The sequence below is a fragment of the Candidimonas sp. SYP-B2681 genome (assembly GCF_003971065.1).
Taxonomy (GTDB): Bacteria; Pseudomonadota; Gammaproteobacteria; order Burkholderiales; family Burkholderiaceae_B; genus Pollutimonas.
Genome location: NZ_RYDV01000006.1, coordinates 1 through 113,506, shown reverse-complemented (window position 1 = coordinate 113,506; position 113,506 = coordinate 1). Strand labels below are relative to the sequence as shown.

Here is a 113,506-nt window from a genome sequence, read left to right as displayed (position 1 = left end):
CTTTGCGGGCAACTAGCACGCTGGGCACTTCGGCCAGCATGCTGATAGGGGTGAAGTCTTTTTCCGGGTCGAATGGCAGCTTCTTGTAAAGACTAGCGTTCACGGTGAAACTGGTGAAACTGACCAGCAGCGTGTTGCCGTCCTTCGGCGCGCGGGCCACCTGGTCGGCGGCGATATTTCCGCCGGCCCCCGGACGATTCTCTACGATGACAGTCTGGCCCAGTATTTCAGTCATTTCTTTGGCGATGCCGCGCGCAACGCGGTCTGTTGTGCCGCCGGGCGATGCGCCCACCACGAGTTTCAGCGGTGGCTCTTCCGCGAAAACGGCCGATGGAACCGACATTGAAAAGCTCAGGATGGTGCTGAATAAACCAGCGCGTAAGAATTGTTTATGCATGTCTCAGTCTCCTCTGGATTTTTACTTCGAATGCCCGGCATAATGATATACATGTATTGATAACAATACAACTATGCGCGATGCTCTACGCACACTGCCACTAGTGTGGGCGATAAGCTTGCGTTATGGTGGATGGCACCGCCGTATTCCTTCATGCAGGGGGATTGGCTACGCCGTTTGGCTATCGATCCGTGCTTGAAGTAACGATTAATGCAGAGGCTTTCTTGTCGACAAGCAAGCGCCTGAACGTAGCGACGCGCATCAGGTCAATGCGCGCTTGATAAGAGGCCATAGGAATATGGCTGCCAAACCCACTATGGGCAGCCACCAAGCGGGGCGCTTTGCCCTGTAAAGGGATACCGTGCCGACCGCGGTGACCCCGACGAGCAGCACGACCATTATTACCATTTGTGCAATCTGAGCAGTTGTCACGAATTTAGAGCCTTGGAATTCTGGGCATTCGATTTTACCTTGCTGCGCAAGCTTGGGCCGGCTTGCGTCGGGGCGGACGCCCGAGCCTGTATTACCAAACGCCCTTGCCGTCGTTAAGGCAAAGAAAGCCACGCACGATACGGTAGATGTACCAGATGCCGACCGCGAACATCACGATGAAACCGACATACAGCAAAGACAGAATCAGGCCCACGATAGTCCACAACACACCGTACCAGAAGGTGCGTATCAAAAAGCGCAAATGCTCGCCGTAAATCGTGCTCTTGTACTCGCCTCGCTTGATGTAGGCCACGATCAGACCGATGACCGTCGGCACGCCGCCCAGAAAAAGACCTAAAGCGTACAAACCATACACGATCATCGTGAGGTTTTTGTACGACTTAAGCGTTTCGGCGTTTGCCTTGGCAGTGTCGGCCGCCGTATGGTCCGGAATGATTGAAATGGGAAGCTGATTGTCTGGTTGCATGTGCGTCAATTGAAAGAGTTGAAAGATCGATACGGCCAATGAATTATATGCAGGGCGAACAGGGCCGGCTTCACATGCTGGTACGATTGACGGCCGTTTAAGCCGAACTACCTAATGAAGAATACTCGCACACTGACCCTGGTGCTCGCTGCTTTAGCGATGCTGGGGCCATTCGCTACCGACGCCTATCTGCCTTCGTTCCATAGCATTGGCGCTGAATTTCAGGTTGGTCAGCCTTTGGTGCAGCAGACGCTCAGTGTGTATCTGTTCGCCTTCGCGTTCATGAGCTTATTCTGGGGCACCTTGTCCGACAGTTTTGGTCGGCGTCCAATCATCATTATTTCGCTGGTGCTGTTCGGTATCGGTTCGGTTGGCTCTGCGTTGGCGCCATCGTTCGGCTGGCTGCTGTTTTTTCGCGGCTTGCAAGGCTGTTCTGCGGGTGCTGGGCGGGTGGTAGGGCAGGCGTTGGCGCGTGATCTCTTCCATGGCGCTGAGGCGCAGCGCCTCTTTGCCAATATTGCTATGGTCTTTAGCTTGGCGCCGGCTATCGCGCCGGTGGTGGGCGGGTATTTGAACAACCATATGGGTTGGCGTTCTACCTTTGTCTTACTAAGCTTGTTCAGTGTCGTCTTGCTGGTTTTCAGTTTGCGTAAACTGCCTGAAACGCTCGTTGTCAGCAAGCGCCAGCCTTTGAACCTAGGCGTGATTGCCCGCAATTACTTCAAGGCTTTGTCCAATATCCAGTTTGTGATGTCCGTCATCGCCGTCGGTTTCGCCTTCGCAGGCTTCGCACTCTATATCTCATCGGCAGCCAATTTCATCATGGGAATACTGAAGTTGCCCGAAACGGCGTTCGCGTGGCTGTTCTTGCCCTTCATTAGCGGCATGGTGTGCGGATCGATGATCAATTCGCGGTTTGCCGGACGTATTCATCCCACCATCATGATACGTGCCGGTTTGAGTATCCTCGCGCTAGGGGCCTTGCTGAACGTGCTGTACAACAGTCTCTTTATTGCTACGGTGCCGTGGGCGGTACTACCTATTTTCGTTTATGCGTTCGGGATGTCGATGGCTCTGCCCGGCATGACGGTCATCACCCTGAATACCTTCCCCAAAATGCTGGGCCTGGCGTCGTCGCTGCAAAGCGCGGTACAGATGCTGATTTTTGCGGTCGTGTCCGGCTTTGTGGCGCCGCTGCTGTTCGAAAGTGCATTGCTGCTTGCACTGGGTATGGGTGCGAGCGCCGTCCTGTGCATAGGGCTATGGTCGACGGCCAGAAGCGTGACGCTGACGAAAATTTCGAGCCGTTAATGAAATGGTCAAACGTTTACGTTAGGATCGTCGGCCAGGCTTTCTGAGGCAAGCGCCAGTATTCATGAGCAGCATATCTTCCCTTCACGTCCTACCTTTCAAGTCTCTGCTCGCAGCCGCTTCATTGGTGTTTGCACTGCTATTGTCACCGTTTTCCTATGCAAACACAGGGCCGTCCGTGCAGGCGTTGCGCTTTATTGGCGAGCAACAGATCTCGACCAGAGAGCAATTCCTACAGACGACGGTGGGCGGCCTGTCGGGCATCGATTACGATGCCAGTAAAGATAGATGGATACTTGCCAGCGACGACCGGTCAGACTTTGATCAGACTCGCTTTTACACGGCTGCGCTGGCGTACAACGAGCAGTCGTTTGACTCAGTGACGCTGACGGCCGTGACGCGGCTCAAACAAGAAAACGGCCATACCTATCCGAGGCGGTGGTTTGGGGGCGAGAGCGCCGACGTAGAAGCGATCCGCTTTGACCCCGTCGATGGTAGCGTTTGGTACACGAGCGAGGGCGATCGTGGCCGGGGCCTCGATCCCTTCATTCGGCGAGCGTCGAATGCCGGCTTATTCATTGAAGAGCTACCAACTCACACGCTGTTCACTATGCGGCAACATTCCCAGACAGGACCGCGCAATAACCTGGCATTCGAGGGCTTAACATTCACACCCGATGGACAATCGCTGTGGACGGCGATGGAGGCGCCACTCTGGCAGGATGGGCCTTTACCGTCGACCTCCGTGGGCGCCATGGTAAGAATGACGCAATACAGTCGTAGCGGTCAGGTGCTTAAGCAAGTGGCGTATCCCGTCGATGCAATTCCAGCGACACCCGGCAGGGGAAAATTCGCCGACAATGGCGTCACTGAGATACTGGCCATCGATGACGAGCGTTTTCTGGTCGCAGAGCGCTCGGCAGTGCAAAACGCAGCAGGCAAGTACAGCAACTTTATCCGTATCTATGAGATGGATATATCAGGCGCCACCGATATAAGCGGCTTCACGTCGCTGGCTGCGATCGATTTTCAGCCGGTCGTGAAGCGACTGGTGCTAGACCTTAATACGCTCGCCTTGCCGAAGCTGGATAATATCGAGGGAATGGCGTGGGGCCCTAGGCTTGCCAATGGCAACGCCAGTCTGGTGCTGGTATCGGATGATAACTTCAACGCCAGTCAAGTGACCCAGTTTCTGGCGTTCGAGGTGCTCATGCACCCCAAGCGATGAGGTAAATGGCTGCTGCCGTTTAGTTACCTATAGTCCCAGATATGCCTTGCGTATCAAAGGGTGCCCTTGCAGTTCGGACGACGCGCCTTCTAGAACGAGCTTGCCGTTTTCCAGCACATAGGCGCGATGGCTGAACTGCAAGACTTGCTTGATATTTTGCTCGACCAGTAGCACGGGCAAGCCGGTTTCAGCCACGCGTCGAATTCCTTTCATGACCTCTTTTACATAGAGCGGCGACAGGCCTAAGCTGGGTTCATCCATGATCATCATTTTCGGATCCAGCATGATCGCTCGCCCTATGGCCACCATTTGCTGCTGTCCGCCAGATAAGGCGCCTGCAGCGGAGCCCGAATACTTTTGCAGATCTGGAAAGAGCGTATAGACATGCTCGAGCCGCGCTTTACGCCCCGCGCGCAGCCGGGGCAGGTAAGAACCCACGATCAGATTTTCTTCCACCGTCATGTTGGGGAAAAGCTGCCGGCCCATCGGGACGTGGGCAAGCCCTTTTTCGGCCATCTGGTAAGGTGCGAGCCCGCCGATCAGTTCGCCGTTGAAGGTGATTGATCCCGACCAAGGCTGGATCATGCCCGACACGGCGCGCAAAATAGTTGATTTTCCGCTGCCATTGCCACCGACCAGGCCGACCAGTTCGCCTTTGGCCACTTGCAAGCTGACGCCGTGCACAACTTTCAGCTTGCCGTACCCAAGGTCGACGCCGTTCACGTCAAGCATGATGTGATCATTTCCGTGCGACATCAGTCTGTTCCTAAATACGCTTCAATGACACGTTCATCGTTGATCACGTCGCGTGCTGTACCGGCGGCGATCTGGCTGCCGCTGGCCAGAACGACCACATGATCGGCCAGTTCGATGATCGCTTCCATAATATGCTCAACCATAATGATGGAAACGCCGTCGGCGACCAGGCCGCGAACCAGAATGATCATTTCTTTGAGGGCAGGAGGGTTCAGCCCCGCCATGATTTCATCGAGAAAAATAACCTTTGGTTGAAGCGCGAGCGCCCTGGCCAGTTCGAGTCGCCGAAGGCGGGCAAGATTCAGGTCGCTTGCCGGCTGCTCGGCACGGTCCAGCAACGCCACTTTTTCCAGCGCTTTAAGGGCTATCGCTTGCGCGGCGTCTCGCTTTGGTGCGTGCAGGAACGCCGAGACAAGCACATTTTCGAGTACCGTCAATTCGCCATAAGGCCTTTCGGTCTGGAAAGTTCGGCCCATGCCTAGCCTTGTTCGCTCGTAGGCTGGCGTGTGCGTAATGTCCTTATCCAGGTAGCGCACCGAACCGTCGGAGACCGGCGCGAAACCGGTGATGGCATTGAAGAGCGTGGTCTTGCCCGCGCCATTGGGCCCGATAAGTCCCAAGATCTGGCCAGTATGTAAAGCCAGCGACACCTTGTCGACCGCCACAACCCCGCCAAATTGCACGGTCACGTTTTCAGCGTTGAGCACGGCTTGCATAGCGTCTCCGGACAAGGTTACGAACCATTTCGCCCATGATGCCGCGCGGGAAAAACAGCACGACCATTAGTATCAGCAGACCGTAGATGAGCATATTGGCCTGCGCAAAGGTGGTCCGAAAAAGCTCACCGAACAGTACGAGAACCAATGCTCCGATGGCTGGCCCCCACAGGGTTCCCCGGCCGCCAATAATGGCCGTCAGGGCAATCTGTATGGACAGCAGCAGGTTGAAGATGACGTGGGGTTCGATAAAGGACAGGAAAATGGCATAGATGCCACCTCCAATCGAGGTGAGCGCTCCGGAGATTGCGAACGCCTTAAGCTTTACATTGGCGGGATTGATACCGGCTGCCATGGCGGCATCTTCGTCCTCGCGTACGGCGCGCAATTGATAGCCCAGTCGGCGTCCCGAGATCAGAAAAACAATTACCAGCGTAATCAGCGCGAAGCCTAAGGCCATGTAGTACTGCGCCGTCTTTTCAAACAGGTCGATGCCGAAGGGATGGGGCAGGTCAGAGATGAATACACCCGTGGCGCCGCCGGTAAGCCAGCGCTCGTTGATTGCGACCAGCCGGAAAATTTCCGCAATCGCGATGGTTGACAGAGCGAAGTAGGGCCCGCGCAGCCCGAAGGTAAGCCGGCCCCACAAATAGGCAACGATTGTTGCGCAAGCCATGGCAGCCAGTATGCTCCACCAGGGGGCGATGCCAAAGCTCGCAGAGCCGATGGACACGAAATAGGCGCCTAGACCGACGAAGCTGGCATGCCCCAGGCTTACTTGCCCCGACCACCCGCCTAACAGGTCCCAGGAAGTTGCCCAGCCGACAAACAGCAGCACGGAAATCGCTACGGTCATGTAAGCGGGAAAAATCATGGGATAGACAGCCGCGAGGCAAGCGAGTAGTGCCAACAGGAGGTAATGCTTTTTCATACGCGCTTCACCGTTTTGCCGAACAATCCTTCCGGTTTCATCAGCAAGATTATGAGGAAGGCAACAAGGCCATAGGCGTCGCGGTATTCCGAGGCGAGATACGATGCGCCGAATATTTCCACCAGACCCAATACGATGCCTCCGGCGATTGCGGCGCCGATATTGCCCAGCCCGCCGAGCACCGTCACGACGAACGCTTTAAGGGTAAATAGTCCGCCGGTCGTGACCGGACTGGCGAATAACAGCGGGATTAGTGTTACCCCGGCCGTGACGGCAAGCATCATCCCGATGCCGAAGACGATGGCCTGAATTCTGCGTGAATTGATGCCGGACAGTTCGGCCCCCAGGCGGTTTTCGGACGTCGCCCTGATCGCTCGACCGATTTCGGTTCGGTTCAGAATCAAATACAGCAGGCCGGTCACGATCGTGGTCGCGAGGCCCGCGAACAGCAAAATGACCGAGATATTGACCTGGCCCAGCGGGATCACATCGGATGCATAGGAAACCCGAACAGATTTGGGCTCGCCGCCAAAAATCAGCAGCAGCACATTGGCTATGATCAGTGATAGCCCCAGCGTGGCGAGCATGGTGGTTTCTGGCGGCGCGTCGACGATACGGTTAAGGATGACGCGCTGAATAAGGTAGCCCAGCACGTAACCGGCCGGCATAGCGATCACCAACGATAAATACGGATCCCAGCCTAGCAAGCCGTTCAGCACAACCGCCAGATACATGCCAATGACCACGAAGTCGCCGTGTGCGAAGTTAATGATGCGCATCACGCCGAACACCAGGCTCAGGCCAATACCTATCAGCGCGTAGACCGTACCGATAAGAATCCCATTGGAGAGATTCTGGAAGAAAGATACAAGGTCGCCCATAACGCATCCTTTAACGACTGCCAAGCCGGCAGTGCGACCGCCGGTTTTGTTCTACAGAAAAAAAGGCCCGAGCACGTCGGGCCGTAATGCATTGCGCGCCGCGGTTTAGCGCTCGTTCCAGGGAGGGGTGGGGAACTGGATTTTCTTCGCCGCGAGGTCTGTCGGGAACACCGTTACGTGCTCGCCATTCTGTATCTGCACAACCAGGCTTTTAATGGGATTTTGGCCCTTGAAGCCATTGTCGTTTTTGAAGACCACGTGTGTTACCGGCGTGTCGAGATTCGTTTCAGCTAAAGCCTTGCGAACGCTTTCGCGGTCTTTCGGGTCGGCGCGCTTCAGCGCGTCAGCAGCAACCATGAGCGCCAAATAGCCCTCGGCTTCGTAGAAGGACGGCTCGCCTTTTGCCTTGTCTTTGAGTCGCTTGTAAAGATTTTGTACGCCCTCGAGCTTGACGTCTTTGCTCCAGCTGACAACAGACACGATTTGCTCGGCCAAGGGACCAACCTGTTCGATAAAGCTAGGCAAGGAGGACGAGGTGTCGATCGCGATGGCCTTCGCATTCAATCCGACTTCCTTAAGCTGGCGAGTTATTGCTACGCCGTCGTCGGCGTACGAACCAATAAATAGAATATCGGGTCGCGCATTGCGGAAGCGATTCAGGATAGGCCGGAAGTCGGTCGTGCCCTGGTCATAAGATTGACGCTCCACGACCTCGTAGCCGCGGGCTTTTGCTTGGCGGACGCCCTCGTCGGCCAGCGAGGTGGGCCACGCGCCGTTTCCGTGTAAGACGGCAATCTTCTTCAGACTGCTATCCAGCGAACGTAGATGTTCGAAGTAACTGAAATAAGTCGTCGCGACGATGGTGGAATTATGTTTAGCCCGAAACACCCAGTCGGATCCGGGCCGGGTAATGCTGTCATCGGCGCTGCCCAGCACGATAAGCGGGATTTTTTCGCGTGCCATCAGCCGCGCCATCGGGCCGGTGATGGACGACGCGTACGAGCCGAGCACCAGGGGAACGCCTTTGTTCTTCATGGATTCGACCGCGGCCAGTGCGCTTTGCGCTTCGGAGCGGTCGTCCTGGATGACCAGTTCGACGGGCTGGCCTTTAATGCCGCCGCCCTTGTTGATCTCTTCGAGCGCAACCTGCATACCGGTGTCATACCGTTTGCCAAAGGCAGAGAAAACCCCCGATAGACTATTAATAACGCCGACCTGAACCTGAGCCGCTGCCTGGAAACAAACCAGGGAAAGAGAGGTGCTGAGCGCGAGTAAAGCGCCCCGGGCGAGCTTATTTCTTTTCATGATTGTCTCCTGTATGCTGGCATCGAACGAGGCCAGAGTCTTCTAATAGTTAGGGTTTATAAATTACAAGTTAGAAGCAAGGGCGTCAACAGCTGGGCTTAGGGGAAAACGCGGTCTAAGCGTTCCCGGTAACAAAAGAGGCGAGACAAGACATGGCACAGGTTAAAACGGCTGATCATCTGGCTGACCCATTGGCTTACCGGGGTTTGGCTGGCTTTGCAGAAGACTTCAGGGCAGGCAGGGTAACGTCCTTGGCGGTAACCCAGGCTTACCTCGCGCGTATCGACGCATGGGACGGGAAGCTGGGCGCTTTCCAGCACGTGGCGCACGCGTCGGCTCTGGCCACGGCGAAGGCGATCGATGCCCTGTACGCGGCTGGAACCTATCTCGGTCCTCTCATGGGGGTTCCGGTCGCCATCAAGGATGTTTTCACCATTCATGGCATGCCGGCGCCCAAAGTCGGATCGCGTATGCAGCTGCCTCAGGTGACCGGCGAAGAGGAAGGCCCATTCATCCAGGCTTTGCGCCGCGCGGGATGTGTCTTTCTTGGTCAAACCAAAGCGGTCGAGCTTTGCCTTGGGATAACCGGCGTTTCGGCTCCGCTCGGCACTCCCTGGAATCCTTACGACCTGGACCATCATCGCGTGCCGGGGGGCTCCAGCGCCGGCTCGGGCGTTGCCGCGGGTGCTGGGCTCTGCGCGTTCGCGATCGGCACCGACTCGGGCGGGTCGGTGCGCGTGCCGGCAGCTTATAACGGCGTAGTGGGTCTAAAGACTACCGCTGGCCTTTGGCCTACCCAAGGCGGCTTTCCACTCGACCCGAGGGTGGATTCCATTGGTCTACTGACAAAGTCCGCCGTGGATGCGGCCATTGCGTTTCACGCGATCTCCAGCTGCCTGAACGGGCCAGCCCAAGCTCAGCGCGTACCGCTCATCGAGTTAGATGGCCTTAGGTTAGGCGTTCCGGAAAATTACTTCTTTGATGGTTTAAGCGATCAAGTCGCCCAGTCGATTGTGTTGACGCAACGTCTGCTCCAGGAATCCGGAGCACGCCTCAAGAAAGTGAACGTACCTGAAGCGGGTGAACGAGAGGCCTATTTTCCTGTCGCCATGCCGGCTTCTATTCTCGCCACACTCGGTGCCGATGCCTTCAATCAGCAGAAAGCCCTCATGGATCCGGTCGTTGGCACACGCGTTGCAACCGGCCTGCAGACCAAAGCTTACGAATATCTAGCGCTCGAAGAAAAGCGCCAACACAGCATTGCTGTCGTCGATCAGCGCTTTAACGCCTTCGATGCCTGGGTAAGTCCGACTACGGTTGGCCCCGCGCCATTGCTCTCTGATTTCGATGACCCGGCCATTGCGTTATCGCATGCGCTCGGCATGACGCGCAATACCCAGCCGGCAAATTACCTTGCGCTTTGCGCCATATCCTTGCCTATGCCGCAGCACGAGGCAGAGCTTCCTATTGGAATTCAACTGATGGGTCGCGGCAAATCCGACGCGACACTGTTGGCGATAGCCGTCGCGGTGGAAAACGCGATAGGCCGGCAAGCGCCGCCAAGCCTTCCGGCATGCGGCATAGCAGTTGCACGAGACATGTAAATTTTCTGTTTACTACTCATTAAAACTTGCAGGGAGCAGCCCAATGGCAAAATAAGAGACGCTCGGCATCAGACGCCGGGTTAGGTCCCAGAGAAATTCAGCAACATCACGTAGGCCTACTCCGGAGATGTCCATGAAGAATTCTGCACCCTTTCTCGTCTCGCTTGTCATTTCAACGGCTTCATGGGGTGGAGAGCCCTGCACACCGAACGATATGCAGATCGACGTATGTCGCGCGGCGACCAACATTTCTGAAACCATTGAAGAAGGTCTCCCGCTTCGTCTGAATCAAGGCTTGGTGCTTCAGCAAATTGACGCCACACAAAACATAATCAGTATGACAGCCGTCTTCGACTATACGGAAGGCCATCTCGTCGCTGAGGCCAGGAGAAAAGGCACGACGCTGGATGCCTTCAGGACGTCGGTGCGAAGAGCCGCGATATTGATTGCTTGTCGCCCGCGCACCGAGCTGCAAGCGTTTATTGAGCTGGGTGGAGAACTGCGCATGGTGTATCAGTTCTCGGACAGAGCACATTTTTTGACCGTCAATGTGGACCAGTGCGCTGCGGGGTAGGGCGAAAAACCTATATGGCTCAGGCAATTTAATGCTGGATTACATCTCTGGACACACGGCATAATCGGCGTTCGTTCGCCAACGATAGCCAGAGGAAAGGAGATGTCATGACAAGACTGACAGCCAAGGATTTCGCACCTGAATTGCTCGAGCTTTACGATTTCTATGCACACGGAAAAATTACCAAGCGCCAGTTTTTAAGCCAGTCTGCCAAGTTTGCGGTGGGCGGGCTAACGGCTTCTGCCATCTTCACTTCGATGCGACCGAACTATGCCTTAGCTCAGCAAGTTCCTTCTACCGATCCAGGGATTGTTGCCGAATACATCTCCTATTCATCGCCGCAGGGCCATGGTCAGGTACGCGGCTACCTCGTTAAACCGGCCAAGGTGCAGGGCAAGCTAGCGGCCGTTGTGGTGGTTCACGAGAACCGAGGCCTCAATCCCTATATTGAAGATGTCGCGCGCCGACTGGCAAAAGAAGGATACATCGCGCTGGCGCCCGATGGACTCAGCTCCAAGGGCGGCTATCCCGGAAATGACGATAAAGGTCGCGAACTTCAACAACAGGTTGATCCCCAGAAGCTGATGAACGATTTTTTTGCTGCCATCGAGTACTTGATGGCGTATGACGAAGCCAGCGGGAAAGTGGGAATCACTGGCTTTTGCTACGGCGGGGGCGTTGCAAATGCCGCGGCGGTGGCGTACCCCGAGCTAGCCGCTGCCGTCCCGTTTTATGGTCGCCAGGCCCGCGCGGAAGATGTGCCAAAAATCAAGGCGCCGCTGCTAATCCACTACGCCGAGCACGACGCTCGAGTCAACGAGGGCTGGCCCGAGTATGAAGCGGCGTTGAAAGCGCACGGTAAGACCTATGAGGCTTACTTCTATCCCGGCGCGAATCATGGCTTTCACAACGACTCGACGCCGCGCTACGACAAAGAGGCCGCTGAGCTTGCCTGGCGGCGCACAGTGGACTGGTTCAAGCAATATTTGGCGTAGGGCGACTAGATCCTCTGAATCGGGCCGGGGTACTGAGCAACCCAATCATCCGCCGTCAACAGGGTGATTCCCTCGGTGGTCGCTTGCGCAATAAGCATGCGGTCAAACGGATCTTTATGAATGGTAGGCAAACTATCGATCGAGACTGCATGCGCGCTGCTAATAGCCAGTTCCTGGTAACCGTTGTCCAGCAGCCCGCGGCGAAGCAGCCTCGCATCCACCTGAAAATCGGAGCGCCCAAGGCTGCGTTTAATGGTTATTTCCCACAAGCTGGCGACGCTGAAAAGCAATTCGTTTTGAGGATCTTCCAGTAAAGTGCGTGCCGCCTTCGATAATCGGGCAGGATTCCCCGCCGCCCATAGCAGCACATGAGTGTCCAGTAGCAGCTTCATTCGTGACCACCGAAAAGTGATTCGATGTCCTGTTCACCCATGCGATCAAAATCATCAGGTACGACAATTTTCCCCGCGAGAAAGCCTAGACGGCGGGTCTCTTCGCCCAATGGGGCATCCAGTCTGGTCACCTTGACCAATGGTTTTCCTGCCTTGGCGATGACGAAAGATTCTCCCTTTACTGCCTGTTCTATTAGTCGCGATAGCTGAGTTTTAGCTTCGTGGATATTGACGGTTCGCATAAGCCCTCTATTGAACTAAGTTTCATGGACTAAATCTACCATACGTATGCTAGGAAAACTAGTGGGGCTGTGACCGGGTCGCGTTTAAGTAATAACCCCTACACTCGCGAACCCACAGAAGCTTTTATAATATAGAACATCTGTTCTCTCAAGCAGAACATCATGATGTAAAACGCCCGCCGATACCGCGGCTCGAGCGCTCAGTTGAAACGGCATACAAGGTAACAAACAAGGGATATACATGAGCACCATCGTCGAAAGAGTAAAGAAGGGAATGGTGGCGAGCGCGCTCTCGCTGGTTTCGGGTTTGGTTGGCGCGCAGGCGTATCCCACTCAGCCGATTCGTTTTATTGTTCCCTACGTGCCGGGCGGCGCGTCCGATGTGGCCGCACGTCTGGTCACTAAAGACATAAAAGCCACAACGTCGCTGACCGCTGTGATCGACAACAAACCAGGAGCGGGCGCGCAGATCGGGACGCGGTTCGTTGCGGAAGCGGCGCCAGACGGCTACACGCTGGGGTTCTTCGATAACTCATTCGTTATCAATCCGGCTCTTGTGGGTGACAAGCTTCCGTATGATTCGACTCACGGTTTCAAGCCGGTCGTTGAGCTCGTCAAGATGCCCTTCATTCTGGAAGTCAACAAAGACGTTAAAGCCAATACTCTTGAAGAATTCGTCAAGCTCCTGAAAGACAACCCTGGTCAATTCAATTACGGTTCGGCGGGGAATGGCAGTCCGGTTCACTTTGCCATGGAGCAGTTCAAACACGCGACAAAGGTGGATATTACGCATATTGCCTACAAGGGCGGTGGTCCATCGCTGGTCGGCTTGGTCGGCGGGGAAACTCAAGCCACCATGGCAACTGTCGCCTCCAGCCTTCAATATATGAAGAATGGTCGTCTTAAGCCCCTTGCGGTCACAGGATCGAAGCGCTTGCCCGAGCTTCCGGAGGTGCCCACTTTTGCGGAACTTGGTTATCCCGAAGTGGATTTCTCGTATTCCATGGGTCTGTTTGCGCCAAAGGATACGCCTGATTCGGTAATAGAGTGGCTTTCTGCCGCATTCAATAAAGAACTGAACCGCGAGCAAACTAAAGCCCAGCTTGCTACAGCGGGCTTCCAGGTAGTAGGGGGATTGCCACAAGACTACCAAGCGTTCATTGCCGCAGAAATTCCCCGGTGGAAGCGATTCGTGAATGAAGTTGGCGTGAAAATTGAGTAGGACGAATACAAGCGAAACTTATGACTAATTCTGCGATAACTCCGTATCAAGAGCGATCCCGTTTTTTCAATGTCGACGACGCCTTCAATGTGAAGGTGTCAGAGATTCCGCCGCATATTTTTGAGGATGAGCGCGACGCTGCCATGCAGTGTGCTACGGATTCGCAAGAGATTCTTTGCGATCTACGCGGCTTTATTGGCAGCAAGGGCCCGGCCACGGCTCCGCTCATGCTCGCCTCCTACTTGCGGCTTGCTGCGTCCAAACCGCTAGTCGTGCGACATCGGGCCAGCACGGAAATCTACTACGTCATAAAAGGCGCGGGAACTACGCGAGTTCACGGCGAATGCATTGCGTGGTCGCAAGGCGATGTCTTTTTATTGCCAGGCGGCGCCGAAGAGGTTCACGAGGCCATCTCCGAAGAAGGGGCGGTCTTATGGCTGTGTACCAACGAGCCGTTGCTAGAGTTTGAGAATCTACAACCCTTGCCTTTCGATGAGTCCCCCCTGCGTCCAACCCATTACACCAGCAAGGCCATGAGAGAAGCGCTGAATGAGGCAATGACTCACACGCGCCGCAATGGCAAGCAGGCCCGTTCGGTAATGCTGGGAACCGACGTTACGGATCGGGGAACGATATCGCCAGCATTCACTCTGGCGTTCAACTCCATACCCCCGAACGATTTCCAGATTCCCCATCGCCATAATTCCGCAGCAATCTCATTGGTATTGGAGTGTTCGGAAAGCTATTCGATGGTCGACGGCTGCAAGGTTGAGTGGTCGCAATACGCAACCTTCCTGACGCCAGCCGCTGCCATGCATTCCCATCACAACCCGACGGATAATGAGGCCTTATTGCTGATTGTTCAGGATGGTGGGCTTTATTATCATTGCCGCAGCATGGGCTTTTCCTTGACATAGCCCTTGGAAAAAAAGCCGGGCATCGTCGATTGACAATGCCCGGCTTTTTTTTACTGCTGGCCTATTGGGCCGTATTAATTCCGGCGTCCTTTACGATTTTGCCCCATTTCTCGTATTCTGCGTTGATGAACTGACCGAATTCCTTGGGCGCTTTGTTCGTCGCGACTTCTACGGCGGCAGAGGCAAGCGTTGCCTTAACCTTAGGGTCTTGAACGGCCTCAAGCACCGCTTCATGAAGTTTTTGGGTCGTGCTGGCTGGCATGCCCTTGGGGCCAATAAGACCAATCCAGTTCACTCCTACAAACGATGGCATGCCTTGTTCGCCGCTCGTTGGCAGGTCTGGCAGGAATTCCGATCGTTTATCGTTCGCCATGGCAATACCTTTGAGGCTGCCAGCCTGTATTTGTTTATAGACAGCGGGCAGATCGACGACGATGGCGTCGACGTGTCCGGCAAGGGTGTCCGCCACGGCCGGGCTCGCTCCTTTATAGGGAACATGAATCACCTGGCCGCCCGCAGCACTGCGGAATAGCTCGATAGTAAGGTGGGGTAGCCCGCCCGTGCCAGACGATGCAATACTGATTTGCCCCTTGCGGGCTGCGTCGACGAGTTCTTTCAAATTGGTGGCGGCAACGCGTGGGTTGATCGCCATGGTTTCAGGTGTGATCCCGATCAGACTGACCGGTTGGAAGTCTTTCAGGGAGTCGTAGGGCGTTTTGCCCTGGGTATGCGGCGTGATGACCAGAGGACTCGCGCTGGTGACCATGAGGGTGTGCCCATCCGCCTTCGAACGGGCTACGTCGTTGGTCGCAATCATTCCGGAAGCACCGACCTTGTTTTCTACAACGACCGGGACACCCAGCTTTTTGGACAGAGGCTCTGCAATGGCTCTGGCGGTGATATCGTTTGACCCGCCCGGCGAAAATCCTACGATCAGTGTGATTGGCTGGCTTGGAAATTCGGCCGCTTGCACAAGCGTTGGCGCCAGGTACAGCGCCGGCCCTAAAGATAAATAGGCCAGCGCTTTGACGGCATGCCGGCGCGCGGTTTGGCGCTTGCTACGTTTCATTTGATGCTCCTGTCTTTGTTATGGATTCTGGTAGTCGTGTTTGATCGTTTACGGTTTGCTATCTTTATGCGAGCGCTGTGCTAGTCAGAAGATTTGCGGCATCGCTTGCTTGCGGCAAGTCCGTCCAAAGGCGCAACGTTTCGTGCTGTCGCGCCGTGCCAAGCACAGGATCGGCGAGCGTACGGAATTTTTCGATCAGTTGGTCGGTGGTCATGGGGTTGCTAATGCTGCCCGTGGCGTTCTCGACCTCGGTGCTGAAGCGGCGCCCGTCTTTCATGATCATGCTTACACGGGCCTGATTATCGCCAAGCGTGAGATCGATATTCACGTCGATTCGGTTCTGCAGATCTCGCACCCGCGTGTCCTCGATGGCTCGAAGGCTGCCCTCGGGGATACCTGCTGCGCGGAAGACCGTGACTGCTGCTATCCAATGAAACAGGCTCACCTGGGCGTCGAGTTCCGTTTCGGGTAGCCGCCGCCAGGTAAGGGTCATGGCGTCAGGGTGCACATCGACCGCAATGCGGTCAATCTCTTCAGGAACGATCGGGTGTTCATTGACGATCTGGAGGCAACCGTCGATCGATGGATGAATCACAATTCCGCATGGGTAGGGCTTATAGGCATTGTTCAACAACTCAAAGCGCGAACCGAGCCCCTCCGTAATCATGGTCGAGTCTGCCCCGCTGGACAAAACTTGCAGAAGTCCGTTGCGACCGTCAATGGCAATGGGCGAGCATGTCAAGCCAGCCTCCGCCAGGAAGGCCGCATCCACGCCGTTGCGTGAGGCAACCGCCGGTACAAAAGCGATGGCCATACTGCCGTGTGTGGCGCGCAGCCCGCAAGCCTGGGTTGCGGCCAAGCCAACCGCTGACACCATAGACTCGTGATCGAGCCCGAGCAAATGCCCGACGGCGATCGCCGTTCCAATGCCGCCCGACAGGCCGGTGATGTACCACCCCATGTCGGCGGTCCCGTCTGAACGGATGGCGTTGCTGATGCGGCATTGCAATTCTATGCCCGCTGCGATCGCCGCCAGAAGCCGAGTTCCCGTTACGGGGCGTTTCGTGCGTGAAAGCCGATGAGCTGTCGCCAGGCACGCAGAAGCGACGGGGGCGGTCGGGTGGGTAATGGTTGCCAGATGAGTGTCATCAAAAGTATGCGCGGAAGCGTTTAATGCTCCCAACAAGGCGGCATTGGATAAGCCGCAGTGTTCTGTGCGACCGGCGATCGGCGTGTCTGCCGCTGTGTCGAGCGATTTAATGCCCCGAACGGCAGCGTCCGCGGATGGGGTAATGGCGCCTCTGATCGTGCAGGCCAGATAGTTGAGCAGCGCGCGTTGTGATTCATCTTGAATCCGCGTCGGAAGTGCCTCCCATGAATATGTCTCCATGAAATCCGCGATGCGAATCGATGCCGTTATGGTTGGTGTAATGGGCATGGTGTGAAAATCCTGAAACAAGTGTTATGGTGCGCTGGAAGTTTGCAGCGCCAATATAGTTGTTCTGTTTGAAAGAATGTCTATTCTGTTTTAGACGAGCATTCTAGGGACCGCCATTCTTGATGTCAATTATTTGGTCCTCTGCTACAGTGAGTGTCTTCGCGTGCACACTATCGGGCTCGTCCAATGAAAACTCTAGTCGTGGCCATCCTGCTTGCGCTGCTCGCTGCGCTTTTGATCACTGGTCTGTACAAACCGAAGCCTTTAGAAGCGCAATTGCTGAATCTGCAAGTGGCACAGACGATGCCGGAAATGGCGGACGAACTGACCGGCGAGACGGCAGAAATCCAGGCCCTTTTCCTTTCGTATACCGACGATCCCGTGTTGCTGGCGAAGGCGCGGCTCGCACTTCTACGTTATCCCGATCTAGCAAGACCTATTTTTCTGACGTATGGCGAGCATCAAAATTTTCGCGAAGTGCTGCGCACGTACGGGGAGGACATCACCCTACCCATCCATTACTTCACGACGCACGAGGTTTTGACCCTGGAAGTGATGCGCGGCGTAAGCGAGACATCCCAATCGGCGCTGAATGCGATCCGCGGGTTGTGGAACGATAAGGAGCCCGGCCAAGCCGTTGCGAACGGGGCGCTGTCGAGCGAAGAACGCGGCAACTATGCAATTCAGTTCATTAAGGCAGACGGCTATGATTTCCTTGGCCAGTTCGTGATAAGCCCTAAAGGCGAAGTCGGCTGGGTTCAGACAGAACGGGTTCTCGAAGGAATCAATAGCTTCTTTGCGGGCGGAGTCAGAGGGCTGGAAAGCAAGTTTCGCCGCGACGAGACCATCGCCGTTAGCGACGTAGGCTGGGCAGCGCTCGATGTGGCAATCGGTGTCAGCGCGCTCAAGGTGCTTCGAATGGGCAAAGGTGCTGCCGCGGGTGGCCGGTCGCTTAGCTTTTCCGAGCGTTCGGCAGCGCTTGGGGCAGGTCTGTGGCGCGGCAGTGCGATCGGCGCAAGAGTGGTGAAGTATGGTGCACCCGCTGTGCTGGCCTATATCGCAATCCGCCACCCCAGCGTTATTAATTCCTTTTTCGGATACACGGCCGAAAAGCTCGGCCTGCCGGTGGGTTTGGTGCAAGTCGTGGGCTGGACCCTGGTACTGACGCCCATCATGTTGTTGCTGCGATTTATTCTAGGCCCGCTTGGGTGGACCTTGGCGGCCATGGGGCGCATGTTCCGCTGGAGCGACAGGATGCTGCGGCGCCGATCCGCGGCCAGGATGTCCGCATACTGAGCGCTCCGCAATACGCATGTAGGAGAACCGCGGTTGTGCTTTCGGCGCTCTGCATATCGAATTTCGCACTGTCTAACGTTTACGTACGGTCCATCGAGAAGGCTTTATAAAGGGGTCATGTGCCGTGGTGGGATGTGGCTGCCGCTGTGCGGGTTCGGCCTTATTGAGCGCAATAATTCTTATGTCGGTTATTTCCCGGCGTCAACCTTCGCCTGTTGGAAGACGGGTCCCCACATCGGGTGCTGGCGCTCGGCGGCTGCAAGATCAAAAGTTGGATAGCGATTCAATAGGCGGTTGAAGCTTTGTTTACAGCGCCCAGTATCATTCAGCAGACAATAGCTGAACGCTTGCAGCTTAAGGGCTTCGAGGTGAAGCGCGGGAGGAGCTGTTTGCAGATCTACTGATAGCCCTACACGTTGCGCCACCTCGGCGTAACGTCCTGCCTCATAGGCTAGCCGAACCTCCTCAATGGCCTGGCTTTGCGCTCGCGTTACGGCAGGACCGTCAATAGGGCGCTGAGCACAGCTCACAAGGTTCAGGCAGGTTGCAATGCCAACAAGCGCCACGTAAAGCTTCATATGGAGATTCCGGTCTTAGTGGTTGGTGTAACAAGAAAAGGGGCCTGATCCTACTGTCCGCGTATGTCGCGAATTCAAGCGTCGACAAGGCATATCCCAACGGGTGTCTAAGTTGTTGGAATGTTACTTCAGGAATCGCGCGTGCCAGCCGTTGATTTGACTTCTATATTGTGTTTAATTTAGTCGGGCAAAATGCCTTTTGTTCTAATGAATGGGAAGTCGTGGCGAGGCTAATATGGAAACTTTCCGCAAGCGGCGACTTTTTTTATCGTGACACGAGCCGCGCCCCGCTCGGGCCCCTGATTTCCCTCGATGCTGGTGTGCCGCGAAGGTTTCGATAAGCTACATTTACAGATGCGGGGATATTAGTGACGATGCAAAACGAGTTTGCAGATGGGCGGACTTTATTAGAGACCGACGCTTGGCGCAAGCGGGGCTCGATCGACGAAATCCGCGTGAAGGCCATTTTGCTATCACTATGCGAAGCCTTGCGACCCCTGCATAGTGAAGGAAAGGTTTTCGGACATATGTCGCCCCAGCATATCGTCGTGGACCACAAGGGTAGGCTGTCGCTGGATCCCAGCGTGCCTGGGCCGCTTGGCAGCGACGACCGACTGTTCGGCGTGCTGCCCGGCGGCTATGTGGCGTTCGAACAGTATAAGGGCGAGGCCAATTGGCCGGTGGGGCCATGGACAGATGTCTATGGCTTAAGCGCCCTGGCATACGCGCTTGCCGTCGGCGAGGCTCCACCCAACGCCGTGTCACGCATGGTGGAAGGCTCAGAGATCACCTTTGACGAAGATGTCGACCGCCGGTTCGCGACGTCGTTCCAGGCCGCCATCGCGCGCGGCCTCTCGCTCGACGTGCGAGCCCGGCAACAGAGTCTTGATGAATTCGCCCTGGGAATACGCGCGGCCGACGTCTCCGGCATACCGGTTATCGATGCCGGCGCGACGACGACGGGGGCTCCTGCGGCGAGCGACGAAAATCCTGCGGTATTGCCAATGGCTTGCAGCAACGAGCACAACACGCTCACGCACCGGCCAGACAACACCCGTTCGTTTCGGTGGCGAGTACCCGTGGCGCTGGCGATCGTTGCGGTGTTTTGCATTGTGGCGTGGCAGACCGTTGGCGGGCACGACGCTGACTCCGTAAGCTCCCCGAAGAGTGCGCAGGTTGCCGCGTCGACGGCGTCCAACCGCGCAAGCGATTCCCGCTCTGAATCCAAGCTCGCGACTATCGCAGGCGCCACCAACGGCCCGCGTACCGGAGCCAAGGAGAGTCCTCCAGTGAGTTCGACGGCCAACAAAACGTCTGACCCGCTGGTCAACTCCAAGCCAGATCTGACGTTCGACGCGCTCGGCGATATCGTTTCCGATTCCGTGGATGGCGCGGTTTCCTATTCCGCGCAAAGCGGTCCGGTTGCGGTCGCTACTACGCCACCCGCGCAGGCGTCGGCCGCGAACGCCTCCGCTAAGCTGACCGAACCAAGACTTTCAGTAAATGGCGGGATGCAAGCGGGAACGCGTACCGACGCCACGGCGACGGACCGAACGAAAGCAGTTCCACGATCCGAGAAATCCACAAAACGCCAAGCGGAACCAAAGCCCAACGCCGTTAAGGTAGGGGTCAATGTGCGTCCTTGGGGCGAAGTGTTCGTCAATGGTGCTACACGGGGCGTATCGCCGCCGCTCAGATCATTGACGTTAATGCCGGGCACATACGAGATACGCATCGTCAATGGCGATTTGCCTGCCAAACGACTGCAACTAACGGTGAAGGAAGGGGAGCCGGCAATGATCGCGCATAGGTTTTCAGCGGATGGTCAGTAGGAAAGGGCGGGCCGGCATCGTCCGCGCCGCGCTGTAAATATTTGTGCGCATGTGAAGCTGCGATTTAGTAAGCCTTATAGCGGGTCTATAGTCATATAACCGCAATCCGTAAATGGGGCGAAAGAGGGTTTGACGTGTACCTTAGCGTAGAGGCACTATCGGGTAAATTTTAGTTACCTTTTAGGTGGATTCCATGCATAAAACCGTACTTGCCGCCGCGCTCGCCACTGCTCTTGCCGTGCCCGTGATGGGCCAAGCTAAAACCCTGCGCTGGGCGAGTCAGGGCGATATCCTCACGCTGGATCCGCACGCGCAGAACGAGGGCCTGACCATCGCGGCGTCAAGCTATGTATACGATACGCTGGTTGCCTACGACAAAGACTTCAAGCTAAGCCCGGGCCTTGCCCTTTCCTGGGAACAGTCCGCGCCCACCACGTGGCGCTTCACGCTACGGGAAGGCGTCAAGTTTCATGACGGCACCCCGTTTACAGCAGACGACGTGGTGTTTTCAATCAAGCGCGCCCTGTCGCCAACGTCCAATTTCAAGGCGTACGTCAATGGCATTACCGACGTTAGGCAAGTGGACGACAGCACCGTCGAAGTGATTACAGGCGGGCCTAACCCGGTCTTGTTGCGCCAGCTAACAAATGTATTCATCATGAGCCGCGCCTGGGCCGATAAAAACAACGCCACAGCGCCGCAGGACTTTTCCAAGAAGCAAGAAACGTTTTCGGCACGTAATGCCAATGGCACCGGGGCATACACGCTTAAGTCTCGCGAAGTCGACGTACGCACGGTATTCGCCGAGAACGTCGACTGGTGGGGCAAGGCCAATAAGGTCGGCAATGTGACCGAAGTCGTCTATACGCCGATCAAGCAAAACGCAACGCGCACGGCGGCCTTGTTGTCCGGCGAGATCGATTTCATCCTCGACCCTCCAGCACAAGACCTGGCCCGCATCAAGCAGCAGGCGAAAGTGGTCGAAGGAAATGAATACCGCACCATTTACCTTGGTCTGGACCAAAAAAGCCAGGAATTGAAGTATTCCAGCGTCAAGGGCAAAAACCCCTTTGCCGATGTACGCGTGCGTGAAGCGCTTTACCGGGCCATTGACGTCGAGGCCATCAAGAAGGCTGTGATGCGCAACTCATCGTCGCCCACCGGCACCATGATCGCCCCACAAGTGCATGGTTGGTCGAAAGACCTTGCCGAGCGCGTTTCCTACGATGTCGAAAAGGCCCGCAAGCTGCTTAAAGAAGCCGGCTACGAGAACAGTATCGACTTCACCCTGGATTGCCCGAACAACCGCTACATCAACGATGAGGCCATTTGCCAAGCCGTCGTGGGCATGTGGGCCAAGGTTGGCGTCAAGGCTGCGCTTAACGCCATGCCGCGCGCCACCTACTTCCCCAAAGTGCAATCGTTCGACACCAGCGCCTACCTGTTTGGCTGGGGCGTGCCCACCTTCGACGCCTTATATACCTTGCAAAGCCTGATCCACAGCAAAGGTGAAGGGGCCGACGGCTCGTTTAACTTCGGCGGCTACGCCAACCCCGAAGCCGACAACTTGATCAAGCAGATCAAAATCGAGACCGACCCAGCCAAGCGTGATGCGGCCATACAGAAAGTGCTGCAAGTTCACGCCAGCGAATTCGGTCATATTCCACTCCATGACCAGGTCATCCCTTGGGCCATGGCAAAGAATGTCAATGTCGTGCACCGCGCCGATAACCGCTTGACTGCCGATTGGGTGACGATAGATTAATCCATCGTGCTGCCCTTTATTTTGCGTCGCATGATCCAGGCGGTGGCTGTCATGCTGACAGTCGCCTTGCTGGCCTTCGTTCTGTTCCGTTATATCGGGGACCCAGTCACCATCATGCTTGGGCAGGACGCTACCGATCAGGACCGGATCGAGCTGCGCCAGGGCCTTGGGCTGGATCGTTCCGCGCCCGTTCAATTTGCTTACTTTATCGCCAACGCGGCGCGGGGCGATTTTGGGCTGTCGCTGCGCCAGAGCCAGAAGGTGTCTGAACTGCTAAGTGACCGCTTACCCGCAACCGTGGAGCTTTCGGTGGCGGCCGCCGTGCTGGCGCTCGTTATCGGGCTGCCTCTGGGGGTGTATACCGCGCTGCGGCGTAAAGGCAAAGGGTCGCAGATCATACTTTCGATCTCGCTGCTGGGTGTATCGTTGCCTACCTTCCTGATAGGCATACTGCTGATCCTCGTGTTTTCCGTGATGCTAGGCTGGCTGCCGAGCTACGGACGTGGCGAGGTGGTAAAGCTGGGGTGGTGGAGCACGGGCCTGCTTACTGTCGATGGCTGGAAGCACCTTGTCTTACCCGCCATTACGCTGTCGCTGTTTCAACTTACGCTGATATTGCGGCTGGTACGGTCTGAAATGCTCGAGGTCCTGCGCACCGACTACATCAAGTTCGCGCATGCCCGGGGCTTGCGCAAACGTGCCATCCATTTCGGCCATGCGCTCAAGAACACGCTCGTTCCTGTCATTACGATTACCGGCTTGCAGTTGGGTGGCATTATCGCGTTTGCGATCGTCACCGAAACTGTCTTTCAGTGGCCCGGCATGGGCTTGCTTTTCATCCAGGCCGTGCAGTTTGCTGATGTGCCCGTCATGGCGGCCTATCTTTGCCTGATCGCGCTGGTATTTGTGTGCATCAACCTCGTCGTCGACCTGCTTTACTTCGTGGTCGATCCCCGACTGCGTATCAGTCTGGGACGCCCTGGAGGCCATTGATGATAGCGATATTGAAACGCTGGTCTGACAGCGATTTGGCATGGTCGTGGCGTCATACGCCTGTTGCCTGGCTGTCTACTGTGCTTTTCGTCCTGCTTTTGGTCGGAGCGTTCGGTGCGCAGTGGGTGGCACCGCACAACCCGTTCGATCTGACCACGGTCGAGCTGCTCAATGCCTTGTTGCCACCTGTATGGATGGAAAGTGGGCAATGGACGTTCCGCCTGGGGACCGACAGCCAGGGCCGCGACCTCTATTCCGCGTTGCTCTACGGCACCCGGGTTTCCCTGCTTATCGGCCTGGCGTCTGTCGCATTGGCGCTGATCGCTGGCATATGCCTGGGCTTGTTGGCTGGCTATGCGGGCGGCCGTATCGATGCGTTCATCATGCGAGTGGCCGACGTGCAGTTGTCTTTCCCGGCGATCCTCATTGCCCTGCTGATCGATGGCGTCGCCCGCGCCGCCATGCCGCGCGAACTGCATGACGTATTGGCCTTCCCAGTGTTGGTGGGGGCCATCGCACTGGCTGGTTGGCCGCAGTATGCGCGCACCGTTCGCGGCCTGGCCATGGTCGAAAAAGGCCGCGAATACGTACAGGCGGCGCGCGTGATCGGCGTCGCGCCGCTGGTTATCATCTTCCGCCATGTGCTGCCCAACGTCGTGGGGCCAGTGCTAGTGCTGGCTACCGTGCATCTGGCAACGGCTATCATTACCGAAGCCACGCTCTCCTTCCTTGGGGTAGGGGTGCCGCCGACCTCGCCATCCTTAGGCACACTCATACGTATTGGCAACGACTTCCTCTTTTCCGGCGAGTGGTGGATCACGATCTTCCCCGGCATGATGCTGGTGTTGCTGGTGCTGTCGGTCAACCTGCTGGGCGATTGGCTGCGCGATGCACTCAACCCCAAGCTGAATTGAACGGGCAGGGGCATGACCGAACTTCTTGAAGTAAGAAATCTGAACGTCGAGTTTCCCAGTCGACGGGGCACGCTCAAGGCCTTGCAAGACGTTAGCTTTTCCATTGCGCAAGGCGAAATCCTGGGCGTGGTGGGCGAGTCGGGCGCAGGAAAGTCGCTTACCGGCGCGTCTATCATCGGGTTGCTTGATCCTCCAGGACGGATCTCGGGCGGCGAAATCCGGTTGAATGGCAAGCGCATCGACAACCTGCCTGACGACCAGATGCGCCGTTTACGCGGGCGCGAAATCGGGGCCATTTTCCAGGACCCGCTGACTTCGCTCAATCCTTTGTACTCCATAGGTCAGCAGCTTACCGAGACAATAGTCACGCACCTGCCGCTATCGCAAAAGCAGGCGCGCGGGCGCGCCATTGAATTGCTGGAATCCACGGGCATCCCTGCGGCGCGCGAACGCATCGACCATTACCCGCATCAGTTCTCGGGCGGCATGCGCCAGCGGGTTGTGATTGCGCTGGCCCTTGCCGCCGAGCCCAAGCTTATCGTGGCAGACGAGCCCACCACGGCGCTGGACGTATCCATACAAGCACAGATCATCGACTTGCTTAAGGCGCTGTGTAAGTCGCAGGGCGCTTCGGTCATGCTCATCACGCACGACATGGGCGTCATTGCCGAGACAGCCGACCGTGTGGCCGTCATGTATGCAGGGCGTATCGTCGAGATTGGGCCCGTGGCCAGCGTTATCCGCCACCCGCAACACCCATACACTGCGGGTCTGATGGGGTCTATCCCCGTGCTGGATAAGAATATAGAACGACTCGTTCAGATCGACGGCAGCATGCCGCGACTTAACGCCATCCCCTCGGGCTGCGCCTTCCATCCGCGGTGCACGTTCACCACGCCGCGCTGCACCTTGGAGCGACCCGAGCTTTTTCCCGCGAACGCCAGCCGCGCCGCCTGTTGGCTACATGCGCAGGAGCGTCCATGAGGCTGGCCGAACAACCACTGATACAGGTCAACGATGCCGCGCGCTGGTTCGACGTGTCCATTCCATGGCTGGACCGCGTCATTCACCGCCGACCGCGCGTCACGCTGCGTGCGGTTGACGGCGTGTCGTTTCACATCAATAGAGGCGAGACACTGGCGCTGGTGGGCGAATCGGGATGCGGCAAGTCGACGATTGCCAGGCTGCTGGCGGGCTTGTATCAGCCTACCCGCGGCAGCATCGAGTTCGACGGCCAGGCGGTCGAGACGATGAGCCGTAAAGCCCGCCATGCGATGCGTAAACGGCTGCAAATGATCTTCCAGGACCCATATGCCAGTCTGAACCCGCGGTGGCGCGTCGGGCGTATCATCGCCGAGCCCCTGGCCACGCACACCCGCATGACGGCCGCCCAGCAACGCAGCAAGGTAGACGAGCTCCTAAACCAGGTAGGCCTGGACCCCAACGACCAAAACCGCTATCCCCACCAGTTTTCGGGCGGGCAGCGGCAGCGTATTTCGATTGCGCGGGCGCTTGCGTTGGGGCCCGAATTCCTGGTTTGCGACGAGCCCACATCCGCCCTTGACGTGTCCGTACAGGCGCAGGTACTAAATTTGATGAAGGACTTGCAACGCGACCTGGGGCTGACTTATCTATTCATTTCGCATAACCTGGCAGTCGTTCATCACGTGGCCGATCGAATCGGAGTGATGTACTTGGGCCGGCTGGTGGAAGTCGCCACGCGAGACGAATTGTTTGCGAACCCACGCCATCCTTATACGCGCATGCTGTTGGGGGCCATTCCCGACCTGACCGGCGCAGGTCGCGCCCGCGTCCCGGTCGGGGGGGAGGTACCCAACCCACTAAACCCTCCTTCAGGTTGCACTTTCCACCCGCGCTGCCTTCAAGCCAATGACCGTTGCCGCATCGAAGCGCCGGCCACGCGTTCGTATGGCAATGGCGTAGCGGCTTGTCATGGGCTGGAAGAGGGGCGCATTTGACCTTGCAAGATATCGCTTGCCGGATTGGTGGGGAATCGTGCAGCAGAGTGAATTTGTTTGCGTATGGTCAACCGCAGTATTTCTTCCACGTCATCAACACCTAGTGCCCTCCGGATTCTGCCTCGGCATCACTACATGGCGAACCGTGGCTACAATCCGGTCCATGATTACGTCCTTAAACTCTCGTTGAGCGCCTGCCGACATGGAACTTCGTCAGTTGCGTTACTTTGTGCGGGTTGTCGAACTGGGCAGCATGGGCCGCGCCGCACGGGACCTGGGCGTCGTTACGTCCGCCCTCAGCCAACAAATCAGCCGGCTGGAAAGCGAGCTCAGTACCCGTCTATTGCAACGTACCTCAACCGGCGTGGTGCCCACTGCCGCAGGCATGGCGCTTTGCCAGGAGGCGGAGCTGGTGCTGCGACATGCCGCCAATGCCGTGCAGGCCGCCCAGGCGGCGAGGCTTGCAGGGCATGTGTCGATAGGTATGGCGCCAACCACCGCGTCTGTGCTGGGGGTGCCATTGTTGCGGGCCATGCAATCCCGTTACCCAGACGTACGCCTGCACTTGGTTGAAAGCCTATCGGGAAATTTGTCGCAGATGTTGGGCCGGCGCCAACTGGACCTTGCCGTGCTGTTTCATGCCGGAAGCCATCAGGGCTGGACCTTGTTGCCCATGCTCACCGAACAATTATTTGTCGTGGCACACCCTGCGCGGTACCCTCTGCCCGACACCGGCGATCTATCGTTGAATGACATCGTAGACCTGCCATTGGTCCTGCCCACAGGGTCGCATGGCCTGAGGGTCATTGTGAATGCGGCCTTTTTCCATCATGGCCACGAACCCAATGTCGTCGCCGAGGTCGACGGCCTGTCCATGCTGATGGACATTGTGCATGCAGGCCTGGCCGCCACCATACAGCCTGGGGCGGCGGTGGTGCGGGCCAGCGACAAACAGTTGCTGCGTATCCCCTTGCTGCACGACAGGATGGTGCGCCGCAATCTCGTGGCAAGCCTGTCCGATGACCAGCTTTCTCCAGCCGGTCTGGCGGCGCGCGTCGTACTTATTGATGTCATGCGCTCCCTGGTTGCCGAAGGCCTCTGGCCGGGCGCAACGCTGATGCGTTAGTCGGCGATCCAGGTGTTCACTAATTGTGAAGGGCTATGGCTTAATGTCCCGTAGCGGGAGAATGGAAAGGCGATTACATTACGGCCAACAAATAGATAACCCGGCTCAGTACAGCCCGGCGCTGACTGACGGTACCTTTAACGCGAGGAGACCTTCCATGAAATTTAATAAGCTGATGAGCGGCCTGATGCTATCTGCAGGCGCATTATTGGTAACGGTGGCTCACGCAGCCCAGGAATTGCCTAACAGACCGATTTCTTTGGTTGTGGGCTTTGTGGCAGGCGGGGCGGCCGACACGTCTGCCCGTCTGATTGCGGAGAGGCTGGCGCACAATACTGGCCGCTCGGTGGCCGTTATCAACAAACCCGGCGCTGGGGGCAATATTGCCCATCAATTCGTCGCCAACGGGCCCAACGACGGCAGCATGCTGCTGCTGGGCTCGGTCGGACCGCTGACCATTTCTCCGCACCTGATGGAAGTGACTTATGACCCCTTCAAGGATCTGGTACCTATTTCTGGCGGCGTAAACTTTCCCAACGTTTTGGTGGTCCACAAAGCGGCTGGCGTCAAGACGCTGAAGGAATTTCTGGATCTGGCTAAGACGGCACCCGAAAAAGTCGACTTTGCTTCGTCCGGTTTCGGAGCCGCGTCGCATATGGCGGGCGAACTACTGAACATGGAAGCTGACGTCAACATGGTGCACGTACCCTACAAGGGCGGTGCGCAAGCGATGCAAGATCTGTTGGGCGAACGGGTAATGTCTTACTTCTCCGCACCGCCCACCGCCATGCCATACGTGGAAACTGACAGGCTCATTCCCCTGGCCACCACTGGCGTGAAACGGCCTGCCTACCTGCCGAATATACCCACGGTCGCAGAATCAGGCTACCCCGGATTCGAGGCCTTGAACTGGTATGCGTTCGTTGCTCCCGGCAAAACGCCGGAAGCCATTCTTGACCGCTGGAACGAGGAAATCGTTAAGGTCTTGAAGGACCCCGAAGTGGAGAAGAAATTGACCGAATTCGGCATGACGCCACAACCTACCACGCGCCAGGAATTTGCCGCTTTCATTAAGAAAGAGTTCGACAAGTGGGGCAGGATCATCAAAGAACGCAACATCCAGAAGTAAGTCGTTTTGGCGGCGGGCGTGCAATGCGCCCGCTGTATTGCATTGGCCGCCGAAAGGCAAGCCGTGGTATTAAGAGTGGATCTCCCTCTGCCGGTCCGCAAGTTGCTGCATAACGAGTTCCCCAAACTATTTCGGAGGGACTTTATGTCTGCAAAGCAAATATCAGCATCTATACAGAACTGGCCGGAAGATGCCAGGGAAGCCGCACAGTTGGTGGTTGACCAATACGGGGAGCCTGATGAAGTTACGGATTCGGTGGTGATCTGGCATAAGCCCGGACCGTGGAAACGTATCGTCGCGTATAAACGAGTACACGAGCATAACTTTCCCACCACGCATCTGGATTCCGTCGAGTCAGTCATTGATTACCGTTTTCCCGTCGACAAAATCAATGATGTCGCCGCATTTGACGGCAGTGTGGTGGTTAACCGCACTACGGGTGAAGTGTCAGCGCGCTGCCATGATGAGCAGGCTAACTGTCTTGCACTGAACCTCATGCATGACATCGCCACGGGCGCGAAAAGCGTCACGGAAGCTCGAAACTATTATGCGAAAGAGTTCATAGACTATCGTAGGAAAAAACCAACGCCCTACATGGAGAAGTTGCACTTCACCCCTGCGCAAGGAGGCACCGCAGATCCCGACGTGCGACTTTTATCCGATGAGGACTTGAAAAAGGCAGTCGAGGAAGGTAAAGCCGCAGGGTCTTAGAACCCGCACAGCGACATGAAATTGGCCCACTGCACTTGCATCTGCGGTGTAAGGTATCCCACGAAAGACAAGGCCAACACCGCCGCGAGCGCCAGCCAGCCGGCGATGCGCCCCAGCCGCAAGCGGCGGATGGGTTTCACCGTAGTCTCGGTACTGCTGCTGTAATGGCTCGTGGGCATATGCGTTACCGTCTGATTAGGTGGCGTCAGGCCGCTGCCGGACTAGTAAGCGTGTGTTCCTTGATGGGCAGGCATAGCAGCGCCGCAACGACGGCCAGCACAATACCGGTCCACCAAACCATTGTATAACCGCCTGTGGCTTGGTAGACATAGCCACCCATCCAAACGCCGATAAAGCTGCCGACTTGATGCCCCAGAAAGGCAATCCCCGAAAGGGTGGCGGCGTACCGGAAGCCATAGATCTGGCCGATCAGGCCCTGGGTTAGCGGTACTGTACCCAGCCAGAACAAGCCCATCCACGCGGCGAACACATAAGCGACCATGGGCGTCAGCGGAACGGCGAGCAGAAAAATGATGCCGAATGCCCGCAAAAAGTACACGGCCGCCAGCAGGGTCTTCTTGCTGTAGCGCCCGCCCAGCTTGCCCGCATAAATGCACCCCGCAACGTTGAAGAGGCCAATCAGGGCGATAGCGGTGGCGCCATGCGCAGCGGTCAGGCCGCCATCGGCGAGGTAGGCGGGCAGGTGCAGCGTAATGAAAGCGGTATGGAAACCGCAAACAGCATAGCTCCAGAACAGGAAATGAAAGGAGGGATGGGCAAGTGCTTGCCGTATCGCGCCGCCCAGGCTATGTGTGACAACGCCGGCGTCGGGCCGGCCCTTCAGGAACGCCGCCAAAGGCAAACCGGCTGCAACGAATATTGAAAGTACCCATAAGGCACCAGTCCAATCCATGGTGGAGATCAGCAGTTGACCGGTTGGCACGACGGCGAACTGGCCCAAAGAGCCGCCCGCGCTGGCGATACCCATGGCCGTGCTGCGATAGGCCGGTGGGACCGCGCGCGCCACTACGGGCAGGATCACTGGGAATGTCGTGCCAGCTTGGCCTAGCCCTACGATGACGCCCGCCGTCAGGTATAAGGACATTTCATCGGTAGATAAACGCATCCCGACCATGCCCAGCACATACAACACTGCGCCCAGCGCAATGGTGCGACCAGCCCCGTAGCGGTCCGCCAGCATACCCATAAAAATAGCGCCTACGCCCCAAACGATATTCTGAATGGCAAAGGCCAACGAAAAGACGTCGCGTCCCCAGCCATGCTCCAGCCCCATTGGTTGCATGAATAAACCGAACGTGGCGCGTACCCCCAGAGATAGCAGCACGATAAAGGCGCCGATATACAGCGTACGCAAATAGGGTGGTTGTGCTTGGATTGACATGAGATCAGGCGTTGCGTGGCGTTGGCAGGATGGCGTCTTGCGGGCATCGGGAATATTAGCACCGGCGTGCAGCCTGGGTATGGTAATTTCCTGCTATCGGCACCGCCGAATTCTCCATAATTTAACAAAAAGACTGCTACACGGCGTTATAACCTGTTGTCGACATAATAGTTGTAGGTTATAAGCTCATAGCGAGAAGCCATAAAAACAAGCGCTTATCTTTCCGCCAAAATCAGGAGACCATCATGAAAAAAACGACGGACGTCACGCGTCGGCGCCTGCTTATCACTGCAAGTGGTGCAGTGGCCTGGGCCGGCTTGGGCAGTGGGCTGGCATTGGCCGACTCGACCGAGCCGGCAAGCAAATCGTCGCCGGGCCCGGTATCTAACGCCAAGCCCTTGCCTGCGTACGCTAAATGGAAAGATGCGGACAGCATGATCGTCCACAGCGCCAACACCATCGAGACGCGCCGCAATGCCTTCGGGTCAAGCGGCATCACCCCGCTGGACAGGCTTTATATACGGAACAATATTTCGCCGCCATCCGAAGACATCATGAAGGATCCAGATGCCTGGAAGGTCGAGGTCAGTGGTGTGAAATCTCCGCGCACCTTTACCGTGGCCGAACTGAAGTCGCTCGGCCTGGTTTCGATCGCGACGGTGTTGCAGTGTTCCGGCAATGGCCGAGGTTTTTTCAAGCATAAGCCCAGCGGCACGCAATGGACGGTAGGCGCCGCCGGCTGCGTCATTTTTACTGGCGTTCCCCTCAAGGCGGTGCTTGAGGCCACAGGCGGCATGGCCGACGGCATGGTCTATATGACTAGCACCGGCGGCGAGGAAATTCCCCCCGGACTGGATCCCAAGACCATCATGGTAGAGCGCTCGGTGCCGGTGGCCGGCATTGAAGACGCCATTCTTGCGTGGGAAATTAACGGCGAACCGCTGCCACTGGCCCATGGCGGCCCGTTGCGAGTTATTGTGCCTGGATATGCTGGGGTCAATAACGTCAAGTACGTCAAACACGTCGCCTTCACCAATGAACAGTCCACCGCCAAGATTCAGCAAAGCAGCTACCGAAACTCGCCCATTGGGATTAAGGCCACGCCCGAATTCGATTCGATTTGGGAAATGGACCCAAAATCCTGGATCACCTTGCCTTCGGATCCTGGCAAGCCGGTGAAGGCAGGTCGTGTCCAGATCAGCGGCGTTGCAATGGGCGGCATGAGTGAAGCCAAGGTGGTCGAGGTTTCCCTTAATGGCGGCAGAGACTGGCAACAGGCCCAGCTTACTGGGCCGGACTTGGGCAAGTATGCATGGCGTGGCTTCGTGCTGGCCGTCGACCTGAAACCAGGCAACTATGCGCTGGCAAGCCGAGTCACCAATGCGGCCGGCACGTCCCAGCCGGAAGCGCGCAAGGAAAACGAACGCGGCTACATGAACAACAGCTGGCGTGACCACATGGTTACGATCGATGTCGTATAACCCTTTTGTAGAAGGATAGTAATGAGATTCGCGGTAAGTATTGCAGCGTTGGTGGTAGCGGGCGTCGCAGGCCCATGTATGGCCGGTGGTCCCGATACCGCCATGCTGGCGCGTGGCAAGGCCTTGTTCCAATCGCAGGCAACGCCTGCATGTGCGATATGCCATACCTTGGCGGATGCCGGCGCAGCCGCCGCTGTAGGCCCAAATCTAGACGAACTCAAGCCGGACCTCGAACAAGTGCGTCGCGCGCTACGAGACGGAGTGGGCGTCATGCCATCGTTCACGGACACCTTAAGCGACGAGGAAATTAACGCGGTGGCAGAATACGTGGTCAACGCAAGCAAAGGCTGACTAGACCCGGTCCTTTTCCTACATGACAATAAAATAAATCGCATTGACAGTCCATAGGCCGCGGCTTAATCTGCCGACAGTCAATATAGATTGATGATAATCAGAAAGAATCCGAGGAGACGTCAATGAAAGTTAGTCAGTTACTGAAATCGCTGGCCGTTGTAACGGCGCTATGCGCGGGCGCGGCGCATGCGCAGGTCAGCGTCATGCTGCCGGCCAATCCGGGTGGCGGATGGGATTCCACCGGACGGCAAGCGTTCCAGGCCATGAACAAGGCGGGTATCTACACGGGTACTGTGAACTTCACCAATAAGGGGGGCGCTGGCGGTACGATCGGTTTGGCCGATTTTCAGCGTTCGCAAAAAGGCAAGCCAGACGCCCTGGCGGTATTCGGTGCAATTACCGTGGGCGCCATCACGCTGAACCGTTCTCCGGTCGACCTCAGCAAATTCAAGCCTGTCTCACGGCTGACCGCTGAGTATCTGGTCCTTGCAGTCAAAGCAGACTCGCCCTACAAGAATCTCGGTGATTTCGTCGCTGCACTGAAAAGCAATCCTGGTGCGTCAGCCGTCGGCGGTGGTTCGGCCGGTGGTGTCGACCACATCGCTTTGGCCTTGCTGGCGCAAAGCGCAGGTGTGCCCGCGGCATCGTTGAACTATATTCCCCAAGCTGGCGGCGCAGATACGGTCATCGGCATCATCAACGGCACACTGAAAGCGGGCATTTCGGGTATTTCTGAATTCCAGCAGTTTGCCCAGGAAGGCCGTATACGCATATTGGGCGTCACCACTGCCGAGCGCTTAAAAGGGCTGAAAGATGTACCTACGTTCAAAGAGGCCGGGTACGATGTTGAGATCGCCAACTGGCGCGGTATATTGGGTTCAGTCGACATGCCTGAAGCCAATCACAAGGAATGGGTCGAGCGCTTCACCAAACTGAACGCAACCCAGGAGTGGCAGGCCGTACTGGAAAAGCAGGGTTGGGATGCCTACTTCCTACCGGGCGATGCTTTCGGTCAATTCATCCAGAGTGAAAGCAGCCGCATCAATAAGGTGCTCAAAGACGCCGGCCTAGTCAAATAATCACGTAGCACCCGTGAAGGAGTGTCGATGACGTTGTTGCGCAAGGGTCCCTGGTGGTTGGGGTTGGCCGTAATCCTTATGGGAGCGGTCTGCTTTTATGCCTCAACCGAGCTGGCTGCAACCGCTCAGTATGCAGCCGTGGGGCCCGGCATGTTCGTCGCCGTGGTTGGCCTGGCGCTGATAGGCTTGGGCGTATTGCTGCTGGTCCAGATCGCGCGTGGCGAGGTCTTCGAACCCGAAGAGGCCGAGAACGCGGTGCCGGGCCAGTCCATGGACAAGCGTGCTTTTTTCACTGCATTGCTGGCCGCCATCGTGCCCGCGCTCACCATTGAAACCCTCGGTTTACCCGTAACCGCGATGCTTTCCTTCATGCTGGTCGCGCGGGCGTTTGGTTCCAAGCGCCTTGTCTTTGATCTTGTCGTGGGCTTTGTGCTGGCCAGCATTTGCTGGTTTATTTTCGGCTGGCTGGGGCTGCAATTGGGTGGCTTCTTTCCCTTGGCGGGTTTCTAATGGATACACTGCTGCTGTTGCTTCACGGCTTCGAAGTCGCTCTCACACCGACCAACCTGATGTGGGCATTGGTAGGGTCGGTGTTGGGAACGGCCATTGGCATTCTGCCGGGTATAGGGCCTGCGCTGACCATCGCCCTGTTATTGCCAGTCACGGTATCGGTGGGGCCGGTGTCCGCCTTCATCATGTTTGCCGGTGTGCTGTACGGCGCCATGTATGGCGGGTCGACAACCTCCATCCTGATCAACACGCCGGGCGAGGCGGGGTCGATGATGACCGCGCTCGAAGGCAACAAAATGGCAAGGTCGGGCCGGGGCGCAGCGGCATTGGCCACCGCGGCCATCGGTTCCTTTGTGGCTGGAACCATTGCGACCCTATTGTTAACGTTTGCGGCGCCGGTGGTGGCAGAGCTCGCCTTTTTGCTCAAGCCTGCCGACTATTTTGCACTGACTGTTCTGGCGTTCACGTCGGTGGCGGTTGTCATGGGCGCGTCGCGGCTGCGTGGGTTTGTATCGCTGTTCATCGGTCTGGCGCTGGGCGTGATTGGCATTGACGCCATGACCGGGCAGCCGCGCATGACGTTCGGTCTTGCGCCGCTGCTCGAGGGCGTGGAATTGACGGTTGTGCTGGTTTCTCTTTTTGCAGTGGGGGAAATCCTGTACGTGGCGAGCCGCTACTCAAACGCGCAAGAGGATATTGTTTCCATCAAGGGCCGAGCCTTTATGACGCGCGAGGATTGGCGCCGCTCCTGGAAGCCCTGGCTACGAGGCACGGCCATTGGTTTTCCAATCGGCACAATTCCTGGTGGCGGTTCTGAAATTCCAACCATGCTGTCCTACACGCTCGAGAAAAAGCTGTCGCGACACAAGGACGAGTTCGGTAAAGGGGCGATCGAGGGCGTCGCAGGCCCGGAAGCGGCCAACAACGCATCCGCCGCCGGCATTTTGGTGCCGCTGCTCACGCTGGGTTTGCCGACGTCCGCCACGGCAGCTATCCTGCTGGCGGCCTTCCAGAACTATGGTCTGCAGCCCGGTCCTTTTCTGTTCACCAGCAATCCGGAACTGGTCTGGGGCTTGATCGCATCGCTGTACATCGGCAATGTCATGCTGTTGGTGCTGAATCTGCCTTTGGTCGGCATATGGGTCAAGCTGTTGCAAATCCCTCGGCCACAGTTGTATGCTGGCATTCTAGTTTTCGCAATGATGGGAATCTGGGGCGTATCGGGGTCGGTTTTCGATCTGGGCTTGATGGCTGGACTGGGTGTGGTTGGCTACGCGATGCGGGTTTACGGGTTTCCCATTCCACCGCTACTGATAGGCATGATCCTCGTACCGTTGACTGAAAATCAGCTCAGGACAGCACTGGCGGCGGGGCAAGGTAAAGTTTCCGTTCTGTTCGAGACGCCCATTTCCATAACCTTCCTGTTACTGGCCTTCGCGTTCCTGTTCGTGCCCGTATTGCTGAAACGCTTGAAGTCAGCGGCGTAAGGCGCTTGACCTTGCTTGCATTGTGCATCAGTTGACTGCGGTCAGATTTCAGCTTAAACCTTCGGGGTATCTCCCCATAGAGCTACAAGTACAGCTGCTTTAGTATTGCGGTTCTGCTTAACCGAGCTTTTGTTCCAAAGTTTTGCTGCGCTAGATAAGGACAACTTCACCAGAGGACTACCTTGGACTCGAATCGTCTGCCTCTACAGCCTAGCGGCACCGTTCCCACGGTGAGCCGGCGCACATCAATTCGATGGGGAAGATGGACGCACCGAATTTTCGTCGTGCTGATGTATCTCTTCATGCTTAGCCCACTTTTTTTTGTGATGTGGCTAAGTTTTTTCCAGGACGCCATTCTTTATTTTCCTCCGTCTGGTTACACCTTGGGTTGGTATCAGAAGGCGGTCACGCATCCGGCATTCGTCAACGGATTTCTGACGAGCTTGCAGGTTGCTACCCTAGCTGCTGTGGTGGGTGTCGGGCTGGGCGTTATGGCGGCCTTAGGCATTATCAGGTTTCGCTTCCGGGGCAATAAGCCCGTTAACACCCTGCTGCTTTCTCCCTTGCTTATTCCTGGCATCGTTGCTGGCGTCGCCATCTATTTGGCGTATTTGCGACTGGAGAACTTTCTTGATATGGACATCGTGGGTACGTATGGCGGTCTTGTAATCGCCCACGTTTGCCTGACGATTCCGTGGACAGTGCGGCTGGTGTCGGCGAGCATGGAAGGGCTGGATCCTTCCATCGAGGAAGCAGCACGTAATCTTGGTGCGAGCTCTGTCGTAGCCTTTGTCCGCATTACCCTGCCTATGCTGCGCCCAGCTATTGTTGCGGCGTGCTTGTTCAGTTTCATTGTGTCGTTCGAGAACCTCGAACTGTCGCTTTCCCTGGTGGGTCCGGGTCGCACGACTTTGCCCATCGCCATCATGCAGTACCTTGAATTTAACCTGGACCCGACTATTGCGGCGGTCTCTGCAATTCAGATTGTCTTGTTGGGCATCATCATGCTGGTGACCGACCGTTACGTAAAACTCAGTCAGGTGGTTTAACGATGGCAAAAGTTTCGATTGACAGGCTAAAAAAACAATTTGGTCCGTCGGTGGCCGTCTCGGATTTTTCGCTGGATATCGCCGATGGAGAATTGGTAGCGTTTCTGGGGCCTAGCGGCTGTGGCAAAACCACCACCTTACGAATGATTGCCGGGTTCATAGAGCCCACCGAAGGTTCTATATATATCGGCGGCGACGACGTTACCCACGTTCCCGTGCATAAGCGCAATACAGGCATGGTGTTTCAGCGTTACGCGTTGTTCCCTCATATGACCGTAGCGGAGAACGTGGCGTTCGGCTTGCAAATGCGCAAGATTCCCGCGGCGGAGCGCGACAAGCGTATCGGCGTCGCACTCGATATGGTACGCATGACGCAATTTCGTGATCGCTATCCCCGTCAGCTATCGGGTGGCCAGCAACAGCGGGTTGCCATTGCGCGCGCTTTGGCCATTCAACCGAAAGTGTTCCTCCTTGATGAGCCGCTATCCAACCTGGACGCCAAGCTCAGGCTCGATGTCCGTGAAGAAATTCGCAGTCTTCAGCGGGACCTTGGGCTGACTACTATTTTCGTTACGCATGATCAAGAAGAGGCGCTGGCCATATCGGATCGTATGGCCATTATGTACGACGGCAAGGTGCAGCAAGTAGGGCCGCCTAATTTCCTGTACGAGAAACCTGCCAATTTGTTCGTGGCTGATTTCCTGGGCAAAATGAATTTCTTCGATGGTCGCATGACTGAAGCATCGCGCTTCAACACGGATAATGGCATCGCGCTGACAGTAGACGGCGCCATCTCATCCACCAACAAGGTTGGCGTGCGTCCCGAACGAGTCTCCTTGTCAACCGAGGCCGTGGGACACAACGCTCTGCCGGGCATTGTGGAATCGGCCGTCTATTTAGGCCCCGTCATTAATGTGCGTGTTCGCCTGGATGGCGGTGATGTTATCGGATGCCAGCTACCCAATACCGCGGAGTCGGCAAGTAGGCCAGTTATGGCCGGTGCCCGCATCCACGCATGTTTCAGTCCCGAGGACTGCGTCGTTTTCTCTGAATAAGGCGGGTATTTTGCATGTCTGAACCCGATAAAAACGTACGCGACGGCACGCGGCTGGGCCGCAGCCTTGCTTTCCCGGCGTCCATCATGGTTCTGCTGGTCATGCTTGTACCTATTTTGATGCTCTTCCGGTACAGCTTCAACTATTTTGATTCGTCCATTATGGTGGAAGGTTTTACCGTTCAAAACTACATCAAGTTTTTTCAGGACCCCTACTATCGCGATGTATTTCTGGACACCTTATACGTAGCGTTGGTATGTACCGTCCTGGCTTTGGTTCTTGGCTTTCCAGTGGCTTATTTCCTGGCTAGGACACAAAGTCGATACAAGAGTCTGTTCATTATTCTTCTTGTGTTCCCACTTATGGTTGGGAACGTGGTTCGTGCCGCGGGCTGGATGATTATTCTAGGTAATGCTGGTTTTGTGAATTTTGTCTTGCAGTGGATGGGACTAATCAATAACCCCATACAGATCATGTACACGCCACTTGCTGTAATTATAGGAACGACGGGCGTGGTACTGCCCTACCTAATTCTTACTTTGCAAAGCGTTCTGGAAGGCATCGATTTTTCGGTCGAAGAGGCTGCACAGAACCTGGGCGCAGGCTTTTTCACCACCTTCCGTCGCGTCGTGCTGCCCATTGCAGCGCCAGGCGTGGCGGCCGGGACAATGTTGGTGTTCATCTTGTGCATGAATGCTTATGCGACCCCCGTATTATTGGGCGGAACTGGCATCACCATGATGGCCCCAGCCTTGTACGACCAAATCACCAAGGCGTCGAACTGGCCGTTTGGATCAACGCTTGCATTGGTCCTGGTAACAGCCACGCTGGTCATGGCCTTGCTGTCCAGTTGGCTAATTCATCGTCGCTACGTCAAGACGATGGTGACCTAAAAACCTGACTCTGCTGGAGAATACGATGAGTGTTGTGCTGTTTAAAAATGGGGCACTGCTGGATCCGACTCAATCCGAGCTGCTGCAGGGCTACCATGTACTGGTGGAAGACGGTAAAGTCAAAGAGGTATCCGACAAGCCGATTTCCGTTGCAAATGCGCGTGTTATAGACGTTGGCGGCAAGACCATCATGCCTGGTTTGATCGACCTGCACGGACACGTGATGGCTACGCAACTGAACCTCAGCACGCAAGGCGTATTGCCTGACGCGCTTGTCATGATGCGGTCAGTCCCAATCATGAGCGGGATGCTGCGCCGTGGCTTTACCACTCTTCGTGACGCAGGTGGCGCAGGATGGGGCCTGAAATGTGCTGTCGAAGAGAAAGCGATTGTCGGGCCGCGCCTGTTCATATCGGGTCGCGCGCTAAGCCAGACAGGCGGCCACGGCGACCCTCGTCCGCGCTCCGATCAGTTGCGCCCAATGAGCTTTTGCGGATGTTGTTTCAGGGCCGGCGATATTGGTCGTGTGGTCGATGGTGTGGACAACCTGCGGCGCGCTGTCCGGGAAGAATTCCAGATGGGGGCGGATCAAATCAAGATCATGGCCTCCGGCGGGGTCGCTTCTCCCACCGATCCAATTGCTGCATTCGGGTACTCGGAGGACGAGATACGCGCGATCGTGGACGAAGCTCGCGGACGTCAAACTTACGTCATGGCACACTCGTACACCCCAGAAGCCATTGAACGGGCCATTCGCATGGGCGTACGAACTATCGAGCACGGCAACCTGATCGACGAGCGCGTGGCGAAGCTTATGGCAGAAAAGGGCGCCTATGTTGTGCCCACGCTGGTGACTTACGAAGCCCTGGCAACCGAAGGCGCCTTGTACGGCCTGCCCGCAGACAGCGTTGAAAAGGTCGCCACCGTACGCACTGCTGGGCTACAGTCGCTGGAGATCTTTAAACGTGCCGGCGTAAAAATGGGTTTCGGATCTGACCTTCTTGGGCCATCACATCGTTTGCAAAGCGACGAATTCCGTATACGGGCCGAAGTGTTGTCGCCATTCGAAATCATACAAAGCGCAACGCTTATAGGTGCGGAAGTGCTCAATATGCAAGGCAAGCTTGGCCGGTTAACTGTCGGGTCCATCGCTGATGTGCTTATCGTCGATGGCGACCCGTACAAAGACATTAATTGCCTACTCGGTCAAGGCGACCACATTCCGCTCGTGATGAAAGCTGGCGAAATTTATTTCGATGAGCTCGCAGGTTAGGGCTCCATGGCCACGTATTCTTTGGGCACCTGTCGCTCGATCGTTCATTAAGCGCAAACACGGCAGCGGCAATCGATAACGCCAGCCTGATGTCCATAGGTTAACTTGTACCGAGGTTTAAATGACCGTATCTGACAACCCCTATAAAGACTCACTCCCCGGCGAAGAACTTGGCGATTTGAACGCAGCAAAGGGCTGGAGCCCGCCGGTGGCGGCAAGCGGGCGTGACCGCGGCACGGGCCCCTTCAAGCGTCTTATTCTGCGTGGCGCCACCATAATCGATGGCACCGGCGCGCCACCATGGGGTCCGGTGGATATCGTTGTCGAAAACGAACGGATCGTCGCCATAGTGGGCGTGGGAGCGTCGCTGAACACCATCAATCCTGATCGGCGTCCCGCTGCGGGCGATCACGAAATCGACTGCCATGGCAAATTCGTAACGCCTGGGTTTGTTGACTCCCATGCGCATATTGGTACACCCTACCATTCCATGTCGGGCATCGTGCCGCCGGCGGATTACATATACAAGCTATGGCTGGCTCATGGCGTCACTACAGTGCGGGAAATGGGCGCGATCAACGGCCTGAGCTACACCCTGCAGCAAAGGGAAGCGTCGGCCAAAAACGAGATTGCCGCACCTCGCATTGTGTCGCACGCCTATTTTCCTGCGGTAAACGACAGGGTGAAAACCATTTTCACGACTGACCAGGCACGAGAGTGGGTACGCAAACTTAAAGAGCGTGGCGCCGACGGCATCAAGTTCTTCGGAGCGCCTCCGACCATTATGCAGGCCGCCCTGGACGAGGCCGCAAAAGTGGGTTTGAAATCCGGGTGCCATCATGCACAAATGGCGGTAACCCGTGTTAATGCGTTGAAGTCGGCGACATGGGGGTTGACCAGTTCAGAACATTACTATGGTTTGCCGGAAGCACTCTTCGAAAATAAGGTAGTGCAGGACTTTCCTACAGACTACAACTACAGCGACGAGTATTTCCGTTTCGCGCTGGCGGGTCAGACCTTTATGCAGGCGGCCCAGCCAGGTAGTGCAAAGTGGAAAGAGGTCATGGAAAAATTCCTTGAAGTCGGACACACTTTCGTTCCTACCTTCAATATTTATGATGCGAATCGCGACCTGATGCGCGCCCGTCGCGCCGACTGGCATGACGAGTACACCTGGAGCGCCGTATGGAAGTACTTCCAGCCGCAGCGTGGCGGCCATGGCGCCTACTGGTATCGCTGGAGCACCACTAACGAAATCGAGTGGAAACAAAACTATCGTTTGTGGATGCAATTTATTAACGAATACAAGAACTTAGGCGGCCGCGTGTGCGCGGGCAGCGACTCCGGCTTCATTTTCCAGATTTACGGTTTCGGTTTTATACGCGAGCTGGAATTGCTTCAGGAATCTGGCTTCCACCCACTGGAGGTGCTGCGCGCGGCAACGTCGTTGGGTGCTGAGCTGCTTGGCATCGACGAGGACACCGGATCTGTCGACATGGGCAAGCGCGCCGATCTTTTGGTGCTCGATCAAAACCCTCTGGATGACTTCAAGCTGCTGTACGGAACGGGTGCTATGCGTTTGAATGACAACAATGGCAAGGTGGAATGGAACAGGGCGCTGCGCTATACGATCAAATCCGGCGTTGTATACGATGTAGACGAACTACTGGCGGACGTACGCAACATGGTTGACGGCAGCTGGGAGGGTGATCCGGAGCGTCCACCGCATGTCCGTTGACTTAATCATACTTTCGGGCTTTCTTGGCAGCGGAAAAACCACGCTGCTGGTCGATTTCCTGAAGCAAGAGGGCGGTTCTGACACAGGCGTCATCGTCAACGAGGTCGGCGAGATCGGTATCGACGGTGCAATTATCGCCGATGGCAGCGACGGCATTCCCATGCTGACGCTGGCGAACGGATGCGTCTGCTGCTCATTGCGCAGCAGCCTGGTGCATACAGTGGGTGTTTTGCTCGATTCGCCGCGTCCTGCGGGCGCACCGCCTTTTCGCCGCATTATCCTTGAAACCAGTGGGCTATCTAAACCGGGGCCCATTATCGCTTCATTGGCGGACCCCGAGATCAGTGCTCGCAAGCTGCGCGTCAGTGTCGTGAGCACCTACGACTGCGTAACGGGATCATTGAATGCGGAAACGTTCGAAGAAGCCGCAGCACAGCTGGCAGCGGCTCAGCGCATCGTCTTCACAAAAGTAGACAAAGTCGATAGTCGGAGCTTAGAGCAGCACCTGCGTCGCGCCGCAGGCGTCAACCCGCTTGGGCAAATCGTGGCCGAGACTGATCGCAGCAAGGCTGTCGCCAAGGCATTCAGCTCGATGCCAGAGTCCGATCCGGTTGATCGTGCGCTGCAGGCTTTGCGTAATACGGCCCGACAAGGGCTAGCGCATCCGCGCGTGCATGTGTTGGCGGGAACGGTGCAGCACGAAGCATCGTGGTCGGATGTGGCTCAGTGGCTTGATGACCTTGCAGGACTTTGTGGGGAGCGCCTGCTACGCGTTAAGGCGCTTGTGCCGGTTACCGATTGCCCCGAGCCCATTCTTATTCAAAGTGTCGGAACAACCTTCAGCGCACCGCGCCGTATGGCGGGCAAAGGCAAGGATTATTCCGCCGCTTGCATGGTTATTGTTCGCGATTTGGATGCAGAATATATCAATAGCGTCTTGCAGGGCGCACCGATTACTTTGGCACAGGCCACCACGCAGTCTATTTTATAAACCCGCTGTACTTCTGTGTTTTCTGCTGAAGGGCAGTGTTTACGTTCGCAGTACATACATCTTCACGGAGCATCACATGAATGCACACAATGCAAATCGACGTGGTTTTCTTAAAAGAGCTTCTAGCCTAGCCTTGGTTCCCGCACTGCCGATGATTCCCGGCATGGCGCAGGCTGCTGGTTCGGAGGTGATCGTAGGTACATGGGGGGGCGACTATCAGAACCTGTTGCAGCAACACATTGAGCCTATCGTGGCTAAAGACGGCATCAAGGTCGTTTACGATACGGGCAACGCCACGGCACGCAATACAAAATTGAAGGCAGAACGTAATTCCCGTCGGGGTTCCATGGATGTTCCTATTCTCGGCGACCTCGACATGTACGACGCCAGCGCGGCCGACGTATTCATTCCCGTATCTGAAAAACTGGTTCCTAATCTTGCTAACGTCATTGACACCTTCAAGACGGCGTACTCAATTCCCCACATTTTCAGTGCTATGGTGCTGGTGTACAACAAAGAAAAAGTGCCTGGAGGACTGATATCGTTCAAAGACACACTCGACCCCAAATACAAGGGGCGCGTGGCGTTTTCCGACATTCTGTTCAACTTCAATACGTTGTTCGTCGGCCTGTCTGAAGGCGGCAAGGGTGATAGCTTCGAGCCTGGCTATAAGTTTTTGCGCCAACTTAAAGGCAACCAGCCTAAGGTGTTCCCATCGAATGAGGCTGTCGCAGCCGCGTTTAAATCCGGTGAAATCTGGATCGCGTGCATGTGGAAGGCGCGCGCCTTGCAATGGCGCGATGCCGGTCTTCCCTTGGAATTCGTCATACCCGAGGAAGGTGCAATCCCCGTTACATTCGAAGCTGCGGTGCCGAAAAATAGCCGCAACCAAGAGAACGCATGGAAATACATGAATGCGCTGCTCGACCCTGAAGGGCAGGTACATTTCGCGCGTAGCATGGGCTACGCGCCTACGGTCAAGAACGCAACGTTACCAGCAGACCTTCAAGGACGTGTAGGCTTTTCGGAAACAGAGCTTGCCCGTATTCATCCCTATGACCTGGAAAAGCTTGCTTCGCAACGGGCCGCGAGCCTCGATTTCTGGAACAAGGAATTTAAAGCCGGCCTGTAGTGGGGCGCAGATAGACATACGAAGCTGGGCACGTCTTAAAGCCCGGCTTTTTTTGAGGCTTAAAGGTCTGTAGATATATCAGACGCGAAGGGTTTAGCAAAATGTCAGACGAATAAAGGCAAGTTTTCGTTGGTATGCCTGGAACGTTGGTCTGCCAACGCAGCTGTTTTCTTCTTTAATTCGTGACTGTTTTAGGATATGAGCATGGGACGTATGCCACAGTACCAACTACCTGAGTCCCGCGCCATGATAGTCGCCCCGCAGCCGGAGGCAGTCTTCGCCGGTGCGGACATATTGCGGGCTGGCGGCAACGCTTTAGACGCGGCAATAGCGTGCGCCATGACGCAAGGGGTAGTCGACCCGTTAATGTGCGGCGTAGGTGGTTTTGGCTTGCTCCACATATACGATCCCTCCACAGGGATTAACACGGTTTATGAAGGATTCGGCGGTTGCCCGGCTGAAAGCCGTGCCGATATGTGGAAGGACATTGCGCTGGGCGATACAGTAGATGGGTTCGGATTCATCGTTAAAGACTTCATAAACGAAGCCGGTGCCATGTCGGTCACGGCGCCCGGCTTGCTTAAACTACTGGCCGCCGCACATCATGACATGGGTTCAGTACCATGGGCGGCGCTGTTTGATTCAGCAATTGCGTATGCGCGCGAAGGTTGGATAGTTCGGCCTCACGTCTATACGGTGTTCACGCAGGACGAAAGCAAGTATGGGCGCATGAATTACGGCGACAAATTGGGATTAACGGAAGATGGTCGGCGCATATACCTGGAGCCCGATGGCGGTTACAAGAGGCCTGGCGCTTTCATACGCAATCCGGATTTAGCCGGCACGCTGGAAACGTTAGCGAAAGAGGGCGCCGACAGTTTCTACACCGGTTCCCTTGCGAAGCGCATAATCGAAGATGTACGTCGCAACGGTGGAATTCTGTCGCACCAAGACCTAGCTGAATTTCAAATATACAAGTCGGTGCCATTGAATGTGGATTATCGCGGTTGGCGTGTTGCGATGCCGGGGCCTCCAGGTGGTGGTACGCTGGTGGCTCAGATACTCAAGATTTTTGAGCGTTTCGACCCAATCGCGATAGGCTTTAACTCTGTCGAATATATTCGGATTCTGACCGAAGCGATGAAAATCGCGCTGCGTGACAAAGAGCAATTTATCGGAGACCCACGATTCTCGGAAAATCCCATAGATTGGTTGCTCTCAGACGCTTACATCGACGAGTGCGCCCAGCGAATCCGTCGGGGCGACAAAACCGATGTACCGCGCAGGCGTGCCGCCGAATCGCAACACACCACGCACGTTTCCGCAGTGGACGCCAATGGCATGGTAGTGTCATTAACGCATACGTTAGGCAACCCATCGGGCTTCATTGTGAAAGACACCGGGCTGATGCTTAATGGCGCAATGAGCACGTTCGACCCTATACCCGGCAGGCCTAATTCAATCGAACCGGGCAAGCGCCGCTATTCGTCAATGGTGCCCACCATTGTGTTCGACGGCAATACGCCGATTTGTTCAGTGGGTGCGCCCGGGGCCTCCTGGATAGGTCCGGCGGTTGCGCAGGTTCTTCTCAATATGCTTGATTGGGGCATGGACATGCAAGAGGCCGTGAGCGCGCCGCGCGTCGTGTCCACTAGCAATGCCATTGACATCTCAAACCGTATTCCTTTACGTATTCAGCGTTCGCTGGAAAAACAAGGCTATATCGTGCGCCGCTCGCATCTGTCGTATGCCTTCGCAGGCGTACATGGCATTACGATGTTCGACGGTGTCCTTCGGGGTGGTGCAGACCCGCAGCGCGATGGTTATGCCGAGGGCGTGAAGCCTTAGAAGTAGGCGGTGGGACTCAGGTGTCGGCACGTTTCGAGAGAAATCCCACCATGGATGGGGGAAAGCAGAATGAGGTTGTTGTCCTTTGCATTGCGCGCAAAGGTCATGTTCACCCGGTCCCATTGCACATGGTCGTGGGCGCGCATACAGTCATTGTTCATGGTGCTGCAGGTATGGTCTCGCAGCTAAATTCAATACGATGATGACGAAAACGGGAGACAAAGAGCATGAACCTGATTGATGCCAATACGCCGGAGAAAATACGCCTGACGGTAGACGATGCGGTACAGCTTGGAGAATCCGCGCTTAAAGGAATCGGCTATACCGAGGACGAGGCTCGCGTCATTACCCACCATCTCCTGGACAATTCGCTATGTGGCTACGAGTTCGCGGGCTTGCCCCGGATTCTTGCCATCGCGAATAGCCCGGAATTGCAAAAGCCGCGTTACCCGGTGAAGGTGATTCACGAGACGCCGGTTTCAGCGCTTCTCGATGGCGGCAACCACGTCGGCTACATTTCCGTGAACGCCGCTGCAGAGCTGGCCATCCAGAAAGTAGCCACGTCGGGCATCGCCGTGGTGGGCGTGGCCAATAGCTGGTTCAGCGGTCGTAACGCCTACTACCTCGAGAAAATCGCGCGGGCCGGCTATGTGGGTATTCACACCGTTAGCGGTAGCCCAATGGTGGTGCCCATAGGCGCGAAGCGTCCCGCGTTGGGTACCAATCCTATCGCCTTTGCTTTCCCCGGTCAGGTTGACCCTTTCATTTTCGACATGGGCACGGGTGCGACCATGTGGGGTGAAGTCTTACTTCATGCCTTCCTTGAAAAAGACTTCCCGGAAGTCGTGGGCGTTGACGCTAATGGCGCCCCGACGAAGAATGCAAAGGAGATCGTAAACGGCGGTGTTATCCCGTTCGCCGGCCACAAGGGCTACGGATTGTCGCTGGCCGTTCAAGCGCTGGGATTATTGGCAGGGGCGAAGATGCGCGCGGGCAATGTGTCGGACTTCGGATTTCTATTCATTGCGTTCGATCCGGAAATCATGATGCCGGCGGCGGAATTCAAGGCACAGCTGGCCGAGCTTCTGCAAAACATCAAGAATCTGCCGCGACAAGATGGCGTGGACGAAATTCGCATTCCGTCCGAGCGGTCGTGCCGCGAGCGGGAATTGCGCCGCGAACAGGGCATTTTGCTGCAGCGCCGTGTCTACGATCAACTGATGGAGATGCAGGCCGTGCATGGATGAACTCACCGCAATTCGTGTATTTGTAAAGGTAGCCGAGGCCGGAAGTTTTTCCGAGGCCGGCCGCCGCCTGGATATGGCCACCAGTTCTGTGTCCCGACAGATCAACGCGCTGGAAGAGTCGTTGGGTGTGCGCCTCTTTAAACGTTCTACGCGCAACCTGGTGCTGACCGAGGCAGGGCAGACCTATCTGGTTTCCGTTGACCCGGCGCTGCGTCAATTAGAGCTGGCCAGGCGTAGCGCTCATTCCTATCAGCGCACGATCAGCGGTTCCATACGCGTGCACGCTCGCACGTCAGCCGGTACCGAAGTGATTGTGCCGGCATTGTCGTCGTTCCTGGAGCGTTACCCCGACATCGAAATCGACATCACGCTGACCGATGAACGCGTAGACCTTCTTGCCAACGGCGTCGACGTTGCGGTGTGGTTAGGCAAGCTGGAAGATTCCAGCATGGTGGCCAGAAGCCTTAGCGGCAGCAGGCGCGTAGTATGCGGAAGCCCTGATTATTTAAGGCGATATGGCGTTCCAACCAAACCGGAAGACCTCCTTAATCACAGTTGCCTGATTTATCAGCAGCATAACTACTCGAAGGAGTGGCGCTTCCGTAAGGACGATGAGTCGGTCACCGTTCCGGTCACTGGAAGGCTGCGTACCCCTAATAGCGTGGTGCTGATGGCCGGAGCGAAACAGGGCTTGGGGCTTGTCATGCTGCAGGACTGGATGGTGCGCCAATCCGAGGAGGAGGGCATACTGCAAACGGTATTGCGGGACTATGAAGCCTTTCCTACCGAGTCCGATACCTCGCTGTATGTTGTGTACCCGCAGCGTCAGGGTTTGCCGCTAAAAGTGCGTGTCTTCATCGATTTCCTGGTGCAATTGTTTGATCCTGAATGGAAGGCATCTCATGAAACCGACGTGCCAACGGCTGCATGTCTTATACAGATGGCCCACAGCGCCGGACGCAAACCGAAACGGTAATTGACGGGCTCCCCGCCGCTATCGCCGCACGTGGTCTTGCTCTTCCATTTGCTGTTCTACGTAGACCTCTGGCAGGCGATAAAATTGGGCCGCTGATCGCCAGAACAGGGCGTCTTTCTCGTCTTGCGTCGCCTGGCTAGCAACACGCTTCATTGCGTTCCAGCCGACCGCGTAATCGTAAGCCTCTCTATCCGCGGGAAAGTTGCTCTCGAACATGCAGCGCGAGGCGCCGAAAGCCGCTATGCACGGTTCGAACCACGGTGTCCAGGCGTCCGCCAGCGCCTGCGAAGTGGGCGTTCGTTCGCTTCGTTCCCAGCCGAAACCCGACAAGGGCATGCCAAGACCGCCCAGCTTCACCATCACATTGTCGCAGCGCGCCAGTTCGCGCAGGTTTTTTAGCCATTCCCGGTGCACTTGCTCGCGCTTATTCCTGTAGCCGCCGATGCCCAGTACGCCGCCGCAGTGGTTCAGCACAATGCGCGTTTCGGGAAAAGCACGCGCCAAGGTAGTAAGCTGCGGAATCTGATGGAAGAATAGCCAGGCATCAAAGGTGAGGCCCAGAGGAGCGAGGTGAGCGAATCCGCGTCGAAACGCCGCATCTTCCATTAGTTCCCGGTGGCTGGGGTAGGCAGGATTGGACAGTGTTGGATCGGGATCCCAGGCCAAGGGTTGGCGTATGCCTTTGAAATGATCGCCGCCCGCTTCGATATGGGCTTCCAGCACCGGGCGCACGCCATCGCCGAGCGTCAGGTCGGCGTGGCCGACAATGCCGGCACAGATACGTGGCACTTCCGGGGGCGCTTCCTTACACGCCACGGCAATGCCATGCGCAAATTCTGTTTCACCGATGGCTTTGAGCTCTTCGGGCCCGAAATCGCGAAGCATCGATTGGGCCTGTACGAAGACCGTCGCGCGCACGTCATGACCGCTACAGATATCGGTCAACATCTCGTCAAGCAGATAACGGATCTTGGGTCGGTGGTAAAGGTGGTGATGCGCATCAATGATCACCTGCCCCGGATCCATAACGGCCTCTCGATGAATCGGCAATGGCAATGTTTGGGGATCCGCGCTAACGCCGCGCATGGTTGGAGTGCTCGCTGTCGTGTACCGGTCCGGCATAGTGTGGCTCCTTCGGTTCAGGCGACCTGTTCGATGGTTATGGCGTTTTGAAGCGCAGCAACATTTTGTGGAGCGCTATACCGTTGGGCGCGCCGCAGTCATTCCCCCATCCACCACAAGCTGGGTGGCGGTGATGTAACGGGCTTCGTCGCTGGCCAGGAATACCACTGCGTTGGCGACGTCCCACGCGTCGCCCATGCGTCCAATCGGGACGCTGGCATGGCGCTTGGCCAGGAATGCCTCGGTATCTGTCACGCCTAGCTGACTCACGAGTCGGGTCTCGACAAGAGGGGTGTGCATGACGCCCGGCACGACGGTGTTCACGCGTATTCCCTTCTTACAGTAGGCGATGGCCACCGAGCGGCTGAACGACAGCACGCCGGCCTTCGACGCGGCATAGGCCACGCTGACGCGCCCTTCGGGCTGGAAGCTCATGCAGCCGATGCTGGAAAGATTCACGATGGCGCCGCCGTAACCGTCTTCAGAAAACTGGCGCTCCATGATGGGAAGCACGTGTTTGCATCCCAGGAACGCCGTCTTCAAATTAAGGTTCATTTGCGCATCCCAGGCTTCCTCCGACATGGAGACCGGATCGCCAGGCGCGCTGCCTCCGACGTTATTCACCAAGACATCGATGCGGCCGTATCGTGCCAGACAGTCATTGACGGCCGACTCGACGTCGCCGCTGACCGTCATGTCGCAAGCGCGCGGAACCCAGTCGCGGTGACCTTCTTCCGCCATGGCAGCGCTGGTGCTCGTCAGTGCGTTGTTGTCGCGATCGACGCCGAACACCTTAGCGCCTTGGCGCGCCATCAAGACCGCCGTCGCCTTACCGTTTCCCCAGCCGTTGCCGACCGACCCTGCGCCGGCGATGAATACCACCTTCCCCGTCATATCAAGCATGTGCGTGCGCCCGTTCAAGAAATCAATCCCGCTTCGCGGGCCTTTATCTGCAGAGCCACATAGTGGGAATAGATTCGTGCATGGGCGAAGCCTCCTCCAACGAACCACAAGCCCGGTTGTGGCGTGGGCCGGAACATGTTGGAAAGTTCGCCGTCTTTGGCCAGCCCCCATATCGGCCCAACTTTACCGGCTATCGTCTCGCCCAACAGTTCGCGCAAGACTTCGTGCTGATTCTGATAACCCGTGGCGGTGACCAGAAGATCCGCTTTCTCGATGCGGCCGTCTTTCATCAGAGCCCCGTCTTCCACGAAGCGTTCGATATCGTCGTACTGAATCAGGCCGATTTCGCCGTTAATGATGAGCTCTGAACACCCACAGTTCAGGTAATACCCTCCGAAACGCCGGCGCAGTTTCATCTGGTGTCCGGTGTTGTCCTCTCCCATGTCGAGCTTCATGCCCCGCGCCTTAAGCCCTTCGATAAGATCCTGGTCGATCTGCAGCATGCGTTTCACGGCAAGCTGGTAGCCGCGCACAAGCAAAGGGTAGGTGCTGGATGCGGCGATCAGATCACAGTCTTCCAGGGGCAGCCCTTCGTTGTAATAGAGCGAGTGATTGATGCTTGCGGCGTCGACGCTGACGACAGTAATGGACCCGCGCTGAATAAGTTTTACGTTCGCGCCATGGGCGTGCAGGTCTTGCGCAATGTCGTGACCGCTGGTACCTGCACCCAGGACGAGCACCGATTTCCCTTTCCACGCTGACCCCTCCCGGTAATCATGGGTATGCAGAATTTCACCCTTATAGTCTTCCAGGCCAGGTGCGCGGGCAGGTTTCGGTGCCCCCACGATACCGTTGGCAAACACCAGATGACGTGGCCGTAGGGTGCGTTCGCTTCCATCCTCGCGGCGCACCCGGGCGGTCCAGTGCTCGGCGTCTTCATCGTAAGACGCTCCCTCGAACTGGGTGCCGGTCCAGACGTTGCACTCCATGGCCCAGGCATAGGTTTCGAGCCAGTTCCCGAGCATATCTTTGGGAAGATAACTCGGCCAGCTCGGCGGGAAAGGCATGTAGGGAAGATGGTTGAGCGGAACACGGTTGTGAAGTGCCAGTGAATGATAACGAGTGCGCCACACATCGCCCACGCGTGGCAGCTTTTCCACCACCAGCGTATCGACACCTTGCAGCCGCAGTCGGGCGGCCAGACTTAAACCGGCTTGCCCCGCGCCTATGATAAGCACTGCCGGCTCGCGGTCCTCGAACGCCTCTTCGCGTGCGCGCCTATCCGCCCAATTCATGCCGCCGAAGGCTCTGGAGTACGCTTCCCCACTTGGCCGTCTTTCGTTGATCGGCTCTTCATATCCTTTCAGCTCGTCCAGCGACGTCATCAGCACCCAGGCACGATCCGGCTTATCGACCGGTAGACGCAGCACGCCGTGCCCGCGTCCCAAAAGGGTTTCAAACTTGAAGATCGCCTCGATGCTCTGGACCCCCGCGCGCTTCACACGACGCGGCGGCGTGCGCGTGCTGTCAAACACGAACGCATGGGCCCGTATGTTGGGTTGCGCCTTTGACAGTCCGCTGACAATGGCTGCGACGTCGACATGGGGCGTGATATTCCACGTGAAGGCGAGCAAGTCCCGCCAGTGGCTATCGTCGGTGAATAAATCGCTTAAATCATCGCTGTCGCCCGTATGCAAACGCGACTCAAGGCGTGACAGCCAGTTGTTGACCAGACCGACATCATCCGTAATAAGATCCCGACTAAGGGTCATGACATCTTGCATAGTTGCTCCTGTGTACGCACGGCGCGCGATGGTGCGAGAATTTGCGCGTAACGGTTGCGCGAACCCGTAGCGGGCGCCTCTACCGTCTCACTCCATGATCAACATTCTAGATATCGCGACTCGCCTGGCATAGCCATCCAGCCGGCAAACAATATTGCTTGATGTGCAAAGGTCAGTCGGCTCGCAAACTGATTCGCCTTTCCGGATCTTGCAAAGCACCTTCTCGTAGGCGCACTATGTTTCCAACGACCCGAGCCATAGAATTAGCTCTTCATCCGCCCGCGCGTTCGCGGCTTTGATGACAAAGCCAGGAAAAGGAGACACTACAATGACAATCACTAGAAGATCACTCTTGAAGGCGGCCAGCGCTCTTCCGCTTATCGGGTTGGGCAGGCCCTCGTTTGCGGCACAGTACCCGTCCCGGCCAATTCGCATCGTGGTGCCGGCGTCAGCGGCGACGTCCATCGATGTCACCGCCCGGTTTTTTACCGAGCCGCTATCAAAGCGTCTTAATACGCCGGTCGTCGTCGAAAATAAACCGGGTACCGGCGGTTTGATCGCCTACACGAGCACAGCCAAGACAGAGCCCGACGGCTATACCCTGATGCTTGCCGGCATCCCGATGTACCTGCTGCCTTTGCTGTCGAAGGGAACGGCGACGTTCGACGCCCAAGCTGACTTTACGCCGGTGACACGTGTTGCGCGGGTGTCGCTTGGTGTGGTGGTGAGCCCGGAATCTCCGTATCAGACTTTGGATGATTTGATACAGGCCATGAAAAAGAACCCGAATCAGCTGACGTACTCATCTCAAGGCGTGGGCAGCACCGCGCATCTGTGTTGTGTGCTTTTCACCCACATGAGCGACACCAAGGCGCAGCACATCCCATACAAGTCGACCACCACCGCGACGACCGATGTCGCGGCGGGCCGCATTACCTTCACCACCCAGACCGCCCCGGCCGTGCTGGGCCTGATTGAAAGCAACAAACTGCGCCTTCTTGCCGTCACCGGTGACAAACGTTGGGAGCGGTTTCCCGACGTACCCACGGTGGCCGAAGCCGGCGTCCCTGGATTCGAGCTGTCGTCCTGGCTGGACTTCGTCGCACCCAAGGGAACGCCCGAGCCGATTCTGCAAGTATTGACGCGGGAATTCAGCGCGATCGCCATGACGCCAGAATACAAAGAATTCTGCAGCAAGCAGATCATTTTCCCTGACGTCGTGGGGTATCAGGAGCTTGCAGGACAGATGCCGGCCGAAGCGGATAAGTGGAAGAAGATCGTTGAGTTGGCTCAGGCGGCGTAGGCGAGGGCGGCCCGCCTAGGGCCTCAGCACCGGCTGGGCATAGCCCGACGTGAAGGGTTTGGCGTCTCCGGTTTCGGGATTAAACACGTGTCTTTTGACCGCGCCAATATCTGCGCCATACAGATGGATGCTAATGGAGACCCGATCATCGTACCGGTTAGCCACCCGGTGTATATCGCCAATCGTGGGCGACACGCAATCGATCATGCCGGTGCGTAGCTCAGTGCGGCCGCTAAGGCGGATGCCGCCATCGGCCAGCCGTTCGTAGCTTTCGGCGATCTCGGCGCCTCGCAGCATACCAATTACCCCCCATACGGTGTGGTCGTGCACTGGCGTGCTTTGTCCAGGGCCCCATACAAAGCTGACCAGGGAAAACCGGCCCTGCGGGCAAACATAGAGGGGGTATTGCTGGTAGTGCACAGGGTGGGGCTGCGCGTAAGCATCGTCGAGCCAATCATCCTGACGGATCAAATCCTGCATCAACGACTTGGCCTGGTCCAGAATCTGTGCTTCCGACAGGCCTTCGTGGGCCAGTGTCGTATTCATTTTTGCCACTAAGTCCCCGATTTTCGGGTTGTCCATGGGGGCTCCACAATGTTCTACGCAGTTTGGTTAAGCGAGTGGACGAGGGCTTTACGGTCGATCTTGCCAACGGAGTTCTCAGGTAGCGTATCAACGAAAATTACATCATCCAAGTGATAGATTCTAGATAGCTGTTCGCTGACGACCGCCTGGATGATGGCCTTGTCCTGGCGAGTGGGGTCGGTAGGCACCACGAACGCAACGGGTACTTCACCCAAATCATGATCGGGCCGACCGACAACGCAACAGCTATGTACCTCAGCACTCGTACTGATCACTTGCTCGATCAGAGCAGGTGAAATGTTCTCGCCACCGCGGATGATGACGTCTTTCAGACGCCCCGTGATGTAGAAGTAGCCGTCTTCGTCTTGCCGGCCAAGATCCCCGCTGTTCAGGACCGGCGAGAGAGGTTCGAGTTGGCCGTCCTCCAGCGTGCCAAGGTAACCCAGCATCAGGCTGTCGCCTTCGATGCAAATCTCACCATCTATTCCCGGTTGCGTAATGGTGCTGCCATCGCTGCTGCGTAGATACACCTTTTGAAAGGGAAGCGCCTTGCCAATTGAGCCCACCTTGCGCGCGTCGGGCGGATTGAGGGTGGATGTGCAGGTGGCTTCGGACAAGCCATACGAGACGATTAATGGCCGACCCAGTACGGCCTCGATTTTGGCATGCAATTCGCGAGTAATGGGCGCCGATCCGCAGCGCGCAAAACGCAGCGCAGCCAGACTGGCAGGAGTAAAGTCCAGGTTGAGCATCCGCGAGAACATCGTGGGCACGCCTGTAATGATGCTGGGGCGGTGGCGCTCCAACAGCGCGGGCATGTCTTCAGCCTTGAATCGGTCGCCCAGCACTACCTGTGCGCCTGCCAACAAGGGGCTGAAGATCTGGTTGTTCAGGCCGTTGGTGTGATACATCGGCATCACATGCAGCAGCTTGTCGTGTGGGGTCAGGTCAGTGGTGGAGACGACACCACGGGCGTTGTTCAGCAAGCCCTTGTGGCTGAGCAATACGCCTTTTGGGCGTCCAGTGCTGCCAGAGGTGAATAGCAGCAGCCCGGGGTCCTCGGGCTGGATTTCGTCATACCACCACGCTGGCGCGTCGGCCAGCGTGTTCATCGTCAGCAGCTGTATGCCTGCTTGATTCTGCTCGAAATGCGCAGCATTAACAGCATCCGCCACCACCGTGGTTATGCCAACGGACTGCAACCTATCAAAGATTTCTTGCTTGGTCAGCCGAGGTTCAAGTGGGCACGGGCAAGCGCCCACTGCCATGATCCCCAACAGGGCGACCACGCTATCAAGCGACCGTTCCATTGACAGGGCCACCAGCTGCCTTTGCCTAATCCCCGCTTGTTGCAGATGTCCGGCCATACGGCTGACGCGTTCGTACAGTGCGCCATAGGACACGACCTCTTGACCGGATGCATCATGCAGCGCGGGCCGCGTGATCCAGTCTGGCGAGCGCCATAGCAGTGGGTAGGCGGCGAACAAGTTGGAGGGGTGTGGCATGACTCTATTTCCTATCGCAGGGTGACAGCGGCGTCGTGTTCGAAGGCTCGCTCGGGGTCAAGCGCTGCAAGCGCGGCAATTTCGCGTTCCGTTGGCAGCTCGGTCGGTTTGGCATCGGCGTGCTCAAACGCAAAACCCGTACGTGCCTTCACTTCTTCAAGGCTGGATTCGGGATGCCATGATTGCAGGGCAAGGCGGTTATCCTTCTTGATAAACACCGCGATGGGCGTAACAACGCCATGAAAGCCGCCCCATGATGTACGGAAATGCAATTGTTCGACAAAGGTTCGGGGGGAATGCTCGGTGCGCCAGGTACAAGAGCGCCGCGCTGTGGGTAACATTACCGCGCCGCCTCCACCACCGGGTAGCCGCACCTTAGGCTGATGCCAGTTGCCAATGACGGAGTTATTGGCGTTGCCCTCGCCGTCGATTTGTGCGGCACCAAGGAAGGTGAGATCCATGCGGCCTCGGCAACACAAGTCGTAGAAGTCTTCGTTGTCGAAAATCGATGCCGTATGTTCCGCTAGCGCCGGGTCGGAACTGGAGATCGGTATCGTTGAGGGGCGCGGGTCGACGCCGCCCGCCACGTTGATATAGACGAAGTCCCAATCGTAGGCATTCTTGGCCATCAGGCAGGCTAGCATCGGCATCGTTGAGTTGACGCCGCTGAATGTAATTTCGTTTGGCCGGATGAAGCGGGCCAAGTTCGTGACAATATAGGAAAACGGACTCCAGTTCGGGCTCATTCGACATGCTCCTGCAAGGCTTCGGGGGCGGCGTTCAGATGCGCCTGCAGCGCTTCCGGGCCGGATTCAAGGTATCTTTCCACGGCGGGATAATCGATCTGATATTCTGGTGAGCACGAACCCGGCCATGCCCCATTCGGCACCACGGCGTAGGCCTGCACCATGAAGTATGGAATCAGCGTGACTTCGGGCTGTTTCTCGAATACGTCGGTGTCGACGATACGTTCGGCCACTATCATCACGCTCTTGGCGGCGCGGCTCATAATACGATCCCAATGCGACGTGCCCAGCACGCGTACATTGCCCTGCCTGTCGACTTCGTTGGCATGGATGACGGCAAAATCCGGCTGAATTGCTGGAATCACCCAGACCGGGTCACCCTTTTCGTAGGGGTCGTCGAGCTGCTTCCATCCGTTCAGTTCACTGAGATGGCTGCCGTGAATACCAGCGCAAGGCTGGAATGGAATGCCAAATGCCGCGGCACGAAGCCCCGCCGTCAGCGTGGCGCAAGCATGCTCCTCGAGCTTCAGGGCGCCGGTCTCGACAGCCTTGCGGTAGTGGGGGGCTAGGCCGAAGTTCCCTTCCATGGCAACGATGCCGGTTCGGGCCCGGCTTGCCACCCCTGCCCGGCAGAGGAGGTCAATGTCATAGCCAGGTGATTGTTTGATGATCTCTAAATCGGACTTCTGCTGGCGCACGAGTTCTCGCACAAGGGCGAAGGGGCCGCGATGCAGGAAGCTGCCACCTAAGGCCACCGAGGCGCCGTTCGGGATAAGTGCTGCCAGCTCCTGTATCGATATCTGCTTGTCTTTCTGGTTGAATCCGGACGACATGGTTTTCTCCTAGTGTGGGGGTTAGTCCCCCAGATATTCCTTGATGCGTACTTTGAACTGCGGCCTGGATGCAGAGCGCACGAGCGCGGCCATGTCGGCGTCGGCGTCGCCCATATCAAGCGCTTGATAGAGGCTGGCGCGTGTCTCGCGATCAAGCGCGACTGCCATTTGCCGGGCCTGGGCCAGCGGGTCTTGCCAATCGGCATCAACCGCGATTTGGTGCACAAAACCAATGCGCAACGCCTCTTGGGCCTCGAAGCTGCGCGCCGTCCCGAGGATGGACAGCGCATTGTCGGCGCCCACAATAGTACGAAAGCGCCTGGTGCCCAATATCAGGCCGAACTTCAGTCCTGGCATCCGGAAACTGGTGTCCGGCGTGCAGTGGCGCTGTTTGCACGCGGCGAACAGATCCACACCCGCACCGAAATTGCGCCCATGAGCCAAGGCTACCGTGAGCGCTGGTGAGCCCGCAACGAGTTGCAAAAGGTGTTCGATGCGAACCATTCGTAGGACGAGATCGCCCTCGCTCTGGTCTTCGTAGCCAGTAAAGTCGAAGCCGGCGCTCAGGTTTTTACCTTCTCCGCGAAAGACGAGTAATGGCACATTTTCGGCGTGTGCACTGTCGACGCCTTCGATCAATGCCTCGACCAGATCAGCAGACAGGGCATTGCGTTTTTCGGGACGGTTCAGAATGAATGACCAGCAGTTTGGCTCGCGTTCTATCTTCAGTTGCTCACTCATTGTCCACTCGCTCCGTCGTGCGCGCTTTCTGTAATTCGCTCAGCACTTCCTGATTGTGTTCGCCAAGCTCCGGTGGGCGGCGCAGTATGCCTGCGGTCCGCGAATCGAAGCGTACCGGCGACAAAAAGGTGCGCGTGACTGCGCCATTGGGGAGCTCAAGCGGTTGCACCCACTCCATGTGATCGACCTGGGGGTCGGCCAGAACGTCAGAATAATTGTTGATGGGTGCGCAAGGGACCCCCGCTGCTCGGAAGCGAGCCAGCCAAGTTTCCGCATCGTGCGAAATGAAGATGTCCTCGAGAATATCGCGCAGGGCATCTTGGTTAGCGGCGCGGTCTGTGGTGTTGACGAAGGATTCGTTCTGAAAGAGATCTTCGCGGCCGACCACGGCGCACACGGCTTTCCAAAGGGAATTGTTGCCCGCTGCCATGCCAAAATAGCCATCCTTGCAGCGAAAGACTTGGTAGGGAGCGTTGCGGGGATGGGCAGAGCCAAGCTTGACCGGATCTTCACCGGTGCCAAAAAACTGAGAGGTTTGGAGTGCGGCAATCCCCAGCGTAGCGCCCAGCATCGAGACGTCGATATGCGTACCCTCGCCGTCTGCTTCCGCCTTGCGTAGCGCCGTTGACACCGAAAACGCGGCATATAGACCCGCCGTAAAATCGCATACCGGCACACCGCATTTGACGGGTGCTCCACCAGGTTCGCCTGTGACGCTCATCAGGCCGCTCATGGCTTGCAAGGTAAGATCGAAGCCGCCTTCCTGACTACGCGGGCCGCTTTGGCCATACGCAGAGATCGAGCAGTAAACCAAGCGCGGATTGAGCGCTCGCATGGCGCTATAGCCCAGCCCGAGGCGGTTCATCACACCGGGCCGGTTATTTTCGATCAATACGTCGGCTTGGGATATTAATTCCACGGCGAGCTGGCGATCGTTTTCATCCTTCAGGTTGAGCGTCACGGACCGCTTATTGCGATTCAGTGACGCAAAGTTTTCACTATAACCATCCGTAATGGGCGACCAGCTGCGCAACGTGTCGCCTGTATCGGGTGACTCGATCTTGACCACATCTGCGCCCATGTCGGCCAATAGCATCCCGCAGAACGGACCCGCTGCTACGTTGCAGATTTCGATAACCCGTACGCCCTTGAGTGTTGATTCTTGATTCATTTGTTCTCCTGCTGGATTCAGACAGTGATGCCGAAGTAGCCGCCGCGGTAGCCCATATGGGCCGAAAGCTGCCTGGCGGTGTTTTGTACGAGGGGGGCGTATTCCGCCATTTTTTGCGTGGTGAGCCGCTCGAGCGGGCCCGAGATTCCAAGGGCGGCGACGACTTTGTCCAGACCGTTGAACACCGGCGCTGCAATGCCGCCAATACCCAGGCGCCACTCGCCCCGATTTATGGCATAGCCGATGCGGGCAACGTCAGCTAATTCTTGCTTGAGCGCCGCCAATGACACGTGAGTGTCTTCGGTGTGTTTGCGAATGGCTTCGGCGTAATGCTCGATGTAGTCCGGGGTTTGGAAGGCAAGCAGGGCCTTGCCGGTAGCCACCGCATAGGCGGGAGCCCGACCCCCCACCGTTGAATACGCTAATAACGGCTGCGGACTGTCAATTTTGTCGATGTAGACGACGTCCAAACCGTCGAGGACGGATAGGTGAACGGTTTCGCCCGTCTTGGGCGCGAGCTCGCGCATGAAGGGCGGCGCCATGCGCCGGACGTCCATATTTGCCAATTGCCGGGCGCCAAGCTCGAACATTTTAAGCGTGCACACATAGGCCCCTGTGCTGGCGTCGCGGCGCACATAACCGGCGTGCGCCAGTGACTGCAAGGTGCGATGCGTATTGCTGCGTGTCAACCCAACCTCGACTGCGATTTGCTCAAGGGTATGAGCTTCGCCATCGAGACGGCTGATGGTTTCGAGAACCATAAGGCCTTTGAGTAAGGTTTTGTCCACGTGTTTCCTATATGTTGGTATTTCAATCGTTTAATTTTACATGTTTTTCGCTTGCCGCTGAATCAAGTTTTGTCCGAGATGGTGTGGCGTGGGGTAAAGCCCCTCATGATTCATTCGAATATTCCCTTCAGCGTGCATAGAGAAATGGACCGGGCTTTGCATGATGAAAAGCGACTGCCCGAAAAAATTCCTGTCTCTGCCGTGTTCAAAACCATGGTATATATGTCTCCATGATAAATCAAATAATAGAAACAACGTCCTATATATTAGGAAATACTAAGGAGATAGTTATGAAAAAAGGTATCCAACGCTTTTTTGCCGGCGTTGCGCTGGCCGCGACGACGTCTATCGCAGCAGCCAGTTCCTGGCCCGTATCGCCAGTTCGAATGATTGTTCCGTATCCTCCAGGTGGTGCAACCGATTTTTCTGCGCGGGTATACGGGGCGGAACTCAGCAAAATCTTGGGCCAGCCTGTCGTTGTCGAGAACAAGGCGGGCGCTGCAGGCGAAATCGGCGCGCAGTTTGTCGCCACTGCGCAGCCAGACGGCTACACCCTGTTGCTTGGGGCATTGGGTAGCTTGGCCATTAACTCGCTTCTCCCATCAAAGAAGCAGCAGTACGCGTTCCCTACCGCTTTTGAAGGCATCTCGTTGGCCACGTCCACCCCGTTGGCTATCGCTGTCAGGACCGGCCTTCCTGTCAACAACGTCCAAGAACTCATCGCTCTCGCGAAAAAGAATAAAGGCCAGCTCACGTACGCATCTGCAGGATACGGCTCGTCACAGCACATGGTGGGCGAGAAATTTCAGTTGGCGACAGGCATTACATTGCTGCACGTGCCCTACAAGGGCAGCGGACCTGCACTCCAGGATTTGATGGGCGGACAGGTGGATATGGTGTTCGAGACCATGCCGACGCTGATGGGCAACGTAAAGAGCGAAAAGCTTCGCTTTATCGGCGTCACCACCAAGGAGCGGGCCAAATCCTTACCCGATGTCGCCACGCTGCACGAACAGGGCGTGACGGACTTCGACATCAATACGCGTTACGTATTGCTTGCGCCTAAGGGCACACCCAAAGAGATTCTCGTGAAGTTGTCGGACGCAATGAAGCAGGCCGCGCAGGTGCCGGCTGTCCAGGAGGCCATGGCAGGGCAGGGGGCGATTGCCGTACCTTCTTCGCCTGACGGCACCAACGCTGCGCTTTCTGCTGAAGTCACCATCTGGGCCGACGTCGTCCGCAACGCCGACCTCAAGTAAGCGCGCGCGCTGCGAGATGATCCGCGATCGTGCGCCGCAGTGCGGCGCACACCCTCTGGAGCTCTAATGAAAATAGTCTCAGACTTGGCCATCGTAGGGGGCGGGTCTACTGCCACGTCATTTATTGCACAGCTTATCGCGCTGCTTGAGCAGGCGGGGATCAACTCGCCTTTACACGTGCGGGTCTTCGAGCCTCTCTCGCGAGTCGGCCCGGGAGAGCCGTATGCAGAAGATCTTCCTACGAACCTGCTCAATGTTCCAGCAGGCAAGATGTCAGCCTACGCTGAGGACCGTGAACATTTCTTCAAATGGCTCAAAGTAAAGGGGCCGAGCACTTGGCAGCGGTATGGCATCACCGAAATTGACCCCACTGCCTTTTTACCCCGGCCCCTGTTTGGCGAGTATCTGGGTGATGTGTGGGCCGACCTTAACGCACGGGCTGCGCAGATTGGTATCGGAATTCATCAGGTTCGCACACGCGTCAACAGTGTCGACCTTGATACGGAAGAAGGTACAGTTCTGTTGGGCACGGACGTGGGTGTCTATGTTGCACACCGTGTCGTACTGTGCAATGGCAATCTCCCGTCGACGGCTTTTGCTGGGTTAAGCGGTCGCCCTGGCTACTTTCACAACCCCTATCCAGTCACTACGCTTGCCAGCCAAATCGGGCGAAATGCAAGTGTTGCCGTGATAGGCACAAGTCTTAGCGCTGTAGACGTCATCGTGGCATTGAAGGAATCGGGCCACACCGGCTTCATGCTGGCTGCGTCTCGGAATGGGCGGCTGCCTTCTGTGCGAAGTGCCGTGTCGCCGCCCACGCCGATTTCACCACCTTGCGTCGAAGACATCATTCCTTTGGTAAAGGCGGGCAAGGATGGGCTGACGCTAGAGGACGTATTTGGCTTTCTTAAGGGGCGATTGGCGCAAGCGGGGTCCACCGTGGATCTCGACGATATCGTCGGCTATGCTCGGCCTGGCGAAGAACCTGTCGACGTGCTCATTCGCGAGATCTCGGCTTCTGCGAGCCGGCCGCGTGTCTGGCAATCGGTCGCCATTTCGCTCAATAACACCATCGAGCATGTCTGGCGTCTGTTGTCCGAAAAAGAGCGCCAGCGGTTTTATGCAGAATGGCGATCACTTTGGATGGCTCGTCGCTCCACGTTCCCCATGAGTAATGCGCTCAAAATCAAGCGCTATGCAGAGACTGGCCTACTGCACATTTCGGCCGGGTTTCAGCAATGTGTTGCTCGCCAAGGGGCGGCCGATGGATTTGAGGTACGGATTTGCGACGCAAGTGGTCAAGCGCACAGTTCTTATCTTATCGATTACGTGGTGAATGCTACGGGCTTGTCTACCAATGTCGTCACGTCAGATGATCCGATTGTGCAATCCTTGCTGACAAAGGGATTGGCAGTGTCCAACCCCTACGGAGGCTTCCAGCTCGACTTCGATTCTGGTTGCCTGATCGACGCCAAGGGTGCGATTGTCGAAAATATCAGTCTGATCGGCAGCCTCGCAGGGGGGACTTATTTTTGGACGACATCTCTGGATGTGAATGCCCGCTTGGCCTTGGATCAGGCAAGGCGAATTGTCGGCAAGCTAACTGCAGCATGCGGAGGCTAGTTGATAACCCGATTGTTGCTCGACGCTGCGGAACACGCTCATACACGTCGGTGCCTATTTGCCGCAAGCGTCGAGCAGGAACAATTAGAAATTACTCAATCTTGATCCCCGCACGATCGATGACTCCCGTCCATTTCTTCACTTCGGTATTGACCAAGGTCTTGAACTCCCCAGGCGTGCTCGCCACAACCTCTACTCCCTGCTTGTTGAACTTCTCGATCACATCTTTTTCGTTCAGCATTTTTACCATGCCTGCATTCACCTTTTTGATGATATCGGCGGGGGTGCCAGCTGGCGCTTGCATGCCGAACCAAACGGATACCTCATAGCCTGGCACGCCGGCCTCGGCTACCGTCGGGATCTTGGGCAGCAGGAGTGCCCGCTTATTGCCGGTTGATGCCAGGGCGTTTAATTTGCCGGCAGTGATATTGGGATAGACGTTAGGAAGGTTGTCGAACAAGACGTCGATATCTCCTGCCAGAAGTGCAGTGACCGCAGGTGCACTACCTTTGTAGGGAATGTGTGTCATCTTGGTGCCTGTCAGCTCCAAAAAGAGCTCCATGGACAAGTGATTCGAAGAACCCGAGCCAGTTGATCCGTAGTTCACCTTTCCTGGATTCTCCTTGGCGTAGTCAATGAGATCCTTGACGCTTTTGAACCTGGAATCGGCTCGTACAGTGAGAATGTTCTGCGTGCTGCCTGCCCAGATTACCGGCTCAAAATCCTTGAGGGCGTCATAAGGCATTTTGTCCCGATAGAGCCCAGGTAGAGCGGAGAACGGCAGCGGCGTAATCAGCAAGGTATAGCCGTCTGGCTTGGACTGAGCGACCATCGTGTTGCCGATCAGGGTATTGCCCCCGGGTTTGTTCTCGACGACTACCGACTGTTTCCACTCTTTGGTCAGGTATTCACTCGCCGTGCGAGCCAGCGTGTCGTTGAAGCCGCCTGGTGTATAAGGTACGACGATCCGGACCGGTTTGTTGGGATACGATTCCGCTGTATTGGCCGAAACCATGCTTGTCGATGCCAAAGCCAGGGTGATGCCACCCAGCAGGACAGTCAGCTTTTTCATGTTCATCGTCGTCTCCTCGACCCTGAGGCCGTGTTGTTATGTGTTTAGAACTTCACAACGTATCCCGGTCCATCGATCACCGGAAAATCTTCGAATATGGATTCGTCGACTTCCACGCCCAGTCCAGGGCCGGACGGCGGCTCTACGCAGCCGTCGCTGCCAATGGTGAAGGTGGGGCCGAACATGTCTCGGAATGGATTGAAGTGCGAGACGCAGGCTTCGAAATATCCGGCGTTCTCTGTTGCCGCCAAAAAGTGCAGTGTCGCGGCATGGTTCAGGCCGGTCGCTGAACTGTGTGCATTGATCGGGATGCGAAAGGCCGATGCCATGGCGGCGATTCGTACGGCTTCGGTAATGCCTCCGGTCTTCGATAAATCCGGCTGCCAAACCTGTACGGCACCCGCCTCAAGCATTTGGGCGAACTCGAAGCGCATGAAGTGATTCTCGCCGGCGGCCAAAGGTACCAGTGGCGTAATCTTGGAAGCTTCGCGATACGAGGCGAAATCATTACATGCAAACGGTTCCTCTAGCCAACCAGCCTGGATGTCCGCCAGCACGGGCAGCACGCGACGCGCCTGTGCAATCGTATAAGCGGTGTTTGCATCGGTCAGAATGTCGATGTCGTCACCCACTGTTTTGCGAACGTGCAAGCAACGTGCAATATCATCCTTGACCGTATCACCGATACGCAGTTTGATGGCTCGATAGCCCCGTTCGATGTATGACTGCGCTTCTTCGGCCAGAGCCTGCGCAGGCTGGTAGCCAAGCGCGATGCCGCCCGCATATGCCGGTAGCCGTCTGCGGGACCCGCCAAGTAATTCATACAACGGCATGTTGGCGGCTTTGCCACGAATGTCCCATAAGGCCATGTCGATACCGGACAAGGCAAGCGCAGCGCCAGCCCCCAGGCCGTGGCTTGAGAATTGCATGCGGTGCACACGTTGCCAGGCACCGACGACGTCGGTGGCGGACATGCCGACCAGCAGGGGCGAGAGCGTATTGTGAATGTGACTGACAATGGCGCCAGGGCTGCGGCCTGGATGCGATTCGCCGTAACCGGTGATGCCTTCGGACGTCTCGACGCGAACGATGATGGCATCGCGCTTCAAGGTGCTGCCAACGCCCATGGTGACGGTCTTGCCTTCAGGCAATCGAAAGGAAAGGGGGATGGCGGTGATGCGCGTTATTTTCATTGAATATCCTTTACTGCGTAGCATTCACGGTTGACAACATTTTCGGGCCGTTCGCCTCGAAGCAGCGCCAGCTGGGTCTCTACGGCCATCAGGCCCATTGCTCGCTCCGCATCCTGAGTGGTTCCAGCAAGGTGAGGAGTGAGCAACACGCGTGGATGGTTGCGCAGCCTGCTGTCCATGGGTAGCGGCTGGGTGGCGAATACGTCTAGCGCGGCACCTGCAAGCTGGCCGGCTTCCAGCGCCTGGATAAGATCAGTTTCATTGATCACCGCGCCTCGGGCGACATTGATCAGCACCAGGCCCGGTTTTGCATGCGAGAGAACGCTACTATTGACCATGCCACGCGTTTGTTCAGTTAGCGGGCAAGCCAGTACGATGAAGTCACTTCGTGCAAATAGGTCGTCGAGCGTAAGTGCGGGAACCCCAGCAGGCAGACGGGAAGGGCTGCGTGTATGGGCCGCAACGCCCATGCCGAAACCGTTGGCGGCGATCTCGGCAATTCGCTTTCCGATAGCGCCAAAGCCTACGATGCCTATCGCCCTTCCCCTGAGTTCGAACGTTGTCGAGGCAGCGCTTTTTCTTTCATTCCAATTGCCCTGACGCACCTGATGGTCGAAGAACCTGAAACGGCGCGCACTTTCCAGCATGGCGGTGATGGCGTACTCAGCAACGGCGTTCGCATTGACTTCGGGAGTATTTGCGACGGGCAGGCCGTGTCGTGTCGCACTGTCGACCGGAATGAAGTCCAGGCCGACACCGTGGCGGACGATTCCGCGCAATGCGTTGGGACCGTCGAAGAGGTCGGCGGGCAACTGCCGGCGAACGATGAGGCCTTGTGCTTCCGTGATCTCATTGCGCAGTACTCGTGCGGCGGCAGTTGCATCCAGACTGGCGTCCAGGACCACCACTGTTGCGGCATCCGCCAGGATGGCATGCGCCTTGGGATGAATGGCGTCGGTAAGCACCACTTTGGGCCGAGTATCGATATTAATCATAGTTAGATCAGGCATCACACCGTTATTGTTTGTTGGTCGCGGTCTCAAGGGCCGGCGGAGTTGAAAGATGGTCAATCAGCGTGGGTACCGGGGAATGTTCAAGCCCAGCCTGTGCGGCCTCGGCGTATAGCGCCTTAATGGCAAGGGCGAGGGTGCCATGGGCGCCTTGTTCCTCGGCCATCGTGCAGTAGTAGCCCATATCCTTCAATGCGTTGGACACTGAAAAACGGAAACCCGAGGGGTCGTCGGATTCGATGTAGGGACGCAGCCGATTCAGCACAACGCCTCCGCCACCGCCGGCGGCCAAAATATCGCAGAATGTTTTCGGGTCGGTGCCGGTCAGGCGTGCGCATGCGGCTGCCTCGGCGAGTACCGCCGAAAATCCCAGCGACACATAGTTGTGCAGCAGTTTCATTTGGTGGCCCGAACCGACCCCGCCTGCGTAGGCAATATTCTCGGCGTAGCTCTGGAGAACGGGCAGGCAGTTTTCGTACACCTGGCGGTCGCCGCCTACTAGTAGGTTCAGCCGGCCCTCGGCGGCTTCCTTCGGCGTGCGGGTCATTGGCGCGTCCAGGAAGTACCCGCCTGCGTCCTGAATCGCTTTGGCGATCTTGAGCGTGGAGGAAGGTATGGCGGTAGAGCAGTCGATGACCGTGCTGCCTGGCCTTAGACCCTCGATTACGCCCCCTTTCTGGAATAGGACTGCCTCGACCTGGGGAGAACCTGTGACGCAGAGGATGAGTATGTCAACCTTGGCGGCCAGTTCCGCTGGCTGCGAACTGACCTTGACTCCAGCGGCGAGCAGCGCATCCAAAGGCTGATTGCCCGGATGATCGAGTACGGTCAGTGGAAAGCCGTTACGTAAAAGGCTGGCGGCAATACCGGAGCCCATCAAGCCTACGCCGATCAGGCCGATATTCGGTTTTTGTTCAGTCATGGAGATCTCCTCGTTTAGTTTCGATTTTCTTTTCTATGGCCTGCAGAGGCCGCCCATGTGCCGCCTATGAACCACTGTTGACGGAATAATGAAGATGGTTTCGGGTTCAGCAGCTGGCCTCGAGTGACGATGAAGTTTTAGCGCGGGATGAGCACGTTGCTTGGTGTGCGGCCTTGATAGAGAGCGTCCAGGCCGTCCACCAGCAGCATGCCCATGGCGTCGCGGGTTTCTTGGGTAGCGCTGCCAAGGTGCGGCGAAAGAAATACATTGTCGAGCTCGCGGTAGCGTGGGTCGACATTCGGTTCGTTGGCGAAGACATCAAGGCCCGCGGCAAACACGCGACCACCTGTCAGCGCGTGTATCAGTGCATCGTCGTCCACCAATTCGCCGCGCGATATATTTACGATCACGGCGCGCGCCGGTAGACGCGCTATGCGTTCTGCGTTGATGATTCCCTTCAATTGGGCGGAACCAGGTGCCGCGATCACGAAGATATCTGCGACTTGCATCGCTTCGTCCAGATCCGCATGGTAGCTGGCACCCGCTTCCTGCTCTGGCGGAAGCCGACGCCGATTGTGATAGTGGATTTCCATGCCAAAGGCACGTGCCCGCGTAGCGATCTCTTGCCCGATGCGTCCCATGCCAAACACTACAACGCGTTTTCCTTTCAACCCTATGCCCAACAGCTGCGTGGGGCTCCAGCCTGTCCAGCTGCCGCTGCGCACCATGCGATCCGCTTCGTACCCGCGACGACATGCGTTGAGCATCAACATCATTGCGATCTCCGAGCAGGCATCGCTTAACACATCGGGGGTATGCAGCACACCGATACCCAGCTCTTGAGCTACCGCCGTATTGATGTGGTCGTAGCCCACCGAGAGCGTCGCCACATAGCGCAAGCGGGGGGATAATTGACGCAGGACGCTCTCGTTGATTTGCTCAGTGGCGCTGGCAAATAACACCTGAGAACCCTGTGCAGATTTCACGATGTCGTCTGGCGACAGAATGCTATCGTTTTCATTGATGCGTAAATCGTAGCGTTTACGTAATGCTGCTTCCACACTTTCGGTGAATCGCCGGCATAAAAACGCCCGGGGTTTCGGGCTGCTAAGGACCATATTCTGCAATGCCTCCTTTTATCCTTTGTGATACTATCAATTCATATGACAAATTTGTCAAGCAATTCTCTAGCCGATGGTATTTGTATTAAAAGGCGGCGGTTACGTCATGCAAGAAAACAAGCCAGGCGCTGAAAGAACGCTTTCAGATCGTCTCACGGATATGCTGGCCCGCGAGATACGCAGCGGCGCCTATCCCGTCAATTCGCGGCTGCCTACTGAAAAATTTATGACGGAACAGTATGGCGTGAGCCGTACCGTCGTACGGGAAGTTATTTCGCGCCTTAAGTCTGCTGGTCTCGTGGATACCCGCCAGGGTAGCGGTACTGTCGTGCTCGACCCAGCATCCAGCGACGCATTCCGCCTGGGGCGGCCTGACGAAAACCCGGCCCGCGGTGTGCTGCGAATTATTGAATTGCGCCGTGGACTGGAAGCGGAAATGGCGGCTTTGGCTGCCGAGCGGCGTACCCCGCAAGATATGCTGCGCATCAACCGGGCGCTTGCCGACATCGACAACGCCGTCCAAGCGGATGGCGACGGCGTAGAGGAAGACTTAGCCTTCCATATTGCTATTGCCCACGCCACGGGTAATCCGCATTACCCAGAACTGCTGGGCATGCTGACGCGCGCATTGAAGGACGCCATACGGGTAACGCGCGGAAATGAAGCACGCCAGGCAGAGCTCGCCGAGAACGTACGCGGCGAACATGAGGCCATCCGCGCGGCGATTGAAGCGCAGGATATCGAGGCCGCCAGGGCGGCGGCATTTCATCACATGCTCAATACCGCAAGACGCATCGAGCATGTTGATCCCGAATACTGGCAGGGCGCCAGCAGTGCGGCAGCGGGCAGGCTAGCGCGTACCCGGCTGGCGTCCGAATTAAGGAAGAGCAAGTAAATTAACTTAGCACTGCCAATTTCTTACGCGAGATAAGGTCAAAATCGATATTCGCACCGAGGCCCGGGGCGGTTGGTGCGAGCACCATGCCTTCGTTATTGACGACAATGTCCTCCGCGAGACCATATTTTTGTGCCTCATCGGGCAGAAGAACTTCGAAGAATTCCGTGTTGCGAATGGCCATGGTGACATGAAGATTGGCCACGTTATTCAGTGAATTGCCGCCGTGGTGAATTTCGAAATTCATCCCGAACGCCTCGGCAAGATGGGCAGCCTTTAATACGGTTGTTATCCCGCCTTTCACCGCTACGTCGCCGCGCAGGAAATCGGTCGCTTTTGCGGTGAGCCACGCCACATACGTATCGAGTCCCGCAATGGGATATTCCGTTGCCATGATGGGTATGTGAAGTTGTTGTTTAAGCTTCTGGTAATTGTAGATGTCCCATTCCGCCAGAGGGTCTTCGTACCAGTAGAAATTCAATTCTTGTATCGCCCTGCCGACTCGCAGCGCTTGCGGATAATCGTAGCCCCATGTTGAGTCGAGCATTAGCGTGTAGTCATCGCCCACTGCTTGGCGCACGGTTTCGCACAATCGAATATCTTCCTGCCAGTTCTGTGGTGGATGAATCTTGTAGGCGGCCCAATTCCTGGATTTGAACGAGAGTGCCTGTTCTGCGTAAGATTCGTGGTCTGGCAGTACGGCGGAACTCGCGTAGGCGGGGATGCGGTCACGGAATGAGCCGATCAGTTGGTGGATGGGGAGCCCTGCGATCTTTCCTGCAATATCCCACAAGGCAATATCAACCGCACCGATGGCACGAATACTTGCATTTCTGGCTCGTTGCCATAGTGTCTTATTTAACGCTTCCCTATCAAGAGGATTTTTGCCGATCAGCGCTGGTTTGAGGAAGTAAATAAGGCCAGGGCCATCCATGTCGGCAGGGTTGCGGGCAGACCCAAGGAAAGCGTGTCCTACCACCCCTTCGTCGGTGAAAATTTCCAACAGGCTCAGTTTGCTTTCACCGCCAAAACTGCCAGTGTGCTTTCCGTAGCTTGTCGCGGTGATGCCATCCCAAGAGAAAAGAGTCAACGTAACATCGGTAATTTTCATGAAGTTTATTTCCAGATGAGTCAGTCTTGATGTTATTTTTAACTGCTACTACTTCGTCCAATTTCCGCCTGATTCCGGACGACCGGTAAGACTTCGTCGGGGTGCTAGGCCCGCGCGTCGTTTACAACGAGCTCTGTGATTCATATCATTAATTGGTATGATGAAAACGCATCGTGAGTAAGCAGTCTAGGCAGAAACAACGCTAAAGTCTAGTTTCATTATCAGCATAGCGATCGCGTTCTGGCACGGTGGTCCCCGGCAATATTCAAAGCTCCGTGTATTTCTTACTTGAGCCTTTAGCCTTGTTCGCCGGGTATTTTTCAGCGTTTTTCTGAAGCTTTTGCTGCACAGCGTCGTTTAAGTCGACCCCCAGCACAGAGGCCAAACGAACCAGGTAAAGCAGCACATCGGCGAGCTCATCCTTAACCGCTTGGGATGTGTCAGGACTGGTGCTGGCGGCTAGCGATTGCGCCTCGGTCATCCATTGGAATATTTCGGTAAGTTCACCGACCTCGCCAGTGAGCGCCATGACCAGATTCTTAGGGGAGTGAAACTGTGTCCAGTCACGGTCTATCGCGAACTGCTCCAACGCCTTCGTCAAAGGCGTGACGTCAATAAGGGGCTCAATCTGCGAAGGGTTGTTGTGATCAGTCAAGGTTGCCTGTCTCTACGTTTATTGCTTATTTGTATGTTACTAGCTCAGGCAAATCTTATGGCTTTTCTTGTGGACCGCTGTCGACACCATCGGGCGACAAGGGCGACTTGCATCTTCCTGCTATCCGGTCGACGACTTAGGTATCGTTAATCGACGCATCAAAATAAAAGGCCTGAGCCCGGTGATATACCGGCGTCAGGCCTTAGCTCTATCTTAATAATGCCCCGTTTTTGGGCTTAGTCTATTAAGCGGCTTTTTTCAGCGATTTTTTCAGCGCTTTGATTTTGCTTTCGTGCTTCTCTACTTTATTTTCACGAGCTTTAATTTTCTGCTTGATCGATTTAACGTTCTTGGACATGGTGCTTTCCTTGCTTTTACTTGGCCTATTCAATGGATTTATGCTTACTGATAAATTCACGAATAAATAGCCTGATTTCACGAGCGGCGGTGGTATCCAGCTTTTCACATAGCTGCAAAAACTGCTCGCGCTCGACGGTGCTGATACGAATCAGCAACTGACTATCTTTCTTATTGAGCTTGGTTTTAGTGGGTTTGTCGGACATCTGAAATACTCAATAAAACTGAGCTCGAATTGAAAAGATATATGCATTGTATATGCATTTTTCGAGGAAGGCAAGGATGGCGCTATCGATTCAGCAAGGATCTACCCGTTCCCCATGATGATTGCGACGACGCTGCCGATACGATGTCGGCAGCTTTTCAGCTTGTCAATGCACGAACTTCTAAGGCAAATACCGCAGCGCATCAACCGCCTTGCCGTCGTAGCGCAGCTCAAAATACAGGTTTACCGCATTGCTTCCGGTGCTGCCCATGGTGGCGATCGTTTGGCCTTGCTTGACCTGCGCGCCTTCTTTGGCCAGTAAGGTTTGGTTATGGGCGTAAACACTTAAAAAATTAGCGTCGTGGTTCACGATCAGCATATTGCCGTAACCGCGCAAACCGTTGCCGGCGTAGACAACCTTGCCCGAAGCGGCAGCCTTCACGGGCGATCCAGCCGCGGCAGCGATATAGACCCCCTGGGTGTTAGAGGTCGACGTCCCTCGTTTTCGCTGGCCCTCTGCAGGCCAGACAAGGTCGATGGAGCGTGGCGCGGCAATTGATGGCCCCTTCACCGATGGCGTCGGGGCCGACGTTACTGCCGAGCCACCTTTCACATTCAGGACCTGCCCGACCCGAATATTGTCGCCGTCTTTCAGCTTATTCGAACGTATAAGCGAATCGACACTTTGCCCATGTTTTTGCGCAATTTGCGTAAGGGTGTCTCCCCTTACAACGCGATACTGGCCCTGGCTCAGGGGCTTGCTGGTGCCACACGAGGCCAATACTATCGCCAGACTAAGAGCCGCCAAACATCGGCCGTACGAGCGAATCGTCGATGCAAAGACAGATGGGATTTCGATAGAAGGGAATGCAACACGGTTCATGGCTTTACAGCCAACGAGAGTAAATTAATTCGATGGGTCATTAGTGAGTCATTTTAATGGGTCATTAATAATGAAAGCTTGGGCGGTTAAGCCGGCATACGTAACGTCGTAGGCCTAATGCAGTGAGAGGTCATGAACCGCATGGGATGTTTCCAGCGGGAAACGCGATAACTCAGATCGCGTGGATGGCGTATCGAGTTGACGTGGCGTCTCTGACGGCTCTTACACGGGTGGCACTGGTGATATGAGCGTGGCGGACACTAGAGTTTAAGACAATTGCGAGGCGTAATCAGCTACGCATGAGTAACGCCATATGGCAGTCGATCTTATTATGAAAGTATGTTGCCCTAAATTGCGCATGGCTGCCACGCCAGGTTGGCATGCAAATTCCAGGTCGGTGTGAAATCAAGATCGATGTCACAAATCGTGGGGCTGTCTCGTCTTACCTACGACGGGAATTAATTCCCGGCATTTCGCCCACTCACTGTCTAGAGGTAAGCTTCATGTCTCAAGCTCGACTTAACCCGCATTCTGCCGCCCCGAACGCCGTCAACGCTATGCTGGAACTGTCCAAGTTCGTGGAAAATAGCGGTTTGGAACGCTCATTGCTCGAACTGGTCAAGATACGCGCATCGCAAATCAATGGCTGCGCTTATTGCATCCATATGCACGTCAAAGACGCGCGAAAGCATGGGGAACCGGAAATGCGGCTGCATCTGCTCGCCGCCTGGCGCGAGTCCCCCCTATACTCTGCACGCGAGCGCGCCGCCCTGGCGTGGACCGAGGCCCTGACGAGGCTGCCCGACACCGCTGCGCCAGACGCAGACTATAACGAGCTCTCGCAACACTTCAGTCAGGAAGAGCAGGTCCATCTGACGCTGGCCATCACGGTCATCAACAGCTGGAACCGTATTGCGGTCGGCTTCCGGTCGCAACACTCACAGGAGTAATCGGTCATGCACGATATCGACGCTGAGCGACAAGTCGCCATCACCGACTTTGAGCCGCAACGACCGTATCTATTGGGACTCGCCTACCGGATGACTGGCTCATGGTCCGATGCGGAAGATGTCGTGCAAGACGCCTGGTTACGCTGGCAAGCGGTGAAGCACGACGAGATCGACTCACCGCGCGCCTTCTTGTCGCAAACCGTGACTCGTCTTTGCCTGGATCTGTTTAAATCCGCAAGAGCCAGGCGGGAAGAGTATGTTGGAACGTGGCTTCCCGAGCCGCTTCCTACATCCTGGGACGAGGCCGCTTTTAATCCGGATGCGCTCGCTCATGATTTGTCGCTGGCGTTCATGCTGACCCTTGAGCGTCTGTCTCCGCTGGAACGCGCCGCTTTCTTGTTAAGCGACGTATTCGATTTGTCGTTTCGGGAAATTGCCCAGACGCTGCATCGCAGCGAAGCCGCGTGTCGACAGCTTGCTGCGCGGGCGCGCAAGCGCGTACGTGAAGCACGGCCGCGTTATCGAGTAAACGAACAGGAAGGACTTCGCATTGCCGAGGCTTTCCTGCAAGCGTCGCGGGAAGGGCATCTGGAAGAACTGCGCAGTCTGCTTGCCGAAGACGCGGTGCTTCAAACCGACGGCGGCGGCAAAAAGCTTGCCACGCTCAAACCGATACTGGGCGCCTCCAAAATTGCCCGTTTCTTCGTTGGCATCGCAGCAAAGGAAGGTGGCAACGCCCAAGGAGCGCTAATAACGCAATTGAACGATATGCCCAGCATCGTGGTCATCGAAGCGGATGGCTTGCCTCGCACGATTTCGCTGGATATCCAGCATGGCAAGATCGCCGCGATTTATATCGTTCGAAACCCGGATAAGTTGCTGCACATTCAAAAACTGCTTGGCGAAGGCGGTTTGCTGGTCTAAAACTCGCGCCTCGGCCCGAGGTTCGCCCAACGCACCTACCGGTTCTAGCCGCTAAAATCGGCAGGTCTGCTTGGCAATTTCTGCCGCGGCGTAATAGAGTCCGCTCTGATGCTGCTTTAAGAAGGCCACAAAATACGTCGCCTTCGGGGGGGTGGTCGACTCAATGACCTGTAAACGGTTCTGCTTGACCAGGTCCCTAAACAGAGATCGCGGCAGGCAACTGACACCAATTCCCGACTCGATCAGGCCGGCCAGCGCGACCAGACTGTTGCTGCCGAAGATCTGTCGCGGGGCCAGACCTGCACTGGCAAACAGCCTCTGCGTAATCATTGTGAGGCCGGACTCCTTTCCTTGAATGAGCAATGGCTTGGACGCCAATGCAAACAAGCTGATCCGTTTCCGCTTACCAAAAGTGCCAGGCGCGCAGAACCAGGAAAATAACGTGCTGCCTACTTCAACGCGGTCCATCGCATCCGTTAACGAAGGCTGCGGAATGATGACGATATCCATGGTTCCCGACATGAGTTTTTCCTGTAAGGAAGTCGAGATGTCGACGTCAGGATGCAGGACGATGTGGGGATAGGCCTCTTTGAATCGTTGCACGAAATTGGGAAACCACGTCAACGCCACAAGCTCCGTCATGCCGATATGAAGGACGGTCTCAGGCGTGTTGGCGTTGGAACGGCGTGCCTTTAAGTCTGCGAATGCGGTCAGTACGGCTTCGCATAGCTCAAGCACCCGCCATCCAAACTCCGTAAGCTCGGTTTTTTGTCTCGGCGTTGAAAAAACGAGGCCTACACAGCGGGCGGTCAACTCTTGCAGCCGCCGCGATGCCGCCGCCTGAGTGATATTCAACTTATTGCCGGCCCGTACCACGCTCTCTAGCTTCATTAGCCAATAGAAAGTCTCGATTTGCTTTAGCGTGATGCTGCGGGCGTCAAAAGCCTGCGTCGACGAAAAGCGATTATCTGCTCCCCACGCAAACGCCAGAAGCTCGGAGTGACGATGCAAGACTTCGCGTGCACAACGCAACACCGCTTCGCCTTCGAGCGTTGGAATTGCCGCGCGGCGCCCCGGCTCAAAGATCGGATAGTCGAACCATTGCTCAAAGTTCATCACGTGAGCGGAGACCACTGACTGAGCCAGGCTCAGTTGCTGTGAGGCGCCGCGAAAGCTACCCGTGTCCAGTACGGCCTGCATCGCCGCCATGGTTTTAATCGTGACCATTGATACCCTTGGGATCTTAATTTATATCGCTTTTTTGCATAGTACAAGATCGAAATAAATCGCTTTATTAATTTTAGGCGACCTGCCAGAATCGGGACCAGATCGGTTCGAACAATACATGGCGAGAGCTCATTCGGCTCTACAGAAACCGGCATTTGAATTTTGGCGAGGAGCCGACATGAAATTACATGCTTTACGATGGGCTGTTTCGATTGCAACCCTGGCGGTGGCCACTTCGGTCAGCGCCGATCAGTTGGCGGATGTCAAAGCCAAGGGCACACTGGTTTGCGGGGTAATGACGAACCTTGATCCGTTCGCCTTTACCGACTCCAACACGCAGCAGCAAATGGGCTATGACATCGACTTTTGTAAAGCCGTGGCCAATCAATTGGGCGTCAAGCCCGAGCTTAAGGTTATCTCTTTTGATGCGCGTATCCCCGAGCTAAGTCAAGGACGCGTCGACCTTCTCGCGGCGGTGTTGGGTTACACCGAAGCGCGCGCAAAGCAGATCGATTACTCCGACGCCTATTTTGTCAGTATTCAAAAGATGGGTGTGCGGGCCGACAGCGGCTATAAAGTGCTTGGCGACTTGGCCGAGAAGCGGGTGGGCGCGGTGAAAGCATCGAGTACGCTGGGCATGCTGCAGCAAACGCTTCCTACTGCAAAAGTAATCAGCTATGACGACGCACCTGCCGCGTTCATGGCGCTGGTCCAAGGAAAGGTTGAAGGTTTCGGTCAATCGGAAACGCTGTTGCGCCGTTGGATCTCCAAGGCCACCGATCAGAAGGTTAATGTCATCATGCCGCCCATGGGCCAAGAGGCCTGGGGCTTAGGCTTGCGCAAGAATGAACCTGCCTTCCGTGTTGCGGTGAACGACGCCTTGGCAAAAATGGAAGCCTCGGGTGAATCGGCGCAAATCTTTGAGCGTTGGTTGGGCAAAGACAGCATCTTCAAAATGGACCGGGAATTCAAAACCAGGCCCATCACGCAATAACGCACCCGAAGAAGCATCTCCATGGCATTTCACGAGTTGATCGGCGGCTCTTACGGCAAGCAGTTTCTAGGGGGCGTTCAGTTCACCTTGTTGCTGGCATCGGCCAGTTGGTTGCTCGCAATGATCGTGGGGGTTGCGCTGGCCGCAGTCCGAAAATTAGGCGGTGTGTGGTCAGAGCGCTTTGTGTCGGTGTACGTTGCATATCATCGCAACGTACCGATGTTGGTTCACGTCTTGCTTTGGTACTTCGGCATCTCTAACTTGCTGCCGCTAGCCTGGCAAGACTGGACCCTAGATCATAACGGCGAACTTATTTTTGCTGCGATCGCCATCGGGCTGTGTTCGTCAGCCTACTTTGCCGAAGATATACGCAGTGGCATTCGCGCCGTTGCGCCCGGTCAGATCGAAGCCGCGCGCTCGGTGGGTTTCGGCAGTGTTTCCTCCATGGTTTACATCATATTGCCGCAGGCCTTCAGGGCAGCGCTGCCTACCTTGGTGAATAACACTGTTGTGCTCTTCAAGAATACCAGCATGGCCATGGCCATTGGCGTGGCCGAACTGACGTACGTCACCAAGGAGATCGAGAACGCCACTTTTCTCACATTTCCGACGTACGCGGTAGCAACCCTATTTTATATCGGTGGCTCGCTGTGCATCATGCTTGTCGGTGAGCACATCGCCCGCAAGCTGCAGTCCAGGGGCGGGTAACGCATGTTGGATATCATCCAAAACCATTATCAGCTGCTTCTCGTCGGAACCTTTCCCAATGGTCCTTTGGGCGGCCTGGCGCTGACCCTGATTCTTTCCGTATTAGGTCTTATCGCTGCCTTCCCTTTAAGCATTCTGCTTGCTTTAGGTCGATTGTCGCCCATCGGGCCCATACGCTATGTGGCCACCACCATTGTCTACGTCGTGCGCGGTACGCCGTTGCTTATGCTGATCTTCTGGAGCTATTTCCTGCTGCCATTACTGATCGGCAATACGGTCAGCGCGTTTGCCACCCTATTGTGTTCGTTGGTGATTTACGAGGCGGCCTATCTTTCGGAAGTGGTCCGGGCCGGCATCGTTGCCTTGCCGCCGGGCCAAGTAGAGGCAGCGCGTGCGCTGGGATTTGGCCGGGCCAAGACCATGGTTTACATTGTTCTGCCGCAGGCCATATACAACATGCTGCCCAGCCTGGTAAGTCAGTTCGCGTCGCTGATCAAGGAAACGTCTCTGGGATACGTCATCAGCGTCCACGAGTTGACCTCAGCGGCCAACCGCTTGAACAGCGAGCTGCTCACCAAGCCGTTTGAAGTGTTTTCCATCTTGGCGCTGACTTACTTCCTCGTATGCACCTTCGTCACCTTTGTCGCCCACGTCATCGAGCGACGCGTTGCGAGGCGCAGGGAAGGTCAGTCCAATCCATCCATTCGAGTCCACCGTGATCAGATATACGAAAGTCAATAAGTGGTATGGCAATGACCACGCCTTGATCGACATCGATCTCATCGTTCCGCAAGGCCAGGTTGTGGTGGTCTGCGGCCCATCCGGGTCCGGTAAGTCGACGTTCATACGCACCATCAACCGTCTGGAAAGCATACAGAAGGGCCAAATCATGGTCGACGGCACGGACGTCTATGACCCAGGCCTCAATATCAATCGTTTCAGGCGAAGAATCGGCTTCGTGTTCCAACAGTTCAATCTGTTTCCCCACTTGAACGTCCTGGACAACATCTGCATTGCACCGATCAAGGTGGCGGGCAAGAGCAAATCGGAAGCACGCATGCGGGGCTTGCAGCTGCTGGAGCGCGTCGGCCTGTCACACAAGGTGAGTGCCTACCCACAGCAACTATCGGGGGGCCAGCAGCAACGGGTAGCGATCGCCCGGGCTCTGGCCATGGATCCGCCAATCATGCTTTTCGATGAACCGACCAGCGCGCTTGATCCGGAGATGGTGGGCGAAGTGCTGCAGGTCATGAAAGAGCTGGCGCGGGGCGGCATGACGATGGTGTGCGTCACTCACGAAATGGGTTTTGCCCGGGAAGTGGCGGACCGAGTCTTATTCATGGACGCTGGTCGGATCGAGGAAGACAGCGAGCCGGATGCATTCTTTGGTGGCCCTCAACATCCTCGCGCGCGTGCCTTCGTGGCGGATCTTTCGGCGCGCTAATCTTCTTGAATAGGACTCCAGAATGACAACGGATACGTCAGTGGCCGAAAGCACGCCCGGTTTCGACCGCGCCCTTATTATCGGTTGCGGATTGATCGGAGGGTCGCTCGGCCATGGCCTGGTGCATCATCGCGTGTGCGGGCGTGTCATTGGCTACGATGCCAACGCAGCCAACGCCGACAAGGCCTTGAGCCGTGGTCTCCTCGACGAGGTTGCGACATCGCTGGATGCCGCAATTGCCAGTGTTGACCTCGTTATCCTGGCCGTGCCGGTAGGCCGTACGGCCGATTTGGTGAAGCATTTGGCTCGCGGCGCCCTGGCCCATTCGATCATTGTCGACTCCGGTAGTGTCAAGCAAGCCTTTGCGCAGCAATGCGCCCAGTCAATGCCCGAAGCGCTCAGGAAACGGGTCATACCGTGCCACCCCATTGCCGGCCATGTTACGGCGGGGCCTGAGCACGCCGACCGCGCGTTAATGGCGGGACGGCCGATGATCATGACGCCGTCGCCAGACACCGACCCGGGTGCGTTGGAGCGCGTAGGCCAGATGTGGAAGCGCATCGGTTTCGACATACTGACGATGTCGGTACAGGAACATGATGCAATGTATGCCGATCTAAGCCATATGCCGCACGTCATCGCGTTTACGCTAATGAAGCACATACGCGAGCGCGGCATGCGGCCCGATATTCTGAAAATGTTTGCGGGTAATGCCTTCAAAGACATGACCCACCACGCAGGTCAAAACCCGCGCATGTGGCGCGACATCTTTCATACGAACCGTCAGGAAATCTGCCGATCGCTGGCCGGCTTCCGAAAGTCACTGGATGAATTGGAGCGCGTCATTAACAGCGACGATCAGGACCGCCTTGAGCGCGTGCTCACACAGCTGCAGGAAGCCCGCTTACATACTTGGCAATCATAATATGCATGTCGTCGTAGTCGGGGCCGGTATTGTTGGCGTTTGTACCGCGCTTGAACTGATTCGGGAGGGCCATAAGGTCACGGTCGTTGACGCTGCGTCTAACGCTGCGAGCCAAGCCAGTTACGCCAACGCCGGCTTGCTGTCTCCTGGTCATTGCTTCAGTTGGGCAGAACCCGGGACTGTTCAAGGGGTGCTCTCGGCCTTCATCCTAGGTAAGGACAGGCCCCGCATCGGCAGACCGCGCAATGCCGCGCTAGTAGGATGGCTAAGGTTGTTTGCCAAACAGTCCTCGGTCGGTAACTGGAAACGTAATTCTCGCCACGCGCTGCAGCTGGCCAGACTTTCTCGAGAGATTCATTTCAGCACGGACGATATTCCGCTTAGTTCGTATGGCGGCTCTCGTAACGGCCTGCTTTATCTTTACAAGGCGGGGGAAGCGCCAGCCGAGGCTGAACTCGATTTGTTGCGGGAAGCGGGGGAGCCATTCGAAGTGCTGCGCGGCAACGCGCTGCGGGCTCTGGATCCTTCGCTGAACGGAGCTAACGCCGATAGCTTCCACGGAGGAACTTACTGCCCGCTGGACGCCTGTGGCGACGCGCGTTTATACGCGCTTGAGGCAGCTCGAATTGCCGGGGAACGCAGCGCTCAATTCAGATGGGAAACCCGCGTGGGTGAAATCCTCATGCAAGAAGGTCGGGTCGTTGGAATCAGTACCGAAAGCGGCGTTCTGCCGTGCGATGCATGTGTGGTGGCGACGGGATATGCATCCAAAGAATTACTGCGTCCCCTGAAGTACAAGTTGCAGATCCATCCCGTGAGCGGCTATTCCCTCACGTATCATGGAATACAAGGAGCGCGGCCAGTTCACGGCGGCGTATCCATCTCGGACAAGATAGCCTGGGCCCCGTTCGGCGAGGGGCGGATGCGATTTACTGGATTCGCAGACATCGGCCACCCCGACAAAACGCTTAGCAGTCATCGATTTGCCAGCTTGGAGGCCTTTGCTCGCAAGCTTTGCCCAGCGGTGGAAGGGATGGAGGTTGAGCAATGGGTTGGTCAGCGCCCCATGACGCCGGATGGACTGCCATATCTTGGTGCCGGCACCCACCAGGGCTTGTTTCTAAATTGCGGTCATGGCGCCATGGGCTGGACAATGGCCAGCGCAAGTGCACGCCTGACGGCGCAAGTGATGGCAGGGCGGACGCCGTCGATGGATTTGACGCCGTTCCGTCATGATCGACGGTTTTTATAGCGGCGAAGGCAATGGCAAACCGTCCGCGCGTGCCAGCCGTTCCATCGCGGCTTCCAGGATGGCGCGAGCATGCCCGGCGGCATGTTCCAAGTCGTGATGCAACTGCGCATCGTCCGCATTGCGAGATGCGCATTGGGCACTGTAGCGCTCGAAGCTTCCGACCATCAATAGTACGTCGGCCAGATGTTTCGGACATTCGCAGGCTAGGCCGCTGCCAGCCGCCGTAATCGTGAAAAGCGCATCTTCGTCGAACCGCAGCTTTGGTATGGCGGGTTGCTGAGGGGGCGGCAGGCGCTCGCCCGCAAGCGCCGAACGGCATAACATCATTAATTCACTGAGTTCGGCCGGAATGCGTCCGACCAAGCATCCTTGCGCACGCAAGGCGCGGATGGTCGCGCTCGCACCAAAACGGTAAAGGACGACGACGGCAGCACCGCCACAGGCATCCCGGGCTGACATAATCAGGGGGAGCGCGCTTTCGTGGAGTTCTGACAGCTCGATCAACAGGACTTGCGCCTTCGCATCGGGCGGTAGCGAAGCAGCCTGTTCAAGCGTTGAGCAACTACATTGAACGATAATATCTTGCTCATCGCGTCCACCGGCGGCGATACGCCTGGCAAGGCTTCCGCTAATCACCGCCACCCTAAGCGGCCCCGCGGCCTGTTGTTCCTTAACCGGCGCTGCGATCAACTGTTGGAGCTGTTCGTCAGGCAAGCTGGCCAGCGTGCTGATTGCATGCCCCTGATCCACCAGCTGCTTGAGCAAGCCTAGCCTGCGAACCTGTTCGGCAGAATACAGTCGCTGCCCGCGAGCGGAACGCTCGGTATCGGACAAGTTATAGCGGCGCTCCCACACGCGCAGGGTTTCCGTAGAAAGTCCGGCCAGCCGCGCCGCGACTCCGCTGCGGTAGGAGATATGGCTGTCCTCCGGCGTTGTCTCGATCTTTTCCATTTCTGACCCCTTCTGAGTTGACCCGTATTTGAACCGCTAATGCTTGCATTATAGCGGTACAAACTATGGACGTATACGCTGCAAGCGCGTAGATTTACACAAAACGCGGTTCGCCGTTCGCCCCCGAGTTTTTCTGATCTCTCAGATTTTTCGGCGGTTCAATCTTACAAACCACAGGAGTCAACCATGAAACGAATTCTGACTGGAATTTCTATCGCCTGCGCCATCGGTACCGTCCAAGCTGCCAACATCGTGGACACGGCAAAATCAGCAGGCTCATTCACCACCTTGGTCACTGCGGTGCAGGCAGCGGGACTGACCGACACGCTAAAAGGGCCTGGCCCGTTCACTGTTTTTGCTCCGACCGATGAAGCATTTGCCAAAATCCCCGAGGACAAGCTCGACGCGCTCCTGAAGGACAAGGCGGCACTGACCAAGGTCCTCACCTACCACGTTGTGCCGGGCAAAGTCATGGCGAAAGACGTGAAGGCTGGCGCCGTGAAAACGGTTGAAGGCAGTTCGCTAACTGTGACAACCAATGGCGGAAAAGTGGGCGTGGACCAAGCCAAGGTCGTGAAAGCGGATGTCGTCGCAGATAACGGTGTTATCCACGCCATCGACTCTGTTGTTATGCCGAAGTAGGAAATGTTGGCATATGTTGCCAACCGGACGCTGGCGGGCCTTCGTATCAGCAGTCATTAGGGTAAATGCAATATACGTGTGACGCTGATTCAGAATGGCCCGCATTTCAATGAAGAGCCTACACAGGAAGTCGGCGCGCCGCGGTAACTAGCGCTACGCGTCGCCGACAAGCACGGTGATCTCCCCCGTGCCGCCACAGTTTGGGCAGGGTTTGCCGTCCTTCACGCCGCTGCCCTGACACGTGCCGCAAGGCAACTTTCCGGATTGGGCTGTCTCGGGCGGCACTTCATCGCCCGGGTGCTTATTGGTCTCCATGGCTAGCCTCACGTTGTAGTAAATATCACCATCCTGGGCTGCAAAAGATGTGCCCGGCCGCTTCTTCTATTACAAATTTCTTCTTCCCTTAACGGAGCATGGCCCCATTGCAAGGTAGCCATAACCTGAAAACGGGAAAGCGCCGATGCAGGCTCGATTCTTGCAAGGCGGCGGACGTCTTTGGCATCCGGATGGTATTCATGACTCCAGAAAGCACGCCTTTTTTTCAGCTCTGCGGTGGCGCCATGCAGAGACAAACCAATGACGCAATAACACCGCTTTTCGATAGCTATTTTCTGGGCGGCTTTGAGTGCTCCAGCCATCGCCGGAGAGACGGCCGACGCCTGGACCTGCTGCGCGACACACAACACGATGTGTTCGCCGCACAGGACTATCGAGCCATGGTGGAACAGGGTATTCAGACCGTACGAGATGGAATACGGTGGCATCTGGCCGAGCCGGCGCCGGGCGTTTATGACTGGTCGGGTTTCCTGCCAGTGCTGCGTGCCGCCCGCGAAGCAGGCGTGCAGCCTGTCTGGGATGTGTGTCATTACGGTTGGCCCGACGACCTCGATATCTGGTCGCCGGCTTTCGTGACGCGCTTCGCCCGATTTGCCGCCGCGCTTGCGGCGCTGATGCGCGACGAATGGCCGGAGGTGCCGTATTACTGTCCGGTCAATGAAATTTCATTCTGGGCTTGGGCGGGCGGCGACACCGGCGACATCGCCCCGTGCCAGCGCCGGCGCGGGATGGAGCTTAAATGTCAGCTGGTGCGCGCGACGGTCGCTGCCATCCAGGCGATACGGGATATCGATCCCCGGGCCCGCTTCGTTTCGGTGGACCCGGTCATCAACATCGTCCCTAAAAATGTACGCCAAGAGCGCAGGGCGGAAAACGCGCGTCTTGCGCAATACCAGGCGTGGGACATGATCACCGGTCGTTTGATGCCTGAGCTTGGCGGCAAGCCCGATCTGTTGGATATCGTCGGCGTCAATTTTTACTCGCACAATCAGTGGTATCTGAACGGCCCCACGATTCGAAGAGGCGAACCCCTTTACCGTCCGCTGCGCGACATCCTGGCCGAGACCTACCATCGCTATCAAAGGCCGCTCTTCATTGCAGAAACCGGCGCGGAAGGCGAGCATCGGGTCTCGTGGCTGCGTTATGTGTGCGACGAAGTGGCTGGGGCCTTGGACATCGGTGTTCCGGTCGGCGGCATTTGCCTCTATCCCATCACCGATTATCCCGGTTGGGACAATCACCGGCATTGCCCCACAGGCATGTTGGGCTTTGCAGACGAAGCAGGACGTCGTCCCGTGCACGAGGAACTGGCTGCCGAGGTGCTGCGGCAGAGCGATCGCTTCGAGCGCCGGCTGGTCCCGGCCGAAACGGCCTTGCTCGGGGCATCTGGCGGGCAGCTATCGGAGGCGTGCGCGGTTCCGGATGCGGTATGAAGTCTACGCCGTACGAATCACGCGGCTTGCTTTTCCGGGGGCGTGGTTCTCTGGTGTTGCAGACGTCGGACATAGTTCGGCAAGAATCGCCGCAACGAACCATCGGGAAATCGAATGTCGACGCGTTCGCGCGTGACAGCCTCGACGAGCCCCGCACCGTAACGCCGAACACCTACACGGTCGCCGGGACGAAACGCCGGCGCGGTAGGCGCCGGGGTGTCAGCCTCGGTTTGAATCACGGCATGCTGCTCCATTTGTTCCGCCAGCGCTTCAGCTTCTTTGGCGAGCTCGCAGCTGTCGCAATGATCGCAGTGCTCCCACGTCGGACTGTCGTCAAAATAGTCGAGCAACATGCGCCAGCGGCATTGTCCGCTGCGCGCGTATGCCACCATGGCGCCCAAGATTTCACGGTCGCGCTCCGCACGCAGCTCGTACTGGCGAACCGCCTCTGCCGCGCGCGCCTGTATGTCAGCGTCCGCGAGTAGGGTAATCGCGCTGCCCTTGCGCTTGATTAGCTTGGCATCGTCCAGCATCTTGAGCGCGACCTGCAGCTTGCGCACAGGAATATCGGGGACCGCCGCCCGCAGCGATTCGAAAGTAATGGCCGCGCTTCCGGCCGACAGGGCGTCTACGATCTGCGCCACCATGGCCTCGGACGGATAGCGATTGATCAAAAAGAATTGCTGAATCCGCTTGTCCTTTTCCTCGTGTATCAATACGCAGCGTGCCGGCTCTCCGTCACGACCCGCCCGGCCCGATTCCTGATAGTACGCATCCAGGCTACCCGGAATCTGCGCATGCACGACCAGTCGCACGTCGGGCTTGTCGATGCCCATCCGGATGCATTAGTGGCGACCATGATACGAACCTGACCCGACATGAAGGCATCCTGATTGTCGTGGCGTGCTTTTTGCGGCAGCTGCCCGTGGTAAAGCGCAGCACACCGATCCGCCTCGGTCAACATTTGATGCAGCGCCGTCGCTTCCTTGACGGTCGCCGTATAGACGATGGCCGGGCCTTCCGTCTCGCGCAGCATGCTCAATAGCGCCTCGCGCCGCTCATGCTCACCGCTGACTTGTCGAACGGCGTAATGCAGATTGTTCCGGTAAACCCCTGTCTTGATCACGCACATGGCGGCCAAGCCAAGTTGCTCGCCGATATCGTGGATCACCTCGTCCGTCGCGGTTGCCGTCAGAGCCAGCACCGTGGGCGAACCCAGTTCGCGGATGGCCTGGGGAATGTCCAGGAACGCGGGTCGGAAGTCATGACCCCACTGCGAGATGCAGTGGGCTTCGTCGACCACGAAGAGGGTCACCTTCTGTGTTTTCAGCCAGTCGATGAACTCGCCATTCGTTAAATGCTCCGGTGTCGTCATGAAGATGGGATTGCGATACTGGGCGGCATCTTTCATGTAGCCCTGCAATATTGGCGTGGGCGTCGCGCTGTTGAAGACGGCGCTCTCGACGCCGAAGTCGCTCAACTTCTCTTTCTGGTCTTGCATCAGGGCGATCAAGGGCGACACGACCACCGTCACGCCGGGCTCACAGAGTGATGGCAACTGATAGCAAAGCGACTTGCCGCTGCCCGTCGGCATAACCGCCAGCGTGTTGTGGCCAGCGAGTACGCTTTGAATGACTTCTTCCTGGCCTGGGCGCAGTTGGGATATGCCGAACTGGTCTTGCAAGATGCGTCGGGCTTTGCGCTCGGTCGAACGGTTCATGGTGTGTCCGCTGGGGGTGGGGCTGCACCACAGCAACCGTCATGCCAGTGTGCAACTCTTTTGGCGCTGTTGCTTGTATGCCGATGAAGCTTAGGGCCTATACGGTGAGATGCCGCCAAGGTCTTCGGATAGTTCGAAGGCTGTTCGCTTCATTTCGGGAACAAGCTTCTCCAAGATGGCTTCGTCAAAGCGATATAGTGGGATCGCCACTGAAATAGCACCCATTAGGGATGTTCCGTGCATGAAGACGGGGCAGGCGACTGCCGCGCTTTCAGGGTCTCGCTCGCCTTGCGATACCGAAAAGCCAAGACGCCGGATAGTGTCATAGCGTTCTCCTTCGGCTCCGTCGCCGATCGCGCGGATCACGTGTCCTGCCGCACCGATGTCTAGACCGAAATGCTTTCCCTCGACTACGTGCATTCGTACTGATCGCCGCGGTTGTACGTGATGCAAACATACCCGTTGATCGCCTTCTCGCACGTAAAGACTAGCGCATTCGCCCACTTCAGCTACGAGCTGCTTGAGCCGTGGTACCACGTAGTCGGTCATATTGAAGGAACGCCGATACATCTCGCTGAGAATGAGTACCCGCGGCCCAACAACATAGCGACTGTCGGGCAGGCGCTTGACGAACCCCGCGAGCATTAAGGATTCCAGGAGCCTGAGGATCGTACTTTGGTAAAGGCCTGTTTCGCTGGCCAGCATGGAAAGCGTCAGTCCATCCTCCGAGGATTCGAACGCGCTTAGCACTTGGAGGGCGCGATTAACCGCTGCCACCCCTTCTCCCTTCCGAGCACGGTCAGGGGATAACCCCAATGAACTTTCTTTCGTCATAGTATTAGAATTCATTTCTGAAAATCATAAAAATAGAATTGATTTCTATTTTACAGGAAAAAGATGAGCTTAACAGAAACTTCGCCATATATCGGAGGTGGTCGCCACTCTCGCATGCCCTGCATTGTCGGTGCCTACGAGCACCCTACACGCTATGCGCCCGACACCACTGTGGCTCGCCTTCATGCTGACGTAGCACTAGGTGCAATCGAAGACGCGGGCATTAACAAGGAGGACATCGACGGCTACTTCTGCTCTGGTGATGCGCCGGGAATGGGGCCAACCTCAATGGCCGAGTACCTGAATCTCAAAACTAAATATGTCGATTCCACTGACGTCGGGGGCGCCTCGTATCTGAACCTTGTGAATCATGCCGTGCGCGCTATCAATGAGAACAAATGCAATATCGCGCTCATCACGCTGGCGGGGCGGCCACTAAGTGAAGGCGTAGCCACCGGCATCAAGCCGAAGGTTCGCAATGCGAGCCAACCGGACTATCCTTGGGAGCAGCCCTACGATATCGCCAACGTGTCTGGCTATGCCATGTGTGCCATGCGGCACATGTATGAATACGGCACTACTGCGGAACAGCTGGCCATGATCAAAGTGGCGGCATCACATCATGCGCAATTCAATGCCAATGCAAAATTACAAAGGACCGTGACTGTCGAGGATGTGGTGAATTCGCCTGTCATTGCGGACCCCTTGCGCCGCTTGGATTGCTGTGTGATTACAGACGGCGGCGGAGCAATCATCCTGGCTCGTCCCGAAATTGCCCGTACCCTACGTAAGCCGCTTGTTCGCGTAATAGGTGCCGGTGAGTCTGTGAAGCACCAGAACGGCGGCTATATCGACCTTACCTATACCGGTGCGGCGTGGTCTGGTGCCATTGCGTTCGAAGAGGCTGACGTTAAACCGCAGGATATCCAGTACGTCTCACTGTACGACAGCTTTACGATCACGGTGCTCATGCTCCTTGAAGATCTGGGATTCTGCGAAAAAGGCGAGGGTGGCCGGTTCGTCGAAGATGGCAATCTGATATCAGGCGTTGGTCGACTTCCTTTTAATACGGATGGTGGAGGTTTGTGCAATAACCATCCCGCTAACCGCGGCGGTATGACAAAGATCATTGAAGCGGTTCGGCAGTTGCGCGGTGAAGCCCATCCTGCCGTGCAAGTGCCGAATTGCGCTCTTGCCCTTGTACAGGGCATTGGCGGCATGTTGGCGACCCGGCATGGAAGCGCCACCTTGATTCTTGAGAGGGGATAGAAAGATGAGTTCATGGGAAAAGGACTATTCCGCGCCTATTGTTGATGAGGACTCCGAGCAATTCTGGACGAAAGCTTGCGAGAAGCGGCTGGTCATCAAGCACTGCACGTCATGCGATAAGTCGCATTGGTACCCGCGCCCACGGTGCCCCTTTTGCTTAAGGGACAACACCATTTGGAAAGAGGCTTCGGGAACAGGCGCAATCTATTCCTACAGCGTCATGAGGCGGGCAGTCAAACCTTACATCGTCGCATTCGTGACCCTGGATGAAGGCCCAAGCGTGCTTACCAACATCGTAGATTGCGATCCCACCCGAATTTATATTGGCATGCGCGTCGTTGTTACCTTCCGGCACCCGAAAGGCGAAAGCGCAGCAATCCCGGTGTTTCGACCGGCAGACAACAAGGAAGGAAACAATGGATAAAACCATAGCATCGCTGGAAGAAGCAGTGGCCGATGTGACAGATGGCTCCACGCTTATGATTTCAGGCTTTGGCGGCGCGGGGCTGCCCTTTGAGCTTGTGGACGCAGTGCTCGCCAGCGGAGCACGTAACTTGACGATCATTAGCAACAACGCCGGTAGCAAGGGCATAGGCATCGCCAAGCTTGTGAAGCAAGACCGGGTACGAAAGGTTATCTGTTCATTTCCGCGTCAGCCGGGATCCGATGATTTCGACCAGCAGTACCGCAAGGGCGGGATTGAGCTGGAGCTGGTCCCGCAAGGCACGCTGGCGGAACGAATCCGAGCCGGTGGGGCAGGAATAGGTGCTTTTTTTACTCCTACCGGAGTGGGAACCGAGCTCGCCGTGGGAAAAGAAGTGCGTTCCATCGGCGGTATAGAACAAGTGCTTGAGCACGCGCTAGTGGCCGATTTCGCGCTGATTAAAGCGAATACAGGGGACCGTTGGGGCAACCTTACCTATCGTGGCACTGCACGGAATTTTGGTCCGGTCATGGCGACTGCAGCTAGGTGCACTATCGCCCAAGTAAATCACATCGTGCCTCTTGGGGATATTAATCCGGAGCATGTCGTGACAGCTGGGATCTATGTCAATCGCGTTGTGTTAACTCCATGGAAACACTAATGAAACCGAAACCGACTTATACGCCAAGGACGCCCGATGAGATCGCCAGGCGCGTAGTGGAGGACATCCACGACGGTGCTTACGTCAATCTCGGGATTGGCCGACCCATGCTTGTGTCGAACCATCTTCCGGCCGGCAAGGACATCATTCTCCATAGTGAGAACGGCGTTCTTGGCATGGGCGCCGTTGCGACTGGGCCCGATGCGGACCCCGACTACGTCAATGCTGGCAAGCAGTCGATTAAGTTAAGAAACGGGGCTGCGTTGTTCCATCACGCGGACTCCTTCTCGATGATAAGGGGTGGCCATATTGATATCTGCATTCTGGGCGCGTTTCAAGTCTCAGAGCAGGGCGACCTGGCGAATTGGCGCACGATGGACAAGACTGCGATTCCCGCCGTGGGGGGCGCTATGGACCTCGCCGTCGGAGCGAAGCAGGTGTTCATCATGATGGAGCATCTGACTAAGGACGGTGAGTCCAAGCTGGTCCAGTCATGTTCTTACCCCTTAACAGCAGCAAAGGTAGTAACGAGGGTCTACACAGATTTAGCGACGCTTGAAGTCTCAAAAAATGGTTTCAAGGTTGTGGACAAAGTTTTCGGGCTCTCGCATCAAGAGCTTGAGTCTATTTCGAGATTAACAATCCAGGAGGAGTAACACATGAAAATTAAGAGCATGCTCGTTGCAGTTTCACTGTTAGCTATGAGCGGTGTGGCGCAAGCCGCGTACCCGTCGGGGCCAATTACTATGGTGGTGGGCTTCTCGCCCGGCGGAACAGCGGACTCGACTGCGCGCATCCTAGCCGAGGCGATGGGGAAGGTATTGGGCCAGAGTATCGTCGTCGAGAATAAGGCCGGGGCGAATGGGAACATTGCCACAGCATACGTCGCGCGCGCCGCTCCAGATGGTTCCACGTTGTTCGTAACCTCGATCGGGCATGCCGTTAATCTTGCGATGTATCGGAATGTGAAGTACGACCCGGTTAAAGACTTTACGTCAATCGGACGCATCTTGACTGCTCCAAACATGATGGTGGTGCCCAAAAATTCGCCCTTCAATAATGTCAAGGAGCTGATTGAATTCGCGCGGGCAAACCCCGGCCAGCTAAACGTTGCCTCCTCAGGCATTGGGACGTCAGTGCATCTGTCCGCCGAACTTTTTAAGCAATTGTCGGGCACGGATCTGACTCATGTACCGTACAAGGGAACAGGCACAGCGATGCCAGATCTGCTTGCTGGCACCACCCAAGTGATGTTTCCAAATCTGCCTAGCGCTTTGCCGCATGTTAAGCGTGGAGACCTGAAAGCGTTTGGCGTTACCACCAAGGAACGGTCAGGCGCAGCGTCAGATATTGCAACGCTGGCGGAAGCCGGTGTGCCAGGCTACGATATGTCGACGTGGTACGGTCTCATAGGTCCGGCTGGCATGGACGAGAAAATCGTGAAGCGTCTCAACGACGTTCTACAACAGGTGTTAAACGAACCCGCAGTGCGAGAAAAACTGATCTCCCAGGGCGCGGATCCTGCTCCGGGGACGCCCGATGAATTCGCTCGTTTCGTTGAGGCGGAGACAAAGAAGTGGGCCAGCTTAGTGAAGGAAGCGAAGCTGGAGATCAACTGAGGCTCTATTTCTAAGCTTTTGGAGTCGCGCCCCCTCTCTAGGGAATGCGCACCAAAGTTATGAAAGTGGCCGTGCGCCAAACAGCTTTACTCCAGCCTAGGGGTAAGGCGGTTTGGTGCATACTCGACTGTGTTGCGAATCAGCTTTGTGTTGGCACTGGCACTCCCAGTTCTTTCAGTTTGGCTACTATTGTTCTACAGGTCGTTTTTGCAAAGACTGCAGAACCTGGCATTAGCGAACAATTGGAACGGCATGAGTTCTGGATGCTAGAAGGCGGTTTCTGCAAGTACATAAGAACAGAGCGCAGGTGCATAACCCTGTTGAGTGCGGTCATGCCGAATATGGGAATATAAAGCAGACTTCGTTTGATGCTTTCGATCGCACTGCTCAAGATCATGGTCCTTGGACGATCATCCCTTCTTGCTAGCCATTGCCGCGTATTTGGCCTCCAGACGCTCAAAGACTTCGTCAGCGGGCTTGATGCGTCCAGCATCAGCATCGGTCAGCCCTCGTGCGATCGATGCATCGAATGCGGCAAGTCGAGCTTCGCGGTCTTGAATGAGCCGCACGCCCTCACGCAGCACCTCACTTTTGGAACCGTATCGTCCGGTCTCGACGAGGCGGTTTACAAAATTTTCGAGCTCTTTGCCCACATCTGCGCTAATCATGGTTGCGGTCTCTCAAAGTGTCAGTCACGAAGAGAATAATATTCTTAATTAACTATTATCAAGTCTTGGCGGGCGGAGAGTAAACGCTGCTGCGCTGCGGGTGTAGACGGTATTTCCTTTATGATTACAGCTGTATAGCCTAAGCTTTCTAACCGTCTACCTATCGGCTTCTTATGATCAGCACTCTCAAAATCCGAGACTTGATCGCCTTGGGTTTCATGACATTCGCGCTTTTTTTAGGTGCGGGCAACATCATCTTTCCTCCTATGGTGGGCCAGTTATCCGGCAATCAGCTGTGGTATTCCGCGCTAGGCTTTCTCCTGACGGGTGTCGGCTTGCCGTTATTGACGGTCGTGGCGCTTGCCCGCGTGGGGGGCGGCATGAGAGCATTGACCGCGCCCATCGGTAAAGCGGCGGGTATCTTGTTAGGAGTGCTGGTGTATCTGACCATCGGGCCCCTGTTTGCCACGCCGCGTACCGCTATGGTTTCCTTCGAAGTGGGTTTTTCGCCATTCATTGGCGCAGGTGGCACGGCACGAGCCATATATACCATTGTCTATTTTGGGACGGTGATGCTGCTTGCCCTGTTCCCGGGGAGGCTGCTCGATACCATTGGCAAAGTCATTACCCCCGTGCTCATCGTCGCCCTGATCGTGCTGGGCGCCGCGGCCATTATCGTGCCCGCGGGCGTCATCGGCCAGCCTACCGGCCTGTATGTCGATGCACCTCTTTCGCAAGGCTTTATTCAGGGCTACCACACGATGGACGCCCTTGGCGCAATGGTCTTCGGCATCGTCATCATCAATGCGATCCGCAGCCGTGGTATTTCAGATGCGCATCTAGTGACGCGGTACGCCATCGTCGCTGGCATCGTCGCTGCCGTGGGGCTGGCGTTGGTTTACCTGGCGCTGATTTTTCTGGGTGCCGGCAGTGGCGGGCTAGCCCCTGACGCGATGACCGGCGCGCCCATTCTTACCGCTTTTGTCGGCCATGTCTTCGGACCCATGGGTAACGTGTTGCTGGCCGTCGTTATTACCCTGGCCTGCGTGACCACAGCAGTCGGCCTGGTGGCTGCCTGCGGCGACTACTTCAGCACACTCTTGCCGATGTCCTACCGTAGTGTGGTTATCGTCATCAGCCTGCTCAGCACGGTCATTGCCTATCAAGGGTTGGAACAGCTCATCGCTGTGTCGATACCCGTGTTGTCCGCGATCTATCCGGTGGCCATCACGCTCGTCGCGCTCAGCCTGGCGTTCAGGCTGTGGTGCCGGCCATCGCGGGTGTTCATTCCCACCCTGATCGTGGCCACCCTATTTGGCATCATGGATGGGTTGACGGCCGCGGGCTTTGCTTATCTGGTGCCCCAAGCCGTTTCCGATATTCCCGGCACCAATCTCGGCCTGGGATGGCTCATGCCGGTGCTGCTGGCGCTGGCCGCTTCAGCGGCCTACGACCGGTTGAGTCGTCGTTGAGGTGCAGCCGGCAGCTGTTTTGAGGCCCGAATGCTTAACCGGAATAGTCACTGGCTAAGTGGGATCCCGATTGCGCGGCTATAGCCTAGCACTTCACGGCGGGATGTTTAATTTCGATCGACCCACCAAGAACGCATGCTGAGCCAGTTCATTCTGCAGGATGTTTGCTGAGCGGCGATGTGTGCTCGCACCTTAAGGACTGAACTTTGGCAAGCACATTAGCCACCTGAGTCTATGCCGTATCGCTCCTGTGTTAGCGGCTGTAATACAGGTTGCACTACGCTGACGGCGAGACGTAAGCTAAGTTCAAGGATGGTCGTAAACCCTCGTATCTTCTAAGTATTTTCACGTATGGCTCACGCCCGGGAGGAATCATGAAGCTACAGTCTTGGTTGACGATTCTTGCAGCGAGTGCGTTCTGGGGACCAGCTTTCGTGTCGGCTCAAGGAGTTCATGGATTTCAAGGAGTCCATGGGTTTCAAGGAGTCCATGGGTTCCACGGAGTCCATGGGATTCATGAGGTTCATGGGATTCATGAAGTTCACGGAATTCACGGGGTTCATCGAATTCATGGGGTTGACAGAATCCACGGGGTGCACCCAATTCACGGCTTGTCGCCTTTTGCTATGCCGCATAGCTTAGTAAACCCGCAGGCTCACACAGGAAACTTTTTCTCCCATTTTGACCCCGCCGTTCCCAACCGTCGTGTTCCGAGTTTGGCGCCACCCGTTTCGGGCGACATCCATCCCATCACGCCTGACAAGGCATGGACCAAGCCGCCCTCAATAAACCCGGCGCTCCCCTTCACGGAATCCGGAAAGGGCAATATCGCGAATGACGACGCCATTCTGGGTAGAGGTGCACTAGGTATTGAAGAACCCCTCGAAGGTATCGGCGATACCGACAGTCTTCTCCGATAATCGATTGGGCTCTACATTAGAAGTCAGTTATTTACGGTAATGACCACCTTTCCGAAATGGGAGCCGCTACGCAGCCAGGCGTAAGCGTCGACCGCCTGCTCAAAACTGAACGTCCGGTCGATGATGGGTTTAAGCTGATGAGTCGAGATGGCGTTGTTCATGGCGGCAAACATGGCATGGCTGCCGACGTAGACACCATTTAAGCGTATCGCCCGCGTGATCAAGGGCAAGGGGTTGATGTGCCCGACTCCTGAAACCAGGCCAATTGTGGCGACGGTCCCGCCGACGCGCACGGCCTGCAAGGACTGCTCGAGCGTCCCGGCGCCGCCAACTTCGACAATCAGGTCGACCCCGCGACCGTCCGTAAGGCGCCGTACTTCTTGCGACCATTCTGGCGTGTCGCGATAGTTGATGGTGTGGTGTGCACCCATTTGGCGCACGCGTTCGAGTTTCTCGTCGCTACTGGAGGTCTGAATGACCATGGCTCCCATGGCATGGGCGAATTGCAACGCGAATATCGAGACACCCCCCGTGCCCTGCAGCAGTACGGTCTGTCCGGCGTTGATTCTGCCCAGATCCACCAGGGCATGCCAGGCAGTAAGGGCGGCGCATGGCAGCGTGGCGGCCTCTTCGTAGCTGAGGTGTTGGGCAAACTTCAATGCAGCCCGCTCCGGCAACACCACGTATTCCGACAGCATGCCATCAACCGGTCCACCAAGGGATGGCGTGACTCCCGCTTCGGTGACGTCGCCGGATGTCCAGTTTGGAAAAAATGCGCCGGTGACCCGATCGCCGACCTGCAGGGCTGTGACCCCTGGACCCACCGCACTGATTTCGCCGGCGCCATCGGACAAAGGAATCACATTGGCTTTGGTCCCGCTACCGTACATGCCATCCTCGATCAGTAGATCCCGGTAATTCAGGGATACGGCATGGACACGTATCAGCACTTCGCCGTGCCCCGGTTCAGGCGTGGCGCGCTTGTCGTTCAGTGCGAGTGAGAGGCCGTCTTTGGTGGCGTGTAATTCGTAAGCTTTCATAGTCACAAATCCCAATGAATTAGCGCGTGCGCGATGTCTCTATGATACAGCCCGGGTCCTGGCGTCTATCCTGTTTTGCGAAAGGTGAACGGTGGCGTCATGCAGCGAATCGTTGCACGCTTGAATTTATATGCAATTGCATTATAATTTTCTAGTCGTACGATGACACACAACTTGTATAACTCTATGTTTATAAGCCAAAGATTAGATAGATACCTTGTCATATCACAGGCATTACGCCATGCTCGGTAAAGTAAATCGAGCTTGGTGTCTTGTCACACAACATAACTATGTCTCGCTTTACTAGCTGGCGGGCTGTTGGGGACCAATTTTTGAATAACACTCCTTATTCGGCTTTTCCGAACCAATTCCGGCTCGACCTCCGTGCCGGCAAACGCTTGATCGGGTGCTGGTCTGCATTGGGCAGTCCCATTACCGCAGAAGTCCTCGGCGTAGCCGGTTTCGACTGGATCTTGCTGGACGGCGAACATGCGCCCAACGATGTGCTGGCGTTCATTCCGCAGTTGATGGCGCTCAAGGATAGCGTCAGCGCACCCGTCGTGCGTCCGGCCAGCAATGACACCGTGCTGATCAAGCGCCTGCTTGACATCGGCTTCTATAATTTTCTGGTGCCTTTCGTGGAAACTGCAGACGATGCGCGCCGGGCGGTGGCCGCGACGCGCTATCCGGGCAGCGGCGTGCGCGGCGTATCGGTGGCGCATCGTAGTAACCGATATGGCACAGTAAAAGACTACCAAAAGGTGATCAACGACAACATCTCCGTCAGCGTTCAAATCGAGACGCAGCTCGCGGTCGACAATATTGATGCGATTGCCGCGGTGGACGGTGTGGATTGTCTTTTCATCGGTCCGTCCGATCTGGCGGCGGGCCTGGGTCATTTGGGCGATGCGTCGCAGCCTAAGGTACAGGCTGCCATTGCCCATGTTTTCGCCCGAGCCAAAGCGGCCGGCAAGCCCAGCGGGATTCTTGCTCCAGTGGAGGCCGACGCCTGCCGCTATATCGAAATGGGCGCGACCTTTGTCGCCGTGGGTAGTGATCTTGGTGCCTTTCGCACTGCAACCCAGGCTCTAAGGGACAAATTTCCGTCAAACAACGAATCTATTGGGGAGAAGTAATGAGCAAGTTAGGTTTCGTAGGGCTGGGCATCATGGGGGCGCCTATGGCCCTGAATCTGATCAAGGCGGGGCACGAGGTGTTGCTGTTCAGCCGCTCAAGCATCCCATCCAGTCTGGTCGAGGCAGGTGGTAAAGCGTGCAAATCCGGTAAAGAGGTCGCACAAGGCGCGGACATAATCTTCACGATGGTGCCAGACACTCCCCATGTAGCAAGCGTGCTCTTCGATCCCGAAGGCATTGCCGAGGGACTCTCAGCAGGCAAGATCGTGGTCGATATGAGTTCCATTTCGCCCATCGAGACCAAGGCGTTCGCCTCCAGAATTAATGCGCTCGACTGTGAGTATCTGGACGCGCCCGTGTCCGGGGGCGAGGTTGGAGCTCGAAATGCGGCGCTATCCATTATGGTGGGCGGCGCTGAAGCGACCTTCGAGAAGGTTCGGCCGTTCTTTGCCGCGATGGGCACCAACATCACGCTGGTGGGTGGCAACGGTGATGGGCAAACCGCGAAGGTCGCCAACCAAATCATTGTCGCGCTCACCATTGAGGCCGTGGGAGAAGCATTGCTGTTCGCCTCGCGGGCGGGTGCTGATCCGGCGCGTGTGCGCCAAGCCCTCATGGGTGGTTTCGCCTCGTCGAAGATCCTCGAAGTGCATGGCGAACGGATGATCAAGCGTACGTTCGATCCGGGCTTCCGCATTGAGCTACATCAGAAAGACCTTAATCTTGCGCTGTCGGCCGGCAAAGCGCTGGGACTGGCGTTGCCCAATACCGCGACATGCCAAGAGCTGTTCAATATGTGCGCCGCGCATGGCGGAAGTGGCTGGGATCACTCGGGCATGGTGCGCGCGCTCGAACTCATGGCCAATTTTGAGGTTGGGCAGGAAGCCTGAGGTATCATGAACAGTAACCTCATTAACGCCTTCGACACATGCCGCTTAGTCCTGATCCCCGCTCGCGCAACCTGACCCAGAACGTGGTGGCGGCCCTGTCCGAACGGATCCGGCGTGGTGAATATCACGCCGGGGAAAAGCTGCCTACCGAATCTAAATTCATGGAGTCTTTCGGGGTCAGCCGGACGGTAATCCGCGAAGCGATGTCGCGCCTGCAGGCGGCCGGATTGGTCGAGACGCGTCACGGAATAGGAACGTTCCTGCGAGAGCCGAAAACTGAGCGGCAACTTCGCATCCACAACGAAAGCATCCTGACGATGCTGGACGTGATGGCGATCCTCGAGCTGCGCATCAGTCTGGAGACCGAGGCGGCGGGGCTGGCTGCCTTGCGGCGCACAGAAGATCATATTCAGCGCTTGCGGGGCATTTTGAACGAGTTTGCACGGCATGTGCAGAATAAAACCGGCAATGCAGCCGTATCCGACCTGGCTTTCCACTTAATGGTGGCGACAGCGACGGGGAATCGCTATTTCCACGATATTCTCGAGCAGCTCGGTAGTGCCATCATCCCGCGCACGCGCATCGACTCCGCGGCATTAGCCGAGGACGACCCCCATAATTATCTAAGTCGGATCCACCTCGAGCACGAAGACATCTATAGCGCTATCGTGCGTAAAGATCCAGACGCCGCCCGCGCGGCCATGCGCACACATTTAACGAACAGCCGAGAGCGCTTGCGCCAGTCGCAAGCAGTGGCAACGCGCCAGGACAGCGAAAGCGGACTTCACCTATGACTTAGTCCGCCGCGCGGGCCAGTGCGCGGTCGCCTCGATCTAAAGCCGAAAGATTAGCTGCGCGATCGGGAGTCAAAAAATTCAGGCGAAGCAAGGTGTCCCGTGCTAGCTCGACAATTGCGTCGATACTCGAGCTCTGTGCCGCGGTCATGTAGGAAATAAAGAAACCCGCCGGCTCAATACGCGGCGTGGACACCAGTGTCCGCACAACGCCGGTTGCCAACATCTCCTGCAGCAGCGGGACAGGCAGTATGGCGATGGCATGGCCTGCTGCGACCAATTTTGCGATGAGTGCAAGCGAATTGCTTGTGCTGAGCGACTGCGCTATTGCTCCGCCCGTGCTAAGCCAGCTTGCGACCACGGCGTGGAGCGTGGACGGAGCCGAGTGCGTGGCGATATTCATCCCGCCCGCATCCTTCGGACGAAATGGGCTGCCGTGTATCGGCGTTGATGGTGACGCGACCCAGGCGAAGGGCATCCATCCAATAAAGCTGTCGGTGACCTCCGGCCCCGTCGAAGGATTGGTCAGCAGCGCCATATCAAGCTCTTTCGCATTGAGTTTCTGATTCAGCACCGAGCCAACGTCGACGGTTATTTCCAATTCAAGGGAAGGGAAATGCTGTTTGATCTGAGCAATGACTGCCGTCAGACCCACCGTTGCCGAGCATTCATCCGCACCAAGGCGCAGCTTGCCTGAGGGGCCGCGATTTTTACGAAAATGCTCTAGCTGACGGCTGCTTTGCAGCGCCTGATCTGCATAGCGCAGCGCCGACATACCGGTTTCGGTCAGGCTTACTCGCTGGCGGGATCGTTCGAATAGCTTCGCTTCTAGCGTGCCTTCCAACTCTCGTATGCGTGCGGATACTGCTGGCTGCGAAAGATGCAAGTGCCGAGCGGCCGCATGAATACTGCCCAGATGTGCCGCCCAATAAAAGGCTTCTAGCTGACTTAGGGTAATCCGCATGATAAGGAAAATCTTTCAAGTGAACGGGGATTATTGATTATCCCGGGTCGAGGGCCGCATGATACGCTGCCCTCGAATTGCTGGTGCCCTGTTTTTATTATTGTTTTCATTATAGTGACACGTTCCGCATGTATCTGATTCATACGCTGCCCGATTCTATTCCTGCGTCCGACCTCGCGCTGCTGCAGCGTGCCGAGCCCGCGACGGTTGGCCATTTCCGCACGATTGGCTTTATGGATGCCGGAATAAAGGCCCATGCCCGCGACCTGCGGATCGCAGGGACCGCAGTGACCGTCCGCATGCCAGGTACTGACGGCGGCATTCTGCATTACGCGATGGGCTGTGTGCGCCCCGGCGACATTCTCGTGATTGATCGTTGCGGCGAGGCAGTGACGGCGGCCTTCGGTGGCGCCATGGCTTACGCTGCCCGCCAGGCGGGTGTTGCGGGACTGGTCGTGGATGGCCTTGTTACCGATTTGGGGGAGTTGCGTGAACACGGTGTTCCTGTGTGGTCGCGCGGTCCCTCGATCGTCACGACTCGGGTGCTGGGGTTGGATGGCGAGTTTTGCGGCCCCATCAGTTGCGGCGGGGTGGCGGTGCATCCGGGCGATGCGGTGCTGGCGGATGAGAACGGCATTTTGGTGCTTCCACGGGAACATCTGCGTGCCGCGGCCGAGCAAGCCATTGCCTTTCAAGAACAGGAAAAGCATACGCTGGCCCGGTTGCGCGCCGGCGAAAAGTTTCCCGACATCGTCGGATCCCGCGCGGTGATAGAGCGGAACATTGCCGCCAGAACCGCGTGAAAAACAAGTTTATGCATGAAGGTCACGTTAGGACGTTTGGAGTGCTTTGAGTTGGTGTTCGTTTTTTGCCCATTGGTGAGGAGAGAGGATTATGAAAAAAACAATAGCGGCGGTAGTCATGGCGGCGGCGAGCATGAGCGCTGCGGCGACAGAGTTGCCTAGGACGCAGTTGAAGGTGGTCGGCGGCGGCAGCCACAACTACACATTCGGGGCTGTCGAAAAGCCCTTCTGGGAAAAAACGCTGTCCGAGGCTTCGGGTGGCCGTGTCACGGCGGATCTCGCCGGGTTGTCAGAAAGCGGGCTTAAGGGACCGGAAGTGGTGCGATTGATGCGCGCCGGTGCGTTGGACGTTGGCATGGGGGTATTTGCCTATGTGAGCGGCGACGACGCCATGTTCGAGGGCGTGGATTTACCGGGGATGGCGCCCGACATAGACAGTGCACGCAAGGTTGCCCAGGCTTATCGCCCGGTGCTGGACCAACGTATGCGTGAGCGTCATGGGATCAAAATGCTGGCAACGGTCTCGTACACGGCACAGGTTTTTTTCTGCCGCGAACCTGTCAAGGAGCTCGCTGATCTGAAAGGACGCAAGATTCGTACACGTGGCCGGAACATGGCGGACTACGTGAGTGCGCTGGGCGGCAACCCGCTTACCTTGCCCTTTGCCGAAGTCGTGGCCGCCTTGCAAACCGGCGTGATCGATTGCGCTGTAACGGGTATAGGATCAGGCAACGCCGCCAAATGGTATGAGGTAGCCAATAACCTGTACAACCTGCCGATAGACTGGTCCGTAGGATTTTACGGAATCGGCCTGAAGCGCTGGCAGAAACTGGACCCATCGGTGCAGGCGTTGCTGGAAGAGCAGGCGCTGCTGCTCGAGGACCGGCTCTGGACCGAAACAAAGCGTGAGAACGACTTTGCGCTGGCATGCAATACCGGCGAGGGCGAGTGCCAGATCCATGGAAAAGCGAACATGCAGGCTGCTGCTCCTACCGCAAAAGAACAGGAGACCTTGCGTGGCATTACACAAAATATCGCCAAGCAATGGGGCAAGCGCTGCGGTGCAGACTGCGTCCAACAGTGGAATGAAACTGCCGGCAAGGCAGCGGGCATGAGCATTCACTGAACAGCTGGACACTAGGAGGAGGACTTCCATGAAATCTCAAACGTTGGTGCCCATCAGCATATTGGGCAGGGTCGCCAGTTTCGGCACATGGATGGGTGGGATCTTTCTGCTCCTGGCGTCCATGCTTATTGTGATTGATTTGGCCATGCGCAAGTTTCTGGGCTGGTCGATGGGCGGCGCCGACGAAATCGCCGGCTATGTGCTTGCAATAATTAGTGCGTGGGCGTTTCCGATCACACTTCTGCGTCGTTCGCATATTCGCGTAGACGTCCTCTATACGCACATGTCGCGCGGCGTTCGCGTGGCCCTGGATTTGTTTGCGCTTTTGTGCCTAGGCGTGTTCATCGCTTTGCTCACCTACCATGCGTGGCAGGTACTTACGGATTCCATTTCCTTCAAGTCGGTGTCGAACACGCCGCTACAGGTTCCCCAGTGGATTCCGCAGTCGATGTGGTTCGCCGGTTACGTTTTCTTCCTGATAACCATCGTTGTGTTATTGGCCTGTGCGCTTTACTTAGTCATCATGCGCCGGTCGCGGGATGTTGGCGGATTGATCGGTATCAATTCCGTCGAAGAAGAAATCAAGGAGGAGGTCCAGATCGATGATCTGTCATTCGCGGGTCCTCAATACGCGGGCGCACAGGAGAAATAATCTATGTTGTCTTTTACTGTAGTTGTCTTATTGGGGCTGCTTGCCTTAAGCGTTACCGCCGCGGCCAGTGTCGGCATTCTGGGACTTGCCCTGGCGGAGCTGTATTCGCCGCTACCGCTATCCAATGCCCTCGGCGAGCTGGCCTGGGGCTCCAGTGCAGAGTTCCTGCTGGTTGCTATTCCGTTATACGTGCTGATGGGAGAACTGCTGGTTTCTTCTGGTGTGGCCGGACGCATGTATGGGGCGGTGTCCAAATGGGTGTCATGGATGCCCGGCGGGCTGATGAACGCCAATATTGGCGCATCCGCGCTGTTCTCTGCCACCAGCGGGTCCAGTGTTGCAACCGCCGCCACGATCTCCACGCTTGCGCTGCCTGAGCAGCGTAAAGCGGGCTACAACGCGCCGCTGTTTCTTGGCTCGATTGCCGCCGGCGGCACCTTGGGCATTCTGATTCCGCCATCGATCAACATGATCATTTTCGCGCTGATCGCCAATGTGTCGGTCCCGAAACTGTACTTGGCCGCCACATTGCCCGCGCTTGTGCTGACAAGTCTGTTCATCTTGCTGATCGTCGGTATCTGCCTTGTGCGCCCCGACCTGGCTGGCGAACGTGTCACGGTGACTTGGCGCGACAGAATTGAAAGCTTCCCACATCTGCTACCTCCCTTGGGCATCTTTGTTCTGGTCATTGGTGTCATCTATGGCGGCATCGCAACGGCCAGCGAATCGGCCGCATTGGGTGTGATCGCTGCGTTGCTGCTGGCCTGGTATAAGGGCGCGCTGAACGTGGCAACGTTGCGCCGCGCGTTCGAGTCAACGATGCGCACCACAGGAATGATCATCCTGATCACGCTGTCTGCGTTCTTCCTGAATTTTGTGCTTTCGTCGATCGGGCTCACGAGTGCTCTGGTCGACTTCGTGGTCGGATTAGACCTGTCTCCGATGGGAACGATGATTGCGCTTATCATTTTCTATATCTTGCTCGGATGCTTCATGGACACACTGGCCATGCTGGTAACCACTGCACCGCTAACGGTACCGATTGTGGTGGCGTTGGGTTTCGATCCTATCTGGTTCGGCGTGATGCTGATTCTGCTTTGCGAAATGGGGCAGCTGACGCCGCCATTCGGAATGAATCTATTCGTGGTTCAGAGCATACGAGCGGAGGGCAAGTTTATTGATGTGGTCTACGGAGCCCTACCTTTCTGCGGCGTACTACTCCTGATGCTGGTGCTCATGCTAGCTGTGCCGGATATGGTGGTGTGGCTTCCCTCATTATTTTCTTCAATTTCTTGATCGTGCTCCTAACGGTCCGCTGTGAACGCTGAAATGAGAATTAACTTTCGTAAATTGTCTGGAGATAACTAAGATGGATGCAATCAGTGCGAAACAGATAGTACTGCCCTGCCAAACGGCCGACGACGCGTCTTTTGCGCCATACGGGCGAATTGTCCGGCGCCCAGAGAATACGGCTGCAAGCCTGGCGTCCGGCGCAGTTGAGTCCTGGCGTTTGCCTTTCGAATCCGGATCGGCGCCCGAGATTATGTTCAATCGCTACCATGACAAGGGGCGTAACTTTTCCGTAATGGAAAGGCACTTGCAGGTGACCCAGTGCTTTTTTCCCTTGGGCGGGGTGCCGTACATCATGGTGGTGGGGCTCGACAGCGGAGATCAGTCGATCACGCCGCAAGATGTCAAGGCGTTCTACATCGAAGGCAATCACGGTGTGTTGTTATGGAAAAACGTCTGGCATTCGCTTGCCCGGTTTCCGGTTGGGGCCGATTACATTGATCTGGCCTTTATCACAGACCGCGACACGCAAAGCGAAATCGAGGGTCATTTGGCTGGCGGCGCCAAACCTCAACAGACAGATTTCATCGACTTTCAGAAAACCCATCAAACCGATTTTCTGGTCAGTGACCCGGATTTCACGACCCGCTAGGTCAGGCGCCGCGGCACTGATATCGATGCGCGCATATATCCACGTGTGGTAGCGCTGTAGTACCAAAAAAGGCCGGAACATCGTTCCGGCCTTTTGTCGTTGCCACATGTCAGCGGGCGTTCGCCGTCAACTTGCGAGCGCTATTTTTGTTTTATTGAGCAGGGCGGTCACGACGTGCGACGTTGCATTTGCTCCGCATGGAGGTCGCGTATCTTGGCGTGCCAATCCGTATGCGCCTGCCAATGAGTCGCCGCATGCAGGATCACTGCATCTTGCCCGTACGATCCTACGAATTGCATCGAGGTGGGCCTGGCGTCGTGGCTTATTCCATTGGGGATGGCGATAGCGCAACCCTGGATCAGATTGACGAACCGTGTGTAGATGCCCAGTGTACGTAGCGGATCGAACTCGGTCAGCCTGGTGGCAGGCGTCGCAGTGGTCGGCACAACCAGTACCTGGCTCGGCGTCAGCAGGTTATCCATTGCTTCCCGAATATGTCGTGCCTTATTAAGCAGCGACCAGTATCCATGCAAGTCTGTCTTGCTGCCCTGCAGAAAATTGGTTCGAACGCCATCGTCAAGCGGTGCCGCGGGGTCGTCTACCAATTCTCTATTGTTTAGATAGCCTTCGACCGCCGAGATCCCGGCCCAGACTCCAGCCATCTCTGCAAAGCTGCGAGGGATCGTCGTCATCTTTATCGGAAAGCCCTGGGCTGCACACTGGGTCTGGCTCGCGCGGTAGGCAGCAAGCGTGTTGCTATCTACAACGCCCAGGCTTGCATCATCGAGGAACATCAGGGTGGGCAGCGGTTGTTGGGTGGCCACTTCCAGCGCCGTCTCAAATGCGGTGCGCCGAAGGGCCGGCAGCATGGCCCGGTAGAGCTGGCCCACTTCGGAAGCCGTGCGTGCCATAGGGCCGACGACGTCGAAACTTTGGCTGAGTGGCGCTACGCCGACGGTACTGACCCAGCCGGGAGAGCCTTTCAACCCAGTGATACCGCACCAGGAAGAGGGAATCCGCACGGATCCACCGGTGTCCGTGCCTAAGGCGGCCGGTACAAGTCCGGCAGCAACGGCAGAAGCCGAGCCATTGCTGGAGCCGCCGGAAAAAAACAGATCATCGGCATCAATGGGGTTGAGCGGGCGCCCCAATGGGCTGACGCCCCAGCCGCTCATCGCGAACTCGGTCGTGTGGCTTTTTCCGGCAATGATCGCACCTTCGCTGACCAGGGCGTCAATGACGGCGGCATGTTCTTCAGGCGCGTGTGACACTGCCTGGCTGCCCAGTCGCGTCGGCATGCCCGCTACGTCGATCAAATCTTTGACTGCAATCGGTACGCCCGCTAACAACGCTGCGGGATTCGTTGCGGTGATCGCATTGTGTGCGGGCTCGTCGCCGATATGGACGAAGGCGTTGACCGTGTCGTTGCGCTTGCGCAGGGCCTGTGTCCGGCTGCGAAGGGTGGCTTGCCCTTCGTCGTCCGGTTTATGACTTCTGCAGTGATCTATTGAATCCAGGAAAAAAGCCACTGATAACTCCGTATGTCGTGGTGAGGTTTGATGCGTTCTGCAGATGCCCGAATGCCCTACAGAGGCGCAGAGTTCAAGGCTGAGGATACATGTAATCGCGCGGCGCGAAGAAAAAAAATACTGATCAAATCGGGGGCTGTAGGTTATCAATGGGCCCTCGGCGCTTAGCGACATGCTGCTATGAGCAGCATCGCGACCAGAAGGCTGGCTAGGTCACGTCAGACTTCTGCGACGACCTTTTCGGCCCGCCGCCGCTAATAAATTTCTTCGGCTTCTGGGGCCAAGAACCCACCGCTTTGATGACGCCAGAGCTTGGCGTAAACCCCGTTCGTTTTCAAAAGCTGGGCATGGGTGCCTTCTTCGATGATGCGACCCTGGTCCATGACAATGAGCCGATCCATCGCCGCAATAGTCGAAAGGCGGTGAGCGATGGCGATGACGGTCTTGCCTTCCATCATCTCATCAAGGCTTTCCTGTATGGCCGCTTCGACTTCCGAATCCAGCGCGCTGGTGGCCTCGTCCAACAACAGGATGGGCGCATTCTTCAGCATGACGCGCGCAATGGCGATGCGTTGACGTTGGCCGCCTGAAAGCTTCACGCCCCGTTCTCCTACCTGCGTGCCGTACCCCGTGTTCCCGTGCTGGGCACTTAACTCTTTTACGAAATCGTGAGCGTGGGCGCGAACGGCTGCGGCGCGAATTTCGGCATCACTGGCGTCCGGGCGCCCATAGCCAATGTTGTCGCGAATCGAACGATGCAGCAATGAGGTGTCTTGCGTGACCATGCCTATCATGCTGCGCAGGCTGTCTTGCGTTACGTGCGCGATGTCCTGTCCATCAACGCGTATCTGTCCGTTGTCGACATCGTAGAAGCGTAATAGCAAGTTGATCAGCGTAGATTTGCCCGCACCGGAACGGCCGACTAGGCCAACCTTCTCGCCAGGCCGGATCGTCAGCGTAAGGTTATTGAGCACCCTACGTTCATCGTTGTAGTTAAAGCAGACGTGGTCAAATTCGACTTTGCCGCGGGTAACCTTAAGGGCTTGAGCGTCCGGTGCATCCTGGACTTTAGCGGCACGAGTAAAAGTACCGATTCCGTCCTGCACTGTGCCGATGTTCTCGAATAGCGTTGTCATTTCCCACATGATCCAGTGCGACATGCCGTTGACGCGCAAGGCCATGGCAGTCACCGCGGCGACCGCGCCGGTGCTGACCTGGCTACCATGCCAAAGCCAAAGGGCATAGCCTCCCGCGGCCAGGATCAGCCCCGCCACCAGTGCTTGATTAACGACTTCAAATTGGCTTACCAGTCGCATCTGGCGATAGCCCGTGGACTTGAAGTCCTCCATCGCGTCGCGGGCAAACTGGGCCTCGCGCTTGGTGTGTGAGAACAGCTTTATGGTCGTGATGTTGGCATAGGCGTCGGTGATGCGCCCCGTCATCGACGAACGCGCATGGGCTTGCTCTTGGCCCACTTTGCCCAGACGAGGCACGAAATAAAGCATCGCCACGCCATATAACACCACCCAGGCAATAAAGGGCAGAATCAGCCGGATGTCGAATCCGCCGGCCAGTGCAACGATGGTGATAAAGTACACGCCGACGCCGATCACCACCTCGCAGAAGGTAAGAATTACCTCGCGCACGGCCAGCGCCGTCTGCATGACTTTGGCGGTGACTCGCCCGGCGAACTCATCCGCGAAAAAGGCGAGACTTTGCCGCAGCATGAGGCGATGAAAATCCCAGCGAAGCTTGAGCGGCAAGTTAATGGCCACCGCCTGGTGTTGCACCATGGTGCGCAGCGCCACCAGCATGACGCTAGCGCCCACCACAATACCGATACCCCACAGTACACCGCGTTCATGGGGCGATGCAGGCTGGCCCGGCTGCCACGTTGAGAGTAAATCGACCACCTGTCCCAGAAAAGCGAACAGCCACGCTTCATAAATCGACACGCTGGCACTCAGCAGAGCCAGGACAGCGATGTAGCGGCGCGAGCCCCGCGTGCAGGACCATAGGAATGAAGCCAGACCCTTATGAGGTAGCGATGCTTCCTCGGAAGGGAAGGGGTCGAGCAGACCTTCAAACCAGCGAAACAAGGGACCTCTCATTAAGCGTTATGGGCAATTGGACAATGCGCGAGCGGACTCGCCGTAGAGTCACGAGAGATGGTCGTCAGCCACAATGACGAAGACTAGATTTTAGAGTAAAAACGGTGAAGCCTCTGAGCCCGTCGGACAGGCTGCAGCAGTCCAGCCCGGTTGCCGCTCAGTTAATTAACCGTCTCGGCGATCTGCAACAGCTCGAGCGCGGGAAACAGCTTGAGTTGACGCGCCGATTTCATATTGATGACGAATGCAAACTGCGTCATGGCGAGGACAGGCAACTCACCTGGGTTGACCTCGTCGACCAGTATGCGTCGCGCCTGGCGGGCAGCCAGTTCACCGACGGCGTAATAGCGTGCCGAAATTGCCAGCAAGCCGTCGGCTTCTGTGACCAGGTTTTCGTAAGGACTCAGCACTGGCAGACCCGCTTTCAGGGCCGCTGCCGTGAACGTCGCGCCGTTCCGTTCAATGAAGGAACTCGAACCGACATAAACGAAGTCAACGCCTTTCTCTCGAAGTGCCTGCATTTTCTCCGGGATAGACGCGACGTTCGGCTGGCCGTTCGCATCGAGGTCGAACTCGATGGCCACAAGTTCGAAATTCATTGGCCCGGTCAAGGCGCGGACTTCCTCGACTTTCACGACCGAATTGGTCTCGGTGCTGCTGTAAAGCATGCCGAGCTTGCGGAAGGCGGGGAAATAAGTCCGTATTGCGTTCAGGTTGATTTCTTCGGGCACGCGGTGGTGGGTACCTGTGATATTGGTACGCCCCGTTTGCTCAAAGCTCTTGATAATGCCAGAGCTCACTGCATCCGCGACGATCATATACACCAGAGGAAGCTGCGTGATGTAACGCGGATTTTTCGCTTCTTTCAGGGTTCCCGCCATGCCCAGGGTTACGGTCGTTCCCCAGGTAATTACAAGATCCGGTTGCATGGCGCGCGCCTCTTCCACAAAGCCGGCCAGCTTGGATCGGTCATAGTTGGCGTTACGCTCGACAAATACGGCGTGGATTCCACTTTTCACGATCGCGTCCTTGAACCCGTGACAGGCGGCCTCGCACCCCCGCCAGAGCGCCATATAAATCGAGAGCGGCTTACCCGGCGTCCGCGCCGCTGCAGGGAGGGCGATCATGAGCGCCGTCAAGATCATGGTCACGCGGGCTTTAAGAAGAGACATGGGTTCGCCCTATCCGTCAGGAACTCGTGCTGCAACGAATTCACTCGCTAGGAATACCAGGGTGCCTGCCACCGTCAAGAAACCAATCAGACCGATGGTCGCGCCATAGCCGTAGTGCCCGACCAGGACGCCCGTGGTCGCCAGGCCAATGGCGCTGCCCGCGCGTTCCCACATGCGCAGGGCGCCGAGTGCTTTTGCTGACGTGGTGCGTCGCCTGCCCCTCGTGGCGATCTTGATGGCCAGAGGGATCTGCGTGGCACGAATGATGGCGTGCCCGATTCCCGCCAATGCGACCGCGCCGACAATCGGCCATAAGCCATACCAGCGCGTCAGGCAAATCAGCCCAATTCCCGATATGGCACCACCGCAGGCAAGCAAAAGCGACGCGGCCGAGGAACGGTCGACAATGCGAGCGGCCACGGGCGCCGCGAGGATCGTCATGAGGTAGTAGATCATCAGCACCCGTCCGATGTCCGCGGGGCGTGAACCCAGATCCGACAGGGCCAGCGGAACGATATACCAGATGAAGGCCGCCATCATGATATTGGCGGGAATGGCGATGCCCACCAGAAGACCGAGGAAGCGGTGATTGGTGAGTGCGGAGCGGGGCCGACCCAAGGCAGGCATGTCGGGCGGCGGATGTTGAGCGTCATCGCCGGACATCATTTTGAGTGCGGCGAAGGCAGAGACCGCAACCAGCGCCGCGCCGACAAGGAAGGTGTTGCTGGCGCCGAGCCGCTCCGCCAGCACGCCTCCGACCGCGGTGCCGCAGAACGTACCGCCGATTACCACCGCCACAAATCCTCCCATGGCGCGGAAGTGCCTGCCGTCCGCGCTCGTGCGGAGCGCGTATTCCTGGCATGCGATGGTGGCCAGCGCATAGCCTGCTCCAGCGACACCGCGCCACAGGACGTACTCGCCCACGCTGCTGCTGACGCTAAGCCCGATATGGCTGATGCCGACCGGAAGCAGGGCCGCGAGGAAGACCTTTCGGGCGGTGTGGCGTTCAGCGAGCCCGCCGGCGAGAGGCGAAAGGACGATGAGGGCGAGCAGATAGACGATCAGCGGAAGGCTGATCAAGACGTCCTGGTCAAGCCAGGTTATATCCGTTGCGGCGGAGCGCACGAGCAGCGGCAGAAAGGACTTGCTCAATTCCTCCCCGGTCGCAAACAGGAAGAGCGGCAGTCTCATGTCCACGGCGTCTCTCAGCTCTGCGACGGGGGGCGGGGCGACGGTCAGCCGGTATCGGCGGCCGATGTCGGCGAGCCGATCATCTTGCTGCGAGTTCTCGTGTAGGCTCGACATGGCACGTAGGCGCAGCGCGGCGTAGCGGTTGTGCAGATCTATGGCGTGATCGGAAAAGCGTGTCGCCGCCTGCGTGATGACGCCCCGGGTCCCAAGCCTTATCCGGTGGGAGAAATCGCCAGTCGCCTGACGCTCCAGAATCTGATACAGGCCGTCGAGCGGTTTGCTTAGCGACTTCGCCACCGCTGCGATCATGATTTCGAACGACAGCAGTAACACCACCAGGATGACGACCAGCACGTCGAGGAATACGTCGACGAACTGCTGTTCGACGTAGGCGCGGTCCACGTTGATGAGCACTTCCCCCGCCAGGGAGTTGCCAGAGAGAATGGCAAAGCGGAAGGTGCCGTCCGCGGCGAAGCTTGCCGCATCGAAGGCGGCGGCCACTTGCGCCGTTGTAGGGACGATCCCGACGGCGCCATCCAAACGCCGCTCGACCTCGGTAATAGGGATGCCTTCAGCGGTTCGGATGGTGATGCGCGCGACCTCCGGAAAGGAGTCCATGACGCTCAGCAGATAATTTTCGGCGCCCGGCATCTGATTGAGCGGAACCCCCAAGGCAAGTGCGCGCTCGATATTTTCTCGAACGCCAGTGCCAATCAGTCGCGAGCGGTTGTCGAGTTCCGGTTGTACGGCCTGATTGAATGAGATTACTGCGAGGTATCCCAGTACGGCCACCGCAACGATAATTAGAAAAGCAGCCAGCGGAATCAGCAGGCTCGCGGCTGAACCTCCCGGAGACATGGGGGCGGCCATGGTCAGACGGCCTTGCCAGACGACTCCAGGGCTGCGAGTTCTATTCCGGCACTGATGTACTGCTTTTCGGCGGCTTCAGACAGGCTCAGCAAAGTGCGGGTGTCGATCCCGAACCCTACGACTGGCGGCGGCGCTGGGCTCGTGCCCCCCGCCGCATGCCGCCACTCGTGTTGCTCGAACGCCGTGAAGGTCGCTTCGATGCCTGCGAATACTGCGATCAGGTGCCGCAGGCCGTAGCGTAGGATGAAGACGGCCAGGCCAGCCATAAGCAAGGTGATCGCCGCGGCGTAAAGGGCAAGGCTGGCGCCCATTGCCTTGATCGGGGTCTCGAGGCCGGCCTTGGGGTAGACAATGACCACTCCTCCGATGGCTCGACGTTTTTTGGCATCGAGAATGGGCATGCCGCTCAGGAGCTGGTTGCTCGTTTCAGCGCGCCAGATTTCGCCGTCCGACAAGGCATGGGCATGCATTGCTGCCGACTCGATACGGGCTGGAGGCATGGTGTCGGTCGAAAGCAGTACTCTTCCATCCCGATCGAAAACATGGATGGCGTCGATTTGGGGAGCGCGCTGCCTTGACCGCTCGAGAATGGCGGCCCCATTACGTACGCTGGCAAGTGGCAGCCCTAGGCTCGTTGCGGAGCGAAATGACAGTTGCACCGACTGAACAAGAACAGCGAGCCGTCCCTGTACGAGGCTCGACAGGATCGTACTGAACTGAACGGTGGAAAGTACGACCAGTGCCGCCAACACCACAGCCACCAGCAGGACGACCAGCGCCCAGCTTCGCCAGAATAGGGACATTGTTCACCCCTCGTACCCGTGCTCGCGCAATTTTTTCCATAGTACTTGAAAGTGGGTCGTTCCAGAGCATGCTGGGCATGTAACGGTTTCCCGCCGCCCACCTAAAAGCACACATCCCACTGAATAAACCCAAGTCGCGGTCGTACAACACTGCGTTCGCTCGCTGAACAACTCGGCATCCACGTTTCGACCGTGTCTCGGGTTTTGAACGGCACCGAAGCCGAAGCCCGTAGCGCCGCGTCACCCGAAGTCATCGAGCGCATTTGCTCAATCGCCATGCCGGTTCGTATTGCTCGGCAACTACCCTTTACGACGCCACATCCTCCCGGCACTTAATCGCCCGCGGCGACCTTGTTTTCCTGGATAACCTTGCCCCATTGAGTCATCTGGTCTTGTACGAACGCTTTGAACTCACCGGGCGTGCTGCCAGCTATCGTGACACCTTGGCGTGTAAGGTGATCAATCACATCTGGCTGCTGCAGCGCATAGCGCGTTGCCTCATACATTCTGTCGACGATCTTTTGGTTAGTGGCGCCAGGACTTACCATACCCCACCACGTGGGTGCGTTAAATCCTTCATAGCCCAGTTCAGCAACTGTGGGTACGTCAGGAAAGACTGATGAGCGCACGTCTGTGGTTACTGCAAGCGGGACCAAGGAGCCTCCGTCGACGAGCCCTTTAATAGCCAGAAGTGAGCTAATGCCGACATCCACGTGGTTGGCTGCTACATCCATATGCAGTGGGCCGCCGCCGCGATACGCGATATGCTCCCATGCGAAGTTGCCCTGATTAGCGAGGCTGACCATCGCCAAGTGGCCTAGCCCGCCTGTCCCCACGGAGCCGTAACTTAGCTGCTTGCCTTCTTTTGAGGCTTTGAACAGGCTGTTAGCTCGCTTGTGTTCGGACTTTTTGCCAGCGAAGATCGCCAGCGGTGCTGTACCGAACAGCGTCACGAAGTTGACGTCGTTCATCGAGTCGAATGAAATATTGTCTTTATAGAGTTGCGCATTCGTCGCGTGAGTGTCAAAAATAACCCCGAACATATGGTCGTTGCCTTTGGCCACAGCCGCTGTGCCGATCATGCCGCCTGCACCACCCCGATTTTCCACGATCACGTTCTGACCTAAGTGCTTGGAGATGTGAGGAGCAAGGATGCGACCCATCTGATCAGCTGAGCCACCCGGGGGAAATACGACGACTAGTTGAATCGGCTTGGTTGGCCAATCCGCACTCGCGGACGCGGCGCCCATCAAGGCGGTCGCCATTAAAATGCCAGCCAATATTCGCTTGAAACCTGTTTTCTTCGGATTGTCTTGATAGTTCATGTTTACTCCTTACCTTCCATTCTTTTTGAGTTCGATATTAGTGAGAAAGACAATTACTGCTCCCTGAGCTACTCAGCGTTATGAGTAAATTTTTCAAGGGAATGCTATTCAATTGGCTGTATTGAAGCCAGCGGCGCTAACTTGAGCGCATCATCCGTCGACATTACGTCGGCGTACTTACTGTTCATGTCAAATAAGTTCACTGCGTGTGAGGTCTGCGATCTGTCGTACACAGCGTCGTGTGGCACTATGACGCGATAGCCATAGGACGACGCATCTACCGCTGAAGCACGAACGCAGCCGCTGGTTGTAGTACCCGTGATCACTACGCAATTGATATTCTTCGTTGTGAGATAGCTGACCAGAGGTGTGCCGAAGAATGCACTTGCATGGTGCTTGGGCACCAGAATATCTCCTTCAAGAGGAGCGCATTCTTTAATCATTTCGTACCCCTGGCGCGAGATCGACATGGCAGCGGGCACCTTATCAGCAAATCGTTGCCCATCGTGATTCTCTTTGAATGCGACATGGGGGAATAAGACCGGCAGTTGGCGCTCGCGAAATGCGTGGATCAAGCGAGCAATGTGCGGCACAGCACGCCATCCATACTGTCCACAACTGGTCGGATATTCCGTTTCAATAGACTCAAGGATTGGTAGATTGGCATGCCCCATCGATCGGTACTGGACGTCGATGACCAGCAGAGCGGGACGGATGTCCCCTTTAAATGAATTGCCGAATCCAGCCCTTTGGTAAATGATCATCTCCTCCTCGGAGACTACATGTTGCCAAGGCGACTCCCCGTTAAGTTGCTTCGGCGCAATCTTGTGCACTTCATCTTCGAGGCGCGGTTGTCCGTTAGACATACTTGTTTCCATTGATACAGTTGAAATTTCGACGTGCGGCTATGCGTTCATTGTGCGCACGCTGGGATATAGGCTTAAAGGTGGGAGTGGTTATTTCAAGACGAGGGTATTTAACTTTCGATGTGAGGCCGGTCTCTTCGAGCAATGTGCTCAGTCATAATCAACCACACAATTTGAGTAAACCCCTTTCGTTCATATATGAGAACGCTCGTTCTTGCTTGTGAATAGTATAGGCTTGATGGATTTTATTCGTCAAGCTTTTGTATGCACGAGTCAATGCACACGGACACGTTAAACTTGAGATTCTTTTGATGATGTAGACGCAAAACAAATCGATCTTAAAAGCTCGAGGAGGATATGGGAGTATCTGAGGACATGACGGAACGTGTGGCTGGAGTCAAGAGCGCGATTCGCGTATTAGAGGTACTGGAGTTCTTTGCGCGAACCCCTGAACCGGCTTCGCTTGCGAGGGTATGTGCGGCACTGGGTATACCGAAGTCCAGTGGCCATGCTCTGATGGAAACGCTACGACAGCAAGGCTATGTATATTGGTTAGGCAGGCGACAGGGCTACTATCCCACACGGCGCTGGCGCGACGTAGGCGAAGCTATTACGCGCCACGATCCCATCCTTTCACTAATGTCAGATGTTTTGCACCGCATCAGTGAGGAGTCGGGTGAGACAGCGATTCTCGCCAAGATGGAGGAGCACGAGGTGCTTTATCTGGATGTCGTGGAGCCGGACCGCACGTTACGCTTTTCGGCGAATGCAGGTCAAATCAAGTCGATGCATAGCGCAGCTTCGGGACGCGCATTGCTCGCGTTACTTGATATTGAAGAGCGGTCCCGGGTGGTGAACCTTCTGAAGTTGCAGGCTTTTTCTGCACGCACCATCACGGATGTTGATCGCCTGCAGCAGATGATCGCAGATGGCGAGGAGCAGGGGTATCACGTCGTGATTGGCGAGCATCAGTCGGAAACTACCGCCATTGCCGTGGGATTCAAGTTAGGGACTGAATCCTACGCGTTTTCGGTAGGCGGGCCGACGCATCGGCTCGAGGGCCGCATTGAGGAAGTCGGACGCATGTTGATGCGTCATGCGGTGGCGATAGCGGCCGTAAAGTAAATCTGATCGTAGCGTCTTTCATCGGTTTTAGTGGCTCCTTCACTTGACCTTCGCTCAAGCGGCATCAGGTCGGTGGAAGACTGAGCTTTCTGGTATCAGGGTCCTGCTAACCTCCTTGGTAAGCCACAGTTGGTAAGCCTGAGTAGGGATATTGACGACCATGACGGAAAACAATGGCTGTTTTACCATAGCCAAACGAGATTCTTGGCCGGCTGGCGTCGAGAATCGAACTTGAATTGCAGGAGAATCAATGCTCAAACTTCTTGCGATCG

The 113,506-nt window shown here is 56.6% G+C and carries 111 protein-coding genes and 2 pseudogenes (1 of these 113 cut by a window edge); 62 read left to right on the top strand and 51 right to left on the bottom strand.

From position 1 onward, the window contains the following. Window positions 1-397, bottom strand: the 5' end (the start) of a protein-coding gene (locus EKL30_RS13420; protein WP_126707744.1) for a tripartite tricarboxylate transporter substrate binding protein. The gene continues 572 nt to the left of window position 1, outside the view; only the first 397 of its 969 coding nucleotides appear in the window; it begins with the start codon at window positions 395-397; its stop codon lies off the left edge, out of view. 523 nt (window positions 398-920) lie between these two features. Continuing rightward, window positions 921-1,316, bottom strand: a complete 396-nt coding sequence (locus EKL30_RS13415) for a hypothetical protein (protein WP_233583104.1) — start codon at window positions 1,314-1,316, stop codon at window positions 921-923. Between the two features lie 114 nt (window positions 1,317-1,430). Between EKL30_RS13415 and EKL30_RS13410 the strand changes: the two genes are divergently transcribed. Then, on the top strand, window positions 1,431-2,627 hold the full coding sequence (locus tag EKL30_RS13410) for a multidrug effflux MFS transporter (RefSeq protein WP_126707743.1): 1,197 nt from the start codon (window positions 1,431-1,433) through the stop codon (window positions 2,625-2,627). Window positions 2,628-2,691: 64 nt separating this feature from the next. Continuing rightward, window positions 2,692-3,855: an esterase-like activity of phytase family protein gene (locus EKL30_RS13405; RefSeq protein WP_126707742.1), complete on the top strand. Its 1,164-nt coding sequence runs from the start codon at window positions 2,692-2,694 to the stop codon at window positions 3,853-3,855. Window positions 3,856-3,882: 27 nt separating this feature from the next. Here EKL30_RS13405 and EKL30_RS13400 read toward each other — a convergent pair whose 3' ends face one another. From EKL30_RS13400 to EKL30_RS13380, 5 genes are all read right to left on the bottom strand, one after another. Next, entirely contained in the window at window positions 3,883-4,611 is a 729-nt protein-coding gene (locus tag EKL30_RS13400) for an ABC transporter ATP-binding protein (protein ID WP_233583102.1), read from the bottom strand. Next, on the bottom strand, window positions 4,611-5,327 hold the full coding sequence (locus EKL30_RS13395) for an ABC transporter ATP-binding protein (protein WP_126707741.1): 717 nt from the start codon (window positions 5,325-5,327) through the stop codon (window positions 4,611-4,613). The genes EKL30_RS13400 and EKL30_RS13395 overlap by 1 nt, the downstream gene beginning before the upstream one ends. Then, a complete protein-coding gene (locus EKL30_RS13390; protein ID WP_126707740.1) occupies window positions 5,305-6,258 on the bottom strand; it encodes a branched-chain amino acid ABC transporter permease in 954 nt (317 codons plus the stop codon). The genes EKL30_RS13395 and EKL30_RS13390 overlap by 23 nt, the downstream gene beginning before the upstream one ends. Beyond that, a complete protein-coding gene (locus EKL30_RS13385; RefSeq protein WP_126707739.1) occupies window positions 6,255-7,139 on the bottom strand; it encodes a branched-chain amino acid ABC transporter permease in 885 nt (294 codons plus the stop codon). Before EKL30_RS13385 ends, EKL30_RS13390 begins: the two co-directional genes overlap by 4 nt. Before the next feature lie 105 nt (window positions 7,140-7,244). Next, window positions 7,245-8,444 (bottom strand): ABC transporter substrate-binding protein, encoded by a 1,200-nt coding sequence (locus EKL30_RS13380; RefSeq protein WP_126707738.1) that lies wholly within the window; start codon window positions 8,442-8,444, stop codon window positions 7,245-7,247. Between the two features lie 152 nt (window positions 8,445-8,596). Between EKL30_RS13380 and EKL30_RS13375 the strand changes: the two genes are divergently transcribed. The 3 genes from EKL30_RS13375 to yghX all read left to right on the top strand — a co-directional run bounded on the left by EKL30_RS13375 (window position 8,597) and on the right by yghX (window position 11,617). Beyond that, complete coding sequence (locus EKL30_RS13375; protein WP_126707737.1) at window positions 8,597-10,048, top strand: amidase; 1,452 nt, start codon at window positions 8,597-8,599, stop codon at window positions 10,046-10,048. Between the two features lie 133 nt (window positions 10,049-10,181). After that, window positions 10,182-10,622: a hypothetical protein gene (locus EKL30_RS13370; RefSeq protein WP_126707736.1), complete on the top strand. Its 441-nt coding sequence runs from the start codon at window positions 10,182-10,184 to the stop codon at window positions 10,620-10,622. Window positions 10,623-10,729: 107 nt separating this feature from the next. After that, entirely contained in the window at window positions 10,730-11,617 is an 888-nt protein-coding gene (yghX, locus tag EKL30_RS13365; RefSeq protein WP_126707735.1) for a YghX family hydrolase, read from the top strand. A gap of 5 nt (window positions 11,618-11,622) precedes the next feature. Here yghX and EKL30_RS13360 read toward each other — a convergent pair whose 3' ends face one another. Both EKL30_RS13360 and EKL30_RS13355 read right to left on the bottom strand, forming a co-directional pair. Continuing rightward, window positions 11,623-12,009, bottom strand: a complete 387-nt coding sequence (locus tag EKL30_RS13360) for a type II toxin-antitoxin system VapC family toxin (protein WP_126707734.1) — start codon at window positions 12,007-12,009, stop codon at window positions 11,623-11,625. Next, on the bottom strand, window positions 12,006-12,251 hold the full coding sequence (locus EKL30_RS13355) for a type II toxin-antitoxin system Phd/YefM family antitoxin (protein WP_126707733.1): 246 nt from the start codon (window positions 12,249-12,251) through the stop codon (window positions 12,006-12,008). The genes EKL30_RS13360 and EKL30_RS13355 overlap by 4 nt, the downstream gene beginning before the upstream one ends. Before the next feature lie 241 nt (window positions 12,252-12,492). On the opposite strand from EKL30_RS13355, the gene EKL30_RS13350 reads away from it, so the two are divergent. Next, complete coding sequence (locus EKL30_RS13350; protein WP_126707732.1) at window positions 12,493-13,473, top strand: tripartite tricarboxylate transporter substrate binding protein; 981 nt, start codon at window positions 12,493-12,495, stop codon at window positions 13,471-13,473. Window positions 13,474-13,493: 20 nt separating this feature from the next. After that, window positions 13,494-14,390, top strand: coding sequence for a cupin domain-containing protein (locus tag EKL30_RS13345; protein WP_126707731.1), 897 nt, complete (start codon window positions 13,494-13,496; stop codon window positions 14,388-14,390). A gap of 61 nt (window positions 14,391-14,451) precedes the next feature. On the opposite strand, the gene EKL30_RS13340 is transcribed toward EKL30_RS13345, so the two are convergent. Together EKL30_RS13340 and EKL30_RS13335 are read right to left on the bottom strand one after the other, a co-directional pair. After that, a complete protein-coding gene (locus EKL30_RS13340) occupies window positions 14,452-15,459 on the bottom strand; it encodes a tripartite tricarboxylate transporter substrate binding protein (protein ID WP_126707730.1) in 1,008 nt (335 codons plus the stop codon). 64 nt (window positions 15,460-15,523) lie between these two features. Continuing rightward, window positions 15,524-16,897, bottom strand: a complete 1,374-nt coding sequence (locus EKL30_RS13335; RefSeq protein ID WP_126707729.1) for an MmgE/PrpD family protein — start codon at window positions 16,895-16,897, stop codon at window positions 15,524-15,526. A gap of 186 nt (window positions 16,898-17,083) precedes the next feature. On the opposite strand from EKL30_RS13335, the gene EKL30_RS13330 reads away from it, so the two are divergent. Then, entirely contained in the window at window positions 17,084-18,193 is a 1,110-nt protein-coding gene (locus tag EKL30_RS13330) for a hypothetical protein (protein WP_126707728.1), read from the top strand. 188 nt (window positions 18,194-18,381) lie between these two features. Here EKL30_RS13330 and EKL30_RS13325 read toward each other — a convergent pair whose 3' ends face one another. Next, window positions 18,382-18,771 carry a TssQ family T6SS-associated lipoprotein gene (locus EKL30_RS13325; protein WP_126707727.1) on the bottom strand — a complete coding sequence of 130 codons (390 nt, stop codon included), beginning with the start codon at window positions 18,769-18,771 and terminating at the stop codon, window positions 18,382-18,384. Window positions 18,772-19,139: 368 nt separating this feature from the next. Here EKL30_RS13325 and EKL30_RS13320 point away from each other — a divergent pair, with 368 nt between their 5' ends. The 9 genes from EKL30_RS13320 (at window position 19,140) to EKL30_RS13280 (ending at window position 29,220) form a co-directional block, all read left to right on the top strand. Further along, window positions 19,140-20,603 (top strand): hypothetical protein, encoded by a 1,464-nt coding sequence (locus tag EKL30_RS13320; RefSeq protein ID WP_126707726.1) that lies wholly within the window; start codon window positions 19,140-19,142, stop codon window positions 20,601-20,603. A gap of 193 nt (window positions 20,604-20,796) precedes the next feature. Continuing rightward, a complete protein-coding gene (locus EKL30_RS13315) occupies window positions 20,797-22,368 on the top strand; it encodes an ABC transporter substrate-binding protein (protein ID WP_126707725.1) in 1,572 nt (523 codons plus the stop codon). A gap of 6 nt (window positions 22,369-22,374) precedes the next feature. Further along, on the top strand, window positions 22,375-23,361 hold the full coding sequence (locus EKL30_RS13310; protein ID WP_126707724.1) for an ABC transporter permease: 987 nt from the start codon (window positions 22,375-22,377) through the stop codon (window positions 23,359-23,361). Continuing rightward, window positions 23,361-24,275 (top strand): ABC transporter permease, encoded by a 915-nt coding sequence (locus tag EKL30_RS13305; RefSeq protein WP_126707723.1) that lies wholly within the window; start codon window positions 23,361-23,363, stop codon window positions 24,273-24,275. Before EKL30_RS13310 ends, EKL30_RS13305 begins: the two co-directional genes overlap by 1 nt. A 12-nt stretch (window positions 24,276-24,287) precedes the next feature. Further along, window positions 24,288-25,259, top strand: coding sequence for an ABC transporter ATP-binding protein (locus tag EKL30_RS13300; protein ID WP_126707722.1), 972 nt, complete (start codon window positions 24,288-24,290; stop codon window positions 25,257-25,259). Next, window positions 25,256-26,254 (top strand): ABC transporter ATP-binding protein, encoded by a 999-nt coding sequence (locus EKL30_RS13295; RefSeq protein WP_126707721.1) that lies wholly within the window; start codon window positions 25,256-25,258, stop codon window positions 26,252-26,254. Before EKL30_RS13300 ends, EKL30_RS13295 begins: the two co-directional genes overlap by 4 nt. Before the next feature lie 202 nt (window positions 26,255-26,456). Beyond that, complete coding sequence (locus EKL30_RS13290) at window positions 26,457-27,380, top strand: LysR family transcriptional regulator (RefSeq protein WP_126707720.1); 924 nt, start codon at window positions 26,457-26,459, stop codon at window positions 27,378-27,380. A gap of 157 nt (window positions 27,381-27,537) precedes the next feature. Then, window positions 27,538-28,509 (top strand): tripartite tricarboxylate transporter substrate binding protein, encoded by a 972-nt coding sequence (locus EKL30_RS13285; protein ID WP_126707719.1) that lies wholly within the window; start codon window positions 27,538-27,540, stop codon window positions 28,507-28,509. Window positions 28,510-28,653: 144 nt separating this feature from the next. Beyond that, complete coding sequence (locus tag EKL30_RS13280) at window positions 28,654-29,220, top strand: hypothetical protein (RefSeq protein WP_126707718.1); 567 nt, start codon at window positions 28,654-28,656, stop codon at window positions 29,218-29,220. Here the strand turns inward: EKL30_RS13280 and EKL30_RS13275 are convergent. Then, window positions 29,217-29,399 carry a hypothetical protein gene (locus tag EKL30_RS13275; protein WP_126707717.1) on the bottom strand — a complete coding sequence of 61 codons (183 nt, stop codon included), beginning with the start codon at window positions 29,397-29,399 and terminating at the stop codon, window positions 29,217-29,219. The genes EKL30_RS13280 and EKL30_RS13275 overlap by 4 nt on opposite strands. Window positions 29,400-29,425: 26 nt before the next feature. Continuing rightward, window positions 29,426-30,622 (bottom strand): MFS transporter, encoded by a 1,197-nt coding sequence (locus EKL30_RS13270; protein ID WP_126707716.1) that lies wholly within the window; start codon window positions 30,620-30,622, stop codon window positions 29,426-29,428. A gap of 245 nt (window positions 30,623-30,867) precedes the next feature. Between EKL30_RS13270 and EKL30_RS13265 the strand changes: the two genes are divergently transcribed. The 13 genes from EKL30_RS13265 (at window position 30,868) to ggt (ending at window position 45,512) form a co-directional block, all read left to right on the top strand. Continuing rightward, complete coding sequence (locus EKL30_RS13265; protein WP_126707715.1) at window positions 30,868-32,103, top strand: sulfite oxidase; 1,236 nt, start codon at window positions 30,868-30,870, stop codon at window positions 32,101-32,103. A 21-nt stretch (window positions 32,104-32,124) separates the two neighbouring features. Beyond that, on the top strand, window positions 32,125-32,454 hold the full coding sequence (locus EKL30_RS13260) for a cytochrome c (protein WP_126707714.1): 330 nt from the start codon (window positions 32,125-32,127) through the stop codon (window positions 32,452-32,454). A gap of 125 nt (window positions 32,455-32,579) precedes the next feature. After that, complete coding sequence (locus EKL30_RS13255) at window positions 32,580-33,536, top strand: tripartite tricarboxylate transporter substrate binding protein (RefSeq protein WP_126707713.1); 957 nt, start codon at window positions 32,580-32,582, stop codon at window positions 33,534-33,536. A 27-nt stretch (window positions 33,537-33,563) separates the two neighbouring features. Continuing rightward, window positions 33,564-34,046: a tripartite tricarboxylate transporter TctB family protein gene (locus tag EKL30_RS13250; protein WP_126707712.1), complete on the top strand. Its 483-nt coding sequence runs from the start codon at window positions 33,564-33,566 to the stop codon at window positions 34,044-34,046. Continuing rightward, window positions 34,046-35,533 carry a tripartite tricarboxylate transporter permease gene (locus EKL30_RS13245; RefSeq protein WP_126707711.1) on the top strand — a complete coding sequence of 496 codons (1,488 nt, stop codon included), beginning with the start codon at window positions 34,046-34,048 and terminating at the stop codon, window positions 35,531-35,533. Before EKL30_RS13250 ends, EKL30_RS13245 begins: the two co-directional genes overlap by 1 nt. A 302-nt stretch (window positions 35,534-35,835) precedes the next feature. Then, entirely contained in the window at window positions 35,836-36,582 is a 747-nt protein-coding gene (locus EKL30_RS13240; protein WP_233583101.1) for an ABC transporter permease, read from the top strand. A 2-nt stretch (window positions 36,583-36,584) separates the two neighbouring features. After that, window positions 36,585-37,637 carry an ABC transporter ATP-binding protein gene (locus tag EKL30_RS13235; protein ID WP_126707710.1) on the top strand — a complete coding sequence of 351 codons (1,053 nt, stop codon included), beginning with the start codon at window positions 36,585-36,587 and terminating at the stop codon, window positions 37,635-37,637. Between the two features lie 14 nt (window positions 37,638-37,651). Continuing rightward, a complete protein-coding gene (locus EKL30_RS13230) occupies window positions 37,652-38,530 on the top strand; it encodes an ABC transporter permease (protein ID WP_126707709.1) in 879 nt (292 codons plus the stop codon). A 25-nt stretch (window positions 38,531-38,555) separates the two neighbouring features. Next, window positions 38,556-39,803, top strand: coding sequence for an amidohydrolase family protein (locus tag EKL30_RS13225; protein WP_126707708.1), 1,248 nt, complete (start codon window positions 38,556-38,558; stop codon window positions 39,801-39,803). A 121-nt stretch (window positions 39,804-39,924) separates the two neighbouring features. After that, window positions 39,925-41,541 (top strand): amidohydrolase family protein, encoded by a 1,617-nt coding sequence (locus EKL30_RS13220; protein WP_126707707.1) that lies wholly within the window; start codon window positions 39,925-39,927, stop codon window positions 41,539-41,541. Next, entirely contained in the window at window positions 41,531-42,532 is a 1,002-nt protein-coding gene (locus EKL30_RS13215) for a GTP-binding protein (RefSeq protein ID WP_126707706.1), read from the top strand. Before EKL30_RS13220 ends, EKL30_RS13215 begins: the two co-directional genes overlap by 11 nt. 76 nt (window positions 42,533-42,608) lie before the next feature. After that, complete coding sequence (locus EKL30_RS13210; protein ID WP_126707705.1) at window positions 42,609-43,664, top strand: ABC transporter substrate-binding protein; 1,056 nt, start codon at window positions 42,609-42,611, stop codon at window positions 43,662-43,664. A gap of 204 nt (window positions 43,665-43,868) precedes the next feature. Beyond that, window positions 43,869-45,512 carry a gamma-glutamyltransferase gene (ggt, locus tag EKL30_RS13205; RefSeq protein ID WP_158618420.1) on the top strand — a complete coding sequence of 548 codons (1,644 nt, stop codon included), beginning with the start codon at window positions 43,869-43,871 and terminating at the stop codon, window positions 45,510-45,512. On the opposite strand, the gene EKL30_RS18850 is transcribed toward ggt, so the two are convergent. Then, window positions 45,509-45,673 carry a hypothetical protein gene (locus EKL30_RS18850; RefSeq protein WP_158618419.1) on the bottom strand — a complete coding sequence of 55 codons (165 nt, stop codon included), beginning with the start codon at window positions 45,671-45,673 and terminating at the stop codon, window positions 45,509-45,511. The two genes, ggt and EKL30_RS18850, sit on opposite strands and share 4 nt — an antisense overlap. A gap of 66 nt (window positions 45,674-45,739) precedes the next feature. Between EKL30_RS18850 and EKL30_RS13200 the strand changes: the two genes are divergently transcribed. Next, window positions 45,740-46,759, top strand: coding sequence for an Ldh family oxidoreductase (locus EKL30_RS13200; protein WP_126707703.1), 1,020 nt, complete (start codon window positions 45,740-45,742; stop codon window positions 46,757-46,759). Continuing rightward, on the top strand, window positions 46,752-47,735 hold the full coding sequence (locus EKL30_RS13195; RefSeq protein WP_126707702.1) for a LysR family transcriptional regulator: 984 nt from the start codon (window positions 46,752-46,754) through the stop codon (window positions 47,733-47,735). The genes EKL30_RS13200 and EKL30_RS13195 overlap by 8 nt, the downstream gene beginning before the upstream one ends. A gap of 18 nt (window positions 47,736-47,753) precedes the next feature. On the opposite strand, the gene EKL30_RS13190 is transcribed toward EKL30_RS13195, so the two are convergent. From EKL30_RS13190 to EKL30_RS13180, 3 genes are all read right to left on the bottom strand, one after another. Further along, window positions 47,754-48,857 (bottom strand): amidohydrolase, encoded by a 1,104-nt coding sequence (locus tag EKL30_RS13190; RefSeq protein ID WP_233583099.1) that lies wholly within the window; start codon window positions 48,855-48,857, stop codon window positions 47,754-47,756. Window positions 48,858-48,932: 75 nt separating this feature from the next. After that, window positions 48,933-49,760, bottom strand: a complete 828-nt coding sequence (locus tag EKL30_RS13185; RefSeq protein ID WP_126707701.1) for an SDR family NAD(P)-dependent oxidoreductase — start codon at window positions 49,758-49,760, stop codon at window positions 48,933-48,935. Between the two features lie 14 nt (window positions 49,761-49,774). After that, entirely contained in the window at window positions 49,775-51,544 is a 1,770-nt protein-coding gene (locus tag EKL30_RS13180) for an NAD(P)/FAD-dependent oxidoreductase (RefSeq protein WP_126707700.1), read from the bottom strand. Window positions 51,545-51,872: 328 nt separating this feature from the next. Here EKL30_RS13180 and EKL30_RS13175 point away from each other — a divergent pair, with 328 nt between their 5' ends. Continuing rightward, window positions 51,873-52,847: a tripartite tricarboxylate transporter substrate binding protein gene (locus EKL30_RS13175; RefSeq protein ID WP_158618418.1), complete on the top strand. Its 975-nt coding sequence runs from the start codon at window positions 51,873-51,875 to the stop codon at window positions 52,845-52,847. A gap of 15 nt (window positions 52,848-52,862) precedes the next feature. Here the strand turns inward: EKL30_RS13175 and EKL30_RS13170 are convergent, their stop codons facing one another. The 7 genes from EKL30_RS13170 to EKL30_RS13140 are packed head-to-tail and all read right to left on the bottom strand — an operon-like array spanning window position 52,863 to window position 59,216. Further along, complete coding sequence (locus EKL30_RS13170) at window positions 52,863-53,429, bottom strand: cysteine dioxygenase (protein ID WP_126707698.1); 567 nt, start codon at window positions 53,427-53,429, stop codon at window positions 52,863-52,865. Between the two features lie 17 nt (window positions 53,430-53,446). Further along, entirely contained in the window at window positions 53,447-54,937 is a 1,491-nt protein-coding gene (locus EKL30_RS13165; RefSeq protein WP_126707697.1) for a class I adenylate-forming enzyme family protein, read from the bottom strand. 11 nt (window positions 54,938-54,948) lie between these two features. Continuing rightward, window positions 54,949-55,683: a CoA-transferase subunit beta gene (locus EKL30_RS13160; RefSeq protein WP_126707696.1), complete on the bottom strand. Its 735-nt coding sequence runs from the start codon at window positions 55,681-55,683 to the stop codon at window positions 54,949-54,951. Further along, entirely contained in the window at window positions 55,680-56,516 is an 837-nt protein-coding gene (locus tag EKL30_RS13155; protein ID WP_126707695.1) for a CoA transferase subunit A, read from the bottom strand. Before EKL30_RS13155 ends, EKL30_RS13160 begins: the two co-directional genes overlap by 4 nt. A gap of 21 nt (window positions 56,517-56,537) precedes the next feature. After that, the gene (locus tag EKL30_RS13150; RefSeq protein ID WP_126707694.1) at window positions 56,538-57,257 is read right to left on the bottom strand and encodes an enoyl-CoA hydratase/isomerase family protein; all 720 of its coding nucleotides are present in this window, start codon (window positions 57,255-57,257) and stop codon (window positions 56,538-56,540) included. Further along, window positions 57,250-58,428: a CaiB/BaiF CoA-transferase family protein gene (locus tag EKL30_RS13145; protein ID WP_126707693.1), complete on the bottom strand. Its 1,179-nt coding sequence runs from the start codon at window positions 58,426-58,428 to the stop codon at window positions 57,250-57,252. The genes EKL30_RS13150 and EKL30_RS13145 overlap by 8 nt, the downstream gene beginning before the upstream one ends. Window positions 58,429-58,445: 17 nt before the next feature. Then, window positions 58,446-59,216, bottom strand: a complete 771-nt coding sequence (locus EKL30_RS13140; RefSeq protein ID WP_255414693.1) for an IclR family transcriptional regulator — start codon at window positions 59,214-59,216, stop codon at window positions 58,446-58,448. 290 nt (window positions 59,217-59,506) lie between these two features. Between EKL30_RS13140 and EKL30_RS13135 the strand changes: the two genes are divergently transcribed. Together EKL30_RS13135 and EKL30_RS13130 are read left to right on the top strand one after the other, a co-directional pair. Further along, window positions 59,507-60,475: a tripartite tricarboxylate transporter substrate binding protein gene (locus EKL30_RS13135; protein ID WP_126707692.1), complete on the top strand. Its 969-nt coding sequence runs from the start codon at window positions 59,507-59,509 to the stop codon at window positions 60,473-60,475. Between the two features lie 66 nt (window positions 60,476-60,541). Beyond that, a complete protein-coding gene (locus EKL30_RS13130) occupies window positions 60,542-62,098 on the top strand; it encodes an FAD/NAD(P)-binding protein (RefSeq protein WP_126707691.1) in 1,557 nt (518 codons plus the stop codon). A 91-nt stretch (window positions 62,099-62,189) separates the two neighbouring features. Here the strand turns inward: EKL30_RS13130 and EKL30_RS13125 are convergent, their stop codons facing one another. The 5 genes from EKL30_RS13125 to EKL30_RS13105 form a co-directional block, all read right to left on the bottom strand. Then, window positions 62,190-63,176 carry a tripartite tricarboxylate transporter substrate binding protein gene (locus tag EKL30_RS13125; protein ID WP_126707690.1) on the bottom strand — a complete coding sequence of 329 codons (987 nt, stop codon included), beginning with the start codon at window positions 63,174-63,176 and terminating at the stop codon, window positions 62,190-62,192. Between the two features lie 38 nt (window positions 63,177-63,214). Further along, a complete protein-coding gene (locus tag EKL30_RS13120; RefSeq protein WP_126707689.1) occupies window positions 63,215-64,363 on the bottom strand; it encodes a mandelate racemase/muconate lactonizing enzyme family protein in 1,149 nt (382 codons plus the stop codon). After that, window positions 64,360-65,358, bottom strand: a complete 999-nt coding sequence (locus EKL30_RS13115) for a hydroxyacid dehydrogenase (protein ID WP_126707688.1) — start codon at window positions 65,356-65,358, stop codon at window positions 64,360-64,362. The genes EKL30_RS13120 and EKL30_RS13115 overlap by 4 nt, the downstream gene beginning before the upstream one ends. Before the next feature lie 22 nt (window positions 65,359-65,380). After that, window positions 65,381-66,295, bottom strand: coding sequence for an NAD(P)-dependent oxidoreductase (locus tag EKL30_RS13110; protein ID WP_126707687.1), 915 nt, complete (start codon window positions 66,293-66,295; stop codon window positions 65,381-65,383). Between the two features lie 137 nt (window positions 66,296-66,432). Next, on the bottom strand, window positions 66,433-67,413 hold the full coding sequence (locus EKL30_RS13105) for a D-glycerate dehydrogenase (RefSeq protein ID WP_126707686.1): 981 nt from the start codon (window positions 67,411-67,413) through the stop codon (window positions 66,433-66,435). 76 nt (window positions 67,414-67,489) lie between these two features. Between EKL30_RS13105 and EKL30_RS13100 the strand changes: the two genes are divergently transcribed. Next, window positions 67,490-68,311, top strand: a complete 822-nt coding sequence (locus EKL30_RS13100) for a FadR/GntR family transcriptional regulator (protein ID WP_233583097.1) — start codon at window positions 67,490-67,492, stop codon at window positions 68,309-68,311. Between the two features lies 1 nt (window position 68,312). On the opposite strand, the gene EKL30_RS13095 is transcribed toward EKL30_RS13100, so the two are convergent. The 4 genes from EKL30_RS13095 to EKL30_RS13080 form a co-directional block, all read right to left on the bottom strand. After that, entirely contained in the window at window positions 68,313-69,422 is a 1,110-nt protein-coding gene (locus EKL30_RS13095; protein ID WP_126707685.1) for an enolase C-terminal domain-like protein, read from the bottom strand. Window positions 69,423-69,687: 265 nt separating this feature from the next. Further along, on the bottom strand, window positions 69,688-70,077 hold the full coding sequence (locus tag EKL30_RS13090; RefSeq protein WP_126707684.1) for a nucleotide pyrophosphohydrolase: 390 nt from the start codon (window positions 70,075-70,077) through the stop codon (window positions 69,688-69,690). 383 nt (window positions 70,078-70,460) lie between these two features. Next, window positions 70,461-70,640: a hypothetical protein gene (locus EKL30_RS13085; RefSeq protein WP_126707683.1), complete on the bottom strand. Its 180-nt coding sequence runs from the start codon at window positions 70,638-70,640 to the stop codon at window positions 70,461-70,463. A 180-nt stretch (window positions 70,641-70,820) separates the two neighbouring features. Further along, window positions 70,821-71,522: a peptidoglycan DD-metalloendopeptidase family protein gene (locus EKL30_RS13080; RefSeq protein WP_126707682.1), complete on the bottom strand. Its 702-nt coding sequence runs from the start codon at window positions 71,520-71,522 to the stop codon at window positions 70,821-70,823. 503 nt (window positions 71,523-72,025) lie between these two features. Between EKL30_RS13080 and EKL30_RS13075 the strand changes: the two genes are divergently transcribed. Both EKL30_RS13075 and EKL30_RS13070 read left to right on the top strand, forming a co-directional pair. Next, window positions 72,026-72,472, top strand: a complete 447-nt coding sequence (locus EKL30_RS13075) for a carboxymuconolactone decarboxylase family protein (protein WP_126707681.1) — start codon at window positions 72,026-72,028, stop codon at window positions 72,470-72,472. 6 nt (window positions 72,473-72,478) lie between these two features. Further along, window positions 72,479-73,396 carry a sigma-70 family RNA polymerase sigma factor gene (locus tag EKL30_RS13070; protein WP_126707680.1) on the top strand — a complete coding sequence of 306 codons (918 nt, stop codon included), beginning with the start codon at window positions 72,479-72,481 and terminating at the stop codon, window positions 73,394-73,396. Window positions 73,397-73,447: 51 nt separating this feature from the next. Here EKL30_RS13070 and EKL30_RS13065 read toward each other — a convergent pair whose 3' ends face one another. Beyond that, the gene (locus tag EKL30_RS13065) at window positions 73,448-74,623 is read right to left on the bottom strand and encodes a LysR substrate-binding domain-containing protein (RefSeq protein ID WP_126707679.1); all 1,176 of its coding nucleotides are present in this window, start codon (window positions 74,621-74,623) and stop codon (window positions 73,448-73,450) included. A 178-nt stretch (window positions 74,624-74,801) separates the two neighbouring features. On the opposite strand from EKL30_RS13065, the gene EKL30_RS13060 reads away from it, so the two are divergent. The 6 genes from EKL30_RS13060 to EKL30_RS13035 are packed head-to-tail and all read left to right on the top strand — an operon-like array spanning window position 74,802 to window position 79,946. Next, entirely contained in the window at window positions 74,802-75,617 is an 816-nt protein-coding gene (locus tag EKL30_RS13060) for a transporter substrate-binding domain-containing protein (protein WP_126707678.1), read from the top strand. A gap of 21 nt (window positions 75,618-75,638) precedes the next feature. Next, on the top strand, window positions 75,639-76,325 hold the full coding sequence (locus tag EKL30_RS13055) for an amino acid ABC transporter permease (protein WP_126707677.1): 687 nt from the start codon (window positions 75,639-75,641) through the stop codon (window positions 76,323-76,325). A gap of 3 nt (window positions 76,326-76,328) precedes the next feature. Then, complete coding sequence (locus tag EKL30_RS13050) at window positions 76,329-77,066, top strand: amino acid ABC transporter permease (RefSeq protein WP_126707676.1); 738 nt, start codon at window positions 76,329-76,331, stop codon at window positions 77,064-77,066. Then, a complete protein-coding gene (locus EKL30_RS13045) occupies window positions 77,041-77,769 on the top strand; it encodes an amino acid ABC transporter ATP-binding protein (protein ID WP_126707675.1) in 729 nt (242 codons plus the stop codon). The genes EKL30_RS13050 and EKL30_RS13045 overlap by 26 nt, the downstream gene beginning before the upstream one ends. A 22-nt stretch (window positions 77,770-77,791) precedes the next feature. Continuing rightward, entirely contained in the window at window positions 77,792-78,694 is a 903-nt protein-coding gene (locus EKL30_RS13040) for a prephenate dehydrogenase (RefSeq protein ID WP_126707674.1), read from the top strand. Between the two features lies 1 nt (window position 78,695). Next, window positions 78,696-79,946, top strand: coding sequence for an FAD-dependent oxidoreductase (locus tag EKL30_RS13035; RefSeq protein WP_158618417.1), 1,251 nt, complete (start codon window positions 78,696-78,698; stop codon window positions 79,944-79,946). On the opposite strand, the gene EKL30_RS13030 is transcribed toward EKL30_RS13035, so the two are convergent. After that, complete coding sequence (locus EKL30_RS13030; RefSeq protein WP_126707672.1) at window positions 79,941-80,897, bottom strand: MerR family transcriptional regulator; 957 nt, start codon at window positions 80,895-80,897, stop codon at window positions 79,941-79,943. The two genes, EKL30_RS13035 and EKL30_RS13030, sit on opposite strands and share 6 nt — an antisense overlap. A gap of 186 nt (window positions 80,898-81,083) precedes the next feature. Between EKL30_RS13030 and EKL30_RS13025 the strand changes: the two genes are divergently transcribed. Continuing rightward, window positions 81,084-81,539, top strand: coding sequence for a fasciclin domain-containing protein (locus EKL30_RS13025; RefSeq protein WP_126707671.1), 456 nt, complete (start codon window positions 81,084-81,086; stop codon window positions 81,537-81,539). 153 nt (window positions 81,540-81,692) lie between these two features. On the opposite strand, the gene EKL30_RS18990 is transcribed toward EKL30_RS13025, so the two are convergent. Further along, window positions 81,693-81,854, bottom strand: a complete 162-nt coding sequence (locus EKL30_RS18990; protein ID WP_199748573.1) for a hypothetical protein — start codon at window positions 81,852-81,854, stop codon at window positions 81,693-81,695. A gap of 200 nt (window positions 81,855-82,054) precedes the next feature. Here EKL30_RS18990 and EKL30_RS13020 point away from each other — a divergent pair, with 200 nt between their 5' ends. Continuing rightward, window positions 82,055-83,308 carry a beta-glucosidase gene (locus EKL30_RS13020; RefSeq protein ID WP_199748572.1) on the top strand — a complete coding sequence of 418 codons (1,254 nt, stop codon included), beginning with the start codon at window positions 82,055-82,057 and terminating at the stop codon, window positions 83,306-83,308. Between the two features lie 17 nt (window positions 83,309-83,325). Here the strand turns inward: EKL30_RS13020 and EKL30_RS19230 are convergent, their stop codons facing one another. The 3 genes and pseudogenes from EKL30_RS19230 to EKL30_RS13010 all read right to left on the bottom strand — a co-directional run bounded on the left by EKL30_RS19230 (window position 83,326) and on the right by EKL30_RS13010 (window position 85,877). Then, the gene (locus tag EKL30_RS19230) at window positions 83,326-83,982 is read right to left on the bottom strand and encodes a RecQ family zinc-binding domain-containing protein (protein WP_233583145.1); all 657 of its coding nucleotides are present in this window, start codon (window positions 83,980-83,982) and stop codon (window positions 83,326-83,328) included. 120 nt (window positions 83,983-84,102) lie between these two features. After that, a pseudogene (locus EKL30_RS19225) lies at window positions 84,103-85,028 on the bottom strand (RecQ family ATP-dependent DNA helicase); the annotation flags it as partial. Between the two features lie 90 nt (window positions 85,029-85,118). After that, on the bottom strand, window positions 85,119-85,877 hold the full coding sequence (locus EKL30_RS13010; protein WP_126707670.1) for an IclR family transcriptional regulator: 759 nt from the start codon (window positions 85,875-85,877) through the stop codon (window positions 85,119-85,121). A gap of 48 nt (window positions 85,878-85,925) precedes the next feature. On the opposite strand from EKL30_RS13010, the gene EKL30_RS13005 reads away from it, so the two are divergent. From EKL30_RS13005 to EKL30_RS12985, 5 genes are read left to right on the top strand one after another with little or no spacing between them, the layout of a single operon-like run. Continuing rightward, window positions 85,926-87,131, top strand: a complete 1,206-nt coding sequence (locus EKL30_RS13005; protein ID WP_233583095.1) for a thiolase domain-containing protein — start codon at window positions 85,926-85,928, stop codon at window positions 87,129-87,131. A 4-nt stretch (window positions 87,132-87,135) separates the two neighbouring features. After that, window positions 87,136-87,555: a Zn-ribbon domain-containing OB-fold protein gene (locus EKL30_RS13000; RefSeq protein WP_126707669.1), complete on the top strand. Its 420-nt coding sequence runs from the start codon at window positions 87,136-87,138 to the stop codon at window positions 87,553-87,555. Continuing rightward, window positions 87,548-88,216, top strand: a complete 669-nt coding sequence (locus EKL30_RS12995; RefSeq protein ID WP_126707668.1) for a 3-oxoacid CoA-transferase subunit A — start codon at window positions 87,548-87,550, stop codon at window positions 88,214-88,216. The genes EKL30_RS13000 and EKL30_RS12995 overlap by 8 nt, the downstream gene beginning before the upstream one ends. Beyond that, the gene (locus EKL30_RS12990) at window positions 88,216-88,872 is read left to right on the top strand and encodes a 3-oxoacid CoA-transferase subunit B (protein WP_126707667.1); all 657 of its coding nucleotides are present in this window, start codon (window positions 88,216-88,218) and stop codon (window positions 88,870-88,872) included. Before EKL30_RS12995 ends, EKL30_RS12990 begins: the two co-directional genes overlap by 1 nt. 3 nt (window positions 88,873-88,875) lie before the next feature. Then, window positions 88,876-89,835, top strand: coding sequence for a tripartite tricarboxylate transporter substrate binding protein (locus tag EKL30_RS12985; protein WP_126707666.1), 960 nt, complete (start codon window positions 88,876-88,878; stop codon window positions 89,833-89,835). 410 nt (window positions 89,836-90,245) lie between these two features. Here the strand turns inward: EKL30_RS12985 and EKL30_RS12980 are convergent, their stop codons facing one another. Then, window positions 90,246-90,503, bottom strand: coding sequence for a type II toxin-antitoxin system ParD family antitoxin (locus EKL30_RS12980; RefSeq protein WP_126707665.1), 258 nt, complete (start codon window positions 90,501-90,503; stop codon window positions 90,246-90,248). Window positions 90,504-90,676: 173 nt separating this feature from the next. On the opposite strand from EKL30_RS12980, the gene brnQ reads away from it, so the two are divergent. Together brnQ and EKL30_RS19485 are read left to right on the top strand one after the other, a co-directional pair. Further along, entirely contained in the window at window positions 90,677-91,975 is a 1,299-nt protein-coding gene (gene brnQ, locus EKL30_RS12975; protein WP_199748571.1) for a branched-chain amino acid transport system II carrier protein, read from the top strand. Between the two features lie 434 nt (window positions 91,976-92,409). After that, a pseudogene (locus EKL30_RS19485) lies at window positions 92,410-92,589 on the top strand (hypothetical protein); the annotation flags it as partial. A 329-nt stretch (window positions 92,590-92,918) separates the two neighbouring features. On the opposite strand, the gene EKL30_RS12965 reads toward EKL30_RS19485, so the two are convergent. Further along, complete coding sequence (locus tag EKL30_RS12965) at window positions 92,919-93,935, bottom strand: NAD(P)-dependent alcohol dehydrogenase (RefSeq protein ID WP_126707663.1); 1,017 nt, start codon at window positions 93,933-93,935, stop codon at window positions 92,919-92,921. A gap of 332 nt (window positions 93,936-94,267) precedes the next feature. On the opposite strand from EKL30_RS12965, the gene garL reads away from it, so the two are divergent. The 3 genes from garL to EKL30_RS12950 are packed head-to-tail and all read left to right on the top strand — an operon-like array spanning window position 94,268 to window position 96,755. Beyond that, window positions 94,268-95,071, top strand: a complete 804-nt coding sequence (gene garL / locus EKL30_RS12960) for a 2-dehydro-3-deoxyglucarate aldolase (protein ID WP_233583094.1) — start codon at window positions 94,268-94,270, stop codon at window positions 95,069-95,071. After that, entirely contained in the window at window positions 95,071-95,961 is an 891-nt protein-coding gene (glxR, locus tag EKL30_RS12955) for a 2-hydroxy-3-oxopropionate reductase (RefSeq protein ID WP_126707661.1), read from the top strand. Before garL ends, glxR begins: the two co-directional genes overlap by 1 nt. Before the next feature lie 38 nt (window positions 95,962-95,999). Further along, window positions 96,000-96,755: a FadR/GntR family transcriptional regulator gene (locus tag EKL30_RS12950; protein ID WP_126707660.1), complete on the top strand. Its 756-nt coding sequence runs from the start codon at window positions 96,000-96,002 to the stop codon at window positions 96,753-96,755. Window position 96,756: 1 nt separating this feature from the next. Here the strand turns inward: EKL30_RS12950 and EKL30_RS12945 are convergent, their stop codons facing one another. Beyond that, complete coding sequence (locus tag EKL30_RS12945; RefSeq protein ID WP_126707659.1) at window positions 96,757-97,719, bottom strand: LysR family transcriptional regulator; 963 nt, start codon at window positions 97,717-97,719, stop codon at window positions 96,757-96,759. Window positions 97,720-97,847: 128 nt separating this feature from the next. On the opposite strand from EKL30_RS12945, the gene EKL30_RS12940 reads away from it, so the two are divergent. From EKL30_RS12940 to EKL30_RS12920, 5 genes are all read left to right on the top strand, one after another. Continuing rightward, complete coding sequence (locus EKL30_RS12940; protein ID WP_126707658.1) at window positions 97,848-98,522, top strand: RraA family protein; 675 nt, start codon at window positions 97,848-97,850, stop codon at window positions 98,520-98,522. Window positions 98,523-98,613: 91 nt separating this feature from the next. Further along, entirely contained in the window at window positions 98,614-99,648 is a 1,035-nt protein-coding gene (locus tag EKL30_RS12935; protein ID WP_126707657.1) for a TRAP transporter substrate-binding protein, read from the top strand. A gap of 28 nt (window positions 99,649-99,676) precedes the next feature. Further along, window positions 99,677-100,300 (top strand): TRAP transporter small permease subunit, encoded by a 624-nt coding sequence (locus EKL30_RS12930; RefSeq protein ID WP_126707656.1) that lies wholly within the window; start codon window positions 99,677-99,679, stop codon window positions 100,298-100,300. A gap of 3 nt (window positions 100,301-100,303) precedes the next feature. Further along, window positions 100,304-101,596 carry a TRAP transporter large permease gene (locus EKL30_RS12925; protein ID WP_126707655.1) on the top strand — a complete coding sequence of 431 codons (1,293 nt, stop codon included), beginning with the start codon at window positions 100,304-100,306 and terminating at the stop codon, window positions 101,594-101,596. A gap of 73 nt (window positions 101,597-101,669) precedes the next feature. Continuing rightward, a complete protein-coding gene (locus EKL30_RS12920) occupies window positions 101,670-102,242 on the top strand; it encodes an ureidoglycolate lyase (RefSeq protein WP_126707654.1) in 573 nt (190 codons plus the stop codon). A gap of 167 nt (window positions 102,243-102,409) precedes the next feature. Here the strand turns inward: EKL30_RS12920 and EKL30_RS12915 are convergent, their stop codons facing one another. The 7 genes from EKL30_RS12915 to EKL30_RS12880 form a co-directional block, all read right to left on the bottom strand. Next, on the bottom strand, window positions 102,410-103,771 hold the full coding sequence (locus EKL30_RS12915) for an amidase (protein WP_158618416.1): 1,362 nt from the start codon (window positions 103,769-103,771) through the stop codon (window positions 102,410-102,412). Window positions 103,772-104,025: 254 nt separating this feature from the next. Continuing rightward, the gene (locus EKL30_RS12910) at window positions 104,026-105,870 is read right to left on the bottom strand and encodes an ABC transporter ATP-binding protein (protein WP_126707652.1); all 1,845 of its coding nucleotides are present in this window, start codon (window positions 105,868-105,870) and stop codon (window positions 104,026-104,028) included. A 173-nt stretch (window positions 105,871-106,043) separates the two neighbouring features. Next, a complete protein-coding gene (locus tag EKL30_RS12905; protein ID WP_126707651.1) occupies window positions 106,044-107,054 on the bottom strand; it encodes an ABC transporter substrate-binding protein in 1,011 nt (336 codons plus the stop codon). A 9-nt stretch (window positions 107,055-107,063) separates the two neighbouring features. Further along, on the bottom strand, window positions 107,064-109,115 hold the full coding sequence (locus EKL30_RS12900; RefSeq protein ID WP_126707650.1) for an MFS transporter: 2,052 nt from the start codon (window positions 109,113-109,115) through the stop codon (window positions 107,064-107,066). A gap of 2 nt (window positions 109,116-109,117) precedes the next feature. After that, complete coding sequence (locus EKL30_RS12895; protein ID WP_126707649.1) at window positions 109,118-109,918, bottom strand: hypothetical protein; 801 nt, start codon at window positions 109,916-109,918, stop codon at window positions 109,118-109,120. Window positions 109,919-110,250: 332 nt separating this feature from the next. Further along, window positions 110,251-111,243 (bottom strand): tripartite tricarboxylate transporter substrate binding protein, encoded by a 993-nt coding sequence (locus tag EKL30_RS12885; RefSeq protein ID WP_126707648.1) that lies wholly within the window; start codon window positions 111,241-111,243, stop codon window positions 110,251-110,253. 104 nt (window positions 111,244-111,347) lie between these two features. Then, window positions 111,348-112,109 carry an isochorismatase family protein gene (locus EKL30_RS12880; protein WP_126707647.1) on the bottom strand — a complete coding sequence of 254 codons (762 nt, stop codon included), beginning with the start codon at window positions 112,107-112,109 and terminating at the stop codon, window positions 111,348-111,350. A gap of 357 nt (window positions 112,110-112,466) precedes the next feature. Between EKL30_RS12880 and EKL30_RS12875 the strand changes: the two genes are divergently transcribed. Then, window positions 112,467-113,234, top strand: coding sequence for an IclR family transcriptional regulator (locus EKL30_RS12875; protein ID WP_126707646.1), 768 nt, complete (start codon window positions 112,467-112,469; stop codon window positions 113,232-113,234). Window positions 113,235-113,288: 54 nt separating this feature from the next. Here the strand turns inward: EKL30_RS12875 and EKL30_RS19215 are convergent. After that, on the bottom strand, window positions 113,289-113,506 hold a 218-nt coding region (locus EKL30_RS19215; protein ID WP_233583090.1), incomplete at its 5' end, for a hypothetical protein.

Bases quoted from the DNA above. Each gene is read 5' to 3' on its own strand.
- EKL30_RS13415 (WP_233583104.1), bottom strand. From the start codon at position 1,316: ATGCAACCAGACAATCAGCTTCCCATTTCAATCATTCCGGACCATACG.
- EKL30_RS13410 (WP_126707743.1), top strand. From the start codon at position 1,431: ATGAAGAATACTCGCACACTGACCCTGGTGCTCGCTGCTTTAGCGATG.
- EKL30_RS13405 (WP_126707742.1), top strand. From the start codon at position 2,692: ATGAGCAGCATATCTTCCCTTCACGTCCTACCTTTCAAGTCTCTGCTC.
- EKL30_RS13400 (WP_233583102.1), bottom strand. From the start codon at position 4,611: ATGTCGCACGGAAATGATCACATCATGCTTGACGTGAACGGCGTCGAC.
- EKL30_RS13395 (WP_126707741.1), bottom strand. From the start codon at position 5,327: ATGCAAGCCGTGCTCAACGCTGAAAACGTGACCGTGCAATTTGGCGGG.
- EKL30_RS13390 (WP_126707740.1), bottom strand. From the start codon at position 6,258: ATGAAAAAGCATTACCTCCTGTTGGCACTACTCGCTTGCCTCGCGGCT.
- EKL30_RS13385 (WP_126707739.1), bottom strand. From the start codon at position 7,139: ATGGGCGACCTTGTATCTTTCTTCCAGAATCTCTCCAATGGGATTCTT.
- EKL30_RS13380 (WP_126707738.1), bottom strand. From the start codon at position 8,444: ATGAAAAGAAATAAGCTCGCCCGGGGCGCTTTACTCGCGCTCAGCACC.
- EKL30_RS13375 (WP_126707737.1), top strand. From the start codon at position 8,597: ATGGCACAGGTTAAAACGGCTGATCATCTGGCTGACCCATTGGCTTAC.
- EKL30_RS13370 (WP_126707736.1), top strand. From the start codon at position 10,182: ATGAAGAATTCTGCACCCTTTCTCGTCTCGCTTGTCATTTCAACGGCT.
- yghX (WP_126707735.1), top strand. From the start codon at position 10,730: ATGACAAGACTGACAGCCAAGGATTTCGCACCTGAATTGCTCGAGCTT.
- EKL30_RS13360 (WP_126707734.1), bottom strand. From the start codon at position 12,009: ATGAAGCTGCTACTGGACACTCATGTGCTGCTATGGGCGGCGGGGAAT.
- EKL30_RS13355 (WP_126707733.1), bottom strand. From the start codon at position 12,251: ATGCGAACCGTCAATATCCACGAAGCTAAAACTCAGCTATCGCGACTA.
- EKL30_RS13350 (WP_126707732.1), top strand. From the start codon at position 12,493: ATGAGCACCATCGTCGAAAGAGTAAAGAAGGGAATGGTGGCGAGCGCG.
- EKL30_RS13345 (WP_126707731.1), top strand. From the start codon at position 13,494: ATGACTAATTCTGCGATAACTCCGTATCAAGAGCGATCCCGTTTTTTC.
- EKL30_RS13340 (WP_126707730.1), bottom strand. From the start codon at position 15,459: ATGAAACGTAGCAAGCGCCAAACCGCGCGCCGGCATGCCGTCAAAGCG.
- EKL30_RS13335 (WP_126707729.1), bottom strand. From the start codon at position 16,897: ATGCCCATTACACCAACCATAACGGCATCGATTCGCATCGCGGATTTC.
- EKL30_RS13330 (WP_126707728.1), top strand. From the start codon at position 17,084: ATGAAAACTCTAGTCGTGGCCATCCTGCTTGCGCTGCTCGCTGCGCTT.
- EKL30_RS13325 (WP_126707727.1), bottom strand. From the start codon at position 18,771: ATGAAGCTTTACGTGGCGCTTGTTGGCATTGCAACCTGCCTGAACCTT.
- EKL30_RS13315 (WP_126707725.1), top strand. From the start codon at position 20,797: ATGCATAAAACCGTACTTGCCGCCGCGCTCGCCACTGCTCTTGCCGTG.
- EKL30_RS13305 (WP_126707723.1), top strand. From the start codon at position 23,361: ATGATAGCGATATTGAAACGCTGGTCTGACAGCGATTTGGCATGGTCG.
- EKL30_RS13300 (WP_126707722.1), top strand. From the start codon at position 24,288: ATGACCGAACTTCTTGAAGTAAGAAATCTGAACGTCGAGTTTCCCAGT.
- EKL30_RS13295 (WP_126707721.1), top strand. From the start codon at position 25,256: ATGAGGCTGGCCGAACAACCACTGATACAGGTCAACGATGCCGCGCGC.
- EKL30_RS13290 (WP_126707720.1), top strand. From the start codon at position 26,457: ATGGAACTTCGTCAGTTGCGTTACTTTGTGCGGGTTGTCGAACTGGGC.
- EKL30_RS13285 (WP_126707719.1), top strand. From the start codon at position 27,538: ATGAAATTTAATAAGCTGATGAGCGGCCTGATGCTATCTGCAGGCGCA.
- EKL30_RS13280 (WP_126707718.1), top strand. From the start codon at position 28,654: ATGTCTGCAAAGCAAATATCAGCATCTATACAGAACTGGCCGGAAGAT.
- EKL30_RS13275 (WP_126707717.1), bottom strand. From the start codon at position 29,399: ATGCCCACGAGCCATTACAGCAGCAGTACCGAGACTACGGTGAAACCC.
- EKL30_RS13270 (WP_126707716.1), bottom strand. From the start codon at position 30,622: ATGTCAATCCAAGCACAACCACCCTATTTGCGTACGCTGTATATCGGC.
- EKL30_RS13265 (WP_126707715.1), top strand. From the start codon at position 30,868: ATGAAAAAAACGACGGACGTCACGCGTCGGCGCCTGCTTATCACTGCA.
- EKL30_RS13260 (WP_126707714.1), top strand. From the start codon at position 32,125: ATGAGATTCGCGGTAAGTATTGCAGCGTTGGTGGTAGCGGGCGTCGCA.
- EKL30_RS13255 (WP_126707713.1), top strand. From the start codon at position 32,580: ATGAAAGTTAGTCAGTTACTGAAATCGCTGGCCGTTGTAACGGCGCTA.
- EKL30_RS13250 (WP_126707712.1), top strand. From the start codon at position 33,564: ATGACGTTGTTGCGCAAGGGTCCCTGGTGGTTGGGGTTGGCCGTAATC.
- EKL30_RS13245 (WP_126707711.1), top strand. From the start codon at position 34,046: ATGGATACACTGCTGCTGTTGCTTCACGGCTTCGAAGTCGCTCTCACA.
- EKL30_RS13240 (WP_233583101.1), top strand. From the start codon at position 35,836: ATGCTTAGCCCACTTTTTTTTGTGATGTGGCTAAGTTTTTTCCAGGAC.
- EKL30_RS13235 (WP_126707710.1), top strand. From the start codon at position 36,585: ATGGCAAAAGTTTCGATTGACAGGCTAAAAAAACAATTTGGTCCGTCG.
- EKL30_RS13230 (WP_126707709.1), top strand. From the start codon at position 37,652: ATGTCTGAACCCGATAAAAACGTACGCGACGGCACGCGGCTGGGCCGC.
- EKL30_RS13225 (WP_126707708.1), top strand. From the start codon at position 38,556: ATGAGTGTTGTGCTGTTTAAAAATGGGGCACTGCTGGATCCGACTCAA.
- EKL30_RS13220 (WP_126707707.1), top strand. From the start codon at position 39,925: ATGACCGTATCTGACAACCCCTATAAAGACTCACTCCCCGGCGAAGAA.
- EKL30_RS13215 (WP_126707706.1), top strand. From the start codon at position 41,531: ATGTCCGTTGACTTAATCATACTTTCGGGCTTTCTTGGCAGCGGAAAA.
- EKL30_RS13210 (WP_126707705.1), top strand. From the start codon at position 42,609: ATGAATGCACACAATGCAAATCGACGTGGTTTTCTTAAAAGAGCTTCT.
- ggt (WP_158618420.1), top strand. From the start codon at position 43,869: ATGGGACGTATGCCACAGTACCAACTACCTGAGTCCCGCGCCATGATA.
- EKL30_RS18850 (WP_158618419.1), bottom strand. From the start codon at position 45,673: ATGAACAATGACTGTATGCGCGCCCACGACCATGTGCAATGGGACCGG.
- EKL30_RS13200 (WP_126707703.1), top strand. From the start codon at position 45,740: ATGAACCTGATTGATGCCAATACGCCGGAGAAAATACGCCTGACGGTA.
- EKL30_RS13195 (WP_126707702.1), top strand. From the start codon at position 46,752: ATGGATGAACTCACCGCAATTCGTGTATTTGTAAAGGTAGCCGAGGCC.
- EKL30_RS13190 (WP_233583099.1), bottom strand. From the start codon at position 48,857: ATGCCGGACCGGTACACGACAGCGAGCACTCCAACCATGCGCGGCGTT.
- EKL30_RS13185 (WP_126707701.1), bottom strand. From the start codon at position 49,760: ATGCTTGATATGACGGGGAAGGTGGTATTCATCGCCGGCGCAGGGTCG.
- EKL30_RS13180 (WP_126707700.1), bottom strand. From the start codon at position 51,544: ATGCAAGATGTCATGACCCTTAGTCGGGATCTTATTACGGATGATGTC.
- EKL30_RS13175 (WP_158618418.1), top strand. From the start codon at position 51,873: ATGACAATCACTAGAAGATCACTCTTGAAGGCGGCCAGCGCTCTTCCG.
- EKL30_RS13170 (WP_126707698.1), bottom strand. From the start codon at position 53,429: ATGGACAACCCGAAAATCGGGGACTTAGTGGCAAAAATGAATACGACA.
- EKL30_RS13165 (WP_126707697.1), bottom strand. From the start codon at position 54,937: ATGCCACACCCCTCCAACTTGTTCGCCGCCTACCCACTGCTATGGCGC.
- EKL30_RS13160 (WP_126707696.1), bottom strand. From the start codon at position 55,683: ATGAGCCCGAACTGGAGTCCGTTTTCCTATATTGTCACGAACTTGGCC.
- EKL30_RS13155 (WP_126707695.1), bottom strand. From the start codon at position 56,516: ATGTCGTCCGGATTCAACCAGAAAGACAAGCAGATATCGATACAGGAG.
- EKL30_RS13150 (WP_126707694.1), bottom strand. From the start codon at position 57,257: ATGAGTGAGCAACTGAAGATAGAACGCGAGCCAAACTGCTGGTCATTC.
- EKL30_RS13145 (WP_126707693.1), bottom strand. From the start codon at position 58,428: ATGAATCAAGAATCAACACTCAAGGGCGTACGGGTTATCGAAATCTGC.
- EKL30_RS13135 (WP_126707692.1), top strand. From the start codon at position 59,507: ATGAAAAAAGGTATCCAACGCTTTTTTGCCGGCGTTGCGCTGGCCGCG.
- EKL30_RS13130 (WP_126707691.1), top strand. From the start codon at position 60,542: ATGAAAATAGTCTCAGACTTGGCCATCGTAGGGGGCGGGTCTACTGCC.
- EKL30_RS13125 (WP_126707690.1), bottom strand. From the start codon at position 63,176: ATGAACATGAAAAAGCTGACTGTCCTGCTGGGTGGCATCACCCTGGCT.
- EKL30_RS13120 (WP_126707689.1), bottom strand. From the start codon at position 64,363: ATGAAAATAACGCGCATCACCGCCATCCCCCTTTCCTTTCGATTGCCT.
- EKL30_RS13115 (WP_126707688.1), bottom strand. From the start codon at position 65,358: ATGATTAATATCGATACTCGGCCCAAAGTGGTGCTTACCGACGCCATT.
- EKL30_RS13110 (WP_126707687.1), bottom strand. From the start codon at position 66,295: ATGACTGAACAAAAACCGAATATCGGCCTGATCGGCGTAGGCTTGATG.
- EKL30_RS13105 (WP_126707686.1), bottom strand. From the start codon at position 67,413: ATGGTCCTTAGCAGCCCGAAACCCCGGGCGTTTTTATGCCGGCGATTC.
- EKL30_RS13100 (WP_233583097.1), top strand. From the start codon at position 67,490: ATGGTATTTGTATTAAAAGGCGGCGGTTACGTCATGCAAGAAAACAAG.
- EKL30_RS13095 (WP_126707685.1), bottom strand. From the start codon at position 69,422: ATGAAAATTACCGATGTTACGTTGACTCTTTTCTCTTGGGATGGCATC.
- EKL30_RS13085 (WP_126707683.1), bottom strand. From the start codon at position 70,640: ATGTCCGACAAACCCACTAAAACCAAGCTCAATAAGAAAGATAGTCAG.
- EKL30_RS13080 (WP_126707682.1), bottom strand. From the start codon at position 71,522: ATGAACCGTGTTGCATTCCCTTCTATCGAAATCCCATCTGTCTTTGCA.
- EKL30_RS13075 (WP_126707681.1), top strand. From the start codon at position 72,026: ATGTCTCAAGCTCGACTTAACCCGCATTCTGCCGCCCCGAACGCCGTC.
- EKL30_RS13070 (WP_126707680.1), top strand. From the start codon at position 72,479: ATGCACGATATCGACGCTGAGCGACAAGTCGCCATCACCGACTTTGAG.
- EKL30_RS13065 (WP_126707679.1), bottom strand. From the start codon at position 74,623: ATGGTCACGATTAAAACCATGGCGGCGATGCAGGCCGTACTGGACACG.
- EKL30_RS13060 (WP_126707678.1), top strand. From the start codon at position 74,802: ATGAAATTACATGCTTTACGATGGGCTGTTTCGATTGCAACCCTGGCG.
- EKL30_RS13055 (WP_126707677.1), top strand. From the start codon at position 75,639: ATGGCATTTCACGAGTTGATCGGCGGCTCTTACGGCAAGCAGTTTCTA.
- EKL30_RS13050 (WP_126707676.1), top strand. From the start codon at position 76,329: ATGTTGGATATCATCCAAAACCATTATCAGCTGCTTCTCGTCGGAACC.
- EKL30_RS13040 (WP_126707674.1), top strand. From the start codon at position 77,792: ATGACAACGGATACGTCAGTGGCCGAAAGCACGCCCGGTTTCGACCGC.
- EKL30_RS13035 (WP_158618417.1), top strand. From the start codon at position 78,696: ATGCATGTCGTCGTAGTCGGGGCCGGTATTGTTGGCGTTTGTACCGCG.
- EKL30_RS13030 (WP_126707672.1), bottom strand. From the start codon at position 80,897: ATGGAAAAGATCGAGACAACGCCGGAGGACAGCCATATCTCCTACCGC.
- EKL30_RS13025 (WP_126707671.1), top strand. From the start codon at position 81,084: ATGAAACGAATTCTGACTGGAATTTCTATCGCCTGCGCCATCGGTACC.
- EKL30_RS18990 (WP_199748573.1), bottom strand. From the start codon at position 81,854: ATGGAGACCAATAAGCACCCGGGCGATGAAGTGCCGCCCGAGACAGCC.
- EKL30_RS13020 (WP_199748572.1), top strand. From the start codon at position 82,055: ATGACTCCAGAAAGCACGCCTTTTTTTCAGCTCTGCGGTGGCGCCATG.
- EKL30_RS13010 (WP_126707670.1), bottom strand. From the start codon at position 85,877: ATGAATTCTAATACTATGACGAAAGAAAGTTCATTGGGGTTATCCCCT.
- EKL30_RS13005 (WP_233583095.1), top strand. From the start codon at position 85,926: ATGAGCTTAACAGAAACTTCGCCATATATCGGAGGTGGTCGCCACTCT.
- EKL30_RS13000 (WP_126707669.1), top strand. From the start codon at position 87,136: ATGAGTTCATGGGAAAAGGACTATTCCGCGCCTATTGTTGATGAGGAC.
- EKL30_RS12995 (WP_126707668.1), top strand. From the start codon at position 87,548: ATGGATAAAACCATAGCATCGCTGGAAGAAGCAGTGGCCGATGTGACA.
- EKL30_RS12990 (WP_126707667.1), top strand. From the start codon at position 88,216: ATGAAACCGAAACCGACTTATACGCCAAGGACGCCCGATGAGATCGCC.
- EKL30_RS12985 (WP_126707666.1), top strand. From the start codon at position 88,876: ATGAAAATTAAGAGCATGCTCGTTGCAGTTTCACTGTTAGCTATGAGC.
- EKL30_RS12980 (WP_126707665.1), bottom strand. From the start codon at position 90,503: ATGATTAGCGCAGATGTGGGCAAAGAGCTCGAAAATTTTGTAAACCGC.
- brnQ (WP_199748571.1), top strand. From the start codon at position 90,677: ATGATCAGCACTCTCAAAATCCGAGACTTGATCGCCTTGGGTTTCATG.
- EKL30_RS12965 (WP_126707663.1), bottom strand. From the start codon at position 93,935: ATGAAAGCTTACGAATTACACGCCACCAAAGACGGCCTCTCACTCGCA.
- glxR (WP_126707661.1), top strand. From the start codon at position 95,071: ATGAGCAAGTTAGGTTTCGTAGGGCTGGGCATCATGGGGGCGCCTATG.
- EKL30_RS12950 (WP_126707660.1), top strand. From the start codon at position 96,000: ATGCCGCTTAGTCCTGATCCCCGCTCGCGCAACCTGACCCAGAACGTG.
- EKL30_RS12945 (WP_126707659.1), bottom strand. From the start codon at position 97,719: ATGCGGATTACCCTAAGTCAGCTAGAAGCCTTTTATTGGGCGGCACAT.
- EKL30_RS12940 (WP_126707658.1), top strand. From the start codon at position 97,848: ATGTATCTGATTCATACGCTGCCCGATTCTATTCCTGCGTCCGACCTC.
- EKL30_RS12935 (WP_126707657.1), top strand. From the start codon at position 98,614: ATGAAAAAAACAATAGCGGCGGTAGTCATGGCGGCGGCGAGCATGAGC.
- EKL30_RS12930 (WP_126707656.1), top strand. From the start codon at position 99,677: ATGAAATCTCAAACGTTGGTGCCCATCAGCATATTGGGCAGGGTCGCC.
- EKL30_RS12925 (WP_126707655.1), top strand. From the start codon at position 100,304: ATGTTGTCTTTTACTGTAGTTGTCTTATTGGGGCTGCTTGCCTTAAGC.
- EKL30_RS12920 (WP_126707654.1), top strand. From the start codon at position 101,670: ATGGATGCAATCAGTGCGAAACAGATAGTACTGCCCTGCCAAACGGCC.
- EKL30_RS12905 (WP_126707651.1), bottom strand. From the start codon at position 107,054: ATGTCTCTTCTTAAAGCCCGCGTGACCATGATCTTGACGGCGCTCATG.
- EKL30_RS12900 (WP_126707650.1), bottom strand. From the start codon at position 109,115: ATGGCCGCCCCCATGTCTCCGGGAGGTTCAGCCGCGAGCCTGCTGATT.
- EKL30_RS12895 (WP_126707649.1), bottom strand. From the start codon at position 109,918: ATGTCCCTATTCTGGCGAAGCTGGGCGCTGGTCGTCCTGCTGGTGGCT.
- EKL30_RS12885 (WP_126707648.1), bottom strand. From the start codon at position 111,243: ATGAACTATCAAGACAATCCGAAGAAAACAGGTTTCAAGCGAATATTG.
- EKL30_RS12880 (WP_126707647.1), bottom strand. From the start codon at position 112,109: ATGTCTAACGGACAACCGCGCCTCGAAGATGAAGTGCACAAGATTGCG.
- EKL30_RS12875 (WP_126707646.1), top strand. From the start codon at position 112,467: ATGGGAGTATCTGAGGACATGACGGAACGTGTGGCTGGAGTCAAGAGC.